A 95,726-nucleotide genomic window follows, 5' to 3' on the forward strand; every position below is an offset into this window, starting at 1 on the left:
AGATCTCCCGTGAACTCGAGGCATTCGCTGACGAGTTCGAGGGCGACGAGGCAGTCGGTGTCCGTGCAGTTGCCAAGGCTCTGACCCGTCCGGCTTTCTGGATTGCTGAGAATGCTGGTAAGGACGGCGCTGTCGTTGTCTACCACATTGGTGAGCTGGAGAACGGCAACGGCTACAACGCTGCTACTGACACTTACGAGAACCTGATTGAGTCCGGCGTCATTGACCCGGTCAAGGTCACTCACTCCGCAGTCGTCAACGCAACCTCCGTGGCGCGTATGCTGCTGACCACTGAGGCTTCCGTTGTGGATAAGCCGGAAGAGGAACCAGAGCACGATCACGCTCACTAATCGCAAGTGAGCTAGTGCCCGGGCCTTTGGCACGTAAAATGCTCCCCACCTTTCAATCTGAGGGTGGGGAGCATTTTGGTTTTTATGTGAACTGGCTGGAGTCCGAGAGAGGAGAGGGACTACATGGCAGTGACTAGAACGCGTTCAAGTTCGCGTTCACGTGCGGCCGGCTTAGCTCGAAGGATTTCATTTCGTTCAGATTCGCTGAGACCGCCCCAGACACCGTATGGCTCACCAACCTTGAGTGCGTGACTACGGCACTGCATAAGAACAGGGCAAGAACGGCAGATAGCCTTCGCACGGGCTTCACGCAGGCTGCGTGCGCGTCCGCGCTCGCCTTCCGGGTGGAAGAAGGTCGCGGAGTCCTGCCCGCGGCACGAGCCGTGCAGCTGCCAATCCCACAAATCCGCATTGGGCCCGGGCAAGTGGTCGATGTACGTCATCGGAATTGATGTCTCCTTCATTGAGCTTTCTTGAAGCAGTGAGCTCAAGTGTGGAGGCCAACAATGAACGGTTGGTAAACCTAAGGAGGCCAGCCGGGATACTACGCAAACAATTCCGTCAAACTCTTACCAAATTTTTAGAAACGGCCAGGTCGTCGAGAACGCAAACCGTCGACAAAGCCTGCGCAGTAGTCCCATGGGGCGTAACGGGAGGGGTCTGGATCGAATTGTGGCTCGTGAACCGGAGATGCCTGTCCAGACAGGAGCATCAGGTAGTGGTTTTCCAAAACCTCCCAGTTGTAAAAGTGCTCGTCACCGCAGTCCTCACACAACATACAGACGCCCAGTAATCCCTCTGGGCTCAAAGCGGTACGGAATAGGCGAACTGCGGCCAGATCTTCAAGAACCTCTCGACGTTCCTGGTCTGTCAGTGGAGCAAACGGCTCATCCGGCTCGAGAAAGCTTGCCGGGTCATTGGGATCTCCTTCGAACGGATCCCGCGGCATGGATGAGAAAAAGTTGTGGTTCACAACCACTACCGTAACAGCTCTGTACGGCAATCCTGTCGATTGGCGATGCACTTAGTTGGGGTTTAGTTCACCTTGGAATAACCCTCAGCTAGCTTTCGGCTAACCCTTGTCGGGCACCTGTCGCTCCGCCTAATTGTCGCGTTTCATCACTGAAGGACTACCCTGTATATAACGTTTGGCAACCACGAAGCGATAGCGCCCCTGGCCGGATGTCGGCAAGGGTGGAGCAGGAGGAGTCCATGACCAACCCCACGGGAATTAGCCTCGGCGGAGACAATCCCAACAAGATTCCACTAGTCGGCCTTACATTCGATGACGTCCTGCTGCTGCCGGATGCTTCGGACGTTATCCCCTCCGGCGTTGATACTTCGACGCAGCTCACTCGTGAGCTGCGTCTGAACATTCCGGTTGTGTCCGCTGCTATGGACACCGTCACCGAGGCCCGCATGGCTGTTGCCATGGCCCGCCAGGGCGGTATGGGTATCCTGCACCGCAACCTGTCTATCGAGGAGCAGGCTCAGCAGGTCGAGATTGTGAAGCGCTCTGAGGCTGGCATGGTGTCCGACCCGGTGACCTGTTCCCCGGATGACACCATCGCCGAAGTAGATGCCAAGTGCGCTCGTTACCGCATCTCGGGCCTGCCGGTCGTCGACAAGGACGGCAAGCTGGTCGGTATCTGCACCAACCGCGACATGCGTTTTGAGGCAGACCTGAACCGCAAGGTTTCCGAAATCATGACCCCGATGCCGCTGGTCGTGGCTGAGCAGGGTGTGTCTGGCGATGCGGCGCTGAACCTGCTGCGCGCTCACAAGGTGGAGAAGCTGCCGATCGTCGATGGCGAAGGCCGCCTGACTGGTCTGATTACCGTCAAGGACTTCGTCAAGAAGGATCAGTACCCGAATGCTTCCAAGGATGGTTCCGGCCGTCTGCTGGTCGGTGCTGGCATCGGTACCGGCGAGGACTCCTGGAAGCGCGCGCACGCATTGGCTGACGCAGGCGTAGACGTGCTCGTTGTTGATACCGCTCACGCCCACAACTCAGGTGTACTTGAGATGGTCTCCCGCGTTAAGAAGGAATTCGGCGAGAACATCCAGATTATCGGCGGCAACCTGGCTACCCGTGGCGCTGCACAGGCCATGATTGACGCGGGTGCAGATGCCATCAAGGTCGGTATCGGCCCAGGCTCGATTTGCACCACTCGCGTTGTCGCAGGTGTGGGCGCCCCGCAGATCACCGCCATCATGGAAGCCTCTGTCGCAGCTAAGAAGGCTGGCGTTCCGATTATCGCCGATGGCGGTATGCAGTTCTCCGGCGACATCGCCAAGGCTCTGGCAGCCGGTGCATCCTCCGTCATGCTCGGTTCGATGCTGGCCGGTACCGCTGAGGCTCCGGGTGAGGTCACCTTCGTCAACGGCAAGCAGTACAAGATGTACCGTGGCATGGGCTCGCTGGGTGCTATGCAGGGCCGCGGCCTGACCGGTGAGAAGCGCTCCTACTCCAAGGACCGCTACTTCCAGGCTGATGTCAAGAGCGAAGAGAAGCTGGTTCCGGAAGGCATTGAGGGTCGTGTTCCGTTCCGCGGCAGTATCGACTCCATCGTTCACCAGCTGGTCGGTGGTCTGCGCGCAGCTATGGGCTACACCGGTTCCGCTACCGTCGAGCAGCTGCACGACGCACAGTTCGTCCAGATCACCGCTGCAGGCCTGCGCGAGTCGCACCCGCACGATATCCAGATGACTGTCGAAGCGCCGAACTACTACCAGCGCTAAACTGGCTTAGTCGAGTTAAATTCCACGGAAAGGGCATGTGAGGAAAGCTCATGCGCGACATCGTTGAAATCGGTATTGGCCGCGAGGCACGCCGGACCTACGAGTTGGACGATATTGCACTCGTTCCCACTCGGCGTACCCGGTCGTCCAAGGACGTCGATACCTCCTGGCGAATTGACGCCTACGATTTCGAACTCCCGATGATGATGCATCCGACAGATGCCATCGCCAGCCCGGAATCCGTCGCTGAGTTTGCTCGCCTGGGCGGTTTGGCGGTTCTCAACGCCGAGGGTATCTGGGCCCGTCACGCCGATGCGCAGGACAAGATCGCCGAGCTGGTGGAGTTGGCAAAGAATGCCGCCACCAAGCGTGAATCCGAGGCAGTGAACCGCAAGCTGCAGGAACTGCACTCTGCTCCAATTGATACTGACCTGTTGGTTGAGCGCATCAAGGAGATTCGCGCAACCGGCGCGATCACTGCAGTTCGTGTCTCCCCGCAGCATGCCCGTGAGCTGGCTCCGCTGGCTATCAAGGCCGGCATCGACTTGTTGGTTATCCAGGGCACGCTGATTTCCGCAGAGCATGTCACGGCTCAGGGTGAACCACTAAACCTCAAGGACTTCATCGGCAGCCTGGACGTTCCAGTTATCGCCGGTGGCGTTGTCGACTACCAGACTGCGCTGCATCTGATGCGTTCAGGTGCCGCTGGTGTGATTGTCGGTACGGGCTTTACGACGTCCCCGGATGCGCTCGGTATCGATGTGCCAATGGCTACCGCTATTGCGGATGCTGCAGCTGCCCGTAAGGACTACCTCGATGAGACCGAGGGGCGCTACGTCCACATCATTGCCGATGGCGGCATTGATACCGTCGGTGACATTGCCAAGGCAATCGCCTGCGGTGCGGATGCTGTGGCACTGTCCAGTGTGCTGGCAACCGTCCACGAAGCTCCGGGGCAGGGCTACGCCTGGCCGTCTGTTGCGGCACATCCGAAGTACCCGCGCGGTGCGGTGTGGCCGGTCGTCGACGATGAGAAGGAATTGGTCAGCCTGGAAGAGGCTCTGTTTGGCCCTTCCGCTTCGCCGTTCGGTGACCGCAATCTCGCCGGTGGCCTGCGTCGCGCAATGGCCAAGTGCGGCTTTACCAACCTGAAGTCCTTCCACCGCGTTGAGCTGTCGGTACGTCCAAAGGGTTTTTAATTAAAGTAATCGGATAGTTTTTTCGCAAAACTACCTTACTGAAAAGCCACCTCCGCTTAGGGTTAGGAACATGAGTTCCGCGCATTAGCGTTACGCCCTTAGAGAAGGTGGCTTTTCCCATGAGTAAACAACGTGATTTCGATGTTGTAATCGTCGGTTCCGGTTTCGGTGGTTCTGTTTCTGCTTTGCGGTTGACTGAAAAGGGCTACCGAGTGGCAGTTCTCGAAGCTGGTCGACGGTTCGAAGATAAAGACTTTGCCAAGACCAGCTGGCGGCTTCACAAGTACCTGTGGGCTCCTAAGCTGGGACTCTTTGGTGTCCAGCGTGTGCACATGTTGAAAGATGTCATGATTCTCGCTGGTGCCGGCGTCGGCGGTGGTTCTCTTAACTACGCAAACACTCTGTATAAGCCGGGCACCGAGTACTTCCAGCACCGTCAGTGGGGGCACATTACCGACTGGGAGTCAGAACTCACTCCGCACTATGACAATGCATCTCGCATGCTCGGGGTGGTCACCAACCCATCCGACACGCCTGCCGACGTTGTCATGCGTGAGGTAGCCGAAGATATGGGTGTGGGCCATACTTTCCGCTCGACTCCGGTGGGTGTGTTCTTTGGCGCCAAGACCGGTGGTCAGGGTACGCCGGGGCAAACAGTTTCCGATCCTTACTTCGGGGGGATTGGCCCGGACCGTACTGCTTGTACGGAATGTGGTGAGTGCATGACTGGTTGCCGTCACAATGCTAAGAACACCCTGGTTAAGAACTACCTCTACTTGGCGGAGAAGTTTGGTGCGCAGGTCTTTGACCGCACTACCGTTACCGGTCTGCATCCTCAGGCTGATGGCTCCTGGGTTATTGACACTGAGCGCACTGGTCGTTGGGTAGCTAAGGGCAAGCAGCAGTTTAGCGCTAAGCGCGTCATTCTCGCCGCCGGTGCCTGGGGCACCCAGAATTTGCTGCATCGCCAGCAGGCCGATGGGCACTTGCCGCTGCTGCCGAAGTCTTTGGGCAAGCTGACCCGCACTAACTCCGAGGCTATTTTGGGCGCGATGGGTACGAAGGTGGACCCGGAAAATGACTTCTCTAACGGTGTAGCCATCACTTCGTCATTCTTCCCAGATGAGGACACCCATATCGAGCCAGTGCGCTATGGCAAGGGTTCTAATGCCATCGCAATGCTGCAGATGATTATGACCGAAGGAGGTCGTGCAACTCCGCGTTGGCTGCAGGCTGTGGGAACCGTCGTAAAGCATCCTAACTACCTGACGCAGCTCGTGAATCTGCGTAAGTGGTCGCAGCGCACCGTGATTTCTCTGGTGATGCAGAATCGCGACAACTCGATTACGACGTACCTGCAAAAGATCGGGCCGGTGCGTTTCCTGATGAGTAAGCAGGGCGAGGGCGAGCCGAATCCGACGTGGATTCCGTCGGGTAACGAAGCTACGCAACGTGCGGCGGACAAGCTCAGTGCACGTGGTCGGAATGGTCGTGTGCTGGCTGGGGGCACTATCGGTGAGTTGGCAAACATTCCTTTGACAGCTCACTTCATTGGCGGCGCAACGATTTCAGATTCACCCGAAAACGGCGTTGTTGATCCGTACTTGCGTGTGTGGGGTTACCCGACGCTCTCGATTCACGACGGTTCGGCGATGGCAGCCAACCCGGGAGTGAACCCGTCACTGTCGATTTCCGCGAATGCGGAGCGTGCAACGTCGCTGTGGCCGAATAAGGGTGAGGAAGATCAGCGTCCGGCGCAGGGTGAGTCCTACGTGCGCCTGGATCCGATTGCTCCGGTGAACCCGGCTGTGCCGGAAGATGCTCCGGCTGCACTGAACCTGGGTATGCCTGCAGTCCGTAAGTCTTGATAAGCTTTAGGGCGTGTCTGAACAGGTGACTAAGCCCGTCCTCGTCGTGGACTTCGGTGCGCAGTATGCGCAGCTCATCGCGCGACGTGTGCGCGAGGCAAAAATTTATTCCGAAGTGGTCTCGCATGATGCGACGACCGAAGAAATTAAGGCCAAGAACCCGGCTGCGCTGGTGCTGTCCGGCGGCCCGTCCAGTGCCTACGCCGAAGGTGCCCCGAAGCTCAACCCAGAGTGGCTTGAGCTGGGCATTCCGGTGTTTGGTATTTGCTACGGCTTCCAGGCGATGACTGAGGTGCTCGGCGGCACGATTGCTGCTACCGGTGACCGTGAGTACGGCCGCACGCAGCTGAACGTCGTCGACGGTGGCGGTGTCGCTCACACTGGTGTGCCGGAGACACACGAGGTGTGGATGAGCCACGGTGACGCGGTGTCTAAGGCACCGGAGGGCTTCACCGTTACGGCGTCCACCAAGGGTGCTCCGGTAGCGGCTTTCGAGTGCTTGGAAAAGCGCATGGCCGGTGTGCAGTACCACCCGGAGGTCAACCACTCGCCGTATGGTCAGCAGGTTCTGGAGAAGTTCCTGTATGAGATTGCTGGCCTGGAGCCGGACTGGACTGCCGCTAACATCGCGGAAGAGCTGATTGAGCAGGTCCGTAATCAGGTCGGTGAGACCGGTCGCGCAATTTGCGGTCTGTCTGGCGGCGTTGACTCCGCAGTTGCCGCCGCGCTTGTGCAACGCGCTATTGGTGACCGTCTGACCTGTGTCTTCGTCGACCATGGGCTGCTGCGCCAGGGCGAGCGCGAGCAGGTTGAGAAGGATTTCGTTGCCGCAACTGGTGCGAAGCTGATTACCGTCGACGATTCCAAGGTCTTCCTGGATGCTCTGGCTGGTATCACCGATCCGGAGACCAAGCGTAAGACCATCGGCCGTGAGTTCATCCGCTCCTTCGAGCGCGCTGTCGCACAGGCGCTGGAGGGCGCTCCGGAGGGCGAGACCGTGGACTTCCTGGTCCAGGGCACCCTGTACCCGGATGTGGTTGAGTCCGGTGGCGGTTCTGGTACCGCCAACATTAAGAGCCACCACAACGTCGGCGGTCTGCCGGATGACGTTGAGTTCACCCTCGTTGAGCCACTGCGCCTGCTGTTTAAGGACGAGGTCCGTGCGGTCGGTCGCGAACTGGGGCTGCCGGAAGAAATCGTCGCTCGCCAGCCGTTCCCGGGTCCGGGTCTTGGTATCCGCATCATCGGCGCTGTCGATAAGGAGCGTCTGGATACCCTCCGCCGCGCCGACGCCATTGCACGCGAGGAAATGACGGCCGCAGGTATGGACGAGGTTGTCTGGCAGTGCCCGGTCGTCCTGCTTGCCGACGTCCGCTCGGTTGGTGTCCAGGGTGATGGTCGTACTTATGGCCACCCAATCGTGCTGCGCCCGGTTTCCTCTGAGGATGCGATGACCGCTGACTGGACTCGTGTTCCCTACGATACGCTGGAGAAAATCTCCACCCGTATTACCAACGAGGTGCCAGAGGTCAACCGAGTGGTCCTGGATGTGACCTCCAAACCACCGGGAACCATTGAGTGGGAGTAAGCCACTAGTTGGCGAGGGCCGTGTCTGTGAGTTGTGCAAACTCGCGGGCACGGCCCTTTTCCGTCAGGGCCGAATTGTTCTTGGCGATGGTGATGCGCTTATCGGCGGCTAGGGTGTGGAGAGCTGCGCTCACGGTATCGTCGTCAAGCATGGCGAAATAGGGGAGCTGGTCGGTGAAGAAGACGTAGCCGTCGCGTAGACGTGCGATGAAGAGGACTGTGAGGATGCGGGCCTCTGGTGAGTCGGCGGGGTAGGGGCAGCGCTGGGCGAAATTGTCAGGAAGATGCGCGGCGAGAGGGAGGAATCCGAATTGCCGCGGCAGGATTGCGCAGGTAGCGGTGATGGCGGACAGAACTAGGGTCATTATGCAGGCGACCGGTGTAGAGGAAATTCGTTCGGCGACGGCGGCAATGATCCATGCTCCGGGGAAGATGAGCAGCACGCTTATACTGCTATTCCACGAGATGTCGTTTGGTGACTCACGCATCGGCTCTGCGAAGTAGGAGGGCCGAGTTTCTTTGGTGGGTGTTTTTGCCTGGCGCACGAAAAGTGTGGTGCCGATGAGTACCAGTAAAAGCGCTATCATGATCCACCAGCCAATGGAGCCGATGATGTGGGCTTTAAGCAATGCGAGCAGTGCGATCACTGCGGTGGTGACGCCAATTGCCGTCCCCAGGCGCACGGGACTATTGATAAATTTTGTCGTGCGTTCGGCCCCGTCTTGGTAAGAGCCTGAAGAGTGTTGGTGCCGGCTGGAATCTGTCATACTTCTTAATTTTAGTAGCGATGGAACTATAGATTGTTGAGAGTTGTGTGGCTAGTGTTATGACCATGAGCATTGTAAAAATTAACGCTATTACCGTTCCTGAGGGTGCGGGAGAAGAGCTCGAACGTCGCTTTTCCGCTAACTCTTCAAAGATGACCGATGTGCCGGGTTTCATTGGTTTCCAACTGCTGCGTCCGACTGCAGGAGAGAGCCGCTACTTCGTCTTTACCGAGTGGGAGAGTGAGGAGGCCTACCAGGGGTGGCGTGAGGGCCGTGCCTTCAAGGCTTCGCATGAGGGCGAAAAGCGCAAGCCGGTGTCGTCGTCGGCTGATTTGCTCGAATTCGATGTAGTTCTCGATGTGAAGGCCTAAGTAGTACGAAATGTAGTACTCGGCTGAGGTTAGAGCGTCGCGCGGTGGTGTGCGGCGCTTTTCTTCGCACATTAATATCGAACGTACGTGCTATTTAGGGTAATGTTTAATCCGCTTGTTGGGAAAGAATATTCGAGCAGTGTTCGTGGTGGGCGGGGGGGGGCAGTGGGATGGCAGTGGGATGAGGTGGAACAAGAAGTGACAACGGCGGTCAATATTGCTGCGGGGCAGTCTAAGGAACAGACTATTGCGGCATTGCGGCAGGCGATGGCAGCCCAGTCTGGTGGGACTGCAACTGGTGCAACCTTTGGGCTCGGTGAGGCTCTGCCGGTGCCGGAGGCGTTGGAAAATACGTTGGCGGGAGCAGTGCGAAAAGGGGCTGTCAGTGTCATTGAACAGCCCGGTGCGGTATTGGCAGGCCTAATCGCGGAAGTTACGAAGACAGGTCATGTTGCGCTAGTTGGACTCGCTGAACAGGGGTTGCTCTCCGTGGTGGAGTTGGGCGGGAAGCTATCGAACATTGTCTGTGTGCCAGATCCTGGAATGCAGCCGCTTGAAGTAATTGGGCTGTTGGCGGACGGCGTTGACTTGGTGGTGGCTTCGTTGGCGCGCACTCCGCCGCCGTCGCAGGCACGTCCGCTGCAGGCACGACTGCGCACGAGTGGTTGTGCTCTGGTTTTTGTCGGGCAGCAGTGGCCGGGCGCTGCTGCGGAAATTTCCAGCTCTGTCGCTGGTGTTTCCGGGCTTGGCACTGGTTATGGCCGGATTCGAGCAGTGGATTACCAAGTCAGTGTGTCGGGGACGCGGTTTCCGCGGAGGCAGTGCCGTTGGCGGGTGGGGGAACAGGTGGAACAGAACAATGTGGTCGCGTTTCCCGCGCAGAGGAGGTCCTAGTGGTAGCGGCGGAATCGAGCCGTGTGGTGGCGCTATGGCTTCCTGATTGGCCAGTGCAGGCAGCACATCTAGCATCTGTGACGTCGCAGGCTAATCCGCTCAGTCCAGTTGCGATTGTGGGTGATAGCGGAGTAGCTGCTTGTTCTCCGAGTGCGCGCCGTGCAGGGGTACGGCGCGGGCAAAGCCGTCGCCATGCGGAAGCGTTGTGCCCGGAGCTGGAGGTTGTCGAGGAAAGTGCGGTGCGCGACGCTGCAGAATTCGAGTCCGTGCTGCAACGGTTGGAGGCGGTGGCAGCTGGGGTCGAAGCTCTACGGCCAGGCTTGGCGGTTGTGGCAGCGCGAGGGGTAATGCGTTATTACGGCGGACAGGATGTGGCCTTGGAAAAGCTGCTTGATGCCGCTGCGGTACCGGGCGTGGACTGCAGCTTGGGGCTCGCGGACGATATTGTGACAGCTATTTTGGCAGCGCGCAGGGGAGTGCTGGTAGCTCCCGGGGAAGATGAAGGCAAAAGATTTCGGCAGGGAATCTCTCTGGTGGAGCTGAGGGCGGAAAGTGCACTGGAGATGCCCGCAGAGCTTGCGAAGTCGTGGCAGGAACTCGGCCTGCGCACATTGGGGGATGTCGCTGCGTTACCGAAGCGGGATATAGCCAACAGGTTTGGGGCGCAGGGGGCTAGATGGCACGATTTGGCCTGCCGTGGGGAAGTGCGGTTGGTGGCGCCGCGATCTTTGCCGCCAGGACTGGCGGTGAGCTACCAGTCTTGGGAGAGTCCACTCCGAAGAGTGGATGAGGCCTCATTCGTCGCGCGCTTTCTAGCTGGGCAACTGCATGAAAAACTTTTTAACCATGGGTATTCGTGTTACCGCTTAGCGGTGGTGGCGCAATTTAGTGACGGCTCAGAGGTGCGCAGAGTATGGCGCTGCACTGAGCCACTGGCAGAACAGACTACGGCTGACAGGGTTCGGTGGCAGCTCGATGGCTGGCTGAATAACAGGAATCGGCAGCAGCCACGAGGAGGCAGCGGCACTGTTGCTGGAACTGTTGACGGCGCTGAGGAAAATGATGGAGATGACAGCCGCGGAATTGTAGAGCTGCAGTTAGAGCCACTGGATGTGGTCGCCGCCGGTACTGTAAAACAGGATCTGTGGCACGGCAGCGATGATGCGCGAGCCAAAGCGCGCCGGGCTGCCGAGCGTGTGCAGGGGTTACTGGGGTCAGAGGCAGTACAGCAACCAATCATGCAGGGCGGGCGTGGCCCAGGAGAAAGAGTGGGATTTGTCGCTTTCGGAGAAAAACCCAAAAGCACAAAAACCGCGGAAAATAATCAGCCGTGGCCGGGAGCCGTTCTTGCCCCCAATCCGGCAACTATTCCCGCGACTGCTAATGCTGAGGTGGAAGTGCTCGATGCCAATGGGCAGACCGTGGGCGTAACTGGGCGAGCGACCATGACGGCGGAACCATCTCTGGTGCGGCATGGAGTGACAACGTACCGCGTGTCATCGTGGGCTGGGCCCTGGCCGATTGATGAGCGCTGGTGGGTGCCCGATGAGGCTCGTCGAGCGGCAAGAATACAAATCCGTGCGATGGCGAATGACGGTACCATCGCCGCCTGGTTGCTCATAGGGCATGCCGGCGCATGGAGAATCGAGGGGGCTTACGCGTAGAGGCGTAGCGCGGGGCAACCCGATTACTTCGATTGGAAGTCAATAACCAGGCGGTTCGGGTTGTTCAACGAGAAAACCTTGAACGGGGTCTTATCGCCCTTGAGCCCGACGACATACTGAGTCTGTCCCTCGAAGGTGCCGGCGCCAACGACTTCCTTAATAACGGACGTCGATGTCGGCTTGACCGGGTCAGAGGGGAAGTCCTCCATCTGGAAATCAAAGGGGTAACCCATGCCCCGCAAGTCGATTACCAGCTTGGCTGTGCCGTCGACCGAAATCGGTTTGCCGGAGCCCTGTTGGGTCGGCACATCCTCGTAACGGACGAAATATCCCGGAGTGCCCTCGCCCGTGAGTTCAAAGACAATGCGGTCGTAACCGTCGTGGGAACCGACACGGACATCTTCAATACCCAAGTAAGCGCCATCGGAAGGGGCAGCTTCTGAGGAGGAACTATTGAAATCGCCCTCCGGAGCAGCATCGTCATCCATGGTGGTTTGCGCCGCCGCAGATGAGCTAGTGGAGCTGCTAGAGCTGCTTGACAAATCGGAGGTGCCAGCGGTTGAGTCAGTCTTCATAGACACTGCAGCAGCCGAGTCTGGGGATGAGTCAGAGGAGCAAGCGCCGAGAGCCAGGCCCAATGCGAGGCACAGGGATGCCGCGATACGGGTACGGGTGCGCGAAACATCCAGCGATTTCGTATTCATACGTCTGACGGTATGTGCGCAGTTACGGAATTTCAACAAGCTGAACTACAAAAGTCGAGGTCAGAAGTATTTGTTGTCAAAGTGTTGCACAATAGTAACAAAACAGGGGTGAACGCTGCGACCTAAGACCCAATCGCAGGGGGCACTCAATTACGCTTAGGCGTATGAGCCAGGCCAAATTTGATACCACCTGTTCCGCTCAGATGACTGAGCCGCTTCCCGGTACTGCGAAGACCGGAAAGCTCTTTATTGCGTTGGAGCACCAACTCGGTTGGTCGCACGATATTTTTGACGGCGGGGTATGGGGAGCAGAGATCACCGGTCAGGTAGAGGCCTGGTTGTCTGAACGCGGCGGCGCGTTGCAGCTGATTCGAAAGCCAGGCCGAATCGGCCAGCAGCCGTGTGATGGCGTTAACGTCTATATCGCGCATTGTGAATCAGTGGATGGCTCTGAGGTTTTTCTCGAACATCGCATGGTTGCCGATGTTGAAGACCTGATGACTCTGGATATCCGCCCTGGCCAGCCCACCGAGGGAGCCACTCGTCTGGACCATCCACTGTTTCTCATCTGTACGCACGGTAAGCGCGATCGTTGCTGTGCAGTTAAAGGTCGCCCGCTCGCTGCTGCGATGCACAACCTCTACCCAGAGGTCGTGTGGGAAACCTCGCACTCTAAGGGGCACCGCTTTGCGCCGGCGAGTGTGCTGTTGCCATGGAATTACAGCTTTGGACGTCTGAGTGCGGTGGATGCCAAGGGGGTCATCGAAGACGCGCAGCAAGGCATCGTGCATGCAGAGGGCTGCCGCGGCCGTGGTATCTACACCCCGCAGGGGCAGGCGGCCGAGTTGGCTGTGCGTCGTCAAGCCGATACGTGGGGCGTAGACGATGTCGCACGCGTTGACGTCGACGGCACGACTGCAGTCGTCGCGCTTTACGACGGCCCCAGCGACCGCGACAAGGTCGTGGAATATGAAGTGGCCCTGGAGAAAATCACCACGGAAGGCGTTGTGTCTTCCTGCGGTGATGCTCCAGGGCCAAAGAAGGGCTGGGCTGCGGTCGAGGTAACCCGCCGCTAGCTAATGGCTAGTTAATGTGTGCGGCTACCTGCGCATGATCTTCTTGGAGAGCCAGTTGCCGAAGATCTGCGCCAACTGGACGATGAAGATGATGACCAGGGTTGTCACCAGGGTGACGTTCCAGTCGAATGCCTGGTAGCCGTAGGTGATTGCGAAGTTGCCCAGTCCGCCACCGCCGATGTAGCCGGCCATAGCTGACATGTCGACCACGGCGATGAATGCGAAGGTGTAGCCCAGTACCAGCGGGCCCAGTGCCTCCGGCACGACGACCGTCCGGATGATGCGCCACGGACTTGCGCCCATCGCACGGGCGGCCTCAATCACGCCGGGGTCGATGGACATCAAGTTCTGCTCCACCAGGCGCGCGATGGCGAAGGTGGCGGCAATCGACATGACGAACACTGCGGCTTCGGTGCCGATCGTGGTGCCGACCACGTTCTTTGTCAGTGGGCCGATGGCCGTAACCAGGATGATGAACGGGATTGGTCGGACAAAGTTAATCAGGACATTGAGGACCTGGTAGACAAACTTGTTGCGCAGCACGCCACCATCGCGGGTGGTGTAGAGCAGCACGCCGATTGCCAGACCTGCGACACCGCCAATCAGCATGGCGACACAGACCATGTAGAGCGTCTGGCCGAATGCCTCGCCCAGCATCGGGCCGAGGCTATCCCAGTTGGTGTCCTTGCCACTCACCGATGGCAGAGAGTTTAAGAGACCGATCATGATGCAAGCTCCTCTACCTGTGTCAGTTCGGAAATAGCAGCAATGGCGGCATCGAAATCAGAGGAATCCGAGGCGGAATTACCTGTCAGCGGAGTCAACCGCAAAGTAAGGCGGCCGTAGGACTTCGCCTGCACATTGGCGACTGCGCCGTGTGCCACCGAGGCGGCGACACCGTGGGCACTAGTGGCCTGTGCCAGGGCACCGAGGTCAACACCGTCATTGATAGTGATGGTGACCAGGCGAGCTGCTGCGCTCTCGGCAGACTGATTCACCGAATCGCGTTCACGGCCAATTGGAACATCGCGCAGTGCGGTGGTGGCGAAGCGGCGGCCAACCTCAGTCTTGGGGTTGGCAAAAACCTCGTGGACCGTACCGGTTTCGACGATGTGACCATTTTCCATGATGGCCATGCGGTCAGCGATACCGCGTACAACCGACATATCATGGGTAATCAGCACGATAGTGACACCCATTTCGCGATTGATGCGACGCAGCAGATCCAGGACGCCGGAAGTAGTTTCCGGGTCGAGTGCCGAGGTGGCTTCGTCGGCAAGCAAGAGCGTCGGTTCGGTGGCGAGCGCACGGGCGATGCCGACACGCTGCTTCTGCCCACCCGAGAGCTGCTCGGGGAAGGACTCCGCCTTGTCGCCGAGACCGACGAACTCCAGCAGCTCCTGGGCGCGAGCGCGGCGCTTAGCCTTCGGCATACCGGCCAGTTCCAGCGGATATTCAACGTTGCGAATCGCGTTGCGCGAATGGAAGAGGTTGAAGTGCTGGAAAATCATGCCGATATTGCGGCGCAGACCCCGTAGCTGGCGCTCGGAGATGCCGACGATGTCGGTGTCATCCAGCAAAACCTGCCCGGAGGTTGGCTTTTCCAGGCCGTTAATCATACGGATGAGCGTTGATTTACCAGCGCCGGAATAACCGATGACGCCGAGGATTTCGCCGGGTTCAACGGTTAGGTTGATGTCGGCGAGCGCGGTGACGTCGCCGAATTGCTTGTTCAGCTCGCGGAATTCGAGCTTCGTTCCCTTGTTGGTCACGAGTGAATCAGTGCCCCTTGGTCTGTGTTCCCTGGTGTTGGGCGGTGCTTAGGTGGCAGTGGCGTTAGTTCTGCTCGCGCTGCTGCTCTTCGACGCGATTCAGAATGTCCTGCAGCTCCTCAGCCGAACGGTCAACCGGAACCGAGGTGCCCTTGGAGTCCTCTGCGACTGCGTCCTGGACCTCCTTGGAGTGCCAGATCTTGGAGAGCTCCGCGTACTTCGGGTTGTCAGCATTTTCAGCTTTGGTGACAAAGACGTTGATGTACGGCTCTGCCTCCGTGGAGTTCGGGTCATCCTGGAAGATAGCGGTGTTCGGGTCGATGCCGGCGCGGTCCAGGAAGGAGTTATTGATAATGGCGGGCTTACCCTCGCCGTAGGCGGCCGGAGTCTGAGCGGCATCCACCGGCAGAACCGTGATCTTGGAAGCTTCCTTATCGATGTCAGCAGGGGACGGGGTCAGCAGGTCATCCTGCTTCAGCTTCAGCAGGCCAGCCTGAACCAGCACGTTAATAGCGCGGCCCTGGTTGGACGGGTCGTTCGGGATGACGACCTCGGTGCCCTTCTTCAGCTCATCAACCGACTTGTGGTCCTTCCAGAACAGAGCCAGCGGGACAATTTCGCTCGAGCCAATCGGAGTCAGGTCCGACTTAGCGCCGACGTTGTACTCAGCCAAGAACTTGATGTGCTGGAAGAGATTGACGTCGAGCTGGCCCTCATCGAGTGCGCGGTTCGGGGTCTGGTAGTCGGAGAAGGGCTGAACATCCAGATCGATGCCCTGTTCGGAAGCCTTCTGCTCGAAAACGGTCCAGGCCTTCTTGCCGGCATCCGTGGTGCCGATGCGAATGGCATCATCCGAGCTGCCACAGGCGGTAAGGCCGGTTGCGGCGAACGCGACAGTAAGTACACCGGCGGAAAAACGCTTGAGGTTCATCGAGGGGTCTCCTTATTTAATGGGATTTGTTAGCTGAAGTTTTAAGGCAGAACTAGACCAAGCTGTCTTTAATTCTGGGGTTAAGGCTAGCACTTGCCCAGGTAGTGCTGAAAATTCAACTTCAGCCTAAACAGTCGAGCGTGGCTGAGGTGTGACTTACGGATGCGTCCCGGGGGTGGTGCTTAATACACATACTAATCGAAAATACGTTTGAATACAGTCCGGAGGGTGGGTTAATGTTCGTGGCATGGAAAACATCTCGGGCGGACAGTCGGAGCAGTCCGGTCGGCCACTGAGCTGGTCGCGGATTGAGCGTATTCTATCGGGTAAATTTTCAGGAAAACTACAGCCTAATGGCAGCTTCAACGGCTGGAGGGGGCAGCTGTCAGATTCCATCGTTGGGGCTTTTGAAGCTCCGGAAAGCGGTGTTAGTGGCGGAGGTGGCGTGTCATTTTCGCCTGCGGATATTAAGGCGGAATTGCACTGTCGTTCGAGTTATTCATTCCTGCATGGCGCATCGGATCCGGAAGAATTGGTGTCCGAGGCTGCGCGTTTGGGGTTAAACGTGTTGGGGCTCGCAGATCGCGATGGTTTCTATGGAATCGCTCGTTTTGCCGAGGCTGCAGCGGAGGCTGGTATCGCCACAATCATCGGCGCGGAGCTGGGGCTTCCGCAGCGGCCCCTCACAGTGCTGGGGCGGGGGCCCGAGGGCTATCGGCGCCTGAGCCACACGCTGTGTGATGCGCATATGTCGGCAGGGGAGAAGTCCGTCGTCCGCTATCCCTCGCTGCCAGAGTTAGGGGAGGCCGCAGGCGGTTTCTGGCAGGTGCTTGCCGACGTCAGCTGGGTCGGCGACTTGGAAGAGCTCATTGCGGCCTTCGGTGCGGAGAACGTGGCGCTCGAGCACCGCCTGAGCCCCACAGCACAGGCGGCCGATGATGCGGAGGCGATTTCGGCCGCAGCTGTGAAGTATGGCCTGCGGGAGGTGGTTTCCTCTGCTGCGACGGCGGCCTCGCCTGCGGCAAGCCGGTTGGCCGGGGCGAAGCAGTCCCTTGCTGTGCGGGAGGACCTAGACGGGTTCGAGTCACGGCTGGAGCCCGCAGGCGGAGCTTGGTTGCGTTCGTGGGAGGAGCTATCGGCGGCAACACGGTATCTGGGGGCGCAGGTACTGCAGGCAACACAGGACATTGCAGGTGAGTCTGCTTTTACGCTTGATCTCATTGCGCCTGAGTTGCCTCGCTGGGAGGTTCCTGCTGGTCACGATGAGGACTCATGGTTGCGGGAAATTGCTCGTGCGGGGGCGCGGCGGCGGTATGGTCCGGCCGATGGAGCTCGGGACGGCTCCGTGCAAGCGCGGGCGTGGGCGCAGTTAGAGAATGAGCTGACTGTGATTCGAGAGCTGGGTTTTCCAGGCTACTTCCTCATCGTGCACGACATCTGTGAGTTCTGTCGCCGGGCGGGAATTCTGGCACAGGGGCGCGGTTCGGCGGCTAACTCGGTGGTGTGTTTTGCGCTGGGGATCACCAATGTTGACCCCATTAGTGCCGGGCTGTTGTTCGAGAGGTTTTTGTCGCCAGAACGGGATGGGCCGCCGGATATCGATGTAGACATCGAGTCTGGTCGTAGGGAAGAGGTCATCCAATACGTCTATGAAAAGTATGGTCGTGACAATGCCGCGCAGGTGGCCAATGTCATTACCTACCGGCGGCGCGGTGCATTGCGCGATGCGGCGCGGGTGTTGGGGTACTCGCCGGGCGTTATCGATGCGTGGGTCAGAGACCGGGAAGCGTGCCCGCCGGAGCCGGTGCAGCAACTGGCGGAGCAGCTTCGTGGGCAGCCTCGTCATTTAGGCATTCACTCTGGCGGAATGGTGATTTGTGATCGGCCGATTGCGGATGTCGTGCCAGTGGAATGGGCACGCATGGAAGGTCGTTCGGTAGTGCAGTGGGATAAGGATGACTGTGCGGCAGCGGGACTGGTGAAATTCGACCTGCTTGGCCTCGGAATGCTGGAGGCCATCCACCATTGCATTGACTTGGTCTATGAACAGCATGGGCGCCGAGTGAACCTGTGGGAAATAGATGTCGCTGAACCGGAGGTTTACGAGATGTTGGCACGCGCGGACGCGGTGGGCGTGTTTCAGGTGGAATCGCGCGCGCAGCTGGCCACCTTGCCCCGACTGAAGCCGAGGGAGTTCTTTGATCTGGTGGTGGAGGTGGCACTCATTCGCCCAGGCCCCATTCAAGGCGGTAGCGTGCACCCCTACATTCGCCGCCGAAATGGACTCGAACCAGTGACCTATGAGCATCCAGTGCTGGAGAAGTCCCTCGGGAAGACACTGGGCATCCCGCTATTTCAAGAGCAGCTGATGCAAATGGCCGTCGATGCGGCGGGTTTCAGTGGGGCGGAAGCGGACTCGCTGCGTCGCGCTATGGGGTCGAAGCGCTCAGTGGCCAAAATGGAAGCGCTTCATGCCCGTTTTCTGGCTGGGCTGGAGCGCACCAGTGGCATTGATGCGGATATTGGGGAACAACTGTGGAACAAGATAGTGGCCTTTGCCGCCTACGGTTTCCCGGAATCACACGCGCAGTCGTTTGCCTCCTTGGTGTATTTCTCGGCTTGGTTTAAGTACCACTATCCGGCGGAGTTCTGTGTCGCATTGCTCCGTGCCCAGCCCATGGGGTTTTACTCTCCGCAGTCGTTGATTGCCGATGCTCGCCGGCACGGTATCGGCTGCGATGGTCCGGATATCTCGGTTTCAGGCGTGGAAGCCAGCGTCATCGATGGGCGTATTCGGTTGGGGCTCGGCGCCATTGCCGGTGTGGGCAATGACGTGGCGGAACGTATCGTCGCAGCGCGGCCATTTGTCAACGCAGCAGATGTCGCCCGCAGAGCTCGGCTGGGTGTTGGGCACATGGAAGCACTGGCGCGCGCAGGAGCACTTGGGTCGCTGGGGATTGACCGTCGTCAAGCACTGTGGGCGGCGGGCGTGGCGGCGACGGAAAGTGAGGGCATGCTGCCGGGGCTCACGCTTGCCGACGCACCTGCGTTGCCCGGCATGACGGAGTTTGAGCTGGCAGCTGCCGATTTGACGGCAACGGGAGTGACCCCGGGGCAGTACCCGGTGGCCGCGTTGCGGGCAGACCTGCAGGAACGTGGAGTGGTGCCTGCGGCGGAACTGAAAACAGTGCCCGATGGAACACGAGTAGAAGTGGCGGGAGTCGTGACGCATAGGCAACGTCCGGGGACCGCTGGCGGAGTGACATTTTTGGGAATGGAGGACGAAACTGGGCTGGTGAATGTGCTGTGTACGCCGGGGCTGTGGAATCGATTTCGGCCGGTAGCGGTGAATTCGCGGGCGATGGTGGTGCGCGGTATCGCGCAGACAGCCTCTGGTGCGGTGACAATCGTGGCCGATCGTCTGGTGGATATGTCCGAGGCTCTGGGGCAGCCAGTGGTGGCAGGTCGAAGTAGAGATTTTCGCTGACTACTAGAATGGATTGTCATGCGCCAGACCTATGAATCCTCGTTAGCACCGGATGGGAGTGCAATCGCCTTTATTGTCCGCGATAGCGGCTACCCGCGTGCGGTACAGCAGGAGATTACTCCGGAGGGGCTAGGGGCGGAGCGCCCCGTGAAACTGCCGGTGGAAGGCCCGGTTACCAGGGTGCTGCACTCCCCGGATGGAAAGTGGATCGCCTGCGAGGTCTCTCCGTACGGTACGGAGCGACTGCAGACCTGGCTGGTATCCACCGATCCGGAGGTCGACGGTGCCCGCCCCCTGCGTATGGATGCGGATATGCGCGCCACACTGGTGGAATGGGATAACGATCTCCTAGCGATGAACGCGGTCGATGCCCAGGGCATTAACTATGCGCGTTTGGTCAACCCGACGAACTCAAAGTATGAGGTCATTGATAAACGCACTGACAGCCAGCTGGTAGCGGCTGAAGGCGGGTTTGGCCTCGTGCGGGTGGGGCCGCGAGGCCACCGTGAGCTACTGCTGGTCGGGCCGGGGCAGCAGTGGCAGCCGCTGTTGCCGTCCGATCCCGGCTCCACCACAGATGCCGGTGTCTTATTGGCGCATCCGGGGCAGGAGAAGCTGACCGCATTCGTACTCTCAGATCATGGCGCGGAACAGCGTCGCATCCTGCGCCTGGGTATTACTCCCGATAGCGGTATCAGCACTACTGAGCCGCGCACAGCGGAATCGACCGCAGCGGAGATTTTGGATATGAAGATCGGCATCGAAGTTGATGTCGAGGAGTTCATTGGCAATCCGGATCAAGACGTCGAAGAATTTGTCATCAGTGAGGATTCCTCCACTGCGGCTGTGCTGTGGAACAGCGGTGGGGTCAGCACGCTTGAGGTGCTTACCCTTGGCCTTCACCCGCAGACTGACGACATGCGGGTGATGGTGCGCCGCAATGTGGAATTGCCGGGCATGGTTGCGCGTGAGCTGTCAATCTCCGGTGACGGTGAGCTGATCTCCCTGACAGTAGAAGGGCCAGGCCTTGCGCCAACGGTGGAGATTCTGCGCAATATCGGTGGTGTCATTGAGCCATTGGACATGGATCGCACCGAACGGATTTTGGCTCTGGAAGAGAAGAATCTGGAGACTATGCCGGCCCCAGAGCTGGTCTACTTTGTCTCCCGCGATGGGTTGGAACTGTCTGGTTGGCTCTACCTTCCGGAGTCGGTGCGCAATAGTTCTAATGACGTTTCCGGAAACGCACTACCGCCGGCTTTTATCCACATCCACGGCGGACCAGAGCTGCAGGCGAAACCCATCCACCACGATGTTCTAGCCAGCATTGTGGAGGCGGGCTTCGTGGTGTTCACTCCTAACGTGCGCGGTTCCTCGGGGTCCGGTAGGTCATTCGAGCACGCAGGTGACCGCTATGGACGCTTTGCCGCTATTGCGGATATCGCAGCGGCGCGTGCCTTCCTCGTTGATGCCGGGTTGGCGGACCCAGAACGCATTGCTCTGGGCGGGCGATCCTACGGTGGCTTCATGTCGCTGTTGGCCTCGGCATGGTATCCGGATCAGTTTGCGGCCATCGTCGATGCCTGCGGAATGACAAGTTTTGAAACCTACTACCAATCCACCGAGCCCTGGTTGGCGCAGGCCGCGTTCCCCCGATACGGCTACCCGTACCAGGATGCTGAGCTTCTGCGCGATATCTCGCCGCTGCACCGTGCGGAGGAAATGAAGGTTCCAACTCTCTTTATCCACGGCGAGTGGGATACCAACGTGCCTCCGCGAGAGTCCGGTCAGATGCGCAACGCCATGGACGCATACGGCGTGCCCACCGATTTTCTAGTGGTCGAGGGAGAGGGCCATAAGTTCTCGAAGCCGAGGAGCCGAGCGCTAATCGGTGAGACCATCATCGCGTTTTTCACCGAGCACGGTGTGTGCGATGCGGCGCCTGCCACGACAGCGGCAGCAGAAACCAACAACGAGCAGTAAAAGAAGCAGCGGAAAAGAACTGACGGAAGAAATGAATAGCGCCACGACCGAGCCAACGAACGCCGAGCCAACCAACTCCACAGACTGGATTACGAGCCACACCTGCCACGTGCTTTTTGACCGGCCTGTCATCCCGCCGAACACCGGAAACGCTATCCGCATGTGTGCGGGCTCTGGAGCTATGCTGCATCTGGCCAAGCCATTGGGGTTCAACTTCGATGACAAGAATCTGCGTCGCGCCGGGCTGGATTACCATGACCTGGCTGATGTGCGTATTCACGATTCCATCGATCAAGCGTTGGAGACCTTTGCCAGCCAAGGGTGCCGCATCTTTGCTTTCACCGCTCACGCTGACACTTGGCACACCGATATTGAGTACACGAATACCGATGTACTGCTCTTTGGCCCGGAGCCAACCGGGTTGGAACAGTCAGTGCTCGATGATCCGCGAATTACACAATTAATCCGAATTCCGATGCTGCCAGCTCGTCGCAGCATGAATCTTTCCAACGCCGCAGCAGTGGCTGCTTATGAAGTCTGGCGTCAGCAGGGCTTTATGGGCGGTAAATAGGGTCAAGGCGAGGGCTGTTACGGGGCATTTCTGGGCATTATTCGCTCCTGTGCCTAAGATAAATGCCATGGCAGCGACAAAGCTTGATGGCAAACTCTACCGAGACGAAATCTTTGAAGACCTGGAAAAGCGCGTTGAGCGTTTGAAGGAAGCCGGCTACACCCCGGGGCTGGCCACCGTGTTGGTTGGTGATGATCCGGGCAGCCACTCTTACGTCAAGATGAAGCATCGCGACTGTGAGCAGATTGGTATCGCCTCTATCCGCCGTGACCTTCCGGCTGACACCACGCAGGAAGAACTTGAGGCAGTAATCACCGAGCTGAATGAAAGCCCGGAGTGCACAGGCTACATTGTTCAGTTGCCACTGCCGAAGCACCTGGATGAAAACCGTATTCTGGGGCTCATCGATCCGGAGAAAGACGCCGATGGCCTCCACCCGGTAAACCTGGGCAAGCTGGTCCTCAACGAGCCAGCACCACTGCCGTGTACCCCAAACGGCTGTATCCACCTGCTGCGACGCTTCGGCGTCGAGCTCAACGGTGCCAAGGTTGTTGTTATCGGCCGCGGTGTCACCGTTGGTCGCCCAATCGGCTTGATGCTCACTCGCCGCAGCGAGAACTCCACCGTGACGCTATGTCACACCGGCACCAAGGACTTGGCCGCTGAAACCCGTCAGGCTGATGTCATTATCGCCGCTGCTGGTGTCGCTCATATGCTTACTGCAGACATGGTCAAGCCTGGAGCTGCTGTACTCGACGTGGGAGTTTCGCGTGTCGACGGCAAGCTGGCCGGTGACGTTGCTGATGACGTCTGGGACATTGCCGGTTACGTATCCCCGAACCCAGGTGGTGTCGGCCCACTGACTCGCGCTTTCCTCGTACGCAATGTCGTCGAGCGCGCTGAAAAGCTCGCTGGCCTGGCCTAGTCAGCCAGGAGGAACAACTCGTGTCGAAAAGGGAAATTGCGCAGCGTGCCCGGCGGGAAGATCTGCCGGATCCAATGCTGAACCCGCACAGCCCAAAGACCCCGCCGCCGGGGGCATCGTGGCCAATGTGGGTGCAGTATACGATTTACGGCGCGCTCTTTTTCGGCATGTCCGCCTTCGTTGTGTTCCTGGGGCTGGAGCGGTGGCGACGCGCCACATTCATGCTGGGAAGCACAATGATGCTGCTCGGCGTGGCTAGGCAGTACCTGCCGGACAGCATTTTAGGTGTGTTCTCCGTACGATCCCGGGCCTTTGACCTATGGTTTTGCTCCATAATCGGGATGGGAATCGTATTCCTCGCAGTCAGCGTGGATGCGCTGGGAAGCTAGCTGACATTAACTGACATCGCGAGCGAGGAAACTACGCACAATCGAATCCACTCGCTCGAACTCCGTCAAGAATCCGTCGTGACCCACGGCGGATTCAATCTTTTCCAGCCCCAAACAGTTGCCCAGATTGCGGGCGAGGTGCTCCTGCTGGTGGAAGGGGTAGAGAATGTCCGTGTCCACACCGGCAACCATGGTCGGCACGGTTGACGAGTGCAGCGCTTCATTGAGGCCACCGCGATCACGGCCAATATTGTGCCGATTCAAGGTATCGGTGAGCACAACATACGAGCCTGCATCGAAACGCTGGGCAAGCTTCTCCGCTTGGTGATCCAAGTAGCTTTCTACCTGGAAGCGATCTTCCGTGCGCATCGCGCCCAGCGGATCCTCATCGGGCTGCGCTGCCGCGCCAAAGCGATCATCCATCTCCAGCTCGCCACGGTACGTCAAATGCGCGACCCTGCGTGCAAACCCCAAACCTCGGGCCGGAGTCACACCGCGGTCGTAGTAGTCGCCGCCATGCCAATCGGGATCGGACTCAATGAATTGAATCTGCGCAGACTGAATACCAATCTGCCAAGCAGACGCACGTGCGCCGACACACATCACCAATGCCTTGCCGACGAAATCAGGGTGCATCAGTGACCACTCAAGCGCGCGGGCCCCACCCAACGAGCCGCCAATGACAGCTTGGAGGCGGGAAATTCCCAGTTCTTGCAGCGCCAGGTGCTCCACCGTCACCGTGTCGCGCACGGAGATTGCGGGAAAGCGAGAGCCCCAGGGTTTGCCGTCGTCCGGATGTGGGCTGGAGGGGCCGGTTGTACCGCGACAGCCACCGATGACGTTGGTGCAGATAATGCAGTACTCATCGGTATCCAGTGCGCGGGCAGAGCCAATCATCCCGTTCCACCAACCCGCAGTCGGGTGGTACTCATCCGAGGGGCCGGAAGCGTGTGCGTCGCCGGTTAGAGCGTGCTCGAGAAGGATGACATTCGAGCAGTCGTCGTTAAGCCGACCCCAGCGTTCGAACTCGACAGTGACGTCGGGGATGACCGCGCCAGCCTCGGTTGTGACATCGCCGATAAAGACACGCCCCGGCTCGCCCTCGGGTGGGAGGGCGGCCGGGGTAGATGGGGAAAAGCTCATGCCTTATAGACTACTTAGTCCGTTCTGTGTCCGTGTACAAACGGTCTACGCGAGTGCTGCGAAGCCGCTCTCGAGATCGGCGATGATGTCATCGATGTTCTCGATACCGACGGAGAGACGCACAGTGGCCTGGGAAATGCCGGCGCGGGTCAGACCCTCCTCATCGGACTGGGAGTGAGTGGTGGTGGCCGGGTGGACAACCAGCGAGCGGACATCACCGATGTTGGCGACGTTGGAGTGCAGCTTCAGAGCGTCAATGAACTTCCAAGCCTTGGCGGTGTCGGCATCCTTCAGGTCGAAGGAGAGTACGCCGCTGGCACCGGAAAGGCCCAGCTTGTTCAGGGTCTCGTACCACGGGGAGCTCGGCAGGCCAGCGTAGTTGACCTTGGCGACCAGCGGGTGGTTCTCGAGGAACTCAGCGACTGCCTTGGCATTTTCATTGTGGCGCTCGATGCGCAGAGCCAGGGTGTCGAGGCCCTGAGCCAGAACCCACGCATTGAACGGAGCCGGGGCAGCACCGGTGTCGCGGAGAATGCCAGCGCGAGCGCGCAGAGCGAAGGCCGGGGCGCCCAGGTCAGCGAACTTCAGGCCGTGGTAAGCCTCGTCGGCCTCGGTGAAGTTCGGGAAGATGGAGCGGCCGTTGCGGGTCTGAGTCCAGTCGAACTTGCCGCCGTCGACGATGACACCGCCGAGGGAGGAGCCGTTACCGGTGAGGAACTTGGTGGTGGAGGAAACCACGACGTCAGCACCGTGCTCGAGTGGGCGCAGCAGGGCCGGGGTCGGAACCGTGTTGTCGACGATCAGCGGAACGTTGTTGCGGTGTGCAACCTCGGCGATGGCAGGGATATCGAGGACGTCGATCTGCGGGTTGGCGATGGACTCACCGTAGAAACCGACGGTGTTGTCCTGAACTGCTGCCTGCCAGGACTCCGGGTCATCCGGGTTCTCGACGAAAGTGCAGTCGATGCCAAGGCGCGGCAGGGTGACCTTGAACAGGGTCTCAGTACCGCCGTAAAGGCGTGGCGAAACGACGAAGTGGTCGCCTGCACGAGCCAGGGTGAGGACAGCAGCGGTCTCAGCTGCCTGGCCGGAGGAGAACAGTACGGCAGCGACGCCGCCTTCGAGGCTGGCGATGCGCTGCTCGACGGCATCCACAGTCGGGTTGGTCAGGCGGGAGTAAATCGGGCCTGCATCCGAAAGGTTGAAGCGGTTGGCAGCGTGCTCAGCGGAATCGAAGACGTAGGAGGAGGTGTTGTAAATCGGCAGGTTGCGCGCGGAGGTCTGTGCGTCCGGAGCGAAACCGGCGTGAATAGCGCGAGTGGACAGGCCCCAGTTGGCGGCGTTGCTGTTGTCGTACTTGGTGGTCATTTCAGATACTTCCTTGCGGTTTTTGAGATTGTTCAAAACGTTGCTTACAAACAATAGTGAACCAAGCTGTCTATTGCAAAGTTTTGGAAAAACCCAAGGTAAGAGAGTGTGTGTATCTGTGTCGAGAGTTCTATAGCCCGCTTAGTACGGATTGGCTTGATTGGCTCTGGGGCGTGGCCAGTTGTGGGGGGGATCGGGCGCTGCGGTGCCGAGTGTCGGGCGAGCCAAGCCGGAAGCTGTCAAGGCCGTTAAGGAAGTCAGGGCATAGAAAAGCCCCTCGCGCCATGTGTATCAAATGCAACATGAGCGAGGGGCTATCGCCCGAAACCGGCGGTCAGCCTAGGTCAGCCAGACCAGCCAGGAGCAAGCAGCTAGTCCTACTTCTTCAGACCGTCGATGATCTCGTTGAACTCAGCGGACGGACGCATAACTGCGGAGGTCTTCTCATCGTCCGGCAGGAAGTAGCCACCCAGATCAGCTGGGGAACCCTGAGCATCAATCAGGGTCTTGGCGATGGACTCTTCCTTCTCCGTGAGAGCCTTAGCGACCGGTGCGAAAACTTCCTTCAGCTCGGAGTTCTCGTCCTGCTTGGCCAGCTCCTGTGCCCAGTAGAGAGCCAGGTAGAAGTGGGAGCCGCGGTTGTCGATTTCGCCAGCCTTGCGGGACGGCGACTTGCCCTCGTCGAGCAGGGTAGCGGTTGCCTTATCCAGGGCCTCAGCCAGGACGCGTGGACGTGGGTCGTCGTCATGCTCAGCGGCGTAGCGCAGGGACTCGGCCAGTGCCAGGAACTCACCCAGGGAGTCCCAGCGCAGGTGGTTTTCTTCCTGAACCTGCTGGACGTGCTTCGGTGCGGAACCGCCTGCGCCGGTCTCGAACAGGCCGCCCCCGGCCATCAGCGGCACGACCGACAGCATCTTGGCGGAGGTGCCCAGCTCCATGATCGGGAACAGGTCGGTGAGGTAGTCACGCAGAACGTTACCGGTTACGGAAATGGTGTTCTCGCCGCGGCGGATGCGCTCGAGGGAGAACTTGGTAGCGGACACCGGATCCATGATGCGGATATCCAGACCCTCGGTGTCGTGGTCTGCCAGGTACTCGTTGACCTTGCTGATCAGGTTGTTGTCGTGCGCACGCTGCGGGTCCAGCCAGAACACTGCAGGGTCGCCAGTGATACGAGCGCGGTTAACGGCCAGCTTCACCCAGTCGCGAATCGGAGCATCCTTGGTCTGGCAGGAGCGCCAGATGTCACCCTCGGCGACGTGGTGCTCAATCAGAACCTCGCCAGCGGCGTTGATGACCTGCAGGACACCGTCAACCGGAATCTGGAAAGTCTTGTCGTGGGAGCCGTACTCCTCAGCCTTCTGAGCCATCAGGCCGACGTTCGGGACAGAGCCCATGGTGGCCGGGTCGAAAGCGCCATTGGCGCGGCAGTCCTCGATAACAGCCTGGTAGACGCCTGCGTAGGAAGAGTCCGGGATGACTGCGAGGGTGTCGCGCTCCTCACCATCCGGACCCCAGCCCTTGCCGCCGTTGCGGATCAGGGCCGGCATGGAAGCGTCAACGATGACGTCAGACGGAACGTGGAGGTTGGTGATGCCCTTATCGGAGTTGACCATGTAAAGGGCCGGACCTTCCTTCAGGTCCTTCTCGATAGCGGACTTGACGGCCGCCGCAGTAGCGTCGTCAAGCTTGTGTAGACCATCGAGCATGGCGCCCAGGCCGTTGTCCGGAGTCAGGTTGGCGGCAGCCAGCTTGGACTCGAACTTCGGGAAAACAGATGGCAGGAAGGCCTTGACAACCTCGCCGAAGATTAGCGGGTCGGAGACCTTCATCATGGTGGCCTTCAAGTGGACGGAGAACAGGATGTTCTCGCGCTGTGCGCGACGGATCTGAGCGCGCAGGAAGTTGTCCAGGATGTGGACGTTCATGCCCGTGCCGTCAATAATCTCGCCCTTGAGGACCGGCATGTCCTTCTTCAGGGTGATGATCTGGCCGTCGTTAGCCTCGAGCTGGTAGGTCAGCTTGTCGTCGGCCGGCATGACAACGGACTTCTCGTTGTGGCGGAAGTCGTTGGAGGCCATGGTGGCGACGTTGGTCTTGGAGTCTGCGGACCAAGCGCCCATGCGGTGCGGGTGCTTGCGGGCGTAGTTCTTCACCGGCTCCGGAGCGCGGCGGTCGGAGTTGCCCTCACGCAGTACCGGGTTAACGGCAGAGCCCTTGACCTTGTCGAACTTGGCGCGGTCGGCGGTCTCTTCCTCGCCTTCCGGCTGCGACTTGTACTTCGGAATGTCATAGCCCTTTTCCTGCAGCTCTGCGACAGCGCGCTTAATCTGCGGGACGGATGCAGAGATATTCGGCAGCTTGATGATGTTGGCGTCCGGCTCCTTGACCAGCTTGCCCAGGGCTGCCAGCGCATCCTCTACCTTCTGTTCGTCCGAAAGACGCTCCGGGAACTGAGCCAGAATGCGGCCTGCGAGGGAGATGTCGCGGGTTTCAACATTGACACCAGCCTGGCTTGCAAATGCCTCCACGATTGGCTTCAGCGAGTAGCTCGCCAGCAGAGGGGCTTCGTCAGTACGGGTCCAAATAATTGTCGCCATAATTCATGTCTCCTATCTGTTTTGTTCCACGATAACCCAGTTTTGAATCTTGGGTTGTGTCGGGGCATAGCGCAAAAACAGTGATAGTGATATGAATAACGCAATTATGTGAGGTAAGTCACGAAATGCGCAATTATTTGTCGCTTATTCGCCGCTTTTCATTCCATTTTTCGCTTTACGACGGCCCCCGCGCTCAAACCCTTCAAATACGAAAAACCGCGCTGGGGTGTCGTGCACGCCGGCGCGGTTGTTCAGGGCAGCCTAGTTAGTTCTGTGTATTGTTCGGAGGATTGTTCTGGCCGAACTGGTAGCCCTGAGTGTTCTGAGACTGGGGGTACTGCGGAGCATAGCCCTGCCCCGGCGCCGACTGGGTAGTCCTGACCAGTTTCTGGCCGCGGAACCATGCGCGCATGTCCTTGAGGAACATAAGAACGCAAGCCGCGAGCAGCATGGCACCTGCGAGGAAGAGGATTACATCCACCCAGGAGCTCAAGAACAGGAGGGGGATGATGGTCATAGCCAACGCCAGTGGTGCCACGGTGACGCAGAAAAAGATTGGTGCCGTCGAGTCTTCACCGCGGAGGATGGAGTGAATCCAGTATGCGGTCAAGGTGACAAGCATCATTCCCAGCAGTAACAGGAGTGGAACAAGAACGAGGGCGGCTGCAGCGCCCATAATGTAGCCGATGTCATCCCAAGAATCACCCAACGATGACTCTAGGCTGCCGAGATCGTTGGCGCCCTGGATGCCGAGCGTGATTGCGTACAGAACTGCGATGATGCCAATCAGAGTTGAAAAACCGACCAAGCCGGTAGTGATTCGGGGGATGAGTGGCATGCGCTGCCACATGTTCTGCAGTGTGGCGTTTGCAGGCAGCGGTGGTACATCCGTGGTCACCGTGGTGGTTACTGTCGCAGGACTGGTTTGAGTCGGGGCGGACCACTGTGCTTGCTGGGTTTGCGTCTGGAACGAGGATTCCTGCGCAGTGGGTACCGGGCGATTTGCCAGCTCGCGCAGCGTCGCGATGGTGATGGTGGCGTTCTCATCGGACAGCAAAGCGTCGTATTCGCGACGACGTCCCTCATCGCCAAGCACCTGCAGCGCAGTGAGCTTCTCCTGGAACTCGCCGGAGTACTCCGAGACGCCAGCATCTCGCAGTTCGGAGAGCTGATTAGAAAGATTTGCATGGAGTTCTTCGGTGCTGGCTGCGCTATCCAGCTTCAGAGACTCGTAGAGGTTATAGCGGTCGCCCATAGTGGATCAAGATCCTATCGGTATTGCAGTTCGAAATATCTTTTAAAACAATTTACCCGGTAGCTAGTACGGAAGCATCGAAGACCCGGAGCGCTCGATGGGTAGGAAGTCCGTGGCGCTCGGAGGGAATGGTAGTCCTCGGCAAACAATGCCGATTGCAAAATGGTTTAGAAGAACTTGAGTGAGCGACTTCCACTAATGGCCGTAGATGTTATTCCGCGCACAAATACCCGGGGAACAGGCGGATTAAATAGCGAAATTTTTGTGTTGCGGAGTAGAGTCTCATTTTTCCCTTGCGGCTCCCCTCACGGTTTTGGGAGCCCGTCTTGGGTCGAAAGTCGAGGGGAACTGAGAGTCCACCAACTGGCGTAAGAAGAGAAAAGGAGACGGTCGCAATGACGTCGTCAAGCGAAGTAACAATCCACAACGACGACCACAAACCGCGTGCGCGTCGTGCGGGAGCGTTTAGCTCGCATCGCCGTCCTGTTCCGGTGCAGGACGACATCTCTGATCTACGCCGAATCTTGGTGATTGTGGCTCTGTCGGTCGGTGCATTCGGCATCGGCGTTACCGAGTTTGTGGCCATGGGCCTGCTGCCTTACATCGCTGATGCCTTCGGACGTGATGAGGATGCCGCAGGGCGCATGATTTCGATGTACGCACTCGGTGTTGTCGTGGGCGCACCCCTAATTACCGTGCTGACCGGCTCGATTCCGCGCAGGCGCATGCTCCTGCTGCTGATGGCGGCATTTACCATCGGCAATGGTGCCACGGTTTGGGCAGGCACACTGGGCTCTTTCGAAGCGGTCATGGTCTCGCGCTTCATCGCCGGTCTGCCGCACGGCGCGTATTTCTCGGTAGCGGCGCTGGTGGCGGCCTCCCTGGCTAAGCCGGGACAGCGCGGCAAGATGGTGGCTCTGTCGGGCGTGGGGTTGTCGGTGGCGACTGTGATTGGTGTGCCGGCCGCGCAGGTGCTGGGACAGATCTACGGTTGGCGCAGCGCCTTCGCGTTTGTCGCGGTCATCGGGCTGATTGCATTTGTTTCGCTGTGGTTCGCCGTGCCGCATATGAACCGCATGCCGAAGACACGTCCGATGGATGAGCTCTCGGCTCTGGTGACACCGCAGGTGCTGCTGACCGTCGCAATCGGCACCGTTGGTTTCGGCGGCATGTTCGCGGTTTACACCTACATCACCTGGACTATGACTCGCGAAGCGGGCATGAGCGAAAACCACATCTGGATTGTGCTGATGGCCTACGGCATCGGCATGGTTGTCGGTACTTACATCGGCGGCTGGCTTTCCGACCGCATCGGGGAGTGGGGCATCATGGTTGCGCTGGTGCTGATGGTAATCATGCTCAGCGCCTTTTACTTCACCTCACAGAATGCTGTGCTGGGCACGATCAACTTCCTCCTTATCGGTCTGCTGGGATCGGTATTGGTGCCTAATCTGCAGACCCGTCTGATGGATGTCGCCGGTCGCGCACAGACGCTGGCGGCAGCACTCAACCAGGCCGCATTGAACATGGCCAACGCATTCGGGGCGGCGCTCGGTGGTTGGGTCATCGCTTCCGGTTATGGCTACCGCGCACCGGCTTTGGGCGGCGCGACGTTGGCGATGTTGGCTATCTTCATCGCTCTGCCGACCATTGTTCTTTACCGCCGCTCACAGGCGAAGAAGGCTGAGCGCATCGAACTGCGCTAGGGGTCTTCAAGGCGTAGTGCACGCATAGGTAACGTATGAGGGCATGAGCCTTACAATCGCGACAATCAATGTCAACGGCATCCGCGCCGCCGTCAAGGAGCGCAGCGAAACCAATCTGGGATTGCTGGAGTGGCTGAAGCACACCAGTTCCGATGTCGTTTTGCTGCAGGAAGTCCGCGCCACCGACGACCAGGCACGCAAGGCCCTCGCGCCCGCTTTCGATGCCGGATGGCATTGGGTCGGCGCTGAAAACCTGGGTGCCAAGGGGCGCGCCGGCGTGGGCATTCTCTCGCGCTTTCCGCTTAACGACGTCCAGGTGGGCATCGGCTCCGAGGAGTTCGAAGAATCCGGTCGGTTTATCAGTGGTGTTGCCCCGGCAGCGGACACCGGCCTGGATGTGGATGTCCAGATTGCCAGCCTCTACCTGCCCTCTGGTGCTGCCCTGAGCGAGAAGCAGGATGAGAAGTATCGCTTCCTCGATGCCTTCTCCGATTACCTGGCGGAACTGGGGGCCAAGGGGCGCGATGGTCACCACGCAGTCATCGGCGGCGATTGGAACATCTGCCACCGCGAACAGGATTTGAAGAACTGGAAGACCAACCGCCGCAAGAGCGGTTTCCTACCGCAGGAGCGTGCCTGGATGGACTCGGTCTTCGGCTGCTGGCCCGATGAGGTTCCCCAGGATTCGCAGGTTCAGGCCAGCGAAAAGGAGCTGGAATCCGGTGCCTTCTCCGATGGTTCTGTGTGGGAGGCCCCGGAGCTCAATGCAGATCCGGTGTGGTTTGATGTCACTCGCCGTCTGCACCCAGAGGCCGACGGCCCCTGGTCCTGGTGGACCTACCGCGGTAAGGCGTTCGATACCGATGCCGGCTGGCGCATCGACTACCAGGCGGTAACCGAACCAATGCTCAAGCGTGCTGTCAGCTCGGTAGTGGATAAGCCTGCCGCCTACGACCTTCGCTGGACGGACCACGCGCCGGTGATCGTGGAGTACGCCTAAACCCGGCATACGCCTAACCCCGAGCGGACTAGTGTGCTCCGACGTCAGCGAACTCTGGGATTATCTCAGGCTCGGGAGCAGTTACGAGATGCCGGTTCTGCCGCAACATCGAGGCGATGCCGTCAACGATGGCGTCGGCCCATTTGTCCTGCATAGCGGGGTCGGCCAAATCGCGGGTGAGTTTTTCAGCGCCCACCGCTCCCAGCGATAGCGCAATTGTCGGCGCATGTGGCCGCGAACTCTGGTTCACCGCCACTGCCGGCGCCAGGCCGGTGCGAAACTCGGTTGGCACCCCGTTTGTGCTGTAACTGCTGTGCGGATTGAAACCTCGGTACACCATTCCGTCGCGCACACCCGCCGCCAACTGCCAATCGGCAGGAGCATCGTCCTCAGGTTCGAGAGACTTCACCACAGCGGATACCGAAAAGCCACGATCGCCGATGTTATCCCCAGAAAGAGTTTGGCCCTCTGATGAGCGACCGACGATTACGGTGGCTGCGCTCGCCGTGTCGTCGGCAAGCGAATGCGCGCCAACGATTGCGCCGCGCTGACGGAGCTTGTCGCTGGCGCGTTGCACGATGCTGTCGATGTGAGCGGAAGTATCCCCACTCAAACGCAGCGCGCGAGGCAGGTCGGCGTTGATAGCCTCGATGGCCTCGCGGCGAGAGTCGACGGTGATGCGCGCGCCGGCGAGCGGATCGACAGCCTCGTCGGGGGAGGGGACGATTGGCTGGCGCGGAGGCATCCACAGCGGATTGGGGCGCGCCGGGCGGTGTGGGGAACTGTTGACAACAGCGTGCAACTCTTCCTGTGAAAACATCTTGTTGACCGCGAAAATCATCACCGAGCTGTTGTGATACACAGGCGTGAGCCCCGGCGCGTGCCATGCCCAGGAACGCATCGACAGCGCCTCCGTGCCATCCGTGTTCACACCCGGCGGGGAACTAATGATGTAGTGCACTCCCAATTTCTTCGCCATGGCATCGAACTCTGGATGTGAGCCCAGCAGGTCAACGTTTATCGGCAGCTTGTTGCTCGCCTCGGCAGTTTTGTCGGAGAAGGAGAAATGGCGGAACAGGGTCGGCAGTCCGGCGATGGCATACATCCACGCAGAACCGTCACGACGGTCATTGAGAATATGCCCTTCAAACGCATGCGGCTGTGCGGACAGCCAATCAATAGCTTCCATGTCCGCAGCGGTCACAAACGTGCTTCCGAAACTCTGGCGAATTGCATCGCGCTGAGCAGGCCCACTCACCCAGGTTGCCGGCACAATCGCCAGTGCCGCTACGAGCCCCATCGCCAGCGCAGGATTCCACGATTTGACCGGCTGATTTCGCTTTGCGACGATCCACTGCGCCGCAGCCACAATCCCGACAACGGCAGCCGCGACTGCGTAGCCGACCAGCACTGCGCGCAGAATTCCCATAACCGCCTGCATGCGGTACGGCATGTCGTAGAAGAAAGTGCCAATAAACTTCAGATAGGTGCCGAACGGCTCAGACCAACGGGACTGCGCACTATCGGACACCACAAAGAGCAGCCCGAAAACCAGTGCCGGCCACGGCGCCCATGGGCTGTCTGGCAGGCGAGAGACAAGCGCCACCACCAGGCCGATGAGCACAAGAACCAGAACAGTCCGGGAAAAGATGGGCTCGTCAGCATAGCGGGAAAACCCGACCAGAGTTCGCCACAGTGATTCGGAGCGGGAAATCTCAATTTGGCCGGTAAAGCCCGCAACGGATTCGCCTTGCCCACTCGCGGACAAAGCTGCCGGGAGAGTCATCGCCAGGGCGAGCGCGCCGATAATTAGCGTGCGAACTAGGCCACTGACGCTCGGTTGGGTGATCAACCACAAGCCGACAAAGAGCACGGCAGCAATTGCGCCGGCCGGGTGGGTGATAAACGTGCCGACCAGGGCAAGCGTAGCGGGGACAATATAGCCCCGCATGGTCAAAGCCGCAGCAATCGGCAAAGCAGCCACCGCGAGCAGATACGGCATGGAGGAGGTGCGCCAAAGAGCCACCCAAATCTCCGGAAGCATCAGCGTGGCGACGGCAGCTGCAGGACCGGCATAGGCCGCCCACTTCGGACCAACTGCGGTGCGGGCTAGCACCGCAGTTGCTGCGGGAAGAAGCAGCGCCGGGGCCAAGAACGCAAACACGTTGGAATCGAGGAAGACCGAGCCGGGCAGCAGCCCCGCCATGGCATGCCAGCCGGTGGGGTAGAACATTTCGGCCCCGGTCTCCTGATTCATCAGGTCACCGGCCGCGGTGGGCGAGGCTATTGCATGTTCGTCAATGAACCGGAGGAAGTTGGTATGCCAGAGCATGTCCCAGGCTTCGCGGATAGCGCCGGGGCCGCCGGGGACGTCGTTAAGCACGAGCATGGCGCGCATCGAGCCGACTACCGTAACTCCGACGACAATCATCGCGGTGACAACGCCGGAATCGAAGCCGTCTTCGGGCGTTGCTCGGGGGACGAATCTGCGCACCAGATAGCCAATAGCACAGAACCATGTCCACATGCCGGCCACGAAGAGCCAGGTGTAATCCAGCCCGAGCGCGTGAGACAACCATGCGGAAAAACCGGTCACACCCAGCATTAATGGGCCGGCAGATGCCAACGCGAGCGTGGGACGTAGCCCACTGGCCCAACCGAGAACTGCGCCTGGGACCAGCAGGATGAAGACGGCAACCACAATGGCAGCGAGCATGGGACTCCTGACGGATAAGAGAATTGAATTAGTCCAATAATACCTGTGGGTTAGTTCGGCACTTGGGACGCGAGCGCCTAAGATTTGAAGAAGGACTGATGGGACTTCAGCCGCTGTAAAACCCAAGCGCGAATCTGCGCGGGACTTGAAGCGAGCTCGGTGCGGACCAGGAAAGGAGAGGACATCCCCAGTGAAAAACGGCGAGAGCGATAACAAGCGGCACCAGATGGCCGATTTGGAAGCCATCGCACGGAGTCTGCAGAACGACCCTGGCACTGCTGTCAATGTCCCAGTGGTCGTGACTTCCGGTGTCATTGTTGCGTTTATCGTGCTGTCTTTTGCCTACGCGTGGCCACTGTGGATTTCCCTAGGACTCATTGTTCTGCTGGGAGCCGTGATGGTCGTGTCCTACACCCGCAGGCCACCCGTAGCCCCGCTCGAGTTGACCCAGGGGGAGCGTGAGCGTGTTCGCCGTGTTCTCTCTGAACACGGCATTCGCCCAGCGATCACGTTGGTGCGCGCACTGTACCCCGAGGAATCGCCAGCCGCTGCGGCGCGCACCGTCAAATTGCTATCCGATCGAATGCTTGTGGAGCAGGGGGACGAGGGGCGTCGGGGCTAGCTTTTGGCAGTCGGTTTCCTGCAAAAGCCCGTGGTGTTGTCGAAACGGGTACGTCGTCGACTCTCAACTGCGGGCCTCGCGCTAGACTTATTGGCTATGAGTGAAAGCAAGGGTCCTGAGGCAACTAATCCTGCACCGAGTGCTCGTAAGCAGCGCGTTCTGTCCGGCATTCAGCCGACCGCAGATTCCTACCACCTGGGCAACTACCTGGGTGCATTGAAGAACTGGATTAATCTGCAGGATGACTTCGACGCTTACTACTTCATTCCAGACCTGCACGCCATCACTGTCGAGCAGAATCCGAAGGAGCTGCGTCAGCGCACTATCGCAGGTGCCGCACAGCTGATTGCACTCGGTATTGATCCGGAGAAGTCGGTGCTCTTCGTGCAGTCGCATGTGCCCGAGCACGCGGAGCTCGGATGGGTGTTGACCTGCTTGACTGGCTTTGGTGAAGCCAGCCGTATGACGCAGTTCAAGGACAAGTCCTCTCGTCAGGGCGCGGAACATACCTCCGCTGGTTTGTTCGCGTACCCCATGCTGATGGCTGCCGACATCTTGCTCTACCGCCCGCAGCTGGTGCCGGTGGGGGAGGATCAGCGCCAGCACCTCGAACTGACGCGTAACCTGGCGCAGCGTTTCAACTCCCGCTACAAGAAGACCTTCGTGGTGCCGGATCCACACATCATGGAAGGCTCCGCGAAAATTTACGACTTGCAGGATCCGACCTCGAAGATGAGCAAGTCGGGTGCAAATCCGAAGGGCATTATTAACCTCTTGGACGACCCGAAGGTCTCCGCCAAGCGCATTCGCTCGGCCGTTACCGACAATGACGGAGAGATCCGCTTCGACCGTGAGAACAAGCCGGGCGTTTCCAACCTGCTGGTCATTCAGTCGGCGTTGACCGACAAGCCTGTCGACGAGCTCGTTGCCGGCTACGAAGGCGCTGGCTACGGCCAGCTGAAGGCCGATACCGCAGATGCGCTGGAGGCATTCACCACGCCACTGCGTGCACGCTATGAGGAGCTCATGGCTGATCGCGGTGAGCTGGAACGGATCCTAGCCGAAGGCGCAGACCGCGCCCGTGAAGTTGCCGCCAAGACACTTGCAGATGTGTACGAGCGCGTCGGGTTCCTGAAGGCCGCCAACCGGTAATTCAGCTGTAGACTCTGCGCTTCAGTCTCCGTACCGAAAGCTGGCACGTTAAGGTAGGGGACATGGCAACCTCTACTCAAAAAGATCCGAAGAGAACGGACCGCTATGGCATCGAGCGTGTACACGCCGATGAACCGAGCGCAATCGACCGCCTCCGCGAAAAGTGGGCGTGGTTCGATCACGTTATGCGGATGCAGGAGCGCTACTCCGAGCAGGGTGGCAACTTTTTTGCCGCCGCTGTCACGTACTTCTCCGTGCTGTCGATTTTCCCCCTAATCATGACGGCATTTGCCATCCTCGCGCTTGTGTTGCGTGGCAATGAGCAGCTGCTTGAGCAAATCCAGTCCGCTATCACCGACTCCATCGATGGGTCGATGGGCGACACCATCAACGCAATTATCGAAGGCGCGATCGATCAGGCAGGTGGCGTCTTCACCGTCGGTTTCATTGCCACCCTGTGGTCGGGTCTTGGTTGGATGGGCAACCTCTCCAACGCAGTGACACAGCTGTGGAAGCGCCCGCTGGGCGCTAGCAACTTCGTGATGGGAAAGGTTCGCGACCTGCTGCGTCTGCTGGGCATGCTGGTTATGATCCTGCTGACCTTCGCTGTCACCGCAGCCGGCTCTTCCGGACTGACCCAGTCCCTGCTGGACAAGATTGGTCTGGCCCATGTCCCGGGAATCACAATCATCGCGGGATTGATTGCCATTGCCATTGGTCTCGTTGCCAACTGGCTGCTGTTCTTCTGGATGCTCGCTTTCCTGCCGCGCGGGGGTGCCCCGTTCCGCTCTGCGGCAAAGGGCGCGATTATCGGTGCGATTGGCCTTGAGGTTGTCAAGCAGCTCGGTAGCGTTTTCTTCTCCAACGCCCTGTCGAACCCGGCCGGTGCAGTTTTCGGTCCGGTCATCGGTTTGATGGTCGTCTTCTACCTCATCTGGCGCATCACTATGTACGCCACCGCCTGGACCGCGACGACCGAAGAAGCGCTTGCCGACGAGGAGCTGGATGCACCTGCTCCTGCTGTCATTAACGTCCGTGCGGAAGCGGCCAACCCGTCCGGATTGAACCGCCTGCTCGGTTCGAAATAATTAGTCGCGATCGCGTCTGCCGAAGCGGTAGGTGACCATCGCAATCAATGCGATGACACCTACGATGGCAGCGCTGACAGTAATTTTTAGCCCGGTTCCTGTTGACTCGCTGTCCAGGATATCGGGCAATTTTTCTACCAACTTGTCCTCAGTCGCTTCCGCTTCGAGGACACCGACAGAGCTGTCCTGCGGGGCCGCGAAGCCGGCGTCGAGAAGCGATGCCGCCTGCTCCCAGGGGCGCGGCGAATCCTCAACCGTGACGTCGAGAACGATGACGCCGAGACGACGGCCATCGCGCTCAGCCACCCCAGCGAAGGTGTGACGGGCATCGTCGGTAAAACCGGTCTTGCCTCCAAGGGCGCCGGGGTAGTCCTGGGCAATCAGCTGATTGTCGTTGGCGATTTCGAAGTCATCGACCTCGAGAGCCTTGTCTCCGGGGATGGTGGCCAGGCGGGTGGCCGAGAGCTTGCGATAGGTCTCATTGTTGAATGCGTGCTGGAAGAACAGTGACATGTCGTATGCCGACGTCATCTGCCCCGGAGCATCGAGACCAGTCGGGTTGACCACTCGCGTATCCGTCGCCCCCAACTTCTTTGCCAGGGCATTGACCTTCTCTGTGGTCTTATCCATGCCACCAAGTTCGCGGGCCAAGGCGTGGCCGGTGTCGTTGCCGGAGTTAAGCAACAGACCAGTCAGGAGCGTTTCTACCGAGTAGTTCACGTCCTCGACGATGCCGACACGAGAGCCCTCCATGTTCGCGTCCTCGAAGGTCGCCTTGACTGGGGTGTCGAGCTTCAAATTCTCGATTGCCTCCATCGCCAGCAGCACCTTAATAATTGATGCCGGACGGTAGCGGCCGTGAGGGTCCTTCGCCGCAAGGACATCTCCGGATTTCAAATCGAACACCGTCCATGCAGAGGCGGAGAGGTCCTTCGGAACGTCAAACCCCTCACCGCTGACAATGCCGCAGGCGGACATCTTGCTACCTCCAGCCGGCTTTTGAGGAACCGGAAGTGGAGCGGGAGATGTTTCGCCGGGAGCCGGAACCTCAGAGGAATCCACTGGTGCTGGTGGAAGGGTCTTGTAGGGGCAGCCCTCCGTGTCACGGATATCAGGTGCGGGACCGACAATCGGGGCGTCGTCGGTAAGCGAGGTGCTCTGCGCCATGGCTGCGGGGGCGGTGCTCGGCAGAAGCAGAGCGCTGGTAGCTAGCAGCGTAACGGCAGATGAGAAGCGGCGAGAGGGAAACATGATGAAATAAGGGTAGTAAAACGTCACCCGAAATGACGTATTCGTCGTGTGTGGATGGGGGAAAACGGGGGAGCGGAAGCCTTTGTACAAAGCAGAATTACGATTCACCGGCAGTGAAGTAGAAGCGGAGGGCACAGTACCGATAGTCTGGCCATTATGACTAATTCTTTGCACAGTGATGCTCAGTCTCTGGACACACAGTCTTCGGCATCGAATCTCGATGAGATGCGCAAGGTTGTCGCCAGCCTGCCCAAGGTACTGCTTCACGATCACCTCGATGGCGGCCTGCGCCCGCAGACCGTTATCGACCTGGCCGCGGACTGCGGTTACACCGATCAGTTGCCCACCACCGACGTGGATGAACTGGAGAAGTGGTTCATTGACACCGGCAACTCTGGCTCGTTGCCGAGCTACCTGACCGCCTTCGCGCACACCTGCGCCGTCATGCAGACCGCTGAGTCGCTGACGCGCGTTGCGCGTGAGGCCGTCGAGGATCTGGCCGCCGACAACGTCGTCTACGCTGAGCTGCGCCTGGCTCCGGAAAACCATTTGGAAAAGGGCCTGGATATGCAGGCTGTCATCGACGCACTGGTCGAAGGCCTGGCGCAGGGTGAAGCCCATGCCGCCGCTGAGGGAAAGCACATCACCGCACGTCTGCTGGTCTGTGCGATGCGCCAGAATGACAATTCCAAGGAAGTCGCACAGCTGGTCATCGACAACTACGGGAAGAACTCCGACGGGTACGTTGTCGGTTTTGACATCGCTGGACCGGAAAACGGCTTCCCACCGGCTAACCATGCCGAAGCATTCACCATGCTGCGGGAAAACCTCATTCCGGTCACCATTCACGCAGGTGAAGACGCCGGTGTCGATTCGTTGCAGGATGCTGTCGTGCAAGGTGCTCGCCGCCTGGGTCACGGCGTACGCATCTACGAGGACTTCGGTGCTTCCCTCGAGGGCATCGAATGCCAGGAGGTTGCCTCCGCTATTCGTGACCGCCAGATTCCGCTGGAAATCTGCCCGACCTCCAACGTTCAGACTGGTGTTTGTGACAGCGTTGCGGATCACCCGTTCTCGCTTCTCGACGATATGAGTTTCGCCTGCACGGTCAACACGGATAACCGTCTGATTGGCGCGACTTCCATGACCCGGGAGTGCATGGAGTTGGTGGAGAACTTCGGTTACGGCTACAGCGAGCTGTTCGAACTGACCTCGAATGCGCTAAACAATGCATTCGTGGATCTGCCGACCCGCGAGCACATCATGGACACCATTATTTACCCCGCTTACCTGCAGCTTATCGACAACAGCGACGAGGACATCGAAACTGATGTCAACGGTGCGGGTTTCGGTGCCGAAGATGAGCTGAACCTGACGCTGGACTAGCCAGCGCCGGCCAGCTTTGCTGGGAGGAGCTAGATCTTGGTCGTGAACCGAGCGGCCAAGTCCTTCTCCAGCTGCCTCCAGCCCTCGGCCTCATCGTCGTAAGGCGGAACTGGCTCGGACATTTCTCCGGTGTCCAGCAGGAAGTTCAGCAGCCACTGCAGCTGCTGGTTGCCCGCCAGTACTTCGTTCACGGCATCATCTCCAGCCCAGTCAGCGGCGTCTGCGAGTAGCTCGTACGCGCGGGCGAGCTGGGCGGTGTCCACGGCGTTCGGGCCCTTTTCAATGTCCTCGGCCAGGCCGGTAAACGAGTACTCATTGTCCTCGTGCACCACGGCCTCTAGCTCACCTGCGTTGGCCGCGGTGATGATTTCATCCCACGTCGTCAGCGCCGACATGTCGTGATGCTTGTGCTCCAGCAGCCAACGCACCATCGTGCGGGGCTGTGAGAACGTGTGAATCTCACCGGCGCTGCCCAGGAATAGCGGGCGACGCCCCATGTAACAACGCAAGGTGTAGAGCGTTCGGCCAGCGATGGAGATCTTGATCGGGTCGATGCCAGCGTTGGCCCACACCGTCTGGTCGTACGGATCGCCGGCGGTCTCCTCTGCGGACTTCTTTTCCTCTTCGCGCTTCTTCTCCGCTGCTTCACGACGCTCACGCTCCGCGGCCTCCGCTTCCTTTAATGCGGCTGCAGCAGCGGTTTCAGACTCTTCATCGATGCTCGGAGTATTTGCGCCGATGGCGTCGATAGCGTCAATGCAATTGTCCCAGTTGGTCAAGATGACATTGCCGATAGCCGACCACTGAGCGGCGCCACTGCCCTGGAAGTGATCAGCACCATTTTGTGTGGCAGCCAGGACAGAGTGAGAGGCGAACATCTGGTTGATCGGAGTGAGATCCGCGATTGCACCAATCGAGCGAGTGATGGCAAGAATGCGATCTGCGCGCGAAACATGGTCGTAGTCGGCCCGGCCGGCCAGAATCTCTGGCAGCCCAATCAGGTCATAGCGGTGGCGTGGCGCCGCGATGGCAGCTCCCGGTAGCTGCTGGTTGAAGTTGCGCCAGCTGGGGTGCTGCGTGAAGTCGTGAGGAGCATCCGACTGTAGGAAAGCCAGGAGCTTTGCCGCCGATGAGAACAAATAGATGTCATCACCGCGGCCGAGCAGAGCCTGCCACTCGGAGCCACCCTCACGCCAGCTTGGAGCCCACAACGTGTAAAAGGTGCCCGAGGTCAGCTCGAGTTCGATAGGAACGATGCCTTTCCTGGCCATAGTTTTCGTCGCAGCCCTTCTGCTTGTCGGTGATTATTAAAACTCAAAAATTGTCATACCTGCAGCGCCCCCACGGGTGGCAAGTTTGCGTATTCCTATCTTAGAAGTTTTACGACGCAGATACCCACCGCACTATCCGGTTGGACGGTAGAACCCCTTAAACGGCATGCCGATGTTGGTCGTACGCACGGGGTTTACCTGCACCGGATCGCCCGCTTCGACCATCTTTCCGTCACCGATAACCATGGCGACATGGCCGTCCCACACTGCAAGATCGCCAGGCAGCAGTTCATCCTGGCTCACCTGTCTGCCGACGGCCTGTGCTTCTGCCGTGCGGGGAATATCAACACCAGCTTGCCCGTAGGCCCAGTGCGTCAAGCCTGAGCAATCGAGCGCCTGCCCCGGAGTATTTCCGCCCCAACCATAGGGCGTTCCGACGGCACTGAGTGCAGCCTTCACCGCAGCTTGGGCCTCTGGTGTGGGCGCGCCAGCTCCAGCATCCGCAGGTACCGGCGCGCTGCCCGAATCGGACGACGCCTCCGAACCATCTGCAGCGTCGGTAGCGCTAGCCGATCCTGGGGTGTTCGTAGACGTAGAAGCGAGGGCGGCTTGAGTGGTACCTGGGGCCTCCAACTGTGCCGGGTGAGGTGGGGTAGGGGTGTCCACCGCTGTACTTGCTTGCTGTATCAGCGACTGCACCAGAGGTCGTAGTTCTTGCTCGAGTTTCATGAGCCGTGCAATTGCCTGTGAAATCGCGGAACTGGCCGCTGAGGCTAGGCTGGCACCGGTCGCGGCGAGACCAGCGGGCCCCGCAGCAGTCGCAGTCAACGAGCCCATGGCAGAACTGACAAAATCCATGGCGATTCGGGCCAAATCAGTGGCCGCTGACATTACTGCGGCCAGGCCCTTGGCAATGTCACTGTCAATGGTTCCGGCGCGAGTTTCCAAGTCGGCTGCCGCATTTGCAGCCCGTTTGAGGCTTGTTCCCGCGGCCCCTGCTCCGGAACCAGCACCATCGCCCCAGTTGCGGTCAACGGAATCTGCCACTGAGCGCCAGGCAGTACTCGCGGCGGGGATTGCGGCCCCAGCAAGTCCTGCCAGTGCGGGTGCGATGGCAGGACTTAACTGTTGTGCAATCGCGCTGGGGACCTCCGTAAGTAGATTGGTGGGAAGCATCACGCATCACCAATCCCGCGAGCTGCAACGGTTCCCATTTTCGGCGAGATCGACTGCAGCGCATGAGCACCGGCATCTTCAGCAGTGGACACCGCAGAGACAAGAGCGTTCAGTGCACGAGCAGCGCTGGTGCCGTACTCATTCAGCTCAGCCACATGCTCATGTTGGCGCTGTAGAGCAGTGGCTGCAGCGTGGCAGAAGGGGCCGGCAAACGGGACGTCGCCAAGCGAGAGCAGTGCGCTGATGCCCAAGTCAGCGCCGCTGACCTGCTGCGACAACGCGTCAAGGCGCGTGGCATCGGCAGAAATAAGCTCTGGCACCAGCGTAAAGACTGAGTCATTCCCGCTAGTGGTCGGAGAGAGAAAAGATTGGCTGTGGGAACTGTGTGGTGATGGACGGGACAATGTTGACGGCCTCTCTAGGAAATTCGCGTGTGGTTCAACACTCAGTGCCGTGGCAGAACGGCTAGCGGGGTTCGGACGGCGACTGAGTGGCAAGTGGTTTGGTAGTAGGCGGGCTTGCGCAAATAGGGCGCAGTAAATAGCCCTCGTATTGTTAGGCGCGAAAAAGGCCGATTCGGTTCCATATTTTTTGGGGAACGCGTTTTCAGAAATTTGCTTTTGCCGGCACCAGAGCGGCAAAAGCAAAGCAATGTATTTTGGAAGGCATGGAGATTACCGTTGTCAACCATCCCTTGGCACAGTCACGTTTGACCATTCTGCGCGACGCGCGCACTGATAACGCGGGCTTCCGTGCGGCACTCGCCGATCTGGGCGCAATGCTGATTTACGAGGCAAGCCGGGAGCTGCCCGTCGATAACTTCGATGTTCAGACCCCAATCACTACCGCGCCGGGTTACCGTCTGCAGGATCCGCCGATTATTGTTCCCGTCATTCGTGCGGGTCTTGGCATGATTGATCCGTCGCTGTCGATGATTCCGGATGCGCAGGTGGGCTTTATTGGCTTGGCTCGTAATGAGGAAACCCATGAGCCGGTGCCGTACCTCGAGGCGCTGCCGGAGGATCTGTCCGGTCGCACTGTCTTCCTGGTCGACCCAATGCTGGCAACCGGCGGTTCACTGCTGCATGCCCTGAAGCTGTTGGTGGATCGCGGAGCGGACAACATCACGGCCGTGTGCATCATTTCTGCACAGCAGGGTGTCGACGCCTTGAAGGAATCCGGTTTCCCGGTGCGTCTTGTCACCACTGTGGTGGACCCGGATCTCAACGAGGATGCCTACATCGTGCCGGGTCTGGGAGATGCGGGCGACCGCCTCTACGGTCCCCGCAACATTGATCTTTAAATTGATCTCTTAGGCAGTTCCCCAGGCTTCTGCCGCGTACTTCTTGACGACCTCGTTGTCCTTGGTCACAAGAACTCCGTCGGGGGACATCTGGTACTTGTACGAGCCGTTTTGTGCAACAACGCGGTCGCCCTCATCGACGATGATGTCCATCGATCCGGAACCCTGTGGTGTATCCGAGCGGTAGTACTTCTCGCCGGAGCGCGTCTCACAAGCAGCAGCCTTAATTCCCTGTTCAGCGGCGATAACAGCAAAGGCGCGGTCACCGTTGTCGCAGCGTGCGGAGCTGCCCACGAAGCCCAGGCCGTCTAGGTCGGAGCGGCCAGTGCCGAAGTCCTGCCCCTCCGGAGCTGATGTCGGCTCTGAGCTCGTCGTCGTGGATGGCGAAGACGTGGTGCTCGGCGTCGACGACGAGGACGATGTCGAAGTGCTCGGCGTGCTTGACGACGTCTCGGAGGACTTCGACGTAGTTGTGGTCGTGGTGGTCGTCTTGCTCGTAGAAGTCGAACTCGTCGAGGACGGCGGTGTCGAACTGGGCGACGTCGGCTGCGAGGAGGAGGGGACCTCCGGACGCTGGGGCTCATCACTATTGTTCAGCGACAGGCCGATGGCGATGCCGATGACGACCACGAGTGCGGTGGCCACGATGATGATGGGGATGCTGAGAGACTTAGGTGTGCCATTGCCGGACATGCCTATTATCATCGCAGACTTCCTCAAAATGTGAAACATCTGATAATTGAAGAGGTCAAAGTTAAAGAAGTGACTCCTGGTCATGCGTACGTCTGGCGCCGACATTCAAGCGCTTGCCGGCCACTGCTGTCGCTGGCGCAGTCGTCGGTAGGCCTCTTGTTACGGTCTGTCGGTGGAGCGCTTACACTGGAGAGTTGTGATTGAGGAGTTTATTAAGCACTGGTGGGCCGAGCACGCGAACGAGATTCTCGAGTGGCGGCGGCATCTTCATGCGCACCCAGAGCTATCTCACATGGAGCACGCCACCACGGCTTTTGTGGAGGAGAAGCTGCGTGCTGCAGGGCTGAAACCAGTGCCGTTTCCCAACACCGGCCTGATGGTCGACATCGGTGAAGATGAACTCGCCGGTAGCGAAGCCGGAGGTGAACTCCCGGGGCGTCTCGCTTTCCGCGGTGATATAGACGCGCTTCCAATTACAGAAACCACGGGGCTGGAGTTTGCCAGCACCAACGATGGCGTCATGCACGCCTGCGGGCATGATTTTCACACCACGATTACGCTCGCGACGGCTCTGGCTATGGCTGAGTACCACGAGAAGCACACATTGCCGACGCCGCTGCGTTTCATTTTCCAACCTGCTGAGGAAGTCATGGTTGGCGGTGCACCCGAGGTTATCGCTGCCGGTGCGCTTAATGGCGTTGAGCGTATTTTTGCCGTCCACTGTGAGCCGAAGCTGCGCGTCGGTCACGTCGGCGTTCGAACAGGTGCCATCACCTCTGCGGCCGACACGCTGGAGATTCAGGTGCATGGCCCGGGCGGGCATACCTCCCGTCCGCAGATGACAGCCGATGTTGTCTATGCACTGGGCAAATTGATTGTCGATTTGCCCGGCTTGCTCTCGCGACGCGTCGACCCGCGCACCGGCACCGTGCTCACGTTCGGCTCCGTTCACTCCGGGTATGCGCACAACGCGATTCCGTCGGAAGGCAGCGTCAGCGGCACCCTGCGCACCGCGGACATCAAGACCTGGCGCGACATCGATCCACTGGTCCGCGAACTCATTGAACAAGTCCTCGCTCCGACCGGCGCCGAGTGCACCATCAATTACGAGCGTGGCGTGCCGCCTGTGCTTAACGACGAATACTGCACCGCCCTGATTGCGGAAGCAGTGCGACGAGTGGACGAGAATGCTGTCATTCAGGCCCCACAGTCGTCCGGCGGCGAGGATTTCGGTTGGTATCTCGAGCACGTCCCGGGTGCGATGGCCCGTTTGGGCTGCTGGTCCGGTCGCGGAGACAAGCACGATTTGCACCGAGATGACCTAATCGTGGACGAGCGTTGCCTGGGCGTTGGTGTGAAACTCTTCGCTGGCATTGTTGCTCGCTACGAGGACGGCGCGCAGTCAACCATGACTGTCCGTTAGACTATGGGGGCAAAGCGGGGAAAATGCCTCCCGCGGTAATTACATTGTGATATCCACGGCAAATTTGGAGGATTTGTGGCACAGAGGATCGTAATCATTGGCGGCGGCCCAGCCGGCTACGAAGCAGCGCTGGTTGGCGCCAAGTACGGTGCTGAAGTCACTGTGGTTGAGGATGCCGGGATGGGCGGTTCTTCCGTCCTGTGGGATTGCGTTCCCTCTAAGGCCTTCATCGCGGCGACGGGCGTTCGTACCGATATGCGCCGTGCGGACGAGATGGGTCTGCGTCCGGACTTTTCCCAGCGCAAAATCGACTTCACTGCGGTCAACGAGCGCGTTAAGCGCCTGGCACAGCAGCAGTCCGACGATGTTCGCGCGCAGATGGAGCGTGAGGGCATCAAGATGCTGCAGGGCCGCGGTCGTCTCGATGACCACGACCCGGGCCGTGTAACTCACTACGTCACCGTCGACTTGCTCGAGGGCGGCGAGGTCACTCTTGAAGCCGACCTGGTGCTGGTCAGCACCGGTGCGTCCCCGCGCATTCTGCCGGGTGCGATTCCTGATGGTGACCGTATTCTGACCTGGCGTCAGGTCTACGAACTGGAGGAGCTGCCGGAGCACCTCATTGTGGTCGGTTCCGGTGTGACTGGCGCTGAGTTCGTATCCTCGTTCACCGAGCTGGGCGTGAAGGTCACCATGGTCGCGTCGCGTGATCGCATCCTGCCGCACGAGGATGCCGACGCTGCAGATGCCCTAGAGGAAGTCCTACTGGAGCGCGGTGTGGACGTTGTTAAGAACGCCCGCTGTGATCTTGTCGAACGCACGGAGGACGGCGGCGTTCGCGTCGTCACTTCCGACGGCCGTGAGGTCTTCGGTTCCCACGCGTTGATGACCGTCGGTTCGATTCCGAACACCGCGGATATGGGGCTGGAAGCCAGCGGCGTAAAACTGACTCCGTCTGGCCATATTCACGTTGACCGTGTTTCCCGTACCAACGTGCCGGGTATCTACGCTGCCGGTGACTGCACTGACTTGTTCCCGCTGGCTTCCGTTGCAGCTATGCAGGGCCGTATTGCGATGTACCACGCCCTCGGTGAAGGCGTATCTCCGATTCGCCTGCGCACTGTTTCATCGGCAGTGTTCACCCGCCCGGAGATTGCGACTGTCGGTGTTTCCCAGGCTCAGATTGAGTCCGGTGAGGTCTCCGCTCGCGTTGAGGTTTTCCCACTGGCAGGTAACCCGCGTGCGAAGATGCGCTCGCTGCGCCACGGTTTTGTCAAGCTGTTCTGCCGTAAGAACTCCGGCATGATTATCGGTGGTGTGGTGGTCGCTCCCACCGCCTCGGAGCTGATTCTGCCAATTGCGGTATGTGTTTCCAACCAGCTCACCGTCGATGACCTGGCAAGCTCCTTCTCTGTCTACCCGTCACTGTCTGGCTCGATTACTGAGGCTGCTCGTCAGCTGATGGCACACGACGATCTGGACTAATGCTGGTATCGCGACTGGCAGCATGACCGGTCGTATTCATACATAAAAAGCCGAACCCCGGAAGTGGGGCTCGGCTTTTTAATTACTTAGCTTTTTAATTACTTGCTGGAGAGTTCAGCGTACTTAGCGGTGACTTCCTCAACCGACGGATTCGTGGCGTGCACGCCATCGGAGTACAGCACGGTCGGAACAACGCGGTTGCCATCATTGACGGACTCAACCCACTTCGAAAGGTCGTCGTGCTTTTCGACATCCCAGGCCTCAAACGGAGTGCCGTTTTCCTTCAGGCCAGCAATAAGGTTCTGGCAGAAAGGACACCAGGCTGCAGCGTAAATGGTCACGTGTTCGGTGGTCTGTGGAGTCTTCACATCAGTCATACTTAGGTCAACGCGCGGACCAAGGCCGATATTCCATTGCGCAATACGTTCGCCGGGCAGTAGTCCCGCCTCAGAGCCTTGCGAGACAGGCTTCCAAGCGCTAATCCTCTAGACGCCGCCACGTGCAGAAGCGGTAGCGTAGGCCGGTCGTTGACGTCTGCCACGGGCCATCCTCGACGCGAACCCAGTCGTAGAGGTCGGGAGCCATGACCGGTACTGGGACGTTGACATCAGTATCAATGTCGGTGACCACGCATTCGTCGGCAAGCGAAAGTGCATCGCGATAGACACGCCCACCTCCGAGAATCCAAGCCGCGGGCGCGTCGGCGACGGCTGCGAGCGCGGCTTCGAGGCTGGTTGCGGACTCGGCGCCGGGGAAATCGGACACGGAGCGTGAAAGGACGATGTTTCGACGACCGGGGAGTGGTCGGAACTTGGGATTCAGCGAGTCCCATGTGCGACGCCCCATGATGACCGGTGCGCCCATCGTTGTTGTTTTGAAATGCTGAAGATCTTCAGGCAGATGCCAGGGCATAGTCGCACCGTCGCCGATAATGCCGGCTCGAGACTGCGCCCAAATCATCCCTACAAATGGGGGCCTTGCGCTGGTGGAAGCGGTGGACTCGTTCATGTCGACACTCACCTTTCGCTGACTTAGACAGCCACCTGACCGCGAATCAGAGGATGCGGGTCGTAGCCGATGACCTCAATGTCCTCGTAAGTGTAGTCGAAAATGCTGTCGGCCTTCTGAAGCTTCAGCGTGGGGTAGGGGCGTGGCTCACGGGAGACCTGCAGTTCGCACTGTTCAATGTGGTTGTCGTAGATGTGGCAATCGCCACCGGTCCAGATGAACTCACCAACATCCAAGCCCGCCTGCTGCGCCATCATGTGCGTCAACAGTGCATAGGAAGCGATGTTAAACGGCACGCCTAGGAACATGTCCGCGCTGCGCTGGTAGAGCTGGCAGCTGAGCTTGCCATCTGCGACGTAGAACTGGAACAGCAGATGGCACGGCGGCAGCGCCATATTGGAAATCTCGGAAACATTCCAGGCGCTGACGATGTTGCGGCGGCTATCCGGGTTGGACTTCAGTGTCTCCAGCGCCTGTGCAATCTGGTCGATGTGGTGCCCATCTGGAGTGGGCCAGGAGCGCCACTGCACGCCATAGACCGGGCCGAGGTCGCCGTTGTCGTCTGCCCACTCATCCCAAATAGTCACCCCATGATCCTGGAGCCACCGGACGTTCGAATCGCCGCGGAGGAACCACAACAGCTCGTACACGATGGACTTCAGGTGCACCTTCTTAGTGGTGATCAGTGGGAAGCCCTCGCTCAGATCAAAGCGCAGCTGGCGGCCGAACACTGAGCGAGTGCCCGTGCCAGTGCGGTCTGATTTAGCTGCTCCGTCAGCGAGAATTTCGCGCAGCAAATCCTCGTACGGAGTCTGAATGCCCTGATGAGCCTGTGTTGTGATGTCAGTGGAGTCGGTCATAGCCGCCCTAGCTTACCTACTTCTGCTCTTGATTCTTGAATTCCTTCACCGCTGCCAGAATCTCCTCCGACAGGTCCGGTCGGCAGAACAGCATATCCGGCAGGAAAGTATCGACATTATTGTAGGTCGGCGCGGAGCCGTCTAGGCGGCTGACATGCAAACCGGCGGACTTAGCGACACCAACCGGCGCTGCCGAATCCCACTCGTACTGACCACCGTCGTGGATGTAGGCGTCGTAGTCACCGAGCAGTACGTGCATTGCCTTCGCACCAGCGGAGCCCATCTCTACCAGCTCCATGCCCAGCTTGTCAGCGACGTACTTTGCCACAGCCGGTGGGCGAGTACGCGATACGACAATCTTGCCCGCACGCGGCCCCTGGACAGCCTTGGCCTCACCCGTGTGGAAAACCTGGCCGTGATCCGGCAGACCAACAGCAGCGTGGGTCGGCTGACCGTCCTCTACCAGAGCGACATGAACTGCCCAGTCCTGGCGGCCCGAAGCGAACTCACGCGTGCCATCGAGTGGGTCAATAATCCACACCCGCTTTGAGTCCAGGCGCTCACGGTTATCCGCGGCTTCCTCCGACAGCAGTCCGTCGTCCGGACGGTGCTGCTCCAGTACGCGGGCAATCCACTCCTGTGCCAGTGCGTCGCCGGCATCTCCCAGAATGCGGCCACGCAGCAGGCCTACGTTGCGGACACCCTTGAGAATTTCACTGGCGCCCACGGCAAGTCGATAGGCAAGAACATCATCTTCAATGTAGGCAGACATGACTTAGATACTATTCGCTTTTTCCCGACCCTGCTTTACGACGGGATGCCGCGCCCCATCCTCACCGCAACCGAATGGTCATATAAATAACAAAAGTCCGCCCGCAGCGAGAATCAGTTCAAGCCGAAGGCGGACTCTTAGCTATCTAGGCCAATTGGCCAGAAGACGTTAGCGCTTGTCGCGGTACCACGTCAGCAGCGCATCGGTAGAAGCGTCGCCAGAATCAGGCGCCACTTCACCGGTAACTGCAGGCAACAGGTCACCAGCCTGCTGCTTGCCCAGCTCGACGCCCCACTGGTCGAAGGAGTTCAGGCCCCAGACAATGCCCTCGACAAAAGTAATGTGCTCGTAAAGTGCAATCAGCGCACCGACAGCGTCCGGGGTCAGTTCCTCAGCCATGATGGTCGTAGTCGGACGGTTACCCGGCATGACCTTGTGCTCCACGAGCTCCTCTGCAATGCCCTCTGCGCGAATTTCTTCTGCGGTCTTACCGAAGGCCAGCACCTTGGTCTGTGCGAAGAAGTTACTCATCAGCAGGTCGTGCATGGAACCTTCGCCAGATGCCGTCGGCAGATCCTGGCGTGGGCGGGCAAAGCCGATGAAGTCAGCCGGAACCAGGCGAGTTCCCTGGTGAAGAAGCTGGAAGAAAGCGTGCTGGCCGTTCGTTCCCGGCTCACCCCAGAAGATTTCTCCGGTGTTGTAGTCCACCCTCTTGCCGTCGGTACGCACGGACTTACCGTTCGATTCCATGGTGAGCTGCTGAAGGTACGCCGGGAAGCGAGAGAGATCCTCGGAGTAGGGCAGTACGGCATGCGACTGGGCGTCGAGGAAGTTTGAGTACCAGACATTCAGCATGCCCATCAGTACCGGCACGTTCTGCTCCAGCGGAGCGTTGAGGAAGTGCTCATCCATTGCTCGGAAGCCCTGCAGGAAGCGCATGAAGTCCATCGGGCCAACGACGGCCATGATGGACAGGCCGATGGCGGAGTCGACGGAGTAGCGGCCGCCGACCCAGTCCCAGAAGCCAAACATGTTCTCAGTGTCGATGCCGAATTCGGCGACCTTTTCGGCATTCGTGGAAACGGCAACGAAGTGCTTGGCGACGGCTTCTTCGCTACCCAGCTGCTGGATAAGCCAGCGGCGAGCTGCGTGAGCGTTGGAGAGCGTCTCCTGCGTGGTGAAGGTCTTGGAAGCGACAATAAACAGCGTGGACTCCGGATCGACCTCATCCAGAACCGCCTGCAGGTCAGATGGGTCAACATTAGAGACAAAGCGGGCATCAATGCCGGCAGTGGCGTAGGTGCGCAGCGCCTTGGTCACCATTGCCGGGCCCAAGTCGGAGCCACCGATGCCGATGTTGACCACAGTCTTAATAGTGTGACCCGTGTATCCCAGCCAGTCTCCACTGCGGAGGTTGCGAGCGAAATCGCGCATGCGGCCGAGCACCTCATGCACGTCGGCAGCGACATCCTGGTCGCCGACGGTCAGATTTTCCTCTGCTGGCAGGCGCAGCGCTGTGTGCAGCACGGAGCGGTTTTCAGTGGTGTTGATCTTGTCACCGCGGAACATCTTCTCGCGTGCTTCTTCGATTCTAGCTGCACGAGCGAGCTCAACCAGCTCGGCAAAACCGTCGAGGCACATCAAGTTCTTGGAGAGGTCAACGTGGAGAGTGCCAGCATCGAAAGTCAGCTTCGCAGCGCGGCCTTCTTCAGTTGCGAAGAGCTCACGCAGCGAGGTGCCGCGGACGTTGTCCACGCGCTTAGCCAGCTGAGCCCACTGCTCGGTTCCAGTGATATCTACAGTCATTCCTGCTCCCAGGTAATTTTTGACGAAATGCACTTTATACATCCCCAGACTAGTTGCGTTTTGGCGCTCTCGCCGGGCGGCTGGATTCGACCAGGCGTGACCACAATCTGCCAGCAACTCGAGTCCGCTGTGCTTATGCGTCGCCCCATCCGCCACCTACGAGCCCCCTAGCCCGCTTCAGCAAAGGCACCTACCCTGGAAAATATGACTGATTTCACTCCCGATTACGACAACATCCTCAAAGACGTCCCCACGGGTCTTCTCCTCGGCGGTGAGTTCCGTCCTGCGTCGAATGGCGAGACCTTCGACGTAATTAATCCCGCCACAGATAATCCGCTGGTCAAGGTCGCTTCTGCCACTGAAGAGGACGCGAAGCGGGCGCTTGACGACGCCGTCGCCGCCCAGAAGGAGTGGAAGGCAACCCCGCCCCGCAAGCGCAGCGAGATTCTTTACCGCGCATTTGAACTCATCCGTCGGGATGCAGACAAGTTGGCCCAGCTGCAGTCCCTGGAGATGGGCCGTGCGCTGCCGGATTCCAAGGCCGAGGTCGGCTACGGTGGCGAGTTTTTCCGTTGGTTCGCTGAGGAGGCCGTGCGTATCTCCGGCGATTACCGGATTTCTCCGAGCGGAACCTCGCGCGTCGCGGTGATTAAGCAGCCGGTCGGCCCGGTTTTGGCTATTACGCCGTGGAATTTCCCGCTGGCTATGGGGGCCCGCAAGATCGCCCCGGCACTCGCCGCCGGCTGCCCGGTCATTATTAAGCCCGCGTCCAAAACTCCGCTGACCATGCTCTACCTGGGCAAACTGCTTATCGAGGCCGGTGTCCCCGCAGGCGTGATCTCCGTGCTGCCAACAGGACACTCAGCAAACGTTTCGGCCCTGCTTTCCGATGACCGCCTGCGCAAGTTCACCTTCACCGGTTCCACCGAAGTTGGCCAGATGCTCGCTGCGAAGGCCGCGGAGACCTCGATGAAAGTCTCCCTTGAACTCGGCGGAAATGCTCCGTTTGTCATTCTCTCTGATGGCGATGTCGAAAAGGCTGTGCAGGCAGTCAGTGACGCCAAGCTCCGCAATGGCGGCCAGGTGTGCATCGCCCCGAATCGCTTTATTGTTCATGAAGCCAAGAAGGATGCGTTCGTCGAGGGCGTCGTCAAGCGTTTTGCGGAACTGAAGTTGGGCGAGGGCACCGACCCTGCGACGGACCTTGGGCCACTCGCGCTGCGCGATCAACAGGAAAAGGTTCGTGATCTGGTTGACGATGCGATCAAGCGCGGTGCGAAGGTCGAGTGCGGCGGCAAGATTCCAGATCTCGGCGGCGCGCTTTCCGACGGCTACTTCTTCGAGCCCACAGTTCTGACAGATGTGCCCGAGGATGCGGATATTGTCCGCGAAGAGATTTTCGGTCCGGTGGTTACGGTGACAACCTTCACGGACGATGACCGTGCGATTGAGCAGGCAAATGACACCATCTTTGGTCTGGCTGCGTATGTGTTCAGTGAGAACCTGACCAAGGCGCTTAGTGCGGCAGAGGCGTTGGAGTCTGGCATGGTTGCGGTCAATAAGGGCTCGCTGTCGGACCCGTCGGCGCCGTTCGGTGGTGTCAAGCAGTCCGGCCTTGGCCGCGAGGGTGGCTTCACCGGTATCGATGAGTTCCTAGAGGAAAAGCTGATTTCCCTGGAAGGCTAGACGGGCGAGTAGCTGGCGAGGGTTAGCCCAGGCGACCGCGTCCCATGCGCAGCAGCGCCGACGCGATCGCCGGGCCCTCTGGGCCAAGTGCGTCGCGGAACTCGTTGATGATCTGCACCTCTCGGCCGTGCACGAGACGTGTGCCGCCAGATCCCAGGCGGGTTTTGCCGACGGCCTTACTGATTGCGGTGCGGCGTTGAATGGCATCGATAATCAGCCTGTCAAGGCGGTTGATTTCCTTGCGGTACTGTTCGATCTCCGCGGAGCTCAACGGGTCATCGGTGCCGGTGGGGGTGCGGACTTCAAAAGGGGATACTGCCGCAGCTTGCTGGCTGTGCTCAGCGCCGTCGGTGTTATCGGTGTGTGCGGCGGGAGTGTCCGCAGGGTTTTCGCTCATAGTTCTTATTGTGCCAAAGGATTCGAACAGTCCAATCCGGGGGCTCGGCTACTGTAGTAGCCATCATGGGAAATGAAACTGGAATGCTGTTCGGGTCCTTCAATGCTGACGATGGCCGCAGTGGCGATAGCCATGCTGGTTCGAACCACGGTGAGTCGGGCGGTGCTACGCCTGGCCGCGGTGGTTTCGGCCACTTCGCCGGCGCTGGTAGCAATAGCGCGCCGAGTGGCGCTGCCAGCTTTGGCGGCGGTTTTGGCGGCGGCTTCGAGCCCAGTTTTGATTCAGAGTCGCTGCTAGAGGGGCTTAATCCGCAGCAGCGCCAAGCAGTGGAGCACATTGGTTCACCACTGTTGATTGTGGCTGGAGCTGGTTCGGGAAAGACGTCTGTGCTGACGCGCAGGATTGCATACCTAATCGGTGCGCGTGGAGTGCTGCCAAGCCAAATTTTGGCTATTACCTTTACCAATAAGGCCGCTGCCGAGATGCGCGAGCGTGTGGCCGGTCTGGTCGGTGACCAGGCGCAGCGCATGTGGGTGTCCACGTTCCACTCCATGTGTGTGCGCATCCTGCGCATGCAGCATGCGCTAGTACCGGGGCTTAATTCCAATTTCTCTATTTATGATTCGGACGACTCCCGGCGTTTGCTGTCCATGATTGCTAAGGACATGGACCTGGATGCCAAGAAGTTCACCGGCCGCGTGCTCTCGTCGCGTATCTCCAATCTCAAGAATGAGTTGATTGACCCGGAGAAGGCTATCGCGGATGCCTCGACGACGCGCAATCCTTTTGATGACGTCGTTGCACGGGTTTACCTGGAGTACCAGACCAGGCTGCGGGCGGCTAATGCCGTGGATTTTGACGATCTAATCGGTGAGGTCGTTCGGATCTTCACCAGTCACCCGCAGGTTGCAGAGTATTACCGTCGCCGCTTCCGGCATGTGTTGGTGGACGAGTACCAGGACACCAACCATGCGCAGTATGTTTTGGTCTCGACGCTCGTCGGCAAGCCCGGTGGAGATGTGCCTCCGAGTGAGCTGTGTGTGGTGGGCGATTCGGACCAGTCCATTTATGCCTTCCGTGGTGCGACTATTCGCAATATTGAGGAGTTTGAGAAGGACTATCCGGAGGCCACGTCGATTCTGCTGGAGCAAAACTATCGCTCGACGCAGACGATTCTGTCGGCGGCCAATGCGTTGATTGCGCGCAATGAGAATCGCCGGGAGAAGAAGCTGTGGACCGATCTCGGTGAGGGCGGCAAGATCAAGGGCTACGTAGCGGACAATGAGCACGATGAGGCCCGGTTTATCGCTAACGAGATTGAGCAATTGGTCGATTACGGGCCGTACTCGTACTCGGATGTGGCGGTTTTCTACCGCACCAATAATTCCTCCCGTGCTCTAGAGGATGTCTTCATTCGTATGGGCGTGCCGTACACGGTGGTTGGTGGCACCAGGTTCTATGAGCGTAAGGAAGTACGCGATATTGTCGCCTACCTGCGCGTTATTGAGAACTTCGACGATGATGTTTCGCTGCGTCGCATTATCAATACGCCGCGGCGTGGAATCGGTGACCGTGCGGTGGCGCATGTGTCGCTCTATGCCGAAGACGAGCGGTGCTCGTTTGGCACGGCGCTACGTGCCGTAGCTGAGGGCAAGGTTCCGGCGGTGGCGGCGCGGAGTCGAAACGCGATGGCGGCGTTCGTCGAGATGATTGATGCTCTGGCGGCGGATATGGCATCCGGTGAACTGGCCGATATCGGTGACTTGGTCAACGCGATTATTGACCGCAGTGGATACAAGTCGGAGCTCGAGCGTTCCAATGATCCGCAAGATGCCACGCGCCTGGATAACCTCAATGAGCTCGTCAGCGTTGCGCGGGAGTTCTCTGCAGAGGCGCGGATGATGTCGTCGGTGGATATTAGCGCTGATGTAAATGAAGGCTCTGGCGCTGCAGCTGATGCTGAAAGCGGTGCTGATACCAGTGGCGAGTCCGAGGTGGAATCGGAGATCGCGAACGACCTCGCGCGTGATTTCACGGCCGACTTCGACAACGATGGGGAAGCAGAGCCGGGAAGTCTGCAGGCATTCCTCGAGCGAGTTTCTCTGGTGGCGGATGCGGACCAGATTCCGGATGATGACACCGGTGTAGTGACGTTGATGACGCTACATACGGCCAAGGGCCTGGAGTTTCCGGTGGTATTTCTCATCGGCTGGGAAGACGGACTGTTCCCGCACCTGCGCGCCCTGGGCGATCCGAAGGAGCTGGCCGAAGAGCGGCGTCTGGCCTATGTCGGTATTACCCGTGCTCGCAAGCAGCTGTATCTCACGCGAGCTGTGACTCGGTCCTCGTGGGGTTCGCCGCAGAATAATCCTCCCTCACGTTTCCTGGGGGAAGTCCCAAGCGACCTGATTGATTGGCTGCGCGAGGCTCCGGCTCGAAGCTGGGGCGCCGGTTCTGGTGGTTTTGGCTCTGGTGGCTACGGCGCGGGCAGCGCGTTCGGTCGTGGCCATGGTGCCTCGTCGGGCTTCGGTTCCAGTTCGGGCTTCGGCTCGGGCTCGGGTGGGTCCGCCAGCTCTGGTGCGTCATCCCGAAAGAAGAATCAGATCTTGCACCTAGAGCCCGGTGACAAGGTTGTTCACGACAAGTACGGCTTAGGCACTGTGCTTGAAGTCCAAGGGGTCGCGCCCCGGGCAACTGCGATGATTGACTTTGGATCCGCAGGTAAGGTCCGCATGATGCTTATCGGCGGTGTGCCAATGGAGAAGCTGTAAAGATCCATCACCGCCTGGAGGCTACTTAGGCTTCTTCGCCGTCACCCAGCAGTTGATGGTGGCATCTTGCACTTCGGTGCCGCCTGCGTCGGTCAGCACGATGTGGACGGGAAAATCTACCCCACCAGTTTCCGGTGTGATGGTGGAGAAGTCCGGCAACTCAGCCTTGGCCACAGCCGTCAGCCCACCGACGGAGATGCGCTTGTAGTTCGTCGTCATGCCCTTTGGCACCCAGCGATGCGTTGTTGGCACGCTGGCCTCACAGAGCATGCCCATCGCGAATTCAGCGAGGTTACACGCAGCAATCGCATGCACGGACTTAATGTGATTACGCACGCCCCACCAAGCGGGCATGCGCGCTACCGCCAGTCCAGGCTGCATCGTCTCTAGCTTGGGGCAGATCGTGCGAAAATATGGCGCCGTCAATGCGGCGGTTAAGGAAAATAGACGCTTGCCGACGACTGGAGTCGCAGCCAACTTCTTCCACATGCGGAATGTTTGAGTCTCTGCCATGTGTCAAGAGTAAAGCCCCAGTACCGGCGGCGATGCGGGTTTCTAAAAAATTAATCAGGGGAGGCTTGCCGCCGCGGTCAAACAGGGGGCGGTGCACAGGTAGGGCCTTCGCAGAGCGACCAGGCCTGCTCGTACCTGTGCCGATACCTGATTAGTTCAGGTTCAGACCACGCTGGATGAACCAGGTCACCGGGTCGACCGGGGTGGTGCCATCCGGGTGGATCTCGAAGTGGAGGTGCGTACCGGTGGAGAAGCCGCGGTTGCCCATACCGGCAATGACCTGACCAGCTCGGACAGCTTCGCCAACAGCAACGTAGATGGACTCGATGTGGCCGTAGACGGAAACAGAGCCGTCGTCATGGCGAACGCGAATCCACTGGCCGTAGCCCTGAGCCGGGCCGGCATCGATAACAGTGCCGTCCATGACGGACATGATTGGGGTGTTGGTGACGTTAGCCAGGTCGACACCGTAGTGGAAAGTGCCCCAGCGTGGACCGAACGGTGAGGTCAGCAGCCCCACGGTCGGGATGGAGAGCTTCGGAGCGCGGGCAGCCTCATCGCGGGCAACGCGCTCTTGGTTGTACTGCAAGGCAGTAGCGAGGTGGTCGCTGAGGTTAGTGCTCGGGCTGAAGGAGCTGGACGCCAGCACCATCGGAGCATTGTTCTTCGGCTGAGCAGCGCGAGTCTGAGTAGAGGCTGAGTTTTCTGGAGCCTTATTCTCGGTCTCAGCTGCGTGGGCGACCGCGTTGGAGGACGCGATTGTCGATGCGGATAGTGCGACCAGTGCTGCACGAGAAGTCGCGGAAACCTCTACCTTGCGGTGCTTTCCGCCTCCGCGACGAGCATTGAAAAACGTCACTTCAATCTCCCTGCCAACGAAACTCTTTGTAACCCAACTGTTATTTAACCCCTGTGATAATAACGGTTCGATATAGGGCAAGCAACTTCTTTTTAGAGAACTTGTTCATTGATTCGTCAGTTTCAGTTCAATAGAGCCGTGCTGTGGCCATAGTGCTGTTGTCTTCTACCGCGGGTTCGTCGAAGCGCAACCGGCCTGTTTCCAGGGGGGTTTATGCCGGATGCCCCTTAATCGAGGGGTGTGCAGGGAAATTGGCAAGGAGTCTCCGCGCGAACTAGGGGTGTGTCTGCGGGGGTGACAAAAGGTAACCCGTCGGCGTTGACAAATGGAAACCAAAGGTGAAGCCACTTTGGGGGGGGATGGCAAAAGGGGTATCGGACTCGACGGATAGCGTCCGTCCTGAGAATCCACACTTTCAAACGAGACTCTGCAATGCCTGAGCAAACAGGCGTTGTATATATGGCACTATATGGCCATGGCTGTGACGCACACGTGCGCGCCACCTTATCCATATAGGTAGGGAGTCAGCCGCCAACGATGAGACGCAGGAAGGACGATGCCACTGTGAAAGGCGCGGATTCGCGGAGAGGTTCCTCCGGTAGCGATCGAAATCGGCGAAGCCGCACCGGTGCCGGTGGTAGCAGCGGCAGCTCCCGCGGCGTCCGCAGCGAGCACAGCGAACGCAACACCCGCGCATGGCAGAATACGCAGGCCGGTCAGACTGGCGGTGCGCGCAGCGTCGGTGCCGACAGCAATCGAGCCGCCACGACGAAGATGAAAGCGGGGGGCTCCGGAACGTCGTCACGCAAGGGGCGTCCCTCGGGGTTCCGTCGTTTCATTAACTCGCCTCGTACACGCCGGTTTGGGCTGTCTGTTGCCGGTTCTTACGGCGTCGTATTGCTGTTCATCATCTCGGTAGCTCTGATTGGCGTCATCGTCAGTGGCGCTGGAATGTCTCCGCTTCCAGCGAGTATCGCGTCGATGTGGATGATCTTTAACCTCGCGCCGTTCCGTTTTAACGGCACGACGCTGGGGCTCACACCAGCACTGCCCGCGGTGCTGATGGTGTTGTTCATCGCCTGGCGTGTACGCCGCGAAGTCGCTGACCGCATCAGCATCAAGGATGTCCGCGCGTTGGTCGGCGCGTATCTGGGCACGCCCATTGTTCTCACCATCATCGCGTGGCTCATGCTTTACGACGCGTCGAAGGTGTTTCCCCGCGTTCAGACCCCTAGTTTCGGCCTTGCGATTGCAGCCGCGCTGCTTGTAAATCTCGTGGCCTTGGTGCTGGGAATGGGGCAGCGGTTGCTGCGTGCACTACTGCTGCGCCGGAAGCTGCCGGAGTGGTTGCTCGGGTCGGCCCGTCTGGCGGGCAGCTACGTGGCATGGCTGTGGCTGGCCGGTGTTGTGGTGACACTCGTTTCGCTGATTTGGCATCGAGAGTTGCTGGCAGAGACATTTGCAATCACGGATACCGTCGGTGAAAGTGTTGCGGTCAGCGGCCTCTCGCTGCTGTACCTGCCAAATGTGGCCTTCGGTGCTGTCGGTGTGCTGGTGGGCGGAAAATCGACGTTTGGGCCAGCGGAGGCTGGGCTGTTCGCAGTGCACCCGGCTCAGCTGCCACCGCTGCCGATTTTGGCTGCCATGCCTCAGTCGCTGGTGCACTGGGCTTTCGGAGTGCTGATTGTGCTACCGCCAGCCGTTGCGGCTTGGCGCGTCGTGGCATTCCTGAAGAAATCTGCACCGAAGCAGCCCTACCTGGTCGTCGTTCTCGCTGCCGTGTGGTCGATCATCTTCCTCATGGGGCTGGCTTGGCTGCTCGGCGGTGAGGTTGGCATCTTTGGGTGGGCCGGTGCCTCCTGGTGGCTGACTGGACTGCTCGGCTCGATGTGGCTGGTTGTTCCGGGGGCCATCGTGGTTGTTGCGATGACCGGTGTGCCGTCACTTGGTAGGGACAAGGGAGTCTCGGAAGTGGCCGCCGAGAAGTTCCCGCCGAAGCCTGCGGGAGATGGAAACGGTCATGCTGAGGCTGAGGATGCCGGCGACGCCGATAAGTCCGACAATGACGGGAGCGGTTCGGAGGAGTCGGAGGAGATTGTCGACGGGGAAGTCGTAGCGACCTCCGAAGATGAAGCGACCTCCGAAGACGAAGCCGAGTCCGACACAGAGGAGGAATCAGAGTCCGGTGCTGAGTCTGAAGACACTTCAGAAGACGCTGAGGAATCGGACGACTCTGAAGAGGATTCAGAAAGCGCCGCAGGCGGAGAAGCATCGGGCGAAGTAGATGCGACCGACGAGGACGAATCCGATGAGGACACCGAAGACTCGGAGGAAGGCGGCGACGGGGAACCGTCGTCAAGCCAAAAGAGCTAAGCCAACTTAGGGGGAGCGGAATTTGGGGTCTCTGCCGGGCTGGGTAAGCTAAACGCCGTGACTGAAGCACAGCCCGTCGCAGAAATTTCGCACAATAATTCCTCCAGCAAGCAGCTCCGCATCGTAGTCCTGGCCTCTGGCCTGGGCTCCCTTTTGCAGTCGATGCTGGAACTGCTGGACGCTGAAAAGGTTCAGATTGTCGCGGTTGGTTCGGACAAGGATTGTCCGGCGCTGGAGAGGGCTCAAAACCTCAATATCCCAACTTTTCGGGTGCCTTTCGATGCTGAGGCAAAGAAGGACCGAGAAGGTTGGGATATTCGTGTTTTAGAGGCCGTGAACAGTTTTTCGCCGGATATCGTTGTCTCGGCGGGTTTCATGCGCATTCTGGGGCCATCATTTGTGGAGGCCTACAGCAATCGCATCATTAATACGCACCCAGCGCTGCTGCCGTCCTTCCCAGGGGCGCGTGCGGTACCGGATGCACTTGACTACGGGGTGAAGGTCACCGGCACGACCGTGCATATCGTTGATAATGGAGTGGACACCGGGCCGATTCTGGCGCAACAGCCAGTGGCCGTCGAGGACGACGACACGGTGGAGACCCTGCACGAACGAATCAAGGTTGTCGAACGCCGACTCCTGGTTGATGTATTGCACTCGATTGCCGATCACGGAATTGAGCGTGACGGACGAAAGGCTTATCTGAAATGACCAACGACAACACGCAGCGTAAACCGATCAAGCGCGCTCTGATTAGCGTCTACGACAAGACTGGGCTCGAGGAGCTGGCTCGCGACCTGCACGAGGCTGGCGTGGAAATCGTTTCCACCGGTTCCACGGCTGGCAAGATTGCTGCAGCTGGCGTGCCTGTGACCCCGGTTGAGGATCTCACTGGTTTCCCGGAGTGCCTCGAGGGCCGTGTGAAGACGCTGCACCCGCGTGTTCACGCCGGCATTCTGGCTGATACTCGCAAGGAAGACCACCTGGCTCAGCTGAAGGAGCTCGGCGTGGAGGCTTTCCAGCTCGTTGTCGTTAACCTGTACCCGTTCCGTGAGACCGTTGCCTCGGGCGCTTCCTACGACGAGTGCGTGGAGCAGATCGACATCGGAGGCCCGTCGATGGTTCGCGCTGCGGCGAAGAACCACCCGTCGGTCGCTATCGTGGTCGACCCGGCTCGCTACGGCGATGTCGCTACCGCCGTGAAGGAAGGCGGCTTCACCCTGGAGCAGCGCCGTGAGTTCGCTCGTGACGCATTCCTGCACACCGCCGATTACGACGCAGCTGTGTCCAACTGGTTTGTTGAGCAGCTCGGTGGCGCTGAGGGGGCCGCCCCGACTCCGCTCCGCTACGGCGAGAACTCTCATCAGTCGGCAACTCTGACCCGCATTGGTACCAAGGGGCTGGCTAACGCCAAACAGCTGAACGGCAAGGAGATGTCGTACAACAACTACCAGGATGCCGACGCCGCATGGCGTGCCGCCTGGGATCATGAGCGTCCGTGTGTGGCAATCATCAAGCACGCTAACCCGTGCGGTATCGCAGTTTCGGATGAGTCCATCGCCGCAGCTCACCGCGCAGCTCACGCATGTGACCCGATGTCCGCATTCGGTGGTGTCATCGCCGTCAACCGCGAGGTCTCCGTTGAGATGGCCGAGCAGGTCAAGGACATCTTCACCGAGGTCATCGTCGCTCCGTCCTACGAAGACGGTGCCGTTGAGGTACTGAAGGCCAAGAAGAACCTGCGCATTCTTGTCGCCGAGTACGAAGCACCGACCGCAGAGAACAAGTTCATCTCGGGCGGCCTGCTCACCCAGGAGCCGGATACTTACCAGGCAGAGGGCGATAAGCCGGAGAACTGGGAGCTGGCCACCGGCGAGGCATTGAATGTCGAAGAGCTGGCTGAGCTCGAATTCGCATGGCGCTCCGTCCGCGCTGTGAAGTCCAACGCCATTCTGCTGTCCAAGAACAACGCCACCGTCGGCGTCGGCATGGGCCAGGTCAACCGTGTGGACTCCGCAAAGCTCGCCGTTGAGCGCGCAAATACGCTTGCCGACGGAGAAAACCGTACCCAGGGGGCCTACGCTGCATCCGATGCCTTCTTCCCGTTCGCAGACGGCCTGCAGGTCCTGATTGATGCCGGTGTGAAGGCAGTTGTCCAGCCAGGTGGCTCTATCCGTGACGAAGAGGTCATCGCTGCTGCCAAGGAAGCTGGCGTCACTATGTACATGACTGGTACTCGCCACTTCTTCCACTAATTCCTTATTGGGTTAAGGGCTAACCGCCGAGGTGCTAACTGTCACCTCGGCGGTTTTTCTCTAATCGGAAGTGAGCGGAGATAGAGCCGAGGATGCGTGTCTGTTGTCGAGCCGTGGTCTATGTGAACACTCGCTGAGGGCGGGCGCTGGTGAGAATTATGCAGACGAAATGGCTCCAATGCGTTTAACATAAGGGCTTATGTCACGTAGAACCGAAGCGCGACGGCGTCGAGAAGCAGAGATTCTCTCCGCTGCTGCTGCGATCCTGGCCGACCGGGGGTTTCATCAGACTCGGTTGGAGGATGTTGGCTCCGCCGTCGGCATTTCTGGCCCAGCTCTTTACCGCTACTTCAGCGGCAAGGAAGAGTTGTTGGCGCAGATCCTCATCGATATTTCTATCCGGCTTGTCGATGGTGCGCGAGCAGTTCTCGATCGAGCAAAGAGCAATGATTGGGGTCCAGAGGAGACTCTTCGGGCACTCCTTTCGCATCACGTGCATTTTGCCGTCACGGAGCCGGATCGCATTCGCGTCCAAGAGCGCGAAGGGGGAAATCTGGCGCCAGAGCAGAGCGCAAAAGTGCGTTCCTTGCAGCGTCTTTACATGGTCTTATGGGTGGATGCTCTGCGTGAACTGCAGCCCGAACTGACCTCCGATGAGGCGCAGCTTAAAGTCCAGCTCACCGCTGGGTTGATTAATTCTTCCAGGCACGTGCTCAAATGGGCGGGCCCCGAGGCGACAAGGGAAAATGCCTTTGAGATGGCCCTCGCTGCGCTGGGCATTAACAACCAATAATCCGCATTCATTCTTCTGCCGTCTGGCCTCACTGTGCTCAGCAGTGTGGGGGTCAGGCGGTTTTATTGTGCGGCGCGGGCGGTCTTATCCGAGTGAATTTACCCCCGAAACAGATTTCTAGGAGAAACTTACATCTCTGCTGGAAATATGTCGTGACCTCGGGGAGGTGTGCGTACTTCAAGCCGTCTGAAAGGCTCTCGGGGGTGGAAGCGTGGTCTAGGAAACAAAATTTGTTGTGAGGTGACTGGGGTCACATTAATCTTTCTGTCAAGAAAGTTAATAGTCATTAACGGAAAGTATTTCGCCCATGACTCACGCCTCAGCATTGACCAACCGACAGCGCCACGAAGAACTCGTTGCAGAGCTCAAAGAGCTGCTCAGCACAACAGCACGCGGTGGTTCCGAACGTGCCCGTGCTCGCCATATTTCCCGAGGTAAGCTGCTGCCACGTCAGCGCATCAACCAACTGCTTGACCCCGGCAGCCCTTTCCTTGAGGTCGCACCTCTAGCGGCTCACGAAATGTATGGCGGCAAGGTTCCGGCTGCTGGCGTCATCGCCGGCATTGGCATCATCGAAGGTCGTCGCTGCCTGGTTGTCGCCAATGACGCAACCGTTTCCGGCGGTACGTACTACCCGTTGACTGTCAAGAAGCACCTGCGCGCACAGGAGATTGCCGGCCTTAACCACCTGCCGTGCATTTACTTGGTCGACTCCGGCGGGGCCATGCTTCTCAACCAGGATGAAGTTTTCCCTGATCGCGATCATTTCGGTCGCATTTTCTACAACCAGGCCAACCTTTCCGCTCGCGGGATTCCGCAGATTGCCGCCGTGATGGGATCCTGTACCGCCGGTGGCGCCTATGTGCCGGCGATGAGCGATGAAGCGGTCATTGTGAAAAACCAGGGCACCATCTTCCTGGCAGGCCCGCCACTGGTTAAGGCTGCAACTGGTGAAGATGTCACACCAGAGGAACTCGGTGGCGGCGAACTGCACTCCAAGACCTCCGGCGTTACTGACCACCTCGCGGTTAACGATGCCGACGCACTGCGTCGTGTCCGCGATATCGTCGCAATGCTCCCCAAGGACCCGGAAGTTCCGTGGGACACAGAATCCACCGTCTCGCCGACTCGCAACCAGACCGATCTTTACGATGTCGTCCCCGTCGATGCCAAAGTGCCTTACGACGTCCACGAGGTCATCGAAATCATCGTGGATGGCGGTCAGTACCAGGAGTTCAAGGCCGAATTCGGTACGACCTTGGTCACTGCTTTCGCCCGCATCCACGGTCACCGCGTCGGCATTATCGCCAACAACGGCATTCTCTTCGCGGAATCTGCGCAGAAGGGCGCGCACTTCATCGAGTTGTGTGACCAGCGCGGCATCCCACTGGTATTCCTGCAGAACACCACGGGCTTCATGGTTGGTCGCGAATACGAGGCCGGCGGTATTGCAAAGCACGGCGCCAAGATGGTCAACGCCGTGGCTACCACCCGCGTGCCCAAGTTCACCGTAGTCATCGGTGGTGCCTTCGGCGCCGGCAACTACTCCATGTGCGGTCGCGCATATTCGCCGCGCTTCCTCTGGATGTGGCCGAATGCTCGCATTTCCGTCATGGGCGGTCCACAGGCGGCGATGACGCTTTCGACGGTTCGTCGCAACCAGATTGAACGCTCAGGTGAGAGCTGGTCGCAGGAAGAGCAGGAGGAGTTTGAAACTCCGATCCGCGAGCAGTTTGAGCGCCAGTCGCACTGCTATTACTCATCGGCTCGCCTGTGGGATGACGGTGTCATCGATCCCGCAGATACCCGCCGAATTCTTGGCATGGCCCTCGATGTGGCAAGTGGCGCGCCCCTGGATGAACAGGGCTTCGGCGTCTTCCGCATGTAGTAACCAGCTAAAAACTCTCGACACCGCATTTTCTGGAAAGGAAACACAGGGCACATGACAGCGCACAACACGCAGCCCCACGCAGCTGGCGGCAGCCTGAGTACCGTATTGGTCGCAAACCGCGGGGAGATTGCCTGCCGCATTATTCGAACCCTTCGTGACAACGGAATTCGCTCCGTCGCGGTCTACTCGGATGCCGATGCCGACGCCCCTCACGTCCGCATGGCGGATATGGCCATCCACATTGGCCCATCTCCGGCACGTGAGTCCTACCTGGTTATCGACAAGATTATCGATGCCGCTCGCCGCTGCGACGCAGACGGAATCCACCCCGGTTACGGCTTTCTGTCTGAAAACGCAGACTTCGCGACCGCCTGTGAGGAAGCAGGTATTGAATTCATCGGCCCACCGGCCAGTGCCATCAACACCATGGGTGACAAAATCTCCGCCCGCGCTGCCGTCGAAGCCCGCGATGTTCCCACCGTGCCGGGTCTGTCTCGCCCCGGGCTTAGCGACGAGGACCTCATTGAGGCAGCCCCATCGATTGGCTTTCCAGTCCTGATTAAGCCATCGGCAGGCGGTGGCGGTAAGGGTATGCACCGCGTGGAAAACGCTGCTGACCTGCCGGCAGCGCTCGCAACGGCTCGTCGTGAAGCGGCGGGTGCCTTCGGCGATGACTCCCTGTTCATCGAGCACTTCGTCGACACCCCGCGGCATATCGAGGTACAGATCCTCGCAGACAAACACGGCAATGTGATCCACCTGGGCGAGCGTGAGTGCTCGCTGCAACGACGCCATCAGAAGGTCATCGAGGAAGCGCCGAGCCCCCTGCTGGATGAGGAAACGCGCAGCGCAATCGGTGAAGCGGCCTGTGACGCGGCCCGCTCGGTTGGCTACGTCGGCGTGGGCACGGTGGAGTTTATTGTGCCGGCGAAGGACCCGTCGTCGTTCTTCTTCATGGAGATGAATACGCGTCTGCAGGTTGAACACCCGGTAACTGAGCAGGTCACCGGCCTGGATCTGGTGGCACTGCAGGTTGACATTGCCTCGGGACGACCACTGCCGGTTGCTCAGGAAGATGTAACTCTCACCGGTCACTCGATTGAAGCTCGCGTGTATGCCGAAGACCCGGCAGCGGGATTCCTGCCCACCGGTGGCACGGTCACACGTGTCGTCGAGCCGAGCGGGACGGGAATCCGGGTGGATTCCGGCATTGTCGACGGTTCCGAGGTCTCATCCCTCTATGACCCGATGTTGATGAAGATTATCTCCCATGGGGAAAACCGTGAGCAGGCGCTCGAGCGGCTGGACCGGGCGCTCGGAGACACCGTTGTCGCAGGTGTCGGAGTCAATATCGATTTTTGTCGCTACCTGCTGAACGTCCCCGAGGTTCGCGCCGGCGATCTTGATACCGGTCTGCTCGACCGTGTGGCGGAAGGCTTCGCCACCTCCGAAACACCGGACGATGTCTACCTCGCCGCTGCGATGGACTGGCTGACTTCTCGCTTTGAAGAGGCCACCGACTCGCCGTGGCTGACCCCGGACGGCTGGCGCGCCAGTACCCCTGCCGCGCAGCGCATCCGCTTCGGAACGGGGGAGGACTCGCGTCTGATCTCGATTGTGGGCACGCCGTCGAGCGCCGACGTCATCGTCGGTGATGTGGTCGCGGGCCTGTCCGCCGAGGCGGAGAACGAAGAGATCGACGTTCCAGAACCGCGAAACTACAAGGTTTCGGTCTACCGCGACGGGGAACACCTGCGCATCGTCCGCGACGGTGTCGCACAGCACTTCCTGGTCGAGACCATCGACAATGCGGGGGCAGCGAACCATGAAGAATACGTCGTCACCGGTGCTCACGGCACCTGGGTGCTGCCTCGCACCGAGGTAGTCACCACCGGAGCCGAAGCCGATGCCGGAGGCTCGGGAGTCATCCAAGCTCCGATGCCCGGCGCGATTATCGCGTTGGCGGTGGAGGAGGGAACCCGCGTCGAAGTTGGTGATGCTCTGTTGGTCATGGAGGCCATGAAGATGGAGCACACTCTCACCGCCGAAATTGCGGGTGAGGTCAGCTTCACCGTCGCGCCGGGCGATCAAGTCACCGGTGACCAGCAGCTGGCGGTCATCACGGTGGCCGAAGCCGAGGAATAAAAACCCACACGAAACGCCCCAACCAGGTCTAACGCCAATCAAGTCCCACACCTACAAAATCTTTTAAGGAGCACCCATCATGTCCGAAAGCACCAAGATTGCAACCGCCATCCTCGACGACGAATACGTGGAGCTGCAGAAAGTAGTTCGCGAATTTGCCAACGAAGTTGTCGACCCGGTTTCCGCCGAGCACGACCGCAACCACACTTTCCCGTACGAGGTTGTCTCGCAGATGGGCGAAATGGGCCTGTTCGGTCTGCCATTCCCTGAGGAAGTCGGTGGCATGGGCGGTGACTACCTGTCCTTCGGTATCGCCCTGGAGGAGCTGGCTAAAGTCGATCAGTCGGTCGCTATCACCCTGGAAGCCGGCGTTGGTTTGGGCGCCATGCCAATCTTCCACTTCGGCAATGACAAGCAGAAGGAGACCTACCTGCCCGAGCTGACTGCTGGTAAGAAGCTCGCTGGCTTTGGTCTCACCGAGCCGGATGCAGGTTCCGACGCCGGCGCCACCCGCACCACAGCCCGTGAAGACGGCGATGATTTCGTCATCAACGGCGCCAAGCAGTTCATCACCAACTCCGGCACGGATATTACTTCGCTGGTTACTGTCACCGCAGTCACCGGCCAGAAGGAAGATGGCAAGAAGGAGATTTCTACCATCATCGTGCCGAGTGGCACGGAGGGCTTTGTCGCGGAACCGGCTTACGACAAGGTCGGTTGGAATGCCTCCGACACCCACCCACTGACCTTCACCGATGTTCGCGTCCCGCAGGAGAACCTGCTGGGCACCCGTGGTCGCGGCTTCGCTAACTTCCTGTCCATCTTGGCCGAGGGGCGTGTCGCAATCGCAGCGCTTGCCACCGGTGCTGCGCAGGGTTGTGTTGATGAGTCGGTCCGCCACGCCAAGGAGCGCCACTCCATGGGCCGTGCGATTGGTGAGTACCAGGCCGTTTCCTTCAAGATCGCACGAATGGAAGCGCGTGCGCATGCCGCACGTATGGCGTGGTACGACGCAGCCGCAAAGATGGCCGCGGGCGCAGAGTTCCGTCGTGAAGCGTACATCGCCAAGATGATTGCCTCGGAGGCTGCGATGGACAACGCGCGCGACGCGACGCAGATTTTCGGCGGCTACGGGTTCATGAACGAGTACCGCGTGGCACGCCACTACCGCGACTCCAAGATCCTGGAGATCGGCGAGGGCACCACAGAAGTGCAGCTCATGCTGATCGCGCGCGGATTGGGGCTGTAAAAATGGCTGACAACAACGCAACCGAAGTCACCCACGACGTCGTCCAGCGCGGACTGTGGTTCGAAGAGTACGAGGTTGGCGCGCGTTACCTGCACCGTCCGGGGCGAACCGTCACTGAAACCGATGACGTCCTCTTCACGACGCTGACCATGAACACCCAGCCACTGCATCTGGATGCGCACTGGTCGAGCCAGCAGCCGGGATTCGGAGGCGAGCGCCTGGTCAATTCGATGTGGACGCTGTCGACGGTTGTCGGGCTGTCTGTCGGGCAGCTCACGCTCGGCACCATCGTCGCCAACCTCGGCTTTACCGAAGTGGCGTTTCCCGCACCGATGTTCCACGGCGACACCCTGTACGCAGAGACCGTCTGCCGTAACAAGCGTCTGTCCCAGTCCCGCCCCAACCAGGGCATTGTCGAGCTTGAGCACATCGGACGCAACCAGGACGGCACCGTCGTCTGCCGCGCAGTCCGTTCCACGCTCGTCCAATGCGCACCGATTTCGCTTGACGACGGCTCCGAGAACGCAGCTTCAGCGGGGAAGTGAGTGGCTCATGTCTACGCATAACTCCTGGCAGCCGCTGGGCCCTGCAATTCTGTTTGCGCCAGCCGACCGGCCGGAACGGTTCGCTAAAGCTGCTGACCGTGCCGACATGGTGATTCTGGACTTGGAGGACGGCTGTCGCGCAGAAAACCGTGAGGCTGCCCGCGAGGCTATCGTCTCCTGTGACCTCGATCCGGCCCGCACTATTGTGCGTGTCAATCCACCGGAGGTTGAGGACTACGCAGCGGATATTGACATGCTGCGTGGCACCGCTTTCCGCCAGGTGATGCTGCCCAAGGCCTCCTCGGCGAAGCAAGCGGATGATTTGGTGGCGGCACTGGGGGAGAAGACCCAGGTCATTGCCCTTATCGAAACTCCGCTTGGGGTCATGCGCGCCGAAGAGCTGGCGCAGGCCGATGGCGTCGTTGCGCTGTTCTGGGGCGCAGAGGATCTGGTGGCGGGCTTGGCGGGAACGTCATCACGCTTTAGCGAAGCAGAGGCTGCACTCGCGCCGGGCCGTATCCATGCGGGTAGCTACCGCAGTGTGGCGGTGCATACCCGCAGCCATGTTCACCTGGCGGCAGCGGCGCACGGTAAGGCCAGTCTGGATTCCATCTACGTCAATATCTCCGACGCGGATGGGCTAGCTGCGGAGGCAGCCGATGCCGCTGCGTTGGGGTTCGCCGCCACCGTCTGTATCCACCCAGGTCAGGTCCCGACAATCCGCCAGGCTTACCGTCCCAGCGACGAGGAGATTGGCTGGGCGCGTCGGCTCTTGGCGGAAGCGGAAAAGAACACCGGTGCATTCAGCTTTGACGGCCAGATGGTGGATGCGCCGCTCTTCCGCCAGGCAGAAGCCATTGCTCGGCGAGCCGCTGTAACCGGTTAGTCCCACGCCCGGTAACGACCACTGATTTATCCCCCTAAACAACACAATTCCCTCTCACACTCCGCACTATGCGGAGTCACTTAAACCAAGGAGATCTCCCCATGACCGCGACATTGAAGAACCACGCAGAACAGCGCACTGCTGATCCTTCGAAGCTGCCGGAGGGCTTCACCACTGTGCCGGCACCATACGGCAAGGATGTTGTCGATGCCGATGGCAACAAGATGAGCCACGTGTTCGGCGCCGGTGTCGAGCAAGGAGCCGCTCCACTTCGCGATGAGACTCTCGGTGAGAACCTGCGTGCGATTGTGGAGAAATTCCCGTCCCGCGACGCCGTCGTTGACGTCTACGCGGATGTCTCCTTTACCTTTGAGCGTTTCTACAACCGAGTTCTGCGTCTGGCCAGCGCTTTCATCCGTGAGGGCTACCGTCCAGGAGATCGTATCGGCATTTGGTCCACCAACCGCTGGGAGTGGACCGTGGTGCAGTACGCCTGCCACCACATCGGCCTGGTGCTGGTCAACATCAACCCGGCTTACCGCCAGCACGAGCTGAACTACGTATTGGAAAAGGCAGGTGTGCGTATGGTGTTTGCCGCCCGCCGCTACAAGGACTCCGATTACCGAACCATGCTGATCGAGGCCTCCAAGCAGCGCGGTGTGCGCCTGGACAAGGTCATCTACTTCGGCTCCTCCGAGTGGTACGAGCACATGCACAGCGAAATCGACGACCTGAGCGAGTACACCTCCCAGCTGAAGCCGGACGATCCGATCAACATCCAGTTCACCTCGGGCACGACAGGCTTTCCCAAGGGCGCTACGCTGACGCACCGCAATCTGCTGAACAATGGATACTTCATCGGCGAGCTGTTGGGCTACACCGAGGCCGACCGCATCTGTGTGCCGGTGCCGTTCTTCCACACCTTCGGCATGGTGATCGGCACGTTTGCGGCCTTCACCCACGGTGCCGCCATTGTCATTCCAGCGCCGTCGTTTAAGGCGCGCGAAACTCTCAAGGCTGTGCACTCGGCTAAGGCCACTAGCCTCTACGGCGTGCCGACGATGTTCATCAATGAGCTTGAAGAAGCCCACGACCAGGAGGAATACGGCTCCCCTTACGACCTGTCGCTGCTGCGCACAGGTGTGATGGCAGGTACCTCGTGCCCGTCGAAGACCATGCGTGATGTGATGGACAAGCTCAATATGCGTGAGATTGCCATCTGTTACGGCATGACCGAGACTTCGCCGGTGTCCTTCCAGACCCGCGCGGATTCCCCGCTGGAAAAGCGCGTCAACACCGTCGGGCAGATCATGCCGCACCTGGAAGCCCGCATCATCTGTGAAGAAACCGGCGAGACCCTACCACGAGGTGAACAGGGCGAGGTCGTCGTCCGTGGATACTCCGTGATGAAGGAGTACTGGGAGCACCCGGAAAAGACTGCCGAGGCCATCGACGCCGACGGCTGGATGCACACCGGCGACTTGGGTGTGCTTGACGACGAGGGCTACCTGTCCATCACCGGACGTATCAAGGACATGCTCATCCGCGGTGGTGAGAACATCTACCCGCGCGAGATTGAAGAGTTCCTGTTCACTCACCCGGCTGTTGTCGATGCACAGGTCATCGGCGTGCCGGATGACAAGTATGGCGAAGAAATTATGGCATGGGTAATTCTGCACGACGATGTGGAAGACCTCACCGCTGAGGACGTGGCGGCCTTTGCCCACGGCAAGCTGTCGCGTCACAAGATTCCGCGCTACGTCCACGTCGTCGAGGAGTTTCCGATGACCGCGTCGGGCAAGGTTCGCAAGGTTGAGATGCGTGAGATGGCTCCGCGAATCCTGGGCTGGGTGTAGAACAATGTCAAAAACAACTGATCAGACCGGTCGCGAGCTTGTCGCAGGCCTCGTCACTGATGGAATGACCCTGGCAGTCGGCGGTTTCGGCCTTTGCGGTGTGCCATATACCCTCATCGAGGGCGTGCGCGACTCCGGGGCAAAAGACCTCACCATCGTGTCCAACAACATGGGCATTGACGGTACTGGGCTCGGCATTCTGCTGGAGAACAAGCAGGTGGCAAAGGTAGTGGCCTCCTACGTCGGCGAGAACAAGGAGTTTGCTCGCCAGTACCTCGAAGGAGAAATCGAGGTGGAGTTCACCCCACAGGGCACTCTGGCAGAGCGTCTTCGCGCAGGTGGCGCAGGTATTCCCGCGTTCTACACCGCAACCGGCGTCGGTACGCTCGTTGCAGAGGGCAAGCCCCACGCCGACTTCGACGGACAGACCTACGTGCAGGAGCGTGGCATCGTTGCCGACATCGGCCTGGTGCACGCCTACCACGGCGATATTGACGGCAACCTTGTATATCGCCGGACCGCGCAGAACTTCAACCCGCTGTGCGCAGCATCCGGCAAGGTGACCGTTGCAGAGGTGGAGCACTTGCTTGGCCGCGGTGAGATCGACCCAGATCTGGTGATGACTCCGGGTGTGCATATCCAGCACATCGTCCGCGGTGACGGTCGCGAGAAGCTCATTGAAAAGCGCACAACTCGGCCACGCAATACCGATTCCAGCCACGATGCCGGTGACGCGGCAGCAGGGGAGGAGATTTAAATGGCACCTGCGAAGACAATTATGGACAAGGGCTGGAGCCGTGACGAGATGGCACAGCAGGCCGCTGAAGAGCTGCGCGATGGCGACTATGTGAATCTGGGTATCGGCATTCCGACACTGGTGGCAAACCATATTCCCGAAGGCGTGCGCGTTCTGCTGCAGAGTGAAAACGGAATTCTGGGAATGGGTGCCTTCCCATATGAAGGCGAAGAGGATGCTGACCTCATCAATGCGGGGAAGCAGACCGTGACATTGGTGCCGGGCGCGGCAATCTTCGACTCCGCCACCAGTTTCGGCATGATTCGCGGCGGTGCCGTGAAAATGGCCGTGTTGGGTGCGATGGAGGTGAGCCAGTGCGGTGACCTGGCCAATTGGATGATTCCGGGAAAGATGGTCAAGGGCATGGGCGGTGCGATGGACTTGGTCGCCGGTACCCCTCGAGTGGTGGTTTTGACCGATCATGTTTCCAAAGATGGCAAACCAAAATTGGTAAAAGCCTGCGAACTGCCCCTCACAGGTGCAAAAGTAGTGAAAAGGATTATTAGCAACCTGGGAAGCTTCGATGTCGCTGATGATCACCTGGTGCTACGCAGGCTGGCACCTGGGGTGACGCTGGCAGATATCGAGGCCAACACCGAAGCCGCATACGTGGTTGACCTCGAGAATTAAATACGCAGCAATCATGGTCAGTCCACACTCATCAGTTTTGACTTAGGAGAATCCATCCATGAGTAACCTTCCAGCTCCCAGCCCGAATGATGTCGTTATCCTCGCTGGTGCTCGCACCCCGCAGGGCAAGCTGCTCGGTCAGCTGGCACCGCTTACTTCCGTCGAACTCGGCGCACATGCTGTCAAGCACGCTGTTCAGCGTTCCGGCGTTGCCCCGGAAGAGGTTCAGCACGTCGTTCTGGGCCAGGTGATTCTCGCAGGTGCTGGCCAGAACCCGGCTCGACAGGTCGCCATTAAGGCAGGTCTGCCATGGAATACGACCGCTGAGATTGTTAACAAGGTCTGTCTCTCGGGTCTAAACGCTGTCATTCACGCCGCTCGCTTGATTCGTCTCGGTGATGCAGACGTCGTTGTTGCAGGTGGTCAGGAGTCCATGACGCACGCTCCGCACGTTGCACGCGGTGTTCGTCAGGGCAAGTCCTTCGGTGCGCTGAAGCTGGAGGACACCTTGGAGCGCGACGGTCTGGTCGACTCCTTCGATGGTGTGTCCATGGGTACGCTTACCGACGGTCCGAACAGCGACCTCGGCATTAGCCGCGAGCAGCAGGACGAAGTTGCGGCCGCTTCTCACCAGCGTGCAGCCAAGGCGCAGGAAGACGGCATTTTCGCGCAGGAAATCGCTCCAATCGAGATTCCGCAGCGCAAGGGTGACCCGGTAGTTGTTGACACCGACCAGGGCATTCGCCCGGAGACCACTGTGGAGACCCTGGCTAAGCTGCGTCCGGTCTTCCTGAAGGAAAACGGCACCATCACTGCCGGTAACTCCTCGCCGATTTCCGACGGTGCCGCAGCAGTTGTGCTGGCATCGCGTGCCTACGCAGAGAAGCACGGCCTAGACTACCTCGCAGTTGTGGGCAAGGCCGGCCAGACCGCAGGTCCGGATAACTCCCTGCACGCTCAGCCGGCGGACTCTTTGAAGGAGGCTCTGCGTCGCGCTGAGTGGGACGCGCAGGAGCTTGACTTCATCGAGATCAACGAGGCATTTGGTGCGGTGGCCGTCAAGTCCCTGCGTGAGCTGGACTACCCGCTGGAAAAGACCAACATCCACGGTGGCGCGATTGCCCTCGGCCACCCGATTGGCTGCTCCGGTGCCCGCCTGACTCTGACCGCTGCAATGGAGCTGAACCGTCGCGGTTCGGGTCGCGCTGGTGTGTCCCTGTGTGGTGGCGGCGGCCAGGGCGACGCGCTGCTGCTGTACCGCGACTAATCGCATAGGTTAAAAACTCAGCAAACCCGCGTGGTGGTTTCCACTCTATGGACCCCACAACGCGGGTTTTGTTGTCTCCTGGGGGAGCCTGCGCGAAGGTGATTCGAGTTTTCAATTAGGTTAGGAGCTATGACAGGCTTTAGCTCCCTCGATGGTGAACAGACCTTCCCTTGGCTTCCCTCTGGCCCGGCGCTACTCTTCGCCCCGGCTGACCGTCCGGAACGTTTCCAGAAAGCTGCTGAACGATCGGACATGGTCATTATTGACCTGGAGGATGGCGCTGCCGTTGACAATCACGAGCAGGCACGTGCGAACATCATCAACAATCCGCTCGACCCGGAGGTGACTATTCTTCGGATTACCGGTCCTGGGACTCCGACCTTCGCGGAGGATGTCGCCTTTGCCCGTACATGTGACTACGACATCGTCATGGTGCCCAAGATTCGAGACTCCATTCCCGCAGAGCTCGAAGGGTTGAAGATCATCGCGATGATTGAAACCCCGCAGGCCATGATTAATATCCAGCAGATTGCCACGCACCCGGACGTTGTGGGTCTGTTCTGGGGTGCCGAAGACCTGACCGCCGAACTCGGTGGGGCGTCCTCGCGTCAGAGTGTGGATGAAAACCCTCGCCGCCACTACCGCGATCCGCAGCGATTGGCTCGTGCACTCGTTCAGGTGCATGCAGCTGCAGCGGGTATTGCCGCCATTGATGCCGTTCATACTGACTTTCGCGATGAGCGCGGCCAGTACCTAGAGGCTCTCGATGCCGTGGGCTGTGGTTTCCTGGCTACGGCCTGCATCCACCCGGCGATGGTGCCGCCGGTGCGCAAGGCATATAAGCCGTCGGAAGCAACGCTCGCCCGCGCCCGGAAGATTGTCGATCACGCAGGTACGCACACTGGCGCCTTTCAGCTCGATGGCGAGATGATTGACGCGCCCGTCGTAAAGCAAGCCGTGGCAGCGCTCGCGCGTGCGGGAATTACGGAGTAACTAGCGGCGGGATTTCGCCAGGTTCTCGGTGACCTTCCGATCGATGCGGCCGAAGTTGTAGTACGCCGCACAAGCGCCTTCGGGGGAGACCATGCAGGTGCCGATGGGGGTCGCCGGGGTGCAGGCGGTGCCGAAGACCGCGCACTGCCAGGGCTTGATGTGGCCGGTGAGCACAGAGCCGCATTCGCAGGTCACGGGGTCTGGGATACGGCGCCCCGGCACCTGGAAACGACGCTCGGCGTCGAATGCCGCGTATTCCTCAGAGATGCCGAGGCCGGAGTTTTCAATCCAGCCGAGACCACGCCACTCGAAGGTGTCGCGGAGAGAAAAGACGCGGTCCATAAGTTTCTGCGCGGTGGTGTTGCCGGAGGAGCGAACGACGCGCGCGTACTGGTTGTCCACCCGCGACTTACCGGCAGCAACGTCGCCGCTGACGAATTGATCCAGCAGCATGACGACGGCCTGGAGCACATCCAATGGCTCAAAACCGGTGACCGCCACTGGCAGATTAAACTCGCGCGGCAGGAACTCAAAGGCGTCCGTGCCGGTGGTTGTAGCCACGTGACCTGGGCCGATGAAACCATCGACCTTGGTTTCGCCGCCGTTGACGATGGCGCGCAGTGGCGGCTCGATGAGTACGTGGTTGGAAAATACGGAGAAGTTTTCCACCCCCTGCCGGCGCGCGGCCTCAATGGTCACGGCAGTCGACGGGGCGGTTGTCTCAAACCCGACGGCGAAGAAAACGACCTGCTTATCGGGGTTATCGGTGGCGATCTTCAGCGCGTCGAGAGGCGAGTAGACAAAGCGCACATTGGCGCCGCGCGCACGTGCCTGCATCAGCGACGTTTCGGACCCCGGAACACGCATCATGTCGCCGAAGGTCGTGAAAATGACGTCTTCTTGCTGTGCCAGCCAAATGGCATCGTCGACGCGGCCCATGGGGATGACGCAGACGGGGCAGCCGGGCCCGTGGATCAGCTCGATGTTTTCGGGTAGGAGGTTTTCCAAGCCGTAACGGTAAATGGTGTGCGTGTGCCCGCCACAGACTTCCATCAGCGCGATGGGCTTTTCCAGCTTGGTGGCCTCGCGTTCAATGCGTGCGAGCAGCTTCTTCGCAGCGGCGGGGTCGCGGAATTCGTCAACGTATTTCATGGTGCCGTCCAGCCCCTCAGTTGATCTGTGACGATGAGAAGGATTCCAGCTCATCCTCGTAAGTGTCGCCGCCTAGCTGTTTGATTTGCTGGAGCGAAAGTCTGGCTTCTTCCTCGTCGATCTTGCTCATGGCGAAACCGACATGTACGAGAACCCAGTCACCGGCGGTGAGGTTCTCGTCAACAAGTAAATCGGTGGAAATCATGCGTGCGACGCCACCAATTTCCACTGTTGCACGGGCAGCATCGTGGACTTCTGTGATGACGGCAGGGACACCAAGACACATACGCTTCTCCTCGTTTGCAATACTTATCGAGACTACCATCAGAGGCAGCGAACCTCGTTTTCGAAGGACGAGTGACGCAAGCAGTTTTGTCCGCCACCAGCTGTGAAGTTAGGGATAGTGAGCATGCAGCCGAAGAATCGTCTGAACACCAACGAAGCCAAGGTAAACACCAATATTGGTCGCGTTCGGGCACGTCCGTTCAGGCTTCTCGACGATTACGTCACCTTGCAACACGGCTCCGGTGGAAAGGCCTCCGCAGCTCTGGTTGAACAGGTCTTTTTCGACGCCTATGGCAATGAAATTTTAGGGCAGGGTGGCGACTCCGGGCTGTTCGCTGCCGAAGCCGTCGTCGAGGCTGCGGCAGCTTCTGCACATGGTGGGGCGCGGTTGGCAATGTCCACCGACTCCTATGTGGTCAATCCCATCGAGTTCCCGGGCGGCGACATCGGGGATTTGGCCGTCAACGGCACGATTAACGATCTGGCGGTAGCTGGAGCCAGGCCCCTGGCGCTGACCGCATCGTTCATTCTGGAAGAGGGGCTGGAGATTGCGACTCTGCGCCGCATTGTGGCGAGTATGCGCGTCGCTGCCGATGCCGCAGGGGTGAGCATCGTCGCCGGCGACACCAAGGTTGTGCCGAAGGGCGCAGGTGACCAGGTCTACATCACCACGGCCGGGATGGGCGTGGTCCGCGGCGACTACGCCGGTGCCGCTACGAAAGGATCTGTCTACGCAAACATCGAGGCCGGAGACCGCATCCTCGTCTCCGGTCCAATCGCCGATCACGGCATGGCCGTCATGCTCGCCCGCGGCGACTTGGCTCTGGCCGCGCCTATCGAGTCCGATACCCGTGCCGTCAACGGCCTGGTCGAGGCACTACTTGAAGCTGCCCCCGGCACTCGCTGGATGCGCGATGCCACTCGTGGCGGCCTCGGCACGGTCGCCAACGAGCTCGCCCGTGGCACCGGTCTTGGTGTCGTACTTGACGACGATTCCATTGCGGTCCGTGAAATGACCCGTGGCGCCTGTGACATGCTCGGCATAGATCCGCTCTACGTCGCCAATGAAGGCACCTTCGTCGCCGTTGTCCCCGCCGGGCAATCCGAGGCAGCGCTCAGTGCGCTCCACGCAGCCGGGGCTTCCGAGGCTTGTGATATCGGCTCCATCGAGGACGAGCCCGCCGCTTCCGTGGTACTGGTCACCGGATTCGGTGGCACCCGCATGGTGGACATGTTGGTCGGCGACCCGCTGCCGCGCATCTGCTAGACATCCATGCCCGTTGCCGCCAGCAGGCGGCCGGCCACCGCCTGACCAAGACTCAAGCCGCCATCGCCCGGTGGCACAATTTGATGCTGCAACAGAGTAAAGCCCTCAGCTGCAACTTCGCGCCGCAGCAGCTCCATCAACAGCGCATTATTCGCGCAACCCCCGCTGACGCCGACAACATCGGTGCCGGCTTCCTCCGCAGCCTGCACCAATCGCTTGCCGACGACACCCGCGACCCCACAGTGAAACACAAATGCGGCCTGCTCAGCGTCGGGCGATGCTACCGCCTCCCGGATAACCTCCTGGAGGGGCACTGGTCTGGTCTCTGAACTGACCGCTTCAAGCGCTTCCGCATGTGACCTCACGTAGCGAGTCGCCGCTGCCTCCAACTCCATGGCCGCTTGCGCCTCGTAGCTGATGGCCCCGCCACCGCGCCAGCGAGGAAGCAGCAGAGCTGCGGCGGCATCGAATATGCGGCCGAGAGATGAAGTTTGCACTGTGCCAACTCCCGTCGCCAACTGGCTTTCAACCAGGGTTACTTCGCGCTCGTTTGAGAGGTTGCGCAGGAGGTGGTCGTCGTCAAGCTCCCACTCGTGCGCGAGACCGAGGGCGAGCCGCCACGGGTGCGTGACGGCGCGATCGCCTCCGACCAACGGGAAAGTGGGGCAGTGCCAGGTGCGTTCCCAGGTTGTGGAACTGCGACTGAGCGTGAGGATCTCGCCGCCCCAGATGGTGCCATCGGTGCCATAGCCGGTCCCGTCGAGAGTGGCGACAACTGCATGACCCGCATTGGGGGAGAGGAGACGGTGCTCCGCGAGTAGGGAGAGCGCGTGTGCGAAGTGGTGCTGAACTGCGAGGAGTTCGATGTCGTGCTCGGCGGCGAAGCGTTCGGCGAAGGCGGTCGTGGCGTAGCCCGGATGAAGATCGCAGACGACAAGGTCCGGGGTCGCATCGCGCATGGAAAGGAGCTGGTCAACTGCTCTCTGGTAGGCCTTCTGGCTGGCCCACGAACCCATGTCGCCAATGTGCGCGGAGACGTGAGCGAGGTCCCCATGCGCGATAGCGAAAGTGTTCTTCAGCTCTCCGCCGGTCGCGAAAATGGTGGGTTGGGACGTGCTCCGGACGCTGGTGCCAGGGCCAGGGCCAGGGCCAGGGCCAGTGCCAGGGGCAGGGCCAGTGTGGCTACGAGAATCGGTGGGCGTGATTGAAACGGGGACGGGAGCGAAGCCGCGGGACCGGCGCGATGGGGCGGTGCTGATGAAAACCGAATCTTCAACGGGTACGTGGATTTCGCGGTCGTGGAGGATGAAAGCGTCGGCGATGTGACCGAGCTTCTTCAGCACGTCGGCATTGTCGGTACACACGGGCTCGCCACTGAGGTTGCCGCTAGTGACAACGAGTGGGCGATCGCAAAGCAACAGGTGAATGCCTGAGTACGGAAGCATAATCCCGAAGCTGTCGAGGTCCGGTGCGATGAGATTGGAAAGCGGCCCCGACCGCTGCTTCGGTGCAATCACAATCGGTGCCTCAGGGGAGTCGAGGAAACGCTTCTCCTGCTCAGTTAACTCAACCAGTTGGGCAGCGGTGTCAACAGCGGGGGCCATTACCGCCAACGGTTTGTCGGGTCGACGTTTGCGCATCCGTAGTTTCTCGCAGGCAGCGTCATTGGTGGCATCGCAGACCAGGTGAAAACCACCAATACCTTTGACGGCGAGCAGGGCGCCGTCGTCAAGCAGTGCGTGTGCGCGACGAAAGAGCGCGAGAACCTCCTCGCGGGAGGTGGCGGTGATGGTGCCGCCTGCATCGTGCCAGCTCAGACGCGGGCCACAGTCGAAGCAGCTGATTGGCTGAGCGTGATAGCGGCGGTCGGTGGGGTCGGTGTACTCGCGCTCGCACGGGGTGCACATCGGAAAGGCCGCCATAGTGGTGCGCGGGCGGTCGTAGGGCAGTTCAGTGATGATGGACAGGCGCGGTCCGCAGTTGGTGCAGGAGATGAAAGGGTAGAGGTAGCGCGGGTTGGTAGGGTCGAAAAACTCACGGCGGCAGTCCGGGCACAGTGCAGTGTCGGGCGGAAGCAGTGCGCGGCCGGAGTAGCTGTGGCGAGAGGGCACGATGGTGAACTCGCGCTCATGGCCCAGTGTCGCGATGTGCTCGGCGGAGTGATTGATGATGCGGGCAAGCGCCGGCAGTTCGGTGAAAAGCTGGCTGCGGAAGGCAGCGAGGGCGTCCGACGTTCCTTCTACCTCGATGAATACGCCCTGCTCATCGTTGCCACAGAAGCCGACGAGACCCGCGCGCCGGGCGATGGTGGCGACAAAAGGGCGGAATCCGACCCCCTGGACGATACCTTCGATACGCCAGCGAATGCGTTGAATGCTCGTACCCATCCCCGCCCCGGTCGTGCCTGCCTTTTCCATACATTCAACTTTACGTAAGCGGCTCGGGTCCGTTCGCACTGCTAGTTTGGAGATTGTGCACGAAGTAGCGTTGAGCATGCAGTTGGCGAAGGTTGTCACGAGAGCAGCCGAAGGTCGAACTGTACGCACTGTGCACCTGCGGATAGGCGCTCTACGGCAGGTTGTGCCAGAAACCCTTTCATACGCGTGGGATTTCGTCAGTCGCGATACCGGTTTGAGGGACGCGAAATTGGATATTGACTGGGTACCTGCGGTTGTCGAATGCGCGCACGGGCATCGCGAACAGGTGGGGCCACTCGACGGCCTGCTGTGCCCCACGTGCGGAAAGCCAGGACGCGTAATCTCGGGGGAAGAGTTCACAATCGTCGACATCGACGTCGACACGCACAAGTAGGAAAGACGGTTTTATCATGGGACGTTTCCACCGGCATGACGGCGATGACGCACACCACCATCACCACCATCATCATGACCACGACCATGACCACCATCACGGCCATGACCACGTTCATCTCGCCGATCCCGATGACACTAGCCACGGCGACCATTCGGGTTATGAAACCGGCGTGGAACGCGTGACCATCCTCGAGGACATCTTCAGCGAAAACGACCATCGCGCGGAGCACAATCGCGAGCTGCTTGCTGAACATGGCGTGGAAGCCATCAACCTGATGAGCTCCCCGGGCTCAGGCAAGACTGCGCTGTTGGAGAAGACACTGGCGGCTGCGCAGGGAAAGCTGCGCGTCGGCATTATCGAGGGCGATATTGAGACGGCTCTCGATGCCGACCGCTTGGAGGGCTACGGGGCACAGATTTCGCTGCTGAACACGGGCAACGGATTCGGTGGTGAATGCCACTTGGACGCCCCGATGGTCTCCCGCGCGCTCGAGGGGCTGGATTTGGCCACGCTTGACCTGGTCATGATTGAAAATGTGGGAAACCTTGTCTGTCCGGCTGAGTTTGAGGTCGGTGAGACTCGCAAGGCAATGGTCTACTCCATCACCGAGGGGGAGGATAAGCCGGTCAAGTACCCGGTGATGTTCCGCTCTGTGCAGGTAGTGGTTATCAACAAGATGGACCTTGCCCCGTACCTTGACTTCGACATGGAGCTCTTCCGCGCCAACCTGGAAAAGGTCAATCCAGGCGTGAAGGTGATTGAGGTCTCCGCTAAGACCGGGGAGGGCATCGACGAATGGCTCCGTTGGGTCAACCCTGCGCTGGTTGATTAAGCGCGCGCCGGGGGCCGTCGTGAAGCAATGGGGGCAGCACGGCATGCTTGACGACGGCCCCGCTGCCCCCCCCTCGCTTCGCTCCACCTTAGTGGGGGATAGGTGATATCCCGCTGTAATCTGCGGCGGTTTTTCACGTTCATTACCTGTACCTGGAGCTATATTTACGCAACATTTATCTTGCATATTATTTTGTTATAACCGCAGCGCAGCGCCATTATTCAGGTTGTTCTTAGGTCGCTATACTTGGCCATGTATAGGCAATGGGCCTGGGTAGTTGTAAAACCTCGAAACCAATATTCCTAATAACTAAGCAGAAGGCGCAGCGAAAAAATGATTAGTGGCGCGAATTGGCAGGAAGGGACCCTCGGCGAAAACCTCGCTAGAGCTGGTGTCTCACGGCGCAGTTTCATGAAGTTTTGTGGCACTATGGCGGCAATTTTTGCCGCCGGAACTCCGAATGTCGGTGAGGCTGCGGCGCAGTCACTGACTCCCTCGGCGGAGGAAATCGCAGATAAGCTCTCGGCTGTAAAGAAGCCGAAGGTGGCTTGGCTGCAGTTGCAGGAATGTACCGGATGTATGGAATCCGTATTGCGTTCCGGAGGCACCACTGCTGAAGATGTGGTGCTGAACCTGGTTTCGATGGACTACAACGAGCTGCTCATGGCACCGTCCGGGCATGCGGCTGAAAAGGCTTTGGACGACATGAATGCCGAGGATCACATTCTGGTGGTCAATGGCTCGATTCCGACCGGCGAGAACGGTGCGTACTGCACCATTGGCGGTAAGTCGGCAGAACAGGTGCTGCTCGAGGCTGCTGAGAAGGCCACGGCAATCCTGGCCGTTGGTGCCTGCGCAGTCTGGGGTTCTGTCCAGGCTGCTAAGCCGAATCCGACCGGTGCCAAGGGTGTCGATGAGATTATCAAGGGCAAGCCGGTGATTAACGTCTCTGGTTGTCCGCCGATTGGTGAGGTGATTACGGCCACCCTGACGTACGTACTCACTTATGGCAAGACACCGGAGGTCGACGCTGAGGGGCGGCCAAAGTTTGCCTATGACCAGCGTATTCACGACTCCTGCCCGCGTCGTGCGCATTACGATGCCGGTCAGTTCGTGAAAACCTTCGACGACGAGGGCGCACGCAACGGTTGGTGCCTTTACGAGGTCGGCTGTAAGGGGCCATCCACGTTTAGCCCATGCCCAATCGTGCAGTGGAACCTTAAGTCCGGTTGGCCAATCGGTGCTGGTCACCCATGTATTGGCTGTACTGAGAAGGACTTCTTCGACCAGTTCACTCCGTTCTACGACAAGCTGCCGGGAATCCCGGGTATTGGAGTGGAGTCCAGCGTGAACAAGGTCGGCGTTGGACTGCTGGCTGCCACTGCCGCGGGTGCCGCGGTCCATGGCGGACTCACATTGGTGAAGGAACTGAAGATAAGGCGCTCCAACGGCGAAGAAAAGGTGTTGGCTGCGTTTGGTGGTGTGGAAGGCCGGAAGCCACCGATGGTCGACCTTCCTTCAAACGCACCAGGCACGCAGAGCGAGACAGCATCCGATTCGAAGGACAACTAAGGGGGCATAGGACATGGCTACGGAAAAAGTTGTAATCGACCCGATTACCCGAATCGAGGGACACCTTCGCATTGAGCTGGAACGCGAGGGAGACCAGATCAAAACCGCGTGGAGTGAGACTACTCAGTTCCGCGGTATCGAAACCATTGTGAAAAACCGCGATCCTCGCGATGTCTGGGCATTCGTTGGTCGTATCTGTGGTGTGTGCACGGGTACTCACTCGGTGGCGTCCATTGCCGCTGTCGAAGATGCCATTGGCTCGACACCGCCCCCGCAGGCACGTCGTATTCGCGACCTGGTGATTGGCTCGCAGGAGATTCACGACCACGTCGTGCATTTCTACCATCTTCACGGTCTGGACTGGATTGATGTCACGAAGGCTCTCGAGGCCGATCCGAAGAAGACCGTTGAGTTCGCGCAGTCGATCGGTTCGACGTGGAAGGGCAATAACGAAGAAACCTTCGCCCGGGTCAAGGAGACCGTGCAGGGCATTGTGGACTCCGGCCAGCTGTCCATCTTCACCGGCGGCTACTGGGGACATGAGGACTACCGCTTGCCGCCCGAGGCCAACCTGATGGCAGTGTCGCACTACCTCGACGCCTTGGCTTTCCAGCGCTCTATCATCCGCATTAACACCGTCTTCGGCGGTAAGAACCCACACCCGAACTTCCTGGTCGGAGGCATGGCGTGCTCCATCGACCCGGAACGCTCGGAGACTGTCAACCAAGTCGGCATTGATCAGATCAAGTCCTGGATCGACGAGATCGTGGAGTTCGTCAATGACTGCTTCTACCCAGATGCAGTCGCCATCATGAGCGTTTACAAGGACTACTTCGACATCGGTCGCTCCTCCGACAGCTTCCTGGCGGTAGGCATGGCCGGCGCCACTTACTCCGGCGACCCGGCTAAGTCCCGTGTCCAGACCGTGCATCCAGACATCAAGCCCGGTGTCATTCTCGACGGTGACTACACCAAGCTCCACCCATTCCAGCCGGAAAAGATCGAGGAATTCATCAACTCCGCCTGGTATACGCAGGAAGCCGGCGATGATGTCGGCCTCAAGCCGTATGACGGCGAAACAACTGTGAACTACACCGGCCCGAAGCCGCCGTACGAGTGGTTGTCGGACAATGAAAAGTACACCTGGTCGAAGGCGCCGCGTTACGACGGTCGCGCTGTTCAAGTTGGCCCGGTTGCTCGTGTGCTGTTGGCATACCTGCAGAAGGAGCCGGAGACAATGCGCCTGGTCGACGAGGTCATGGATAAGCTCGACCTGCGCATTGAGCAGATGAACTCCACTGCGGGACGCACCTACGCACGTGCTGTGGAGTCTGTGACCACCGCCAATTACTTGGCAGATCACATTTTCCCGGAGTTCGTTGAGGCCCTGAAGAACGGCGACATCGATGTCTTCGACAACAGCTGTTGGGAGCCGACCACGTGGCCGGAAAAGTGCCAGGGCGTGGGCTTCCTCGAGGTCGCTCGTGGCATGCTCAGCCACTGGGTCAAAATTGAAAATGGCAAGGTGACCAACTACCAAGCCGTGGTTCCCACCACGTGGCTGGCCGGTGGCCGTGACCCGAAGGGGCAGCTTGGCCCATACGAGCACGCGCTGGCTGGCGATGGCACACATCCGCTGGTTGATCCCGAGCAGCCGCTTGAACCACTTCGCACGATTCATTCCTTCGATCCATGTATGGCCTGCGCAGTCCACATTTTGGATCCGGCTGGTCAGGAAATGTTTAAGGTGACGACGGCATGACACCCCCAGTGAGTGAAAATCCGGAACTGCGACTAAAAGATTCCAAGGGCAACCCCCTGGTTATTGCGGTTATTGACGCACACACCAGCCACTGGTTGTCGCCATCCGAGGTCATTCAGGCCGCAGCAATTGTCCCGGACGACTCCCGCGATCCTGTCGACCTTGCGCTAAAGGTCAGCTTGCGTCGTCGTCGTGACGATCTTTTCCACCTCGACGGCACGCCACTGATGAAACTGACCCCGGATTCCTACGACCCGGCGACGCCTGACCGCCGTTACTCCATTGCCAAGGTGCACGGCCTCAACATTGCGGATCAAACGGTCGATGTCGCCATCATGCGCGGTGAATTGAATGCGGTCGTTGAGGCATCCACGATGTCCCGTGAGGAAGGCGTTCTACTTCGTCGTAACGCGAACATGCACCATGGTCGCGGGCACCGCAGCATGGGCGTCGCGCTTGCGCCCATTGACAAAGACGGAAATATCATCGGAGAGTTCATCTTCGAAGGATTCGTGGCAATGGGGCTGCGGAAACTCGACGAGGCCATTGCGGAGAACAAGAAGGGCTCCGGTTCGTGGGTCGAGGTTCACCTGTGGGGATGGGCGCTGCGCGTTCAACATTGGTTGAACCTGGCGCTGATGTTGGTGATGACCTTTACTGGCTGGTACATCATGCAGCCCTATTTGACTGAGCGCACCTATGACGGCTCGGCCGCGGGATTCGCGATGGGATATGTCCGTTTCGCGCACTTCTTAGCCGGATTCCTATGGATCGCGGTGGGGCTATGGCGTGTCATTCTGCTGTTTGTTACCCACGACCGACAAACACGATGGCGTGCGCTATGGCCGATTTATAACAAGCAGGATGTTAAAGACCTCTGGCACACGATGCAGTACTACCTCTTCCTGCGCAAGGAAGGGCCGTTCTACTTCGCACACAATCCGCTGCAGCAGCTGGCGTACACCGGCATTTACGCGATGTGTTTCATCCAGATGCTCACAGGTTTGTCGCTATACGCGATGATGGACCAGTCCAACTGGTTCTTCCAGCTGTTGGCTATGCCCACGCACTGGATTGGCATCGGCTACTTCCGCCTGATTCACACAATCATCATGTACCTGATTTGGCTCTTCGCCATCATTCACGTCTACCTGGTTATCCGCTCTGATGCGGTACACAACCACGGTGGTCTGTCCTCGATGATTGGTGGCTCTGTCTGGCTACCGCGCGGCACGCAACCGGTTGACTCTCCACGCATTGGATAGGAGATCATTGGGTAACGATAAGGTGTCCGACGCAGTCACCGGTGCTGATGCTGGCACTCCGTTGGTGACGGTTCTTGGCATCGGCAACCCCGTCATGGGCGACGACGGCATTGGTCTCGAGCTGCTGAGGCGCCTTGCCCCAGAACTGGAATCTGCAGGCATGGGGCAGACAACGCAGGCCGGGGATTCTGCGCATCTGGTCTGGTCGCCCTCCAACCTCGATGATCCTGCGAACCTCGCCGGGCGAGGGGACGAATGGACGGGTGCGGTTGCCTACATCGATGGTGGCACCTGCGGTATGGAGTTGCTGCCCATCGTGCAGGAGGCCAAGAACCTATTGTTGCTCGACGCTCTCGCTGGTCCGGGGGATCCCGGTACCGTCGTCAAGCTCGTCGGTGACCAGATCCCTAGACTATTGGCGGCAAAGCTGTCCGCGCATCAGGTCGGCTTGCTGGATTTGCTCACCGCGGCGCGACTGCTGGGGCAGGAGCCTGCGCGCGTCGGTGTGGTGGGAGTCGTCTACGAGTCGGCTGACATGGTGGTGGGGCTCAGCGACACGGCACTTGTCGGCATTGAGGAAGCGACTGAGGTTGCGCGTGAGCTCATCGACAGCTGGCTTGCCGACGAGCACGACAGCGGCGTCTAACTCTCGCCCTCAGCGTTGACCTCAATACTGGAGATTTCAAACTCGCGGCCGTGCCGTAGATCCGCAGTTGGGGTGCCGCAGACGGGGCAGGTTAGAGCATAGAATTCATCGATTTCATGCTCGGCCTCGCAGGTGGGGCAGTAGACCGTCGACACAATGAGCTCGGCGTCTAACTCCGCGCCCTCACACTGTGTCGCGGCACTGGCCACGGGCCACGCGGCGATGAGGGAATCGTAGACGACTCCGGAGCGGTCGCCCACACGCATTGACACCTTTGTCACGGTGCGTCCCGGGCAGACCTCGGCAATCTTTTCCACCACGCTGGTCAACAATCCAAGCTCATGCACAGATACCATTATGGCGAAGCACTCAGCGCAAAGGAGGCGCAGGCGGACCATGTCATCCAAATCCGTTCCGGTTACCCAGCACATCCAGCTCGATGAGCTTGTTGACCCATTCGAGGCACGACTGGATGTCTATCGCGATGACAACGGCGCCATCACACAGGTGTCCTTCGACCTTTCAGGGCTACCGCGTATCGACGGGATGCTCGTGGGCAAGCAGGCGCTGGCTGTACCAGATATCACCAAGCGGCTGTGTGGCCTGTGCCCGGTTGTGCATCATCTTGCAGGCGTGCGGGCGGTAGAGGACCTTTACGGGGTCTTCGACATTCCTCGAACCGCACAGTTGATTCGAGAGCTGCTGGCGGCCGGGTCGACCTTGGATAATCTAGCGACCAAATTTGTGGCCGTCGACCGCGAGGGGGCGCGGGCAATGAAGCGTGCCGGAAAAGCTCTGATGCGTGCAGCGGGGGCACCGTCGCACTTCCCGGATGTCGCCGTCCCCGGCGGTGTGCGCGCGACAGTGGATAAGACGCTGGTTTCTGAGGCAGAAACTGCTCTGGAGGTACTGGCTGAGACGGCGGTAATCAAGGAAGTGGAGCTTCTTCCCACTCCCGATGCCCCTGATGCTTGGACGGATACTTTTGACGGCCTCGACGTGGCAGTTGTCGATGCCGATGGTGAGCTTGCGCCGCTGGGAAATTACCTCGCAGTCGCGCGGCATGACACCGATACCGCGGCGGAGATTTTCCCGGCTGCTGATTGGCCTACACGTGTTCGGGAGTCCCGTCCGGGCGATGCCGCTCCCAGGCCGGTGTTTGATGCCTCGAAGGAGCTGGGCAAGGATGGCTGTGAAGGTCAGCGGGCAGATTTTTACCGGGTGGGGCCGGTCTCCAGGCAGGTTGTCGTCGATAAGCGTGGAATCAGCCCACGCGACGCCCAACGCCAGCTTCTCGCCGACACCGTGGCCTGGGCGAGACAGGTGCTTGCCGACGGGGAACTGCTCGGCGACCATGTGTGCGATCCGAATGCCGCGGCGGCGATTGAGAATGCTGACTTTGCAGGACCTCGCAGCGGTGTCGGGATGATCGACGGGCCGCGCGGGCTGTTAGTGCATCGTTATACGGCAGGAGCTGACGGCATCATCACGGATTGTCAGATTATGACGCCAACTGCGCAGAATGAACCCTGGCTGACGCGTATGCTCACCGAGCAGCTGCGCGGTGGCGGGGAGACTGCGGGGGTCGAGAAGTCCATCTGGGCCGCTGATCCGTGCCTACCGTGTAGCTCGGCACCTGCGGGAGTGATGACATTCACGATGCAGGAACATGCCGGTGCACCTGCGGACAATATGACAACGGATAGCCGTGGTTCGGCGGACGCCCCGACTGTAGTGGAGAGGACGAAGTAACTCGATGTGTCTTGGAATTCCTGCTCAGGTTCTGGCAATCGCCGATGGTCCATTGCCGATGGCGACGGTGGATATGGCGGGGCAGAAGCGGCAATGCTCGGCAATGTACGTGCCTGAGCTGGTGGCAGGTGATTGGGTGTTCGTCCAGAACGGATTCATCATGAACGTGCTGGACGAACAGGAGGCCAAGGAGTCCTTGGCCGCAATTGAGGAATATAACCTCATCGAACATGTCGCTGAGGTCTCCCCGAAGGGACGGACCTAGTTCACGCAGGTCACGCCGGCGGCGTCGATAGCGGGGCGATCTTCCTGCGGAATTGCCCCGCCTTCCTGGCCGATGACATCGCCATTGGAACCATCTTCGACTTCAGGCGCGGGTTCGGCACCGTCGCCCGAATCAGCGGCCATTCCCTCTGATGTCAATCCCGGGCCTTCGTAGTCACCGGCAATTGTCACTGAGATGTGGTGCGGATCGAGGTATGGATCGTGGACAATCGGTACGCCACCGAGTGCCTCAGAGATGGCCTGCGCTGCCGGATCCTCTGGGTCAGCCGCATTGATCTGGCTGGAGGCAACGCCGGCGAACTCAGCGTTGCCGACCTCTCCCTGGGTGTAGCCCTTTTCCGTTAAGAAGCCTGAGACGCCGCTGGCCAAACCTTCGATGCCTGTGGCGTTGTAAACGCTGACTGTAGTTTCAGCCGCGTTGGGGTCAGCCTTCTTTTCGTCTTCTTCCTTCGCCGGAGCTTTTTCTTCCTTGGTGCCCAGCAGGGTCTCGAAGTACTGGTGAACCTGGCCCTTATCGATTGTGACCACCGACTCGCCATAGTCACCGACACCGTCAATCGAGGTCACCGGGATAGTTTCAAACTTCACGTTGCCACCACTGAGGCCCTGCATCTGGGTGGCAAATCCGGTGACATCCCAGTTGTCGTCGAGCACCACCGAACGCTGGACGGCGTTGCCCAGTTCAGACAGCTTCGCGGGATTAGACAGCGTGCCAGCGCCGAGCAGCTTATTGGTGAACGAGGCCATGAAGACCTGCTGGCGAGTAATTCGGTCGAGGTCACCGCGGGGCAGACCATGGCGCTGGCGGACGAATGAGAGCGCGTCGGCGCCCTTCAATGTCTGTGAGCCCGCTGGGAAATCTGCACCCGAGAACTCGTCGTAGACAGCCTCATTCAGACATACATCGACACCGCCGATGGCATCGGTGAGCAGGACGAAGCCGAGCAGGCCAACTTCTGCGTAGTGGTCAACGGTGATACCGCTGAGGTCGCTAATGGTTTCAATCAGAGCTCTACGTCCGGCCTCGGTCGAGCGACGCTCAATGTCTTCCGGCGAGGCCCCGCTTCCTGCGAGTTCCTCTTCCACCATTTGCTTTGTGTTGCCGTAGACACCATTAATCTTTGTGTTGCCTAGGCGATTGGTGTGGACATAGGTATCGCGCGGAATGGAAATTGCCGTCGCTGAAGAACCATCGGCAGGAACACGAATCACAATAATCGTGTCTGTATTCGTGGCTTCTTCGTCGCCAGCACGCAGAAGCTCAACTTCTTCCGGAGTCAGCGGGTTGCCCTGGGCATCGGTGCGAGAGTCGGAGCCGACGAGCAGAATATCGGTTGCACCGTCCTTCTCACTGCCCAGACCGAAGTCGCCACCCGAACCCAAGTTGTCGGTGGTCCTACCAAGTGTCCACCAGCCAACTGCGGAAATAACCAGGATAATGGCTGAGAGCAGCACAAGCGCATTGCGTAGCATCGGCGGCCAAGCTTGGGCTGTACTCTCTGCAGAGGACGGTGGCGCTTGAATATCGCGTGCGTGACGCGCGCGTGGCGTGTGGCTGCTCAAACCGGGGCTCCTCTTAAACCGTTTTTCGAAAATATAATTTGTGCTGCATGTCTGCGTGGGCATTCCACACATCGTGGAGGGCAGTAAGCAGCTGCGGAAACTACATAAACCTTAACCGTCCAACCGTGTGCGGTTGCACCTCAACACAGTGTCAATCCGTATCCGGTTACACCTCAACACAGTGTCAATCGTATCTACGATAGTGATAAAGAAGAATATGTCCGAAATTTCAGTCTCGCATTTCGCCACTCCTGGACCAACCCACAGCAACTCGCGGCGTCCCATTGTCGCCATAACTGGCGCGGCGGGACAGCTGGGTACTGCGCTTCAGTGTGATTCTTTCGCCGCCGATGTTGAGGTGCTCGCTCTTACGCGGGCACAGTTGGATATCACTGATTCGGCTGCTGTGGAGGCAACGCCTCTGCTTGACGACGTCGACATCATCATTAACGCGGCAGCGGCGACCGATGTCGATGGCGCAGAATCCGATCCCGGTTCGGCGCACCTTATCAATGCACTTGGACCGAAGTACTTGGCGGCTCGGGCGAAAAAAGAAGGCGCGTATCTCATTCACATCTCCACCGACTATGTCTTCGGTGATGTAGCAATCGATGAGATGACGGGGCAGCGCCGAGCGCTGCGAGTTGATGATTTCACCGCGCCTCAGACTATGTATGGTCGTACCAAGTTAGTGGGGGAGAATAATGTGCGTGATTCGGGTGCGCGTTTCGCTATTTTGCGCACGGCGTGGGTCTGGTCGGGGCCCACACAGCCGGAGGCCAAGGACTTCGTTTCCACGATGATGCGTCTGGCAGAGACGGCGACTGACGACAAAGGCAATCCGGCAATTATTAAGGTCGTTGACGATCAGCACGGAAACCCCACATTTGTCGGTGATCTCGCCGGAGCTATCTGGGAGTTGTCCGAACGTGTGTTGTCCGAACCGAGCAGCGCACCGACCGGCACCTTCCATGTCACGGGCAGCGGTGAGGCGACATGGTTCGAAGTGGCTCGCGAAGTGTTTCGGCTCACCGGTCACGATCCGCAGCGTGTGGCGGCTTGTACCAGCAGTGAGTTCCCACGTCCGGCCCCGCGTCCGGCCTGGTCCGTGTTGGATGGTTCGGCATGGAGTGAGGTAGGTCTACATGCGCTTCCGGAGTGGCAGGACACTTTGCGGGCAGTCCTGACCTAGGGTCTAGGTTTGTGAATGTAACCTCGAATTCCCCGCAACCCTCGCAGCTTCCGCTCGGTGTGGTCACCGTGACCTTTTCGCCCGGTGAGCACTTGAGCAAGCTGGTGGATTCGCTGGGCCCCGCCGCCAGTGCCTCCACGCGCCTGATTATGGCCGACAACGGCTCGACGGATGGTTCCGTGGAGAAGGAAGAAGCTCGGGCCAAGGAGACCGGAGCGGATGTTCAGCTTCTGCGCACCGGCGGCAACATTGGCTATGGCGCGGCCGCCAACCGTGGCATTGCGGAGCTGGGGCGGGCTCGCCGTGCCGGTGAAATCAATCCTGATTACGTCATGCTGGTCAATCCTGACGTGGTGTTTGCCCCTGGCGCAATCGATATTCTGTTGGAATGCGCGCAGCGCAATCCCAAAGCCGGAGCGATTGGTCCGCTGATTCGCGAGGCGGATGGCAGCGTGTACCCGTCGGCACGCGCGGTTCCTAAACTTGTCAGCGGTATCGGGCACGCGCTGCTTGCCGATATCTGGCCTACTAACCCTTTCTCACGGCGCTACCGGGATGACACGGATATGGATCGTGAGCGATCGGCGGGATGGTTGTCGGGTGCATGCCTGCTGCTGCGGTGGGATGCGTTCGACCAGATTGATGGCTTTGATACCCGCTACTTCATGTACATGGAGGACGTGGATTTGGGTGACCGACTGGGCAAGGCCGGTTGGAGCAATGTTTTCTGTCCCCGTGCAGAGATACGTCACGCGCAGGGACATTCTGCCAGTAAGCACCCGGAAATTACCGTAAAGGCCCATCACGAGTCGGCATACCGTTTTATGTCAGATCGCCTGCCGGGGCCGGCGCTGGCACCTGTGCGACTGGCATTGCGTTTGGGGCTGTTCCTGCGTGGCAAAGTCATAATCGCGGTCAAAAAGCGTAGGAATTAATTAACTGTTGGAATGATCCATCGAAGAAAGTTACCGATTTCATGACTACCGAAGTTCGTCCGAGTGCTGGGCATGGCTCCGCCTTCCAGCCGGGAGCGGATGCTGCACAGCAGGCGGGAGCCACGTTGGCTGAACAGACTGACGCTGTCATTCTGGTTGGCGGGCAAGGTACGCGTTTGCGTCCCCTTACCGTGAATACGCCGAAGCCGATGCTGCCCACGGCAGGGCATCCATTCCTGGAGCATCTGCTTGGCCGCATTCGTGCAGCAGGTATGAAGCACGTGGTATTGGGCACCTCCTACCGAGCTGAAGTATTTGAAGAACACTTCGGCGACGGTTCGGATTTGGGTCTCGAAATTGAATACGTCTTTGAGGCTGAGCCGCTGGGTACCGGTGGCGGTATCCGAAACGTCCTAGACAAGCTGCGCTATGACACCGCAATGATTTTCAATGGCGATGTCCTCGGCGGTACCGACTTGCGCGCGGTGTTGGGCACCCACGCGGAGAAGGATGCGGACGTCACGATGCACCTCGTCCGTGTGCCGGATCCACGCGCGTTCGGCTGTGTTCCGACCGATGAGGATGGGCGCGTCCTGGAGTTCCTGGAGAAGACCCAGGATCCGCCGACCGATCAGATTAATGCCGGTATCTACGTGTTCCGCCGCGAGATTATCGAGTCGATTCCGGCTGGTCGCCCCATCAGCGTTGAGCGTGAAATCTTCCCAGCGCTGCTTGACCGCGGTATGAACGTCTACGGTCACGTTGATTACGCCTACTGGCGTGACATGGGGACTCCGGGTGACTTCGTCCGCGGCTCCTCCGATTTGGTCCGCGGTATCGCGCCGTCACCACTTCTAGAGGGTAAGCACGGCGAAGCGCTTGTCGACGAATCTGCGTCGGTCGGTGGCGGTGCTCTTCTCTACGGTGGCTCTGTTGTCGGCCGTGGGGCGGAGATTGGTGCGGGAGCTCGGATTGATCAATCGGTGATCTTCGACGGCGCACGCATCGGTGCCGGTGCTGTGATCGAGCGCTCTGTGATTGCCGATGGCGCCGATATCGGCCCGCGAACGGTCATCAGTGATGCCATTATCGGCGAGGGTGCCGTCGTTGGTGCTCGCTGTGAATTGATCAACGGTATCCGTGTGTGGCCGGGCGTCCAGATCCCCGATCACGGAGTACGTTTTTCGACGGATGTCTAGTCTGCAGCCTTCGGCGTGTCAGACTTTTGTCGGCAATATCTGATTAGAGTTGCCGAAGTGTCGTCAAAGTTGCTGGTGAGAGGCATGTGGCGAATGTGATTGAGTTCAGGTGGCAGGTTTAGGGTTCGGGCGCCATCCTTCAACCTGAACTTAATCCCCAACGCGGGGGGAGGGGCTTCAGGGGCAATGAAAAGTATTGGGGCAAATTCTCTATTCGGCTTGACCGATGGTGGGTTACACGTGTGTAATCACAAATGTGTGTTTCGCACACTAAGCCCAATTTAAAGACCCGCAGCAACAACCATCAGGAGGCCCTCGGCATGGAAAAGTCCAGCATGTTTGATGGCGGCTCTGCTGTGGATAGTGAGACGAATGCGGGTGACATCGCTGTGAATGATAGCTCCTCTGAAAACCAGCCTCGGCCGTTGACAGAGTGGGCAGATGACCTTTCGGGGTTGTTTGAAGCCGTCGATCAGGACTGGCAGGAGCAAGCTCTGTGTGCCCAGACCGATCCAGAAGCTTTCTTCCCTGAGAAGGGTGGATCCACTCGCGAAGCAAAGCGTATTTGTCGTGCTTGTGGTGTGCGAGATGAATGCCTGGAGTTTGCTCTCGAGCATGATGAGCGCTTCGGCATTTGGGGTGGCCTCTCTGAGCGTGAGCGCCGCCGTTTGAAGCGGCAGATTGGCTAGGGCAGCCGGGTCTGTATTTTATCCTTCGCTCGACCTCGCAGTTTCCCCTTGGGTAATACCCTGGGGGATTTTTCGGTGAACGAGTTTTTCCTGCTCTCTAGGGTTAATAGACGAAAATATGTCCGCTCAGCATGTCGCTGGGTGGGCCCTTTTGTCGCTTAGTTCTTAATGCGAGTTACTGACTGCGTTTATGACAGAAATGGCCCGAAAAACGGCTGGTAGGGTCAGGCGGTCATTGCATCATGGA

The 95,726-nt window shown here is 59.4% G+C and carries 82 protein-coding genes (1 of these 82 only partly in view); 52 read left to right on the forward strand and 30 right to left on the reverse strand.

Annotation, left to right across the window (positions count from 1 at the left end; genetic code table 11):
* Positions 1-350: the final stretch of a chaperonin GroEL gene (gene groL, locus HMPREF2857_RS04325; protein ID WP_049190355.1), read on the forward strand. 1,255 nt of this gene lie to the left of the window's left edge; the window shows 350 of its 1,605 coding nt (coding positions 1,256-1,605); its start codon lies beyond the left edge, outside the window; it ends in the stop codon at positions 348-350.
* A gap of 119 nt (positions 351-469) precedes the next feature.
* Here groL and HMPREF2857_RS04330 read toward each other — a convergent pair whose 3' ends face one another.
* Together HMPREF2857_RS04330 and HMPREF2857_RS04335 are read right to left on the reverse strand one after the other, a co-directional pair.
* Positions 470-793 (reverse strand): WhiB family transcriptional regulator, encoded by a 324-nt coding sequence (locus tag HMPREF2857_RS04330; RefSeq protein ID WP_016422117.1) that lies wholly within the window; start codon positions 791-793, stop codon positions 470-472.
* Between the two features lie 137 nt (positions 794-930).
* On the reverse strand, positions 931-1,299 hold the full coding sequence (locus HMPREF2857_RS04335; RefSeq protein WP_038629374.1) for a DUF5319 domain-containing protein: 369 nt from the start codon (positions 1,297-1,299) through the stop codon (positions 931-933).
* Positions 1,300-1,562: 263 nt separating this feature from the next.
* On the opposite strand from HMPREF2857_RS04335, the gene guaB reads away from it, so the two are divergent.
* The 4 genes from guaB to guaA all read left to right on the forward strand — a co-directional run bounded on the left by guaB (position 1,563) and on the right by guaA (position 7,747).
* Entirely contained in the window at positions 1,563-3,092 is a 1,530-nt protein-coding gene (guaB, locus tag HMPREF2857_RS04340) for an IMP dehydrogenase (protein ID WP_016422119.1), read from the forward strand.
* Positions 3,093-3,142: 50 nt separating this feature from the next.
* Positions 3,143-4,291 (forward strand): GuaB3 family IMP dehydrogenase-related protein, encoded by a 1,149-nt coding sequence (locus tag HMPREF2857_RS04345; RefSeq protein ID WP_016422120.1) that lies wholly within the window; start codon positions 3,143-3,145, stop codon positions 4,289-4,291.
* A 119-nt stretch (positions 4,292-4,410) separates the two neighbouring features.
* Positions 4,411-6,159 carry an FAD-dependent oxidoreductase gene (locus HMPREF2857_RS04350; RefSeq protein ID WP_070642889.1) on the forward strand — a complete coding sequence of 583 codons (1,749 nt, stop codon included), beginning with the start codon at positions 4,411-4,413 and terminating at the stop codon, positions 6,157-6,159.
* Between the two features lie 13 nt (positions 6,160-6,172).
* On the forward strand, positions 6,173-7,747 hold the full coding sequence (guaA, locus tag HMPREF2857_RS04355) for a glutamine-hydrolyzing GMP synthase (RefSeq protein WP_070642892.1): 1,575 nt from the start codon (positions 6,173-6,175) through the stop codon (positions 7,745-7,747).
* Positions 7,748-7,751: 4 nt separating this feature from the next.
* Here the strand turns inward: guaA and HMPREF2857_RS04360 are convergent, their stop codons facing one another.
* On the reverse strand, positions 7,752-8,513 hold the full coding sequence (locus tag HMPREF2857_RS04360; RefSeq protein WP_016422123.1) for a hypothetical protein: 762 nt from the start codon (positions 8,511-8,513) through the stop codon (positions 7,752-7,754).
* Between the two features lie 65 nt (positions 8,514-8,578).
* Between HMPREF2857_RS04360 and HMPREF2857_RS04365 the strand changes: the two genes are divergently transcribed.
* From HMPREF2857_RS04365 to HMPREF2857_RS04375, 3 genes are all read left to right on the forward strand, one after another.
* Positions 8,579-8,884, forward strand: a complete 306-nt coding sequence (locus HMPREF2857_RS04365; protein ID WP_038629377.1) for an antibiotic biosynthesis monooxygenase family protein — start codon at positions 8,579-8,581, stop codon at positions 8,882-8,884.
* A 165-nt stretch (positions 8,885-9,049) separates the two neighbouring features.
* Positions 9,050-9,778: a hypothetical protein gene (locus HMPREF2857_RS04370; RefSeq protein ID WP_224433302.1), complete on the forward strand. Its 729-nt coding sequence runs from the start codon at positions 9,050-9,052 to the stop codon at positions 9,776-9,778.
* The gene (locus tag HMPREF2857_RS04375) at positions 9,778-11,442 is read left to right on the forward strand and encodes a Y-family DNA polymerase (protein ID WP_048731534.1); all 1,665 of its coding nucleotides are present in this window, start codon (positions 9,778-9,780) and stop codon (positions 11,440-11,442) included. The genes HMPREF2857_RS04370 and HMPREF2857_RS04375 overlap by 1 nt, the downstream gene beginning before the upstream one ends.
* Positions 11,443-11,465: 23 nt before the next feature.
* Here the strand turns inward: HMPREF2857_RS04375 and HMPREF2857_RS04380 are convergent, their stop codons facing one another.
* Positions 11,466-12,146, reverse strand: coding sequence for an AMIN-like domain-containing (lipo)protein (locus tag HMPREF2857_RS04380; RefSeq protein ID WP_070642893.1), 681 nt, complete (start codon positions 12,144-12,146; stop codon positions 11,466-11,468).
* 164 nt (positions 12,147-12,310) lie between these two features.
* Here HMPREF2857_RS04380 and HMPREF2857_RS04385 point away from each other — a divergent pair, with 164 nt between their 5' ends.
* Entirely contained in the window at positions 12,311-13,222 is a 912-nt protein-coding gene (locus HMPREF2857_RS04385) for a sucrase ferredoxin (protein ID WP_070642895.1), read from the forward strand.
* Positions 13,223-13,246: 24 nt separating this feature from the next.
* On the opposite strand, the gene HMPREF2857_RS04390 is transcribed toward HMPREF2857_RS04385, so the two are convergent.
* The 3 genes from HMPREF2857_RS04390 to HMPREF2857_RS04400 all read right to left on the reverse strand — a co-directional run bounded on the left by HMPREF2857_RS04390 (position 13,247) and on the right by HMPREF2857_RS04400 (position 15,925).
* On the reverse strand, positions 13,247-13,879 hold the full coding sequence (locus HMPREF2857_RS04390) for a methionine ABC transporter permease (protein WP_224433327.1): 633 nt from the start codon (positions 13,877-13,879) through the stop codon (positions 13,247-13,249).
* Between the two features lie 65 nt (positions 13,880-13,944).
* Positions 13,945-14,994, reverse strand: a complete 1,050-nt coding sequence (locus HMPREF2857_RS04395) for a methionine ABC transporter ATP-binding protein (protein WP_049190340.1) — start codon at positions 14,992-14,994, stop codon at positions 13,945-13,947.
* Positions 14,995-15,058: 64 nt separating this feature from the next.
* Positions 15,059-15,925 (reverse strand): MetQ/NlpA family ABC transporter substrate-binding protein, encoded by an 867-nt coding sequence (locus HMPREF2857_RS04400; protein WP_049190337.1) that lies wholly within the window; start codon positions 15,923-15,925, stop codon positions 15,059-15,061.
* A gap of 247 nt (positions 15,926-16,172) precedes the next feature.
* Between HMPREF2857_RS04400 and HMPREF2857_RS04405 the strand changes: the two genes are divergently transcribed.
* From HMPREF2857_RS04405 to HMPREF2857_RS04425, 5 genes are all read left to right on the forward strand, one after another.
* Positions 16,173-19,412, forward strand: coding sequence for an error-prone DNA polymerase (locus HMPREF2857_RS04405; protein WP_070642897.1), 3,240 nt, complete (start codon positions 16,173-16,175; stop codon positions 19,410-19,412).
* 18 nt (positions 19,413-19,430) lie between these two features.
* Positions 19,431-21,395 carry an alpha/beta hydrolase family protein gene (locus HMPREF2857_RS04410; protein WP_048731546.1) on the forward strand — a complete coding sequence of 655 codons (1,965 nt, stop codon included), beginning with the start codon at positions 19,431-19,433 and terminating at the stop codon, positions 21,393-21,395.
* Between the two features lie 31 nt (positions 21,396-21,426).
* Complete coding sequence (locus HMPREF2857_RS04415; protein WP_049190330.1) at positions 21,427-21,966, forward strand: tRNA (cytidine(34)-2'-O)-methyltransferase; 540 nt, start codon at positions 21,427-21,429, stop codon at positions 21,964-21,966.
* A gap of 67 nt (positions 21,967-22,033) precedes the next feature.
* Entirely contained in the window at positions 22,034-22,891 is an 858-nt protein-coding gene (locus tag HMPREF2857_RS04420) for a bifunctional methylenetetrahydrofolate dehydrogenase/methenyltetrahydrofolate cyclohydrolase (RefSeq protein ID WP_005510041.1), read from the forward strand.
* A gap of 20 nt (positions 22,892-22,911) precedes the next feature.
* A complete protein-coding gene (locus HMPREF2857_RS04425) occupies positions 22,912-23,280 on the forward strand; it encodes a DUF3017 domain-containing protein (protein ID WP_005510063.1) in 369 nt (122 codons plus the stop codon).
* Between the two features lie 6 nt (positions 23,281-23,286).
* Here HMPREF2857_RS04425 and HMPREF2857_RS04430 read toward each other — a convergent pair whose 3' ends face one another.
* The 4 genes from HMPREF2857_RS04430 to HMPREF2857_RS04445 form a co-directional block, all read right to left on the reverse strand.
* Positions 23,287-24,423 (reverse strand): homoserine O-acetyltransferase MetX, encoded by a 1,137-nt coding sequence (locus HMPREF2857_RS04430; protein ID WP_070642899.1) that lies wholly within the window; start codon positions 24,421-24,423, stop codon positions 23,287-23,289.
* A gap of 45 nt (positions 24,424-24,468) precedes the next feature.
* On the reverse strand, positions 24,469-25,791 hold the full coding sequence (locus HMPREF2857_RS04435; protein ID WP_016422138.1) for an O-acetylhomoserine/O-acetylserine sulfhydrylase: 1,323 nt from the start codon (positions 25,789-25,791) through the stop codon (positions 24,469-24,471).
* A gap of 377 nt (positions 25,792-26,168) precedes the next feature.
* Positions 26,169-28,391, reverse strand: coding sequence for an NADP-dependent isocitrate dehydrogenase (locus HMPREF2857_RS04440; protein WP_070642901.1), 2,223 nt, complete (start codon positions 28,389-28,391; stop codon positions 26,169-26,171).
* A 265-nt stretch (positions 28,392-28,656) separates the two neighbouring features.
* Positions 28,657-29,646: a molecular chaperone DnaJ gene (locus HMPREF2857_RS04445; protein ID WP_070642903.1), complete on the reverse strand. Its 990-nt coding sequence runs from the start codon at positions 29,644-29,646 to the stop codon at positions 28,657-28,659.
* 395 nt (positions 29,647-30,041) lie between these two features.
* Between HMPREF2857_RS04445 and HMPREF2857_RS04450 the strand changes: the two genes are divergently transcribed.
* Positions 30,042-31,352, forward strand: coding sequence for an MFS transporter (locus tag HMPREF2857_RS04450; RefSeq protein WP_070642905.1), 1,311 nt, complete (start codon positions 30,042-30,044; stop codon positions 31,350-31,352).
* 43 nt (positions 31,353-31,395) lie between these two features.
* Positions 31,396-32,352: an exodeoxyribonuclease III gene (locus HMPREF2857_RS04455; RefSeq protein ID WP_070642907.1), complete on the forward strand. Its 957-nt coding sequence runs from the start codon at positions 31,396-31,398 to the stop codon at positions 32,350-32,352.
* A 28-nt stretch (positions 32,353-32,380) separates the two neighbouring features.
* Here HMPREF2857_RS04455 and HMPREF2857_RS04460 read toward each other — a convergent pair whose 3' ends face one another.
* Complete coding sequence (locus HMPREF2857_RS04460) at positions 32,381-35,068, reverse strand: DUF6541 family protein (protein ID WP_070642908.1); 2,688 nt, start codon at positions 35,066-35,068, stop codon at positions 32,381-32,383.
* A gap of 190 nt (positions 35,069-35,258) precedes the next feature.
* Here HMPREF2857_RS04460 and HMPREF2857_RS04465 point away from each other — a divergent pair, with 190 nt between their 5' ends.
* The 3 genes from HMPREF2857_RS04465 to HMPREF2857_RS04475 all read left to right on the forward strand — a co-directional run bounded on the left by HMPREF2857_RS04465 (position 35,259) and on the right by HMPREF2857_RS04475 (position 37,930).
* Positions 35,259-35,690 (forward strand): hypothetical protein, encoded by a 432-nt coding sequence (locus HMPREF2857_RS04465; protein ID WP_016422144.1) that lies wholly within the window; start codon positions 35,259-35,261, stop codon positions 35,688-35,690.
* 96 nt (positions 35,691-35,786) lie between these two features.
* Positions 35,787-36,842, forward strand: coding sequence for a tryptophan--tRNA ligase (trpS, locus tag HMPREF2857_RS04470; protein WP_049171954.1), 1,056 nt, complete (start codon positions 35,787-35,789; stop codon positions 36,840-36,842).
* A gap of 62 nt (positions 36,843-36,904) precedes the next feature.
* Positions 36,905-37,930 (forward strand): YhjD/YihY/BrkB family envelope integrity protein, encoded by a 1,026-nt coding sequence (locus HMPREF2857_RS04475; protein WP_049190314.1) that lies wholly within the window; start codon positions 36,905-36,907, stop codon positions 37,928-37,930.
* On the opposite strand, the gene HMPREF2857_RS04480 is transcribed toward HMPREF2857_RS04475, so the two are convergent.
* Positions 37,931-39,181: a D-alanyl-D-alanine carboxypeptidase family protein gene (locus tag HMPREF2857_RS04480; protein WP_187405175.1), complete on the reverse strand. Its 1,251-nt coding sequence runs from the start codon at positions 39,179-39,181 to the stop codon at positions 37,931-37,933.
* A 156-nt stretch (positions 39,182-39,337) separates the two neighbouring features.
* On the opposite strand from HMPREF2857_RS04480, the gene HMPREF2857_RS04485 reads away from it, so the two are divergent.
* Entirely contained in the window at positions 39,338-40,567 is a 1,230-nt protein-coding gene (locus tag HMPREF2857_RS04485) for an adenosine deaminase (protein ID WP_016422148.1), read from the forward strand.
* A 29-nt stretch (positions 40,568-40,596) separates the two neighbouring features.
* Here the strand turns inward: HMPREF2857_RS04485 and HMPREF2857_RS04490 are convergent, their stop codons facing one another.
* The 3 genes from HMPREF2857_RS04490 to HMPREF2857_RS04500 form a co-directional block, all read right to left on the reverse strand.
* Positions 40,597-41,838, reverse strand: a complete 1,242-nt coding sequence (locus tag HMPREF2857_RS04490) for a hypothetical protein (RefSeq protein WP_016422149.1) — start codon at positions 41,836-41,838, stop codon at positions 40,597-40,599.
* Positions 41,839-41,970: 132 nt separating this feature from the next.
* Positions 41,971-42,885: a C40 family peptidase gene (locus tag HMPREF2857_RS04495; RefSeq protein WP_246819609.1), complete on the reverse strand. Its 915-nt coding sequence runs from the start codon at positions 42,883-42,885 to the stop codon at positions 41,971-41,973.
* A gap of 128 nt (positions 42,886-43,013) precedes the next feature.
* Positions 43,014-43,334, reverse strand: coding sequence for a hypothetical protein (locus HMPREF2857_RS04500; RefSeq protein ID WP_069359429.1), 321 nt, complete (start codon positions 43,332-43,334; stop codon positions 43,014-43,016).
* Between the two features lie 347 nt (positions 43,335-43,681).
* On the opposite strand from HMPREF2857_RS04500, the gene upp reads away from it, so the two are divergent.
* Positions 43,682-44,317: a uracil phosphoribosyltransferase gene (gene upp / locus HMPREF2857_RS04505; protein ID WP_016422152.1), complete on the forward strand. Its 636-nt coding sequence runs from the start codon at positions 43,682-43,684 to the stop codon at positions 44,315-44,317.
* 9 nt (positions 44,318-44,326) lie between these two features.
* Here the strand turns inward: upp and HMPREF2857_RS11095 are convergent, their stop codons facing one another.
* Positions 44,327-45,010 (reverse strand): hypothetical protein, encoded by a 684-nt coding sequence (locus tag HMPREF2857_RS11095; protein ID WP_141744775.1) that lies wholly within the window; start codon positions 45,008-45,010, stop codon positions 44,327-44,329.
* Positions 45,011-45,206: 196 nt separating this feature from the next.
* Between HMPREF2857_RS11095 and HMPREF2857_RS04520 the strand changes: the two genes are divergently transcribed.
* Positions 45,207-46,433, forward strand: a complete 1,227-nt coding sequence (locus tag HMPREF2857_RS04520; RefSeq protein WP_069359431.1) for a M20 family metallopeptidase — start codon at positions 45,207-45,209, stop codon at positions 46,431-46,433.
* A 75-nt stretch (positions 46,434-46,508) separates the two neighbouring features.
* A complete protein-coding gene (locus tag HMPREF2857_RS04525; protein WP_016422155.1) occupies positions 46,509-47,918 on the forward strand; it encodes an NAD(P)H-quinone dehydrogenase in 1,410 nt (469 codons plus the stop codon).
* A gap of 98 nt (positions 47,919-48,016) precedes the next feature.
* On the opposite strand, the gene HMPREF2857_RS04530 is transcribed toward HMPREF2857_RS04525, so the two are convergent.
* The 5 genes from HMPREF2857_RS04530 to pgi form a co-directional block, all read right to left on the reverse strand.
* Positions 48,017-48,295 (reverse strand): mycoredoxin, encoded by a 279-nt coding sequence (locus tag HMPREF2857_RS04530; RefSeq protein WP_016422156.1) that lies wholly within the window; start codon positions 48,293-48,295, stop codon positions 48,017-48,019.
* A gap of 100 nt (positions 48,296-48,395) precedes the next feature.
* Entirely contained in the window at positions 48,396-48,926 is a 531-nt protein-coding gene (locus HMPREF2857_RS04535; RefSeq protein ID WP_070642910.1) for a dihydrofolate reductase, read from the reverse strand.
* 23 nt (positions 48,927-48,949) lie between these two features.
* Complete coding sequence (locus HMPREF2857_RS04540) at positions 48,950-49,786, reverse strand: thymidylate synthase (protein ID WP_070642911.1); 837 nt, start codon at positions 49,784-49,786, stop codon at positions 48,950-48,952.
* Positions 49,787-49,802: 16 nt separating this feature from the next.
* A complete protein-coding gene (locus tag HMPREF2857_RS04545; protein WP_038627816.1) occupies positions 49,803-50,558 on the reverse strand; it encodes a 3'(2'),5'-bisphosphate nucleotidase CysQ in 756 nt (251 codons plus the stop codon).
* Between the two features lie 168 nt (positions 50,559-50,726).
* Positions 50,727-52,364 carry a glucose-6-phosphate isomerase gene (gene pgi, locus HMPREF2857_RS04550; RefSeq protein ID WP_070642912.1) on the reverse strand — a complete coding sequence of 546 codons (1,638 nt, stop codon included), beginning with the start codon at positions 52,362-52,364 and terminating at the stop codon, positions 50,727-50,729.
* Between the two features lie 204 nt (positions 52,365-52,568).
* On the opposite strand from pgi, the gene HMPREF2857_RS04555 reads away from it, so the two are divergent.
* Complete coding sequence (locus tag HMPREF2857_RS04555) at positions 52,569-54,050, forward strand: NAD-dependent succinate-semialdehyde dehydrogenase (protein ID WP_070642914.1); 1,482 nt, start codon at positions 52,569-52,571, stop codon at positions 54,048-54,050.
* Positions 54,051-54,072: 22 nt separating this feature from the next.
* On the opposite strand, the gene HMPREF2857_RS04560 is transcribed toward HMPREF2857_RS04555, so the two are convergent.
* Entirely contained in the window at positions 54,073-54,447 is a 375-nt protein-coding gene (locus HMPREF2857_RS04560; RefSeq protein ID WP_070642915.1) for a chorismate mutase, read from the reverse strand.
* Between the two features lie 65 nt (positions 54,448-54,512).
* On the opposite strand from HMPREF2857_RS04560, the gene HMPREF2857_RS04565 reads away from it, so the two are divergent.
* Entirely contained in the window at positions 54,513-57,218 is a 2,706-nt protein-coding gene (locus tag HMPREF2857_RS04565; RefSeq protein WP_070642917.1) for a UvrD-helicase domain-containing protein, read from the forward strand.
* 21 nt (positions 57,219-57,239) lie between these two features.
* Here the strand turns inward: HMPREF2857_RS04565 and HMPREF2857_RS04570 are convergent, their stop codons facing one another.
* Positions 57,240-57,731, reverse strand: coding sequence for a hotdog fold domain-containing protein (locus tag HMPREF2857_RS04570; protein WP_070438524.1), 492 nt, complete (start codon positions 57,729-57,731; stop codon positions 57,240-57,242).
* Between the two features lie 151 nt (positions 57,732-57,882).
* Positions 57,883-58,590: a M23 family metallopeptidase gene (locus HMPREF2857_RS04575; protein WP_070642918.1), complete on the reverse strand. Its 708-nt coding sequence runs from the start codon at positions 58,588-58,590 to the stop codon at positions 57,883-57,885.
* A gap of 537 nt (positions 58,591-59,127) precedes the next feature.
* Here HMPREF2857_RS04575 and HMPREF2857_RS04580 point away from each other — a divergent pair.
* The 14 genes from HMPREF2857_RS04580 to HMPREF2857_RS04645 all read left to right on the forward strand — a co-directional run bounded on the left by HMPREF2857_RS04580 (position 59,128) and on the right by HMPREF2857_RS04645 (position 76,269).
* Entirely contained in the window at positions 59,128-60,963 is a 1,836-nt protein-coding gene (locus HMPREF2857_RS04580; RefSeq protein WP_070642920.1) for a cell division protein PerM, read from the forward strand.
* Between the two features lie 57 nt (positions 60,964-61,020).
* Complete coding sequence (gene purN, locus HMPREF2857_RS04585; protein WP_016422166.1) at positions 61,021-61,674, forward strand: phosphoribosylglycinamide formyltransferase; 654 nt, start codon at positions 61,021-61,023, stop codon at positions 61,672-61,674.
* Positions 61,671-63,218 (forward strand): bifunctional phosphoribosylaminoimidazolecarboxamide formyltransferase/IMP cyclohydrolase, encoded by a 1,548-nt coding sequence (gene purH, locus HMPREF2857_RS04590; protein WP_070642922.1) that lies wholly within the window; start codon positions 61,671-61,673, stop codon positions 63,216-63,218. The genes purN and purH overlap by 4 nt, the downstream gene beginning before the upstream one ends.
* A 199-nt stretch (positions 63,219-63,417) precedes the next feature.
* Positions 63,418-64,011, forward strand: a complete 594-nt coding sequence (locus HMPREF2857_RS04595) for a TetR/AcrR family transcriptional regulator (RefSeq protein WP_070642923.1) — start codon at positions 63,418-63,420, stop codon at positions 64,009-64,011.
* A 307-nt stretch (positions 64,012-64,318) separates the two neighbouring features.
* Positions 64,319-65,899, forward strand: coding sequence for a carboxyl transferase domain-containing protein (locus tag HMPREF2857_RS04600; protein WP_070642925.1), 1,581 nt, complete (start codon positions 64,319-64,321; stop codon positions 65,897-65,899).
* Positions 65,900-65,953: 54 nt separating this feature from the next.
* Positions 65,954-68,047 carry an acetyl-CoA carboxylase biotin carboxylase subunit gene (locus tag HMPREF2857_RS04605; protein ID WP_070642926.1) on the forward strand — a complete coding sequence of 698 codons (2,094 nt, stop codon included), beginning with the start codon at positions 65,954-65,956 and terminating at the stop codon, positions 68,045-68,047.
* Positions 68,048-68,126: 79 nt separating this feature from the next.
* Positions 68,127-69,296 (forward strand): acyl-CoA dehydrogenase family protein, encoded by a 1,170-nt coding sequence (locus HMPREF2857_RS04610; protein WP_070429811.1) that lies wholly within the window; start codon positions 68,127-68,129, stop codon positions 69,294-69,296.
* 2 nt (positions 69,297-69,298) lie between these two features.
* Positions 69,299-69,841 (forward strand): MaoC family dehydratase, encoded by a 543-nt coding sequence (locus HMPREF2857_RS04615; RefSeq protein ID WP_070642927.1) that lies wholly within the window; start codon positions 69,299-69,301, stop codon positions 69,839-69,841.
* 7 nt (positions 69,842-69,848) lie between these two features.
* A complete protein-coding gene (locus HMPREF2857_RS04620) occupies positions 69,849-70,727 on the forward strand; it encodes an HpcH/HpaI aldolase/citrate lyase family protein (protein WP_070642929.1) in 879 nt (292 codons plus the stop codon).
* A 101-nt stretch (positions 70,728-70,828) separates the two neighbouring features.
* Positions 70,829-72,583 carry an AMP-binding protein gene (locus HMPREF2857_RS04625; RefSeq protein WP_016422174.1) on the forward strand — a complete coding sequence of 585 codons (1,755 nt, stop codon included), beginning with the start codon at positions 70,829-70,831 and terminating at the stop codon, positions 72,581-72,583.
* A gap of 4 nt (positions 72,584-72,587) precedes the next feature.
* Positions 72,588-73,340 carry a CoA transferase subunit A gene (locus HMPREF2857_RS04630; RefSeq protein WP_070566205.1) on the forward strand — a complete coding sequence of 251 codons (753 nt, stop codon included), beginning with the start codon at positions 72,588-72,590 and terminating at the stop codon, positions 73,338-73,340.
* The gene (locus HMPREF2857_RS04635; RefSeq protein WP_005509864.1) at positions 73,341-74,009 is read left to right on the forward strand and encodes a CoA transferase subunit B; all 669 of its coding nucleotides are present in this window, start codon (positions 73,341-73,343) and stop codon (positions 74,007-74,009) included. It abuts the gene before it with no gap.
* 58 nt (positions 74,010-74,067) lie between these two features.
* Positions 74,068-75,276 (forward strand): acetyl-CoA C-acetyltransferase, encoded by a 1,209-nt coding sequence (locus HMPREF2857_RS04640; protein WP_038627863.1) that lies wholly within the window; start codon positions 74,068-74,070, stop codon positions 75,274-75,276.
* A gap of 129 nt (positions 75,277-75,405) precedes the next feature.
* Positions 75,406-76,269, forward strand: a complete 864-nt coding sequence (locus HMPREF2857_RS04645) for an HpcH/HpaI aldolase/citrate lyase family protein (RefSeq protein WP_070642930.1) — start codon at positions 75,406-75,408, stop codon at positions 76,267-76,269.
* Here HMPREF2857_RS04645 and hypD read toward each other — a convergent pair whose 3' ends face one another.
* Together hypD and HMPREF2857_RS04655 are read right to left on the reverse strand one after the other, a co-directional pair.
* Positions 76,270-77,421 carry a hydrogenase formation protein HypD gene (hypD, locus tag HMPREF2857_RS04650; protein WP_070642932.1) on the reverse strand — a complete coding sequence of 384 codons (1,152 nt, stop codon included), beginning with the start codon at positions 77,419-77,421 and terminating at the stop codon, positions 76,270-76,272. It lies immediately after the preceding gene.
* A gap of 16 nt (positions 77,422-77,437) precedes the next feature.
* Complete coding sequence (locus HMPREF2857_RS04655; protein WP_049172773.1) at positions 77,438-77,707, reverse strand: HypC/HybG/HupF family hydrogenase formation chaperone; 270 nt, start codon at positions 77,705-77,707, stop codon at positions 77,438-77,440.
* A 123-nt stretch (positions 77,708-77,830) separates the two neighbouring features.
* On the opposite strand from HMPREF2857_RS04655, the gene hypE reads away from it, so the two are divergent.
* On the forward strand, positions 77,831-78,973 hold the full coding sequence (gene hypE / locus HMPREF2857_RS04660; protein ID WP_049172775.1) for a hydrogenase expression/formation protein HypE: 1,143 nt from the start codon (positions 77,831-77,833) through the stop codon (positions 78,971-78,973).
* Here the strand turns inward: hypE and HMPREF2857_RS04665 are convergent.
* Entirely contained in the window at positions 78,970-81,390 is a 2,421-nt protein-coding gene (locus HMPREF2857_RS04665; protein WP_083310506.1) for a carbamoyltransferase HypF, read from the reverse strand. The genes hypE and HMPREF2857_RS04665 overlap by 4 nt on opposite strands.
* 76 nt (positions 81,391-81,466) lie before the next feature.
* Between HMPREF2857_RS04665 and HMPREF2857_RS04670 the strand changes: the two genes are divergently transcribed.
* The 6 genes from HMPREF2857_RS04670 (at position 81,467) to HMPREF2857_RS04695 (ending at position 87,864) form a co-directional block, all read left to right on the forward strand.
* Positions 81,467-81,784 (forward strand): hydrogenase maturation nickel metallochaperone HypA, encoded by a 318-nt coding sequence (locus HMPREF2857_RS04670; protein WP_070642934.1) that lies wholly within the window; start codon positions 81,467-81,469, stop codon positions 81,782-81,784.
* Between the two features lie 16 nt (positions 81,785-81,800).
* Positions 81,801-82,619 carry a hydrogenase nickel incorporation protein HypB gene (gene hypB, locus HMPREF2857_RS04675; protein WP_070566216.1) on the forward strand — a complete coding sequence of 273 codons (819 nt, stop codon included), beginning with the start codon at positions 81,801-81,803 and terminating at the stop codon, positions 82,617-82,619.
* A gap of 333 nt (positions 82,620-82,952) precedes the next feature.
* Entirely contained in the window at positions 82,953-84,191 is a 1,239-nt protein-coding gene (locus HMPREF2857_RS04680; protein WP_070549734.1) for a hydrogenase small subunit, read from the forward strand.
* 13 nt (positions 84,192-84,204) lie between these two features.
* Positions 84,205-85,953: a nickel-dependent hydrogenase large subunit gene (locus tag HMPREF2857_RS04685; protein WP_049191152.1), complete on the forward strand. Its 1,749-nt coding sequence runs from the start codon at positions 84,205-84,207 to the stop codon at positions 85,951-85,953.
* Positions 85,950-87,218, forward strand: coding sequence for a Ni/Fe-hydrogenase, b-type cytochrome subunit (gene cybH, locus HMPREF2857_RS04690; protein ID WP_016422187.1), 1,269 nt, complete (start codon positions 85,950-85,952; stop codon positions 87,216-87,218). The genes HMPREF2857_RS04685 and cybH overlap by 4 nt, the downstream gene beginning before the upstream one ends.
* 61 nt (positions 87,219-87,279) lie before the next feature.
* Complete coding sequence (locus HMPREF2857_RS04695; protein ID WP_070642946.1) at positions 87,280-87,864, forward strand: hydrogenase maturation protease; 585 nt, start codon at positions 87,280-87,282, stop codon at positions 87,862-87,864.
* Here the strand turns inward: HMPREF2857_RS04695 and HMPREF2857_RS04700 are convergent.
* Positions 87,861-88,220 carry a hydrogenase maturation nickel metallochaperone HypA/HybF gene (locus tag HMPREF2857_RS04700; protein WP_187271236.1) on the reverse strand — a complete coding sequence of 120 codons (360 nt, stop codon included), beginning with the start codon at positions 88,218-88,220 and terminating at the stop codon, positions 87,861-87,863. The two genes, HMPREF2857_RS04695 and HMPREF2857_RS04700, sit on opposite strands and share 4 nt — an antisense overlap.
* A gap of 40 nt (positions 88,221-88,260) precedes the next feature.
* Here HMPREF2857_RS04700 and HMPREF2857_RS04705 point away from each other — a divergent pair, with 40 nt between their 5' ends.
* Both HMPREF2857_RS04705 and HMPREF2857_RS04710 read left to right on the forward strand, forming a co-directional pair.
* Complete coding sequence (locus HMPREF2857_RS04705; RefSeq protein WP_070642936.1) at positions 88,261-89,616, forward strand: nickel-dependent hydrogenase large subunit; 1,356 nt, start codon at positions 88,261-88,263, stop codon at positions 89,614-89,616.
* Between the two features lie 4 nt (positions 89,617-89,620).
* On the forward strand, positions 89,621-89,881 hold the full coding sequence (locus tag HMPREF2857_RS04710; RefSeq protein WP_070438465.1) for a HypC/HybG/HupF family hydrogenase formation chaperone: 261 nt from the start codon (positions 89,621-89,623) through the stop codon (positions 89,879-89,881).
* Here the strand turns inward: HMPREF2857_RS04710 and HMPREF2857_RS04715 are convergent.
* Positions 89,878-91,464: an LCP family protein gene (locus HMPREF2857_RS04715; RefSeq protein WP_016422192.1), complete on the reverse strand. Its 1,587-nt coding sequence runs from the start codon at positions 91,462-91,464 to the stop codon at positions 89,878-89,880. The two genes, HMPREF2857_RS04710 and HMPREF2857_RS04715, sit on opposite strands and share 4 nt — an antisense overlap.
* A 217-nt stretch (positions 91,465-91,681) precedes the next feature.
* Between HMPREF2857_RS04715 and rfbD the strand changes: the two genes are divergently transcribed.
* From rfbD to HMPREF2857_RS04735, 4 genes are all read left to right on the forward strand, one after another.
* The gene (rfbD, locus tag HMPREF2857_RS04720; protein ID WP_070642938.1) at positions 91,682-92,656 is read left to right on the forward strand and encodes a dTDP-4-dehydrorhamnose reductase; all 975 of its coding nucleotides are present in this window, start codon (positions 91,682-91,684) and stop codon (positions 92,654-92,656) included.
* Positions 92,657-92,667: 11 nt separating this feature from the next.
* Entirely contained in the window at positions 92,668-93,591 is a 924-nt protein-coding gene (locus HMPREF2857_RS04725) for a glycosyltransferase family 2 protein (protein WP_070642939.1), read from the forward strand.
* Positions 93,592-93,632: 41 nt separating this feature from the next.
* Positions 93,633-94,790 (forward strand): mannose-1-phosphate guanylyltransferase, encoded by a 1,158-nt coding sequence (locus tag HMPREF2857_RS04730; RefSeq protein ID WP_048731655.1) that lies wholly within the window; start codon positions 93,633-93,635, stop codon positions 94,788-94,790.
* Positions 94,791-95,110: 320 nt separating this feature from the next.
* On the forward strand, positions 95,111-95,479 hold the full coding sequence (locus tag HMPREF2857_RS04735; protein WP_005510060.1) for a WhiB family transcriptional regulator: 369 nt from the start codon (positions 95,111-95,113) through the stop codon (positions 95,477-95,479).
* Positions 95,480-95,726: the final 247 nt, after the last annotated feature.

The sequence above is a fragment of the Corynebacterium sp. HMSC076C10 genome, from assembly GCF_001812455.1.
Lineage (GTDB): Bacteria > Actinomycetota > Actinomycetes > Mycobacteriales > Mycobacteriaceae > Corynebacterium > Corynebacterium jeikeium_D.

Coding starts and splice junctions, on each gene's coding strand:
- HMPREF2857_RS04570 (WP_070438524.1), bottom strand. CDS start 57,731: ATGGCAGAGACTCAAACATTCCGCATGTGGAAGAAGTTGGCTGCGACT.
- HMPREF2857_RS04435 (WP_016422138.1), bottom strand. CDS start 25,791: ATGACCACCAAGTACGACAACAGCAACGCCGCCAACTGGGGCCTGTCC.
- HMPREF2857_RS04420 (WP_005510041.1), top strand. CDS start 22,034: ATGGCAGCGACAAAGCTTGATGGCAAACTCTACCGAGACGAAATCTTT.
- HMPREF2857_RS04735 (WP_005510060.1), top strand. CDS start 95,111: ATGGAAAAGTCCAGCATGTTTGATGGCGGCTCTGCTGTGGATAGTGAG.
- HMPREF2857_RS04335 (WP_038629374.1), bottom strand. CDS start 1,299: ATGCCGCGGGATCCGTTCGAAGGAGATCCCAATGACCCGGCAAGCTTT.
- HMPREF2857_RS04545 (WP_038627816.1), bottom strand. CDS start 50,558: ATGTCTGCCTACATTGAAGATGATGTTCTTGCCTATCGACTTGCCGTG.
- HMPREF2857_RS04390 (WP_224433327.1), bottom strand. CDS start 13,879: ATGCTGGGCGAGGCATTCGGCCAGACGCTCTACATGGTCTGTGTCGCC.
- HMPREF2857_RS04485 (WP_016422148.1), top strand. CDS start 39,338: ATGACTAATTCTTTGCACAGTGATGCTCAGTCTCTGGACACACAGTCT.
- HMPREF2857_RS04345 (WP_016422120.1), top strand. CDS start 3,143: ATGCGCGACATCGTTGAAATCGGTATTGGCCGCGAGGCACGCCGGACC.
- HMPREF2857_RS04475 (WP_049190314.1), top strand. CDS start 36,905: ATGGCAACCTCTACTCAAAAAGATCCGAAGAGAACGGACCGCTATGGC.
- cybH (WP_016422187.1), top strand. CDS start 85,950: ATGACACCCCCAGTGAGTGAAAATCCGGAACTGCGACTAAAAGATTCC.
- HMPREF2857_RS04580 (WP_070642920.1), top strand. CDS start 59,128: ATGAGACGCAGGAAGGACGATGCCACTGTGAAAGGCGCGGATTCGCGG.
- HMPREF2857_RS04540 (WP_070642911.1), bottom strand. CDS start 49,786: ATGACCGACTCCACTGACATCACAACACAGGCTCATCAGGGCATTCAG.
- purH (WP_070642922.1), top strand. CDS start 61,671: ATGACCAACGACAACACGCAGCGTAAACCGATCAAGCGCGCTCTGATT.
- HMPREF2857_RS04685 (WP_049191152.1), top strand. CDS start 84,205: ATGGCTACGGAAAAAGTTGTAATCGACCCGATTACCCGAATCGAGGGA.
- HMPREF2857_RS04730 (WP_048731655.1), top strand. CDS start 93,633: ATGACTACCGAAGTTCGTCCGAGTGCTGGGCATGGCTCCGCCTTCCAG.
- HMPREF2857_RS04560 (WP_070642915.1), bottom strand. CDS start 54,447: ATGAGCGAAAACCCTGCGGACACTCCCGCCGCACACACCGATAACACC.
- hypB (WP_070566216.1), top strand. CDS start 81,801: ATGGGACGTTTCCACCGGCATGACGGCGATGACGCACACCACCATCAC.
- HMPREF2857_RS04365 (WP_038629377.1), top strand. CDS start 8,579: ATGAGCATTGTAAAAATTAACGCTATTACCGTTCCTGAGGGTGCGGGA.
- HMPREF2857_RS04610 (WP_070429811.1), top strand. CDS start 68,127: ATGTCCGAAAGCACCAAGATTGCAACCGCCATCCTCGACGACGAATAC.
- HMPREF2857_RS04595 (WP_070642923.1), top strand. CDS start 63,418: ATGTCACGTAGAACCGAAGCGCGACGGCGTCGAGAAGCAGAGATTCTC.
- HMPREF2857_RS04330 (WP_016422117.1), bottom strand. CDS start 793: ATGACGTACATCGACCACTTGCCCGGGCCCAATGCGGATTTGTGGGAT.
- HMPREF2857_RS04440 (WP_070642901.1), bottom strand. CDS start 28,391: ATGGCGACAATTATTTGGACCCGTACTGACGAAGCCCCTCTGCTGGCG.
- HMPREF2857_RS04430 (WP_070642899.1), bottom strand. CDS start 24,423: ATGAGCTTTTCCCCATCTACCCCGGCCGCCCTCCCACCCGAGGGCGAG.
- HMPREF2857_RS04410 (WP_048731546.1), top strand. CDS start 19,431: ATGCGCCAGACCTATGAATCCTCGTTAGCACCGGATGGGAGTGCAATC.
- HMPREF2857_RS04450 (WP_070642905.1), top strand. CDS start 30,042: ATGACGTCGTCAAGCGAAGTAACAATCCACAACGACGACCACAAACCG.
- guaB (WP_016422119.1), top strand. CDS start 1,563: ATGACCAACCCCACGGGAATTAGCCTCGGCGGAGACAATCCCAACAAG.
- HMPREF2857_RS04530 (WP_016422156.1), bottom strand. CDS start 48,295: ATGACTGATGTGAAGACTCCACAGACCACCGAACACGTGACCATTTAC.
- HMPREF2857_RS04630 (WP_070566205.1), top strand. CDS start 72,588: ATGTCAAAAACAACTGATCAGACCGGTCGCGAGCTTGTCGCAGGCCTC.
- HMPREF2857_RS04480 (WP_187405175.1), bottom strand. CDS start 39,181: ATGTTTCCCTCTCGCCGCTTCTCATCTGCCGTTACGCTGCTAGCTACC.
- hypE (WP_049172775.1), top strand. CDS start 77,831: ATGCAGCCGAAGAATCGTCTGAACACCAACGAAGCCAAGGTAAACACC.
- HMPREF2857_RS04565 (WP_070642917.1), top strand. CDS start 54,513: ATGGGAAATGAAACTGGAATGCTGTTCGGGTCCTTCAATGCTGACGAT.
- hypD (WP_070642932.1), bottom strand. CDS start 77,421: ATGAAATACGTTGACGAATTCCGCGACCCCGCCGCTGCGAAGAAGCTG.
- HMPREF2857_RS04655 (WP_049172773.1), bottom strand. CDS start 77,707: ATGTGTCTTGGTGTCCCTGCCGTCATCACAGAAGTCCACGATGCTGCC.
- HMPREF2857_RS04360 (WP_016422123.1), bottom strand. CDS start 8,513: ATGACAGATTCCAGCCGGCACCAACACTCTTCAGGCTCTTACCAAGAC.
- HMPREF2857_RS04415 (WP_049190330.1), top strand. CDS start 21,427: ATGAATAGCGCCACGACCGAGCCAACGAACGCCGAGCCAACCAACTCC.
- trpS (WP_049171954.1), top strand. CDS start 35,787: ATGAGTGAAAGCAAGGGTCCTGAGGCAACTAATCCTGCACCGAGTGCT.
- HMPREF2857_RS04620 (WP_070642929.1), top strand. CDS start 69,849: ATGTCTACGCATAACTCCTGGCAGCCGCTGGGCCCTGCAATTCTGTTT.
- HMPREF2857_RS04635 (WP_005509864.1), top strand. CDS start 73,341: ATGGCACCTGCGAAGACAATTATGGACAAGGGCTGGAGCCGTGACGAG.
- HMPREF2857_RS04705 (WP_070642936.1), top strand. CDS start 88,261: ATGTCATCCAAATCCGTTCCGGTTACCCAGCACATCCAGCTCGATGAG.
- HMPREF2857_RS04490 (WP_016422149.1), bottom strand. CDS start 41,838: ATGGCCAGGAAAGGCATCGTTCCTATCGAACTCGAGCTGACCTCGGGC.
- HMPREF2857_RS04445 (WP_070642903.1), bottom strand. CDS start 29,646: ATGGGCGACCGCTATAACCTCTACGAGTCTCTGAAGCTGGATAGCGCA.
- HMPREF2857_RS04380 (WP_070642893.1), bottom strand. CDS start 12,146: ATGAATACGAAATCGCTGGATGTTTCGCGCACCCGTACCCGTATCGCG.
- HMPREF2857_RS11095 (WP_141744775.1), bottom strand. CDS start 45,010: ATGTCCGGCAATGGCACACCTAAGTCTCTCAGCATCCCCATCATCATC.
- upp (WP_016422152.1), top strand. CDS start 43,682: ATGGAGATTACCGTTGTCAACCATCCCTTGGCACAGTCACGTTTGACC.
- pgi (WP_070642912.1), bottom strand. CDS start 52,364: ATGACTGTAGATATCACTGGAACCGAGCAGTGGGCTCAGCTGGCTAAG.
- HMPREF2857_RS04680 (WP_070549734.1), top strand. CDS start 82,953: ATGATTAGTGGCGCGAATTGGCAGGAAGGGACCCTCGGCGAAAACCTC.
- HMPREF2857_RS04535 (WP_070642910.1), bottom strand. CDS start 48,926: ATGAACGAGTCCACCGCTTCCACCAGCGCAAGGCCCCCATTTGTAGGG.
- HMPREF2857_RS04645 (WP_070642930.1), top strand. CDS start 75,406: ATGACAGGCTTTAGCTCCCTCGATGGTGAACAGACCTTCCCTTGGCTT.
- HMPREF2857_RS04615 (WP_070642927.1), top strand. CDS start 69,299: ATGGCTGACAACAACGCAACCGAAGTCACCCACGACGTCGTCCAGCGC.
- HMPREF2857_RS04385 (WP_070642895.1), top strand. CDS start 12,311: ATGAGCCAGGCCAAATTTGATACCACCTGTTCCGCTCAGATGACTGAG.
- HMPREF2857_RS04605 (WP_070642926.1), top strand. CDS start 65,954: ATGACAGCGCACAACACGCAGCCCCACGCAGCTGGCGGCAGCCTGAGT.
- HMPREF2857_RS04600 (WP_070642925.1), top strand. CDS start 64,319: ATGACTCACGCCTCAGCATTGACCAACCGACAGCGCCACGAAGAACTC.
- HMPREF2857_RS04670 (WP_070642934.1), top strand. CDS start 81,467: ATGCAGTTGGCGAAGGTTGTCACGAGAGCAGCCGAAGGTCGAACTGTA.
- HMPREF2857_RS04700 (WP_187271236.1), bottom strand. CDS start 88,220: ATGGTATCTGTGCATGAGCTTGGATTGTTGACCAGCGTGGTGGAAAAG.
- HMPREF2857_RS04455 (WP_070642907.1), top strand. CDS start 31,396: ATGAGCCTTACAATCGCGACAATCAATGTCAACGGCATCCGCGCCGCC.
- HMPREF2857_RS04350 (WP_070642889.1), top strand. CDS start 4,411: ATGAGTAAACAACGTGATTTCGATGTTGTAATCGTCGGTTCCGGTTTC.
- HMPREF2857_RS04665 (WP_083310506.1), bottom strand. CDS start 81,390: ATGGAAAAGGCAGGCACGACCGGGGCGGGGATGGGTACGAGCATTCAA.
- HMPREF2857_RS04555 (WP_070642914.1), top strand. CDS start 52,569: ATGACTGATTTCACTCCCGATTACGACAACATCCTCAAAGACGTCCCC.
- HMPREF2857_RS04625 (WP_016422174.1), top strand. CDS start 70,829: ATGACCGCGACATTGAAGAACCACGCAGAACAGCGCACTGCTGATCCT.
- HMPREF2857_RS04460 (WP_070642908.1), bottom strand. CDS start 35,068: ATGCTCGCTGCCATTGTGGTTGCCGTCTTCATCCTGCTGGTCCCAGGC.
- rfbD (WP_070642938.1), top strand. CDS start 91,682: ATGTCCGAAATTTCAGTCTCGCATTTCGCCACTCCTGGACCAACCCAC.
- HMPREF2857_RS04400 (WP_049190337.1), bottom strand. CDS start 15,925: ATGAACCTCAAGCGTTTTTCCGCCGGTGTACTTACTGTCGCGTTCGCC.
- HMPREF2857_RS04405 (WP_070642897.1), top strand. CDS start 16,173: ATGGAAAACATCTCGGGCGGACAGTCGGAGCAGTCCGGTCGGCCACTG.
- HMPREF2857_RS04640 (WP_038627863.1), top strand. CDS start 74,068: ATGAGTAACCTTCCAGCTCCCAGCCCGAATGATGTCGTTATCCTCGCT.
- HMPREF2857_RS04710 (WP_070438465.1), top strand. CDS start 89,621: ATGTGTCTTGGAATTCCTGCTCAGGTTCTGGCAATCGCCGATGGTCCA.